Source organism: Vibrio sp. TBV020 (genome assembly GCF_046056895.1).
Lineage (GTDB): Bacteria > Pseudomonadota > Gammaproteobacteria > Enterobacterales > Vibrionaceae > Vibrio.
Genome location: NZ_JBEEAQ010000001.1, coordinates 403,700 through 519,042, shown reverse-complemented (window position 1 = coordinate 519,042; position 115,343 = coordinate 403,700). Strand labels below are relative to the sequence as shown.

Genomic DNA, 115,343 nt, shown 5'->3' with positions numbered 1-115,343 from the left:
AGAGAAACTATCGCCTTCTAACTTCGTGTTGATATGCGACTCAAAGATTTTTAGATCATTGGGCTTAACATGTACTTCAATTCCTGTGGTGTCAGAGTTGACCTCGGTGTGCCATATCTCACCTAGAAGCTCGTGTAGAATGATGTTTGCCACTACAAACCCATGTAGGCTCCCATCACTGCCAAATTTGGGCAAAAGTAGTTGTGCTCCCAGTTGTCCTTCTTGAATGAAATCGACGACGCCAAGTCTATTTCCACTGATTGCACGTGACATAGCGCTGACTGAAGCAGGATCGTTTTCTAATCTCACGCCCAAATAATCAGAGCCTTCAAATGAGGATGAAAGAAAATAAATGGGTAGGGTTTGATTATCTAAGAACCAAATTGGATCATCTTCGGGAGAGGGGGCAGGGGTTATTCGGTAGCCTAGGAAGCCTGCATTCTGGGCTCTTCGTTCAAATTGTGTTGCTTCATCTAATGAAACGACTGGCGCCCACATAATCGAGTCAATCATGCTATTGATTCCAACTTGATCGGCAAAGAATGACTCAAACTGTCGAGGTGTCGGAGAATTGCCGTTGGCTAGAAAAGCGCGAGTAGAGTGGAGCAGAGACTCAATTGCCTTTAATGACTGCGATAGAGTTTGTACTCGATTGCTAAGTTGGTTTTCTAGTAGGCCATTGAGTTTTTGCGTTTCATAGTAATGAACGGTCACATAGCTAGCGATAGCAAACGAGAGTCCGATGGACCAAATCAATACAATATTTTTCAGTGAGAGAGCAAGTTTCAAAGCAATCTGAACAGTATTTATAAAGTAGTTTAGATGTTAATGGTTATAATTATTAATGCAAATGATAATTGATGTTATTTGTAATGAAGTGACAATCGTTTGCTTGGTCGGTTTGATCGTCAACTCATATATTAAATGGCTCGGTTATGTAAATTTGCTCTAAAGAAGGGCTTGCTGGAAAGTGTGAAGTAGATCTAATCTAATACTCAAGGTGATGGGGTTCCACCTACTTAACCGCCATTCAGGCTGATGACTCCTACAGAAACGAAAACAGGTGAGACTGTTGGTGATTAACTATAGTGTGACGCTGTGGTTAGATGTTCTGTAGGGAAGTTGCGCCGTCATATCCTCGCTTGTTTTCCTGATATATAGGAAAACGACATGCAATATTCATCCGAAATTCAATCAATGTGCCCAATCCAACGTGGGGACTTACATTCATCTGCACCAATTCCAGTTGAGGGGCGTATGGTTCGCCCGAAAGACGTTATCGCGATCTCAGGCCTGAGTCATGGTGTTGGGACTTGTGCACCCCAACAGGGAGCAGCCAAACTTACGCTCAATGTCAAAGACGGCATCATCCAAGAAGCTTTGATTGAAACTATTGGTTGTTCGGGGATGACGCATTCTGCTTCGATGGCAGCTGAAATCTTAAGTGGTAAAACCATTTTAGAAGCACTCAACACCGATCTTGTCTGTGATGCTATCAATGTTGCGATGCGAGAAATCTTCCTCCAATTCGTTTATGGGCGTACTCAATCTGCTTTTTCTGAAGGTGGATTAGAAATTGGTGCAGCATTGGAAGACTTAGGCAAAACGCAACGTAGCCAAGTAGGAACGAGCTACTCTACGTTGGCAAAAGGGGTGAGATATATGGAACTTGCAGAAGGTTATGTCACCAAGTTGGCCTTAGATGAACATGATGAAGTGATTGGCTATCAGTACCTAAACCTTGGGAAAATGATGGCAAGTATTGAGAAGGGAGAAAGCCCTGAATTGGCGATGGTATCGGCGACCGGTGTATATGGTCGTTTCGATGAAGCCGTTAAAACAATCAACCCACGTCACGCTTAATCAGAGGTCTATGTCATGAATGCTCAAACTCTTCAATTACTGAATCAAATGAACCTTACTTCTGTTGAACAAGCTCACGACTATTGTTTGACCTTTGGAATTGATCCGAAAAAGACGGTGCTAGAGACCCAACCTATAGCTTTTGATAATGCGTGTGATGCCTACACCCTTGGCACGGCGCTAGCTTTGTTTAAACAGTCAGAAACTGCGGAACAAGCAGCGTTGTATATTGGCGAAGGCTTACAAGCTTTCACTAAATCGGGCAGTGTCGCAGAACAAAGAGAGGTCGGATTAGGCCATGGTGCTCTAGCGGCCAGATTATTGAATGAAGAAACTCAATGCTTTGCCTTTCTTGCAGGCCACGAATCATTTGCAGCAGCGGAAGGCGCAATAAAAATTGCGTTAAACGCCAACAAGTCACGTCAAACACCACTTAAAGTAATCTTAAATGGTTTAGGCAAGGATGCCGCCTACCTCATTGCTCGTATTAATGGTTTTACTTACGTGCGCACTGAATTTGATTATCAGGCCAACGAGTTGGTTGAAGTCGAACGTCGTCGCTTTTCTCAAGGTGAGCGTGGCAATATTTTGTGTTATGGAGCTGATGATGTGCGAGAGGGTGTGGCGATCATGCATCGCGAATCGGTAGATGTGAGCATCACGGGTAACTCGACTAACCCGACACGCTTCCAACACCCAGTTGCTGGCATCTATAAATCAGAATGTTACAACCAAGGCAAAACGTATTTCTCTGTGGCTTCGGGTGGTGGTACAGGGAGAACGCTTCACCCAGATAATGTCGCTGCAGGACCTGCGAGCTATGGGATGACGGATACGATGGGAAGAATGCACGCTGATGCTCAATTTGCCGGCAGTTCGTCTGTACCAGCACATGTGGCTATGATGGGCTTTATAGGCATGGGCAATAATCCAATGGTCGGTGCGTCGGTCGCGTTAGCGGTGGCCGTGGATCAGCAACTTCATCATTAATTCTGATTAGGATTCTCTTCGAGTGGCTTTGGTCGACTGTTTTCCAAAGCCTCCACTTCTTGAATATAGCGGGCCTTTAACGTATTTAACTGGCTAAGTAATAAAGCGATATCGCGGATTAACGCCTGGTTAAGCTGTGCATAATCAAGGCTCGTGATCATATTGATCTTATTATCGCCAGTTTGGCAGTGACGACTAATTGTCAGCCAGTTGTCTTGTAATTTTGCCGCTTCAGTCATGAGCGGTGTAACGGTTTGACGCTCTTGATCTATTTGCTCTACCACCATCAAAGACGCGTGAATTTGTGCATCCATTCTTTGGTGATACGTCGTATTATTGGTCGACCACAAGCTGCGAATTTCTTCATTGCTAAACTCTTTAAACAGAAAGGGTTGGTACTGATGTACTTTTAGTAGTTGGTTGAATCGGGATGCATGAAAGTTGTATGAGGCTCCGAGTTGGCGTTGAAGCTTGAGGTTGGTATTCCAAGTTTGTTCGTTACACTGGGACCCATTTACCTGAAAAGGTAAAGTGATAAGCACTGCTGCCGTTATAGTATGTAAGTAATGCCATATCATGAGTATGGTTGCCATAGTGTTGATTTGATAAGTATAGGAAAAATTCAGAACGGATATGAAAAAGCTAATTATGCTTGTCTTGCTATTGCTTGGCATTGGTTGTGCGGCCGGCGGCTATTACATCTTCTACTACAAGCCACAGCAAGATGCCTTGGCGGCTTTAGAAGCTGAGAGCGAAGAAGAGCCAATGACGCCTCTAGAAGTGGTGGAAGAGGAAGAGCAGGAAGCGGTTAAAGCACCGGTGACAGATTACTATGTAAGCCCACCAAAGTTAGGTGTTCGTGAAATGCCTAACTTCGATGCGTTTGTAGAAAGTGTGGTTTACCGTGGTGAAAAGCTACATATCCTTGAAAAACGCGATGGATGGGGGCGTATTTCGCCTTACTACGTGTATGAGGATGGTGGCCCTGAAGTCGCAGAATGGGTGCCGATGGAGGCTCTATTAGAAGTAGCTCCAACGATTACCAAGCAAGAAAGGCAAGAAACAGTAAGCCAATACATTGAAAATTCTGATGACTTTAAAGAACATTTCGAAATGTTTATTAAGACAACGGATAGTTTGCTGAAAGAGGGGACGTGTGTGCCTGAAGACTTTGAAGAAACCCAAGGTTGGATGCGCTCGGTTACCTTTAACGAACAAAATGCATACTTTGTTTATTGCGGAGGTTTAAAGCAAGCTAATAAGATCTATCTAGACGTTCAAACCGGCAAAACCTTTTACCGTTAAATCATTCAAAATTGAAAAATTAGCTTTTAGATTATTTTAGTTGTCTGCCTGACAGGTTAGATCTAACATCTATGTGTTCTATATTATCTGGCTAATCAATGCTTCAGCGAATTGTATCTTATATCTGGCTCGTTTTGCTTGCGATGGTGTTACCGACGCAGGCTTTTGCCTATTTGCTGCAAGCTGAGAATGAAGCATCTGCTAGGCTAAACTACCGTTCTGTCGGTATTAGCCCTACGTCTGAACAAGACTTCCAAGCACTATTTGATGAAGTGCGCCAGGAGCCGCAGTCTGAGCCTGTAACACAGACCGATATGGCGCAAGACTGGCTTGCGATTATCAATGCCAATCGCTGGTCCAATGTTACGCGTGCTCTCGATGATACAGAGCCGACATCTAATTTTGAATCCATTGGTTTTGAGCCAGCGGTTATCCCTCTTTACCGATTGTATAAACGACCGGTATATACCTCATCTCAACGTGTTGCTACACAGAATTCAATCCATCGTGTTTCCGGCTGGAAAGAGTCCAACACGCTTTATGTCGCCTTGAATGGTCATTTCTAATCATTTTTTAGCTTAGTAAAACGAAGAGCTCGCTCTTCACTATTTTAATTCTACGCACAGTCTCACTGTGCATAGCAAAGTTAAGAAATGTTATGAAAAAACAATCTGTAAAGCAGGCGAAATCCGCACGCCTGATGAACCACTATTCTGCTTGGAAGTATGTGGTTTTGATCGCTACGATCATTATGTTAACGCTGAGCGCAATACCAACATGGTATGGTGAAAAGCCGTCAATTCAAGTGACAACGTCACCACAAGTAAGCAACTCTATTCTTGGTAATGTCAGCGAACTCAATCGTTATCTTGATCAGCGCAATATTGATGCAGTCAAAATTGATCAAGTGGGTAATAAAACAACGTTAGTATTCGACAACGAGACAGCGCAGACTCAAGCTCGTAAAGAGTTGGATAAACTCCTTGGCAAAGAAGACAGCATCACCTTCTCGTATGTTTCTGTTGCTCCAAGTTGGTTAAGTGACATGGGTTTCTCGCCGATTAAACTTGGTCTTGATCTTCGAGGCGGTGTTCAGTTCTTACTTAATGTTGATATTGATAAAGCGTTTGAAGATCAGAGAAATAGCCTTGTCGATGAAGTACGTGATTTCTTGCGTCAAGAGCGTATTCGTGGCGTTCAGATCATCGCAGTTGGCTCAGAAGGTTTTGATATTAAAAGCAGCTCAGAACAGGCGCTTGGTGATGTTAATAGCTTCCTGAGACAAAATTACCCAACATGGGATGCTAAGCGTCACTCAGACTACATCGCAGTTAAGCTAACGCTAGAGAGTAAGAGTGAGTTCCAATCCGTTACGCTAAAACAGAACCTTAAGATCATGCGTGATCGTATTGAAGAGCTTGGAATTACGGAAGCTATGGTTCAGCGTCAAGGTGAACACAGTATTCGCATCGAGTTGCCGGGTGTACAAGATCCATCACTTGCAAAGAATGTCATTGGCGCTACAGCAACGTTAGCATTCCATGAAGCGCGCACTCCTTCCGAAGAGAAAGCGTACGGTGACATTGTACTTAAGGACAATGATGGTCGAGACGTTACCCTAGCGAAACGCGCAGTTCTTACTGGTGAACATATTATTAATGCTCGTGCGGGCATCGATAAAATGGGCTTCTCTGAAGTCAACATTTCACTTGATCACGCTGGTGGCAAGATCATGAGTGACTTCTCTGGTAGCCATATTGGTAAACCAATGGCAACGGTATACCGTGAATACACCACAAACGCAAAAGGTGAAACTGAGCGTAGCGAGAAGGTTATCAGTGTTGCGACCATCCAATCTCAATTAGGCAGTCAGTTCCGAATCACGGGCGCTGGCTCTATGGAAGACGCACAAAACTTAGCACTTTTATTGAGAGCAGGTTCATTGACGGCTCCTGTTACGATCGTTGAAGAGCGTACTATTGGTGCTTCTTTAGGCGCTGAAAATATCCAAAATGGTTTTGCAGCGTTAGCGCTTGGCCTCGCGATGACATTGACCTTCATGGCGCTGTGGTACCGCCGTCTAGGTTGGGTTGCCAATGTGGCACTTATGGTCAACATGGTGAGCTTATTAGGCTTAATCGCTCTCTTACCTGGTGCTGTTTTAACGCTACCGGGGATTGCAGGTTTAGTGTTAACCGTCGGTATGGCAGTAGATACCAATGTACTCATCTTCGAGCGTATTAAAGATAAACTCGCAGAAGGGCGCACCTTTGCTCAATCTATTGATCTTGGGTTTGATAGCGCACTGAGTACAATTTTAGACGCCAACATTACAACGATGATTACCGCGGTCGTGCTCTACTCGATCGGTAATGGTCCAATTCAAGGCTTTGCGTTAACTCTTGGCCTTGGTTTGTTGACCAGTATGTTTAGTGGTGTATTCGCTTCAAGAGCAATCATTAACTTAGTTTGGGGACGCGACGCTCGTCGTGATGTGAGGGTTTAATCATGGTCGAATTCTTTAAACAACGTATCCGTCGTATTCGCTACATTACTAGCTTTGTCTCAATTGCTTTAATGGTTGTTTCGGTTATTGCGCTAACAGTGAACGGTCTAAATATGGGCCTCGACTTTACAGGTGGTATGGTCACCGAAGTTAAAGTTGATAATAACGTGACTCATCAGCAGTTAGTGAACACATTGCAACCTGAATTAGGCGAGTTCACCAATGTGACACATTCTGACCAAGACGGTCGCTGGGTAATTCGTTACCCAATTCCGGCGCAAGGCGAAGAAGTGGCAGACCTAGCAAAGACGCTGGCTCCAATTTCACATCAAGTTGAAGTGATAAGTAACAGCATGGTGGGTTCTCAAGTAGGCCAAGACTTAGTTGACCAAGGTGGTTTGGCTCTTCTTATCTCAATGATGAGCATCTTGGGTTACCTGTGTTTCCGATTTGAATGGCGCTTAGCGAGCGGATCATTACTAGCGCTGCTTCACGATGTGGTGTTAGTACTAGGTTTCTTCGCGGCTACACAGATGGAATTTAACTTAACCGTGTTTGCTGCGATCTTAGCGATTCTAGGTTACTCATTGAATGACTCGATCATCATTGCTGACCGTATTCGTGAACTACTATTAGCGAAGCAAACCACACCGACTGAAGAAATCAATGATCAAGCAGTAATGGCTACGTTCTCTCGTACAATGGTGACGTCTGGCACTACGCTAATGACGGTTTCTGCGTTATGGATCATGGGCGGGAGTGCGCTTCAAGGGTTTGCGATTGCGATGTTTATCGGCATCTTGTCGGGCACTTGGTCTTCTATCTCAATTGGTACAGTACTGCCTGAATGGCTCAAGCTTGAACCGAAGCACTATTTACCTGTCGAAGTTGATGATGCACCGTAAATAAAACGCGAGTTAAAGAAAAACGCCCGATGTGTAAACACCGGGCGTTTGCTTTATGTGTCTGATTATTTGGTCTGCATCGCAAGAAAACCGGTGAAGCTGGACCATGACTTGGTGTCAGCGTCTTCACGATATCTAGGGCTACCAAAAACGGTAAACGCATGAGGTGCGCCGCTGTAGGTAATCATTTCATGTTTGACGTTTGATTGTTCTAGCTCCTCTGCCAGCGTAGCAAATTGTGACATAGGAATAGCGGTGTCAGCCGTACCGTGAAGTACTAGAATAGGCGCTTTGGTCATTGCATAAGACTGGCCATCAGGAGTGCTTAAGCCGCCATGAAAAGTGACAAACCCTTTCGCTTTCATACCAGCACGAGCTGATTCTAGTACTGCAGCGCCGCCAAAGCAGTAGCCCATAACCACAACATTGTCTGCGTCCCCGCCTAGTGAGGCTGCATAATCTAGGCTACCTTGCATTAGCGTGCGCAATTTGTCTCGGTCTTTGTATAGCTCTCCCGTGTGCTGCTTTTTATCTTTTACCTCGGTCGGTCTGACCCCTTTGCCAAACAGGTCAGCCGCAAATACGTTGTAACCAAGTTCATTGAGCATTTCCGCTCGTTTTTTCTCATAGTCGGTTAGGCCATCCCAATCGTGAACGAGCAGAACCAGCGGTGCATCATCTGCTACTTTCGACCAGTATCCCTCGTATTCACTGCCATTTACATTGTAAATCTTGTCTGAACCAGCGAAAGCAAAACTAGTTAAAAGTGCTGAAGCCCAAATCAATACCATTTTCATAAAACACCTCCATTTGTCGTAGAAGTGTAGTACGTAGATTGGAGTGATAAGCGATCACTGTAAATTTCAGGCGATGAAATGGAATGCTAGTAACAAAAAAGCCTCCCGAAGGAGGCTTGCTTACAAGGAAAAGAATTCGTTTACATCGCAGCTTCGAAAATAGCTGAGATTTCTTCGTGCGTTGCTTGCTTAGGGTTAGTAAAGCCGCAGGCATCTTTTAGTGCGTTGTCAGCTAAAATGGCGATATCTTCAGATTTTGCTCCTAGTTCTTTGATACCAGTAGGGATACCAACATCTTTCGCTAGTTCAACAATCGCTTCGATTGCCGCGTTTGCTCCTTGCTCTGGTGTCATGCCTTCAACGTCCACGCCCATTGCTTTCGCTACGTCACGTAAGCGCTCAGGACATACTTGCGCATTGTATCGCTGTACGTGAGGTAGAAGAATAGCGTTACATACACCGTGTGGTAGATCGTAGAAGCCACCCAACTGATGCGCCATTGCGTGTACATAGCCAAGAGAAGCGTTGTTAAATGCCATACCTGCCATAAATTGAGCATAGGCCATTTGCTCACGAGCTTCGATGTCTTCGCCATTTTTCACTGCTGTGCGTAGATAAGCTTGGATTATCTCGATTGCTTTGATAGCGACAGCGTCAGTGATAGGTGTCGCAGCGATAGAAACGTATGCTTCAACAGCGTGAGTTAGTGCATCCATACCAGTTGCAGCTGTCAGAGATGCAGGTTTAGCCAGCATTAACTCAGGATCATTTACAGAGATTAACGGTGTTGTGTGCTTATCAACGATAGCCATCTTAATGTGGCGTTCTTCATCTGTGATGATGCAGAAGCGAGTCATTTCAGAAGCAGTACCCGCTGTGGTGTTGATCGCAATAAGAGGCAACATTGGTTTCGCTGACTGATCAACACCTTCGTAGTCGGCAATTTTGCCCCCATTGGAGGCAACCAGAGCAATACCTTTTGCACAATCATGTGGTGAACCACCGCCAAGAGAAATGACAAAATCACAGTCGTTATCTGTCAGTAAAGTTAAACCATCATTTACGTTGCTAATAGTTGGGTTTGGCTGAGTGCCATCAAATACGACAGTCTCAACATCACGTTCAGCTAACAGATCTTGTACTTGTTTAACCATACCGATTTGGCTCAAGATTTTGTCTGTAACGATAAGACCTTTTTTGAAGCCTTGTGATTGAATACTGTCAGTTGCGTCTTTAAGGCAACCAGCGCCCATGAGGTTTACAGTAGGGATAAAGAATGCACTTGTCATTGGATTACTCCATATTTATATAATTAACTGCATTTAGGTTCGCATAAATATCCCTAGGTCAAATTTGATCTCAGACAAATCTGATACCACAAAAGTGGTAGTAGGGGTAAAACTGTGAGGTAGGTCATTAGGGATATGGACTGTAAACAAATGTGTTAAATATTAATGAGTTAGCGCAATCGTTTTCTCAACATATTTAGGGGTTTATGCAAAACACATCATAGGAAAGAGGGGCCCGGCCATCGAGTTGGGGCCGGGCCATGAGTCGGTGTTACTCTTCGTGTTCAGGCTCTGCTTGTTCTTTCTCTGTTTCATTGGTTGTTATTTCTTCAGGTTCTTCCTCGGCATAGTTTCTTACGACAAACGGAGTAAGCATGACACTTGAAGGGAAAAATCGTTTCATAAAGGGCACCTCATCGGGACAGGTTGATAGGTCGATTGTGCGATTTATGTATTGAGTAGTATTTGTCGCAGGTCATTTTATAGGCGTCTAGTGCAACGAATATCTTATAGTGAGTGAGGGGTCACAACATCTTTGAGCATGTGTAGAGCAGAACAACCGTTAAGAGATTGATTCGGTCTCTATGGCAGAATTTATATAAGCGAGTGTAAAAGCTCGCTTTTTATTTGGAAATATCTAGACTGTCTTCGTAGTTTTGAGGAGATAAGAATGAAATACGATTGGATCTTGTTTGATGCTGATGAAACCCTGTTTCACTTTGACGCATTTAAAGGTATGCAGCTGATGTTTTCACGTAAGGGTGTAGATTTCACTGAACAAGACTTTAACCATTATCAGACTGTGAATAAACCGCTATGGGTTGATTATCAAAATGGAACGATTACTGCTCATGAGCTAAAACACACGCGATTCCAAGAGTGGGCAGACAAATTAGAGACAACTACTTCAGAGCTAAATAGTGCATTTCTTGAAGCAATGGCCGATATCTGTACTCTTTTGCCTGGAGCGAAAGAGCTAATGGATAGCCTACATGGCAAGGCCAAAATGGGCATCATCACCAATGGTTTCACAGAGTTACAGGCTATTCGACTAGAGCGAACAGGTATGAGCCAATACTTTGAGCATGTGATTATTTCGGAAGAAGTTGGGGTAGCGAAACCTGACCTCGCTATTTTCAGTCATGCTTTGGAAAAGATGGGAATGCAATGTAAGAGTAAAATTCTTATGGTTGGAGACAATCAGCATTCGGACATCTTAGGTGGAATTAACTTTGGTATCGAAACTTGTTGGCTAAACCATGCGGGTGATGAGCGCGATTCATCTATTGAACCAAGTTATACGGTGAGTTCGTTACATGAGTTGAAAAATATTCTGCTCGCGTAATCCAAAGTGATCCATGTAGCGTTGTTGACGGTATCTAACTGCAGGTACTGAGAATAGGAATGTTGCTTATGTCGATGCTTGGAAAAATCGTTGACCTAGATATTAGTCATGGTTATGGGTTCATTGAGGAAGAAAATGACATTGGTAGAATTTTCTTCCACATAAGGGACTTCGAAAAGTCAGCGATAGCGCCTCACATCAATGAACTTGTGGAGTTTGATGTAGAATCAGACCTTAGCGGCTGTCTTCTTGCGTTGAATATATCGCCTTCCTTAAACAAATAGTGCTGTCTCAAGCGTCTGGAGCGTGCTGCTTAAGGTAATGTTCCAGATTCTTTGTGGTTGAGGTCTCGAACTTTTCATCAAGGATAGTAAGGCGGCTGATTCTATCGATGCGAAAGTGTCGGTAAGCATTTCTTAACTCGCACCAAGCGACCAACGTCCATACCTTCCCCCAAAATATTTGACCAAGCGGCTGCAAACAGCGACGAGTTTCAGCGCCTTTCTGGTCAGAATAAAGGATTTCAATTTTTAGTCGATCATCTGTTGCGTGGCGAAGCATTTTCCCCCGTCTTGCGGATTCCGAAGTCGTATGAATTTCGGGCACAAAAATAGGAAAACTTTCCATTTGTTGCTTTAACTTATCTGGCAATACAGAGAGTATTTTGGCAGATGCAGATTGTGACGCTTGAGCCAATTCATCATCTGACCAGGCACGGACCATCCGCATACCTAGTTCTAACGCGAGCATCTCTTTATCAGTAAACATAAGAGGAGGTAAGTGTGAGCCGTCTTGAAGCATATAACCAACACCGGCTTCCCCCTGTATTGGAACACCAGATTCGACTAACGACTGTATATCTCTATAAATGGTGCGCTCACTGACTTGCATCTGATCAGAGAGTTGTGCAGCTGTGACGGCATATCGCTTAGAACGTAATAGTGTCAAAAGCTCGAATAAGCGCTCAGATTTACTCACCCAGAATCCTTCCTTAGTATAAAGAGAGAAGCCAACAAAAGGCTTCTCTCGACAGTTGGTTAGCAATATTTCGCTGCTAAATCACTCATCATAATCGTTTGATGTTGCATGATGACACTCTCCGGGTCAATGAGGGCCAATAGAGGCGCACATTCCTTACTGGACATAAATTGGTCGCCCGCTGCTTTCGCATTTTCCATCGAATCCCAATAGACAACGTCAGTCCAGGTGTCAGTTTCTTGATCAAAACTAAGCGAACGGTACTCGAAGCCATCAAGTGATGACACAAACTTTTGACTGTTTTCTGTAGCGGTAATAAGTTGTTCTGTTGGTACGTTATTTAACAATTTAAAACGGACAATTTCGATAACACTTTTCATCATATTTCCTTATTTGGCTCTAGTTTTAGGTGTATTGCTTAAGCTCGAAACCATGATATTCAAAGTGACTGTCAGAATGTGTCAGTAGTGTTTTAGCTCATGAAATAGACAAAAAACACCCGCCATTATGCGCATTGTAGAATATATGTGCTATAGCTAATTAAAATACACAATAAAAATGGCTCATTGCGGCCAGTTGCTAGGTAAGGAAACCAACATGTCTATACAAGGCACAATTGCACACTGGGACCAAAATAAAGGTTACGGTTACATTTCTGTCGAAAATCAAGATACACAAATCATGTTCCATATAAGTGATTTAGCAAACTCCTCTCAAGTTCCTTGTGTCAGTGAACCTGTCACTTTTCGATTAGGGTCTGACAGTAGTGGTGGCATGAGAGCTGTCCAAGTAGAGAGACCAATCGTCTTCAACTTTTCTCTTGCGATTGCGGTATGGTTCAGTAGTGCTTTATTGGGGAGCGTTGTATTACTTGATTTTCCACTGATTGGTTGTGTTTTTTATTTTTCTGTTAGTACCGTGACTTATGCTGTGTATGCTTTTGATAAACATGCCATGACGACGGGTGGGTGGCGAATTCCGGAAGTGTCATTTCATGTGTTGAACCTGTTGGGAGGATGGATTGGTGCTCTATTTGCTCAGTCATTTATGCATCACAAATATAACGACTTAGGGTTTAAGTTTCTGTTTTGGTCCACGATTGTTCTGAATATCATGTTTTTCTGCTGGACGCTGACCACTGAGGGAGCGACGGTATTACAAGAAATGATCTACAGTATTCGAGTTTCATGATAAAGGGCTCATTAGAGCCCTTTATTGTTTTGTATTAAAAAGAATATTTTGCGCCTTACTGTTTTAAGGCACAGCTAGTTATTAAGGACGCTCTCCAGCCTCTAAGCGGTGTTCAATATCAGCAATGACTTCTGGGAAGTCGGCAATCGTATCGATAAGGTAATGAGGTGAGCTTTTAATCAGCTTCGCTCGCGCCTTTTCACGAGCAGCATTAAGCGTCGCTTCGTCTGCGGCTTGGTACTCTTCAAACGTTAAGCCTGCTTCGTTACCAGAAAGCAGCAGACCAACGGTCCACATACCAGCGTTATGACCTTCATCGATGCCCGGTGCGGCGTCATCCACTTTGATACACGCGTTAACGTCAGTTACGTTTAGCTCAATTACGTTTTTCAGTGCCATAAATGGTGCTGGGCGACCACCTTGTGGTAGGTCATCCGTTGCAACTACATAGTCTGGTTTGTAGCCATAATCCGCCGCCACTGGAATCAATACGTTCATAACTTCGCGAGGGTAACCAGAACAAGAGCCGATCTTGATGCCTTTGTCTTTCAGACCGTTCACAACTTCAATTGCATTGAGAATTGGATCTGCATGGTCAGCCACTTTCGCTTTTTGCAGCGGCATAAACGCCGCGTAGATTGCGTCGATATCTTCACTGGTCATTGAGCGACCAAACTTCTCATTCCAACGCTTATCAACCGCAGGAATGCGACCCACAGCTTGGATGTGATCCCACTTACCAAGACCCATTGGTTCGCGTGCTTCTTCTAGATTTATTTCGAAATCAAAGCCTTGTTTGAACGCTTCCACAAAGATGCTAGTTGGTGCAAAAGAGCCGAAATCGACGATAGTGCCAGCCCAGTCAAAGATCACTGCTTGAATTGGTGAGTTGTTCATGTTCAATCCTTTTTCTTGCTTGCTAGAGCGCTTGCCTACATGTCGGAACTGCGCTCTGAATAAATTGGTTTTGTTGAGGTCTATTGACCCTAAAAGTAGTTAAAGTCATTGCACACTTTAGCGATGACTTCTTCGAAGATCGCCAACGCTTCTGTCAGTTGTTCGCGAGTGATGATCAGCGGTGGGCTGAGTTGAATCACATTGCCTTGAGAAACCTTGAAGCTCATACCGTTGTTTAGGCATTGGTAAAGCACTGCTTCTGCTTCGTCATAAGCACGTTCTTTGGTTTCGTGGTCGGTGACCAGTTCAATGCCCCATAACATGCCGATACCACGTACATCACCAATCACTGGGTATTTCGCTTTCATCTCTAGCAGCTTTTCACGTATGAATTGGCTGTCGGCTTTTGCCTTCTCTAGCAAGCCTTCTTGCTCAATGGCTTCCATGGTGGCTAACGCTGCTGCGCAACCAATAGGGCTTTTCTCATGAGTGTAATGACCCATGGAGATCTGCTCAGCGGTGTTGTATTTGTCTTTGGTTACCATGGCTGCGATAGGCACTAAGCCTCCGCCCAATCCTTTGCCGATACAGAGCATATCTGGCTCGATGTCGTAGGCTTGGTAGGTAAACCATTCACCGCTGCGACCCATGCCATTCGGGATGTCGTCTATGATCAGCATGACATTGTGTTTGTCACAGATTTCACGGATGCGTTTCCAGTAGGCTTTACTTGGCACTTGTACGTCGGTATTACGAACCGCTTCTGCGATAAACGCGCCCACGCCGCCTTCTTTCTCAATCACGTATTCAAGGTAGTCGGCGTAATGCACATCGCTGCCGTCCGCGACAGGGAAAGCGCCACGGTAAGACACCGCTGGTGGAATGCGTTCAACGCCTGCCATTAATGGTCCCATGCCTTGGCGAAAACACGCTTCGCCGCCCACTGAGATGGCATCCAACGATGCGCCGTGGAAGGAATCCCACAGAGAGACCACCTTGTAGTTGCCCGTGATATGGCGCGCTAGTTTAAGTGCCATGCCAACCGCAGATGTGCCACCCGGAGCAAACAGCACGCGGTTCAATTCGCCGCCACAGATTTGGGTGAGTTTTTCGGCACATTCAATTACGGTCTCGTTGGTAAAACGACGCGGTGAAAACGGCAGTTTGGTAATTTGATCTTGCACACGTTTGATCACATGCGGATGACCGTAGCCCAACTGGTGGACGTTATTGCCATGGAAATCCATGTACTTTTTGCCGGTAGCATCTTGGATGTAGATGCCTTCTGCTGCTTCCAATGTATCCAAGCAAGGCGTCGACATGGCTTGATGAAGAAAGACCTCTGAATCGCGCTTTAACAAAGCTTGTGTGCGTTCGTCGTCCATCGATGCATTCCAAGCTTGGCGCGCAGGTGTTGTGTTGACATCGCCTTCGCTACGGAAATGCGTTGGTTGTGTATTCTGAGTCATAACGCTCTCTCAATCGGAAGGCTGCTTTACGCAACTTGCCAGTACATTGCTTTTTCAATCGCACCGATTAAGCGCTCGATATCTGCTGGGTAAACTTCGCCAATGTTGCCGATACGGAAGCAATCTGCGTTTGATACCTTACCCGGATAAATCACGAAGCCTTGCTCTTTCAAACGCGTGTAGAACTCTTTGAACTGGTAATCACTGTGCGTTGGAGAGTAGAAAGAAGTGATGATTGGGGAATGTAGGTCATTACTCAGTAGTGGCTCGAAACCCAAAGAGCGCATACCAGCAACCAATGTTTTCTGGTTAGTCTGGTAACGGTCGTGACGGGCTTCGATTCCGCCTTCTTGTTCTAGCTCTAACAATGCTTGGTAGAAAGCGCGAACCGTGTGCGTTGGAGAGGTAAAACGCCATTTTCCGTGGTTCACTTCCATGCAGTGCCACTGGTCGTAAAGATCAAGGCTCAAAGAACGTGCCTGACCTTGGCACTTTTCTAGCTCTGTTTGTTTTGCAATCACAAAGCCAAAACCCGGTACGCCTTGAATACATTTGTTTGCAGAGCTGATCATAAAATCGATGCCTAGCTCTGCGATATCGATAGGAATGCCACCAAAGCTCGACATGGCATCGAGAATCACCACTTTACCGTGTGCTTTTGCTGCAGAAGCAAATGCCTCAATTGGATTCAGCATGCCAGTGGTTGTCTCACAGTGAACAATTGCCACGTGTGTGATCGCAGGATCCGATGCCAATGCAGTTTCCACTTCGTTCAAGTGCGGCTGTGATGTTTCGCCTGGGGAAACTACATGGCATGGAATATTTAGGTATTCAGCGATCTGAGCGATACGCGCACCGTACGCACCGTTGTCGACAACCAGCAGCTTTCCATCTTTGCCAATGGCGCTGCCAATCGTTGCTTCTACTGATGCTGTGCCGCTACCTTGCATTAAAACGCTGGTGTAGCCATCTTGCTCCGTCGCCAGTTTTACAAGCTTAGTACGGATCACTTCTACAATGTCTTTGTTGTATTCATCATCCCAAGTACACCAGTCTTTTAACATGGCTTCGCGTACCGTTTCAGAAGTAGATAGAGGACCTGGAGTCAATAGTAGGTATTCGTTTTTCATCTCGATTTCCATCAGAATAGGTAAATTGGTCTACACCAAATTTCAGATTCACTCTAGCGAGGAAGAAAAGGGCAGTAAATAGGCGAATCTTCAATTTCACAAAACTTTCATAGTTCTGATATGGAATTGAATTCTGTTTATTTGGTTGATTAAAATTGTCTAAAAACTGCCATTTTTCGTTCATATAATCGTCACGTTTGTTTTTTAGGGTGTAAATCGTTAACTGGTACAGACCAATTTAAACACTACTCATCTAATTGGAGAAAATGATGAAAAACCGCTTGATGAAAGGAACGCTGGCTGCGCTTGTATCTCTGCTAGCTACAAATGCAATGGCTGCACAGGAAGTAACGGTTTACACGGCTTTCGAAACGGACATTCTTGCTAAGTACAAGTCTGCGTTTGAGAAAGATAACCCAGATATCAAGATTAAGTGGGTTCGCGATTCAACCGGTATCATGACGGCGAAATTGCTGGCAGAAAAGAACAATCCTCAAGCAGAAGTGGTTTGGGGTCTTGCTGGGTCGTCAATGGCACTGCTAAAAGATGAAGGTCTTCTTAAGCCTTACACACCAAAAGGTTTGGAAGAGCTGCACGCGAACCTAAACGACCCTCAATCAAATCAAGCTTGGTTTGGTAACGATGCGTTCTTTAACGCAGTTTGTTTCAACGAGGCGGTAGCGAAACAACTTAACCTACCGAAACCAACGTCTTGGGAAGACCTAACTAAGGCGGTTTACAAAGGTCACATTGCCATGCCGAACCCTGCTTCATCAGGCACTGGTTACATGCAAGTTTCTGCTTGGCTGCAGAACATGGGTGAAGATCAGGCGTGGAACTACATGCGTGACCTAGACAAGAACATTGCTCACTACACGCACTCTGGTTCTAAGCCGTGTGTTCAAGCGGGCATGGGTGAAGTGGCTATCGGTATTTCGATGGCGAGCCGTGGTGCAAAACTGAAAACCCAGGGCGCACCACTAGCGGTTATCACACCAAAAGGCATAGGCTGGGAATCTGAAGCAGTAGGCCTAGTAAAAGAGTCTGATGCAGCGAAGCGTGTTGTTGACTGGTCGATCTCAAAAGCGGCAAACGAGCTTTACGTAGAAATGTACCCAGTGGTTGCACATAAAGAAGTGAAAGCGACAGTCTCTAACTTCCCGAACGTACAAGAGAACATGGCGAAAATGGACTTTGCGCAAATGGGCAGCAAGCGTGCTGATATTCTCGCGGCATGGTCTGCGAAGTTTGACGCGAAATCAGAGCCTAAGTCTTAATTGAACTTGCTTTGAATTGATTGCTGAAATCCACCTCTTGAGGTGGATTTTTTACCTTCATCTATTTGTCATCTTCTGGCTATAAATTTGTCATTGGAACGTAACACTCCAAAACTAAAGTTGGTATATACCATTTGGAGAGTGTGTTATGTCATCTAACCAACCTTACTTAAATATTGAAAATGTTGTGAAGCAATTTGGTCAATTCACAGCATTAAAACAGATTTCACTGGCAATAGAGAAAGGCGAATTTGTCTGTTTTCTCGGCCCTTCTGGCTGTGGAAAAACCACCTTACTTCGAGCCATCGCTGGGCTCGATTTACCAACATCTGGTGCCATTTATCAGCATGGTCAAGAGACAACATTCTTACCCCCAGAGAAACGCGACTTTGGCATAGTATTCCAATCTTACGCGCTATTTCCAAATCTAACTGTGCAAGAGAACATTGCGGTTGGTTTAAAGAACCAAGGCATGTCGACCAAAGAAGCGCTAGAGAAGGTGGATTACTGGTTAGAGACTATTGGTTTACCGACATCGGGTGAAAAGTTTCCTAATCAACTTTCTGGTGGTCAACAGCAGCGAGTGGCTTTGGCTCGCGCATTGGCGCTATCACCGGGTCTACTGCTACTTGATGAACCGTTATCAGCGCTAGATGCAAAAGTGCGTGTTCACTTACGTGACGAGATTTGTAAATTGCAGCGCAAATTGGGCATCACAACCATCATGGTTACGCACGATCAAGATGAAGCGCTGTCGATGGCCGACCGTATCGTTGTGATGAACCATGGCGTGATTGAGCAAGTTGGCACACCTCAAGAAATCTACCAACAACCAGCTACGCGCTTTGTCGCTGAATTCGTTGGAAGCATGAACTTTATCGAAACCTCAATCGCAACAGACACTCAAATGCGTATTGCCGAGTCTTTATTGCCATTACCAAGTTTGACCAATCGTAAGATGCAACGCGGTGAGCGTTTTGACTTAGCTGTAAGGCCTGAAGACATTAAGTTTGTTGATCACTACTCTCATTCTTTGCCAGTGAAAGTGACGGCTATTGAGTTTTTAGGAGCGTTTTTCCGAGTTGACTGTGTGCTGCAACACCACTCAAGTAATGAGACGATTTGTGTAGATGTGCCAGCGGAAACTGTCAATCAATCAGATATGAAAATAGGCGACATTCGATACATTCAACTTGCTACTTCAGGTGTTCACGGGTATGCCTGCAAAGGTGAGCAAAAGGCTTTAGCAGCGTAGGTGACATGATGGAAGCGAGAGCGATGACGATGGATAGCTTAGTATCACAAGCGAAAAGTCACTCCCTGTTAGGGCGTATCAGCCGAGATAATGCGATATTGTTTGGCTTATTGGCACTATTATCGACTTTGATGGTGCTGTTTATTCTGATGCCACTTTGGGCGATGTTGACGAAGAGTGTGCAAAACTCTGCGGGCGAATTCGTAGGCTTCGACAACTTTGCGACTTACTTTTCTTCTTCTAGTCTTTGGGTATCAGTGGGTAATACCTTTACCTTGGGTTTGCTTGTCACCTTTACTGTCGGAGTACTAGCGTTTGGTTACGCCTATGCACTGACACGCAGCTGTATGCCATTTAAAGGCTTGTTTCAAATTCTGGGAACAGCGCCTATTCTAGCGCCGTCGCTATTACCTGCGATTAGCTTAATCTTTTTATTTGGTAATCAGGGGATTGCGAAAGATCTATTGGCAGGGCACTCCGTTTATGGACTTGTGGGCATCTCAATGGGTTTGATCTTTTGGACATTCCCACATGCACTAATGATCTTAACTACGTCAATGAAAACCTCTGATGCTCGTTTGTACGAAGCGGCAAGAGCATTGAAAACATCGTCACTCAAGACGTTTTTTATGGTGACTCTGCCAGCGGCTAAGTATGGTGTAATCAGTACCCTAATTGTCGTTTTTACTTTGGTTATTACTGACTTTGGTGTGCCTAAAATCATTGGCGGAAGTTACAATGTTTTGGCAACGGACATTTTCAAGCAGGTTGTAGGACAGCAAAACTTTGCGATGGGTGCAGTGACCAGCATTATGCTGCTATTCCCAGCTGTGATTGCTTTTGGTGCTGACCGTTGGGTGCAAAAGAAGCAAAAGAGCTTGTTTGATACCCGTTCGGTCCCTTATCAACCTGAACCAAATAAAGCTCGTGATAGTTTCTGCTTTTTGTATTGTTTATTGATTTCATTTGCGGTTCTCGCAGTGCTAGGTATGGCGGTGTATGGATCGCTTGTGACCTTCTGGCCTTGGAACAAAGCGTTAACGTTGAACAACTACAACTTTGCAGAGATGAGTACCTATGGTTGGAGTCCTTTCTTTAACTCCTTAACGCTTGCTGGATGGACAGCGGTAATTGGTACAGCAGTGATATTCGTAGGAGCATATTGTATAGAAAAAGGACGCGCTTTTGGTCCTGTCCGCCAATTAATGCAAATGCTGAGTGTTGTACCAATGGCCGTGCCAGGTATGGTTCTAGGTTTGGGGTACATTTTCTATTTCAATGATGTGAATAATCCCTTGAATGTTTTGTACGGCACAATGGCATTCTTGGTAATAAACACTGTTGTTCACTACTACACAGTAGGGCATATGACAGCCTTGACTGCACTTAAACAATTACCCAGTGAAATTGAGGCTACTGCTGCATCTGTTAAGTTGCCACAATACAAGTTGTTCTTTAAGGTCACATTGCCTGTTTGTATCCCAGCCATACTGGACATCGGCGCTTATTTATTTATCAATGCGTTAACGACAACGTCAGCAGTGGTATTTCTTTATTCCACCGATACGATTCCGGCATCTGTGTCCATTTTGAATATGGACGATGCAGGTCAAACTGGTGCGGCGGCGGCAATGGCAGTGATGATTATGATTTCTGCCGCAATTGCCAAGATTGTTCAGATGACTTTAGGTAAACTATTGGAAAATCGCACTCAAGCTTGGCGTAAAAGATAAGGACACCGCGTGCAGTACGTAAAGATTAAAGATTCAATCGTTGAACAGATTGAAAGTGGGATGCTTTCGCCTCGTCAGAAGCTTCCGGCAGAACGTAAGTTGGCAGAGTCGTTTGATACTACTCGAGTGACACTGAGAGAAGCATTGTCTCTCTTAGAAGCGGAAGGGCGGATTTATCGTGAAGATCGCCGTGGATGGTTTATCTCACCATTACCTTTGCGTTACGATCCGACTCAAACGTTGAACTTTACCAATATGGCACTGGCACAAGAGCGAGTGCCGAGAACCGAACTTATCGCGGCGAAAGGGATACTTGCTGATAAACAAGCATCACGACTTTTGAATCTCCAGCCATTCTCGGATGTTTTTCGGGTGGATAGAGTTCGTTACCTAGAAGATCGACCGGTCGTTTATGTCACAAACTATATTCGACCAGAGCTTTTTCCAAATCTACTAGATTACGATCTTTCAGAGTCATTAACCGATATCTACCGAGAGCACTTTGGTGTGGTGTATCAGAAAATCCGATATCGCATCAGTACCAGTAGTTTATTGGGGGAGATTGCTCAATCACTCCGCGCAACGTCTGGGACGCCCGCAATGGTTGTAGAACGAATTAACTACAATCAACAAGGTGAATTGATTGACTGTGATATTGAGTATTGGCGCCATGATGCGATCAGTATTGAGTCTCTCGCTGAGCTTCAGCATTAACTAACCTTAGGCTTTGGAGTGCATTCAAAGCCTTCCTTTTTCTTCTGACATACAGGGCTTGTATATGTCGATTTGGGCGATCGGTTTGGTCGTGGTCTCTGCATTGCTTCACGCTGGGTGGAATTTGATCAGCAAAAGCAATAAATCTTCTGGTACGGCATTTTTCTTAGCGAGTAGTGTTTCCGCATCTATTGTATTGGCGCCATTTGTTGTTTGGTACTTAAGCCAAGTAGGGCCTACTAATTTGCCTTCGATCTTTTGGTTGATACTTTGTGCCAGTGGGGTCGCTCAGGTTATTTACTTGATTGGTTTAGGGCATGCCTACAAGCATGGTGATATTGGAGTTATCTACCCTGTGGCGAGAGCTCTACCTGTATTGATGGTTGGAGTTGGAACAGCGTTACTTGGTCAATCATTACCTCTAACTGCATGGCTAGGGTTTATATTGATCACCTTAGGATGCTTATTTGTTCCACTTTCTTCATTCAAACAGGTGCGACTTTCAGATTACCTCTCTATTGGCGTCGTTTGGGCGGTGATTGCAGCAGTTGGCACTACCGGCTATTCGATACTAGATAAAGAAGCACTTAGAATTATTGACGTTCCTTTGCCTAATAACATTACCAGCCTCCATTCTGCAGTGTTCTATCTTGGCATTCAGTTCTGGGTCATTGCCTTGGTTATTGGACTATATATTTTAGCGACACGCCAGTGGCAAGTTGTGCAACAAGCATGGGAAATCAAGAAGCCTTCTGCGATTGCAGGAACAATGATGCTTACGACTTATGGATTGGTTCTGTATGCGATGACGATGACCAGTAACGTGAGCTATGTGGTGGCACTTCGTCAGTTGAGCATTGTCTTCGGCTTAGTGATGGGGGTGATGCTCTTAGGAGAAAAGTTTTCAATTACCCGTTCAGTAGGTACTTTGCTTATCTTCGCGGGGCTTGTATTGACTGTAATTTAGGGTGACAGAAGATAAAGTCAAAAAACTATTATGATATTTTTCATCCAGTATATAATTATTTGCTCTAACAAAATTAGTTAGAGGATCTTTCTTTGTTTGTGACTCAAAGTAATAAGTTGATGATTTATATCATCTATATAATCTAAGCATTTTATACGCCACTAATTCCTTACTTTTTTTATTACTTTGCTTTTTTCCTTTATTTCAAAAAAATTGAATAACAAGTGCAATTAATTCTAATTCATTAAGGTCTTATTGTTCGTACCATATAGGTATTCGAGCGGTGGAGTATAGCTCGACTTTATATAGCTTCGCAGTTGCGAAGTGGTAAGGTAACTAAGGAGTCAGTTATGATTAAGGTAACGAGTTTAGCAAGCGTAATGTTGTTTAGTTCTGTAGCAGTAGCTGGTTTGGGTGGCGCGTCTCAGACCATTATCAGCAGTGAGTCAATGAATGGTGAGGCTGTTGGGTCAAGAGATGCAGCTCTAGCCGCGGGCAAAACCATGATCATGGAGATCAACGAAAAGTCTCCGTATGAGTTGAGTCGTTCAGTACACTATTCATCAAACAATCAAGTAGACGTTAATTCATTCGAAGTGCGTAATTCACATGTTACGGTAAATGAAATAGTAACGAGTGATGGTAATATCGCTTACCAACCGGTTATTAATGTAAGCTATGAATATAAAGCTCGCGATCGTGACTAAATGTATTTAAGTTTTTGCTAGCAATTAAATAAAAAACCCGAGCATCGGCTCGGGTTTTCTATTAAGTGAAGATTAGCTTTCTGCTTCGACTAATTCTGGTTGCTCTTCTTTACGAGCAGCTTCCAGCATCTTACGAATGATGACTGAAGAGATAAGTGCGATAGCGACCATAACCACTGCGAGTACTGTTAGCAGTTGGAAGTAATCACCGTAAACAGTTTGAACAACTTCTTGTGTAATTTCTTGGCCTTTTTCTAGCGCGATAGAAGTCGAGAATACTGCACCTACAATACCACTTAGAGCCATTGCTACTGAAAACAGTGAAACAGAGAAACCTTCAATGTGTTTAGGCGTTACAGATAGAATGAATGCTACGACTAAGCTACCTACAATCACTTCTGCAAACGCTTGGAAGAAGTGAATCGCTAGGAAGATTTCTGGGCGAATTACCACATCTTCACCAATGTTCATCACTGCCATGGTCAGGATACCAAAAGCAATCGCAGTGAAGATGAATGCAAAACCGATCTTTGTCGCAGTCGAGAAGTTGATGCCTTTCTTTTCTAGTGAAGAGAAAGTCATTGCGATAACTGGACCAGCAACGATACACCAAAGAGGGTTCATAGCCATCGACGCTTCTGGTGCAATAGGGATGAGGTTAAACAGATCACCACGCATTGTGTTGATAGTTACCATCGTCATTGATGTCATCATTTGACCGTAGTATACAAAGAAGCACGTTGTTAATACTGTCATGATAAGAATCGTGCCCATTTTTAGCGCATCTGATTTACCTGACTTAACCATCAATGAAATGAAGTACAAGATCGCTGCTGCACCAATCGCATATACAATGTTTTGGCCAATATCCATGTTAGAGAACATGAAGAAAACCAGTCCAACCATTGCTGCTGACAGACCAAGGAAGGCAATCCAGTTTTTAGTACTTACAGCGTTCTTATCGATGTCAGCACCGACACTCACTAGCTGCTTGTTAAAGATGATAAGTACAGCGAAAGCAAACGCTGCCATTACAGCTGATAGTGTAAAGCTGCCGTGGAAACCAATCACTAATACAAACATAGGGAATAGGTATTGGCCTAATAGTGCGCCTACGTTGTTTACCGAGTAGTTTACAGGGTAACCGTTTTCAAAATCTTCTTCTGTTGCAAAAGTGCGCTTATAAAGACTTGGGTAAGAAGGAGACATCAAACCGCGAGCGTAACTTGCCAAAGCGATACCAACCAGAGCCATAGGAACGTTAGTTGCTGAAGCACCTAGAACCAGTAATGTGTAGCCCGTTGCGAATGTACCGTAGGCAATAGTTAAAGAACGGTAGGCACCAAGGAACTTATCTGCTATAAAACCGCCGGCAATCGCAAACAGTGGTCCAATTGAAGAGAAGGCGCCGACAACCATCATGGTATCCGCTTCACTATACCCAAGATCTTCTAAGAAGAAACGGGTCAATATAACCATCACACCATAGAATGATAAGCCAAACATTGCTTGGCAGAACATCATTGATTTATTGAGTTTATTCCACATAATAGTCTCATTTTGTTGGTATAACACAGAATTAACATCTGTTTATGTTATCGGTTCTGGTATGTTATAAATTGAAACAATTATCGCAGAATTCATCATTGATGCACGATTTTTTCTCAAATTCGCATAAATTTTTATAATGAACTTGATCCAAAACGTTTGCGTTGGATATTTGTTTAAACAAATGCTGACAAAACTCCTCTGCAAATAGATTTTTGAGCAGCTATCTTTGTGGTAGCCTCTCGAATCGCAGTACAAAATGTGTAAGGAATGTAACGCAATGAAGATTTTCAGTAATTTCGATAGTGGTAGCATTGAAGTTGTCAGTATTGAAAATAAAGATGCCATCCAACTTAAGATTCCAAATGACAATCAATCAGAGTTCTATCAGTGGTTTCACTTTCGTTTAGAAACCGAGGCTGAGCAGTCTCATACGATCTCAATTGTTGACTTGAAAGGTTCAGCATACCCAGAAGGGTGGAAAGGGTACGATGTAGTTGCATCTTATGATCGTGAAGAGTGGTTCCGAATTCCTGCTGAGTTTGATGGCGATGAGCTGACTTTTACTGTGATCCCTGAACGTGGTTCAATCTACTTCGCTTACTTCGCACCTTATACTTATGACCGCCACCTTGATCTTCTACATATGGCGCAAGCGTCTCACCATTGCCAATTAGAAACGCTGGGCCATACACTTGATGGTAATGATATGAGTCTTCTTAAGTTTGGTGAAGAGGAAGAAGGCAAGAAGAAAATCTGGTTGATCGCTCGTCAGCACCCAGGTGAAACCATGGCAGAATGGTTTATGGAAGGTCTAATTCAACGCTTGTTGGATGAAGATGATGTCACGGCACGTGCGTTGTTAGAAAATGCAGTCCTTTACGTTGTACCGAACATGAACCCAGATGGTGGTATTCGTGGTCACTTACGCTGTAATGCGATTGGTGTGAATTTGAACCGCGAATGGCAGACGCCTTCAATGGAGCGAAGCCCTGAAGTGTTCTTGGTCCGTGAGCGTATGCTAGAAACTGGCGTTGATATGTTCTTAGATATCCATGGTGATGAAGCTATTCCATACAATTTTGCAGCAGGTTCTGAAGGTATTCCGTCGTATGATGAGCGTTTAGCTAACTTAGAAAATGCGTTCAAACAGGCACTACATACAGTGACGCCTGAATTCCAAGATGAGCATGGCTATGACAAAGATGAGCCAGGCAAAGCGAATTTAACCGTTGGCTCTAATTGGGTAGGCGAGCAATTCAATTGTCTGTCTTACACGATTGAAATGCCGTTTAAAGACAACAATGATTATCCTGATCCACTTTACGGTTGGTCGCCAGAACGCAGTGTCAAATTTGGCCACGATATGCTTGCAGCAACGTTGGCTGTTGTTGATAAGGTTTAAGAGTCTCAACAATAAAAGTGCAGGGTTAAACCTGCACTTTTTGTATACGTTGGGATTATGCTGATTGTCGTTATTGAATTGTATCAGTGAGCTTGTAATCAGGACCAGCGGTATTGGCCGTAATTACTGATAGTCGAGAGACGTCGGCACCGACATCCTGGTATTGAGTAAATGATCCTAATTGCTCAAACCGCGGCAGTTTTGCACTGTAGTTGCCGATTTGCTCTGAGTGCGTGACGGTTCCTAGATAAGTGTCATTGCCATAACTTGGGCCAACCAGTGGGTGGTCAGCTGTAGCGCGAACACTGACAAATTGAGGCGATTGGGTGTTATCGACGATATTCTGATCGAATTTGATATCGACGCCTGTGTAGATGGTTTCTACTTCGCTGTTGTCAAATAGGCTCACACGGTGAGTCTGGTTGCCGTAGACAATTCCCCATTCTGTATCAACAAGGGTGTTGTTGCGAATGGTGACGTTCTTAGGTGTCCATTGCTTGTTGAGTTCTTTTCCTTTTACTGATTGGTCTAGCGTCTCGCCGTTTGCCACATCAATAATACCTGTGTTGATAACGATGCCGCCACGGAGATCCGCATTTCCTTCGATCTTACCATCTCGACCGCGCGTGCCAGTGATGTAGTTATTCTCAATCACGTGGTCTTCATCATAAATACGCATACCGCCAGTCAGGAGCTTTTCGTTACCCAGAATGACGTTGTCACTGACAGTATTCGCTTTACCGTGACGAAGCGAAATCAGCGACGCACTTTCAAATATGGTGTTGCCAGAGATCTCGTTGCCACCTGATTTAATCGAAATGAGCTCGCGTTCGCCATCCATATCAATCATCAGGTTGTTGGTGAACTTAGAGTTGGACTCCCATTGAGAAGACTTTGAATCACCAATTCTAATCGCTTCCCAACTGTTGCCGTTGTAACGGATCGCTTCTTTGATATCGAATTCATTGAATTGGTTCGGCTTTTGATCAAGGAAGATGTTGTTTGCGATAAGGTGATTGTCTGGCGTGTCATCTTTCTGCACACCAATCAAGGTGCCGCGCTTTTGCTTGCCTTCAAAACGATTGTTGAGCACTTTGCCATCTTTCCCCCATAGCGAAACCCAAAGGTATTTAGGGTACTCAGCACGACGTTCATCCGGGAGGTACTCGTAATCATGGTTAAAGTAGTAGAAGGTAGAGTTAGACAGAACGTTGCGATCGCCCATCATTCTGACTCCACCAAAACGCTCAGCAGGGCCGCCTTCAGTAAAAACTAAGCTGTCTAGGGTAATGTCGTCACCCGTCAGTTTTAGTTGCACTAGGCCCGTTAACCAAACCGCTCCTGCTTGCTCTGCTTGTATCGTGATGTTGTTTGCACTGACTTCAACGACGCCCAAGTTGTTGTACTTACCGTTTGGGATGGTAATTGTAGCGCCATCTTCCGCGTTCTCTAACTCGCTCTTTAGCGCTTGGACAGCAGTATCATCGACCACTTTGAGGTTCTCGCCAGACACAGTGCTCAGACGGTCGGTTGCAAGTAGGTAGTCACGAGTAATATCACTTGCTTGAACCTCAGTCGCTTGAGTAAAAGCAGGCTCTTGGGGTGAAGAAGCCGTTGAACATCCAGAAAGGGCAACAACGGATAAGGAAGCAGCGATAACGCTAGATATAAGGGTTTTATTCATAATGGAGTTCTTATTATTAACAGTGGAAATCACAAATAAAAAGCGGCTGCGTGAACAGCCGCGTAGGGTAGGCGAGGTTAGTTTTGAACGACCTCTTTGTTGTTATTCTTTTCTTCGACACTCTCATCGACTGCTTTGACTAGCAGCAAGCCAACAGCGAGGACAATGGCACCACAGAGCACGAAGATCATGCGTCCCCATAGTGGGTTTGGCAGTAGGAACATCGCCATGACGCCCACACCCGCGACAGATATGAGTGAACCCAACATACGGCGCTGCTTGTTATCCAGCTTCTTCTGCTCTGTAGATTCAGCGACGAGTGGAGTAGCAAGGTTTTCGAAGAACTTATCAACGTTCTTCTGACGCTCTTCAGACAATGGCTTGTAGAACAACGTTGATAGTAGGAAGAATCCGCCAGTAAAGACTAGGTGACCAATTAGACCAATAGCGACTTTTAGATCTGACCATTCACGGCCTGTTAACGGTTCTAGATTGAACCAGTTTTGTACCATTTCTGGTGTAATAACGAAGCCAACGAAGTAAGAGACAATGCCACCAACGACGAGGGTTCCCCAGCCAGCCCAGTCAGGTGTTTTCTTAATAAAGAAGCCACAGAATGCTGGAATGGTCATTGGGAAGCCAATGAGAGCGCCAACGTACATCATGGTGTCAAATAGGCTCAGGCCTTTTAACGAGTTGATAAACAGTGCAACTAGGATGATTGAAATACCAAAGAACGTAGACGTCAGTTTAGACACAACTACCAGCTCTTTTTCAGTGGCATTTGGACGTAGGATTGGTTCGTAGAAGTTTTTAACAAAAATACCTGAGTTACGGTTAAGACCAGAATCCATTGATGACATGGTGGCTGCGAACATCGCTGCAATCAGTAGACCGACCATACCTGCAGGCATGTACTCTTGAACAAAGTAGAGGTAAGCAAAGTCACCCGCTTTAGATCCCGCATCTGGGTACTGAGCGGCTAGGTCAACACCTTGACCCGCAATGAACCATGATGGCATAAACCAAATCAGAGGGCCCATTGTCATTAGTACACAAGCGAGCAGCGCGGCTTTCTTGGCGTTTTTCGAGTCTTTTGCCGCTAGGTAACGGTATGAGTTAAGCATGTTATTGGTGATGCTGAACTGTTTGAAAAAGATAAAGAATGCCCAAATACCGAAAATACTGAGGTAGTTAAGATTGTTGCCTGAAACAAACGATGCCCCTTCTTGTACCGGGAAATTATTCACGATTTCGCCAACGCCACCGCCTTGAATAATGGCTACCACGGCACAAGTTACCGTTACTGCCATGATGATGACCATCTGCATGAAGTCAGAGGCGATAACAGCCCACGAGCCACCTGTTACCGACATTACCAACACCACAAGACCTGTGATAATAATGGTCGTTGTCATATCAAAGCCGAAGATGCCTGATGCAATAATGGCAAGGCCATTTAGCCAAATACCGGCAGAGATAACGCTGTTTGGCATACCAGACCACGTAAATACCTGTTCGTTGAATTTACCAAAACGCATTCGAATCGCTTCAATGACCGTCACGACGCGTAGTTGGCGGAATTTAGGAGCAAAGTAGAGGTAGTTCATGAGGTAGCCAAAGGCATTGGCTAAGAAAATAACGGCAACAGCGAAACCATCGGCATAGGCTTTACCCGCTGCTCCAGTAAAGGTCCACGCACTAAACTGAGTCATAAAAGCGGTTGCGCCAACCATCCACCAAAGCATGCTACCGCCGCCTCGAAAATAGTCACTAGTTGTACTGGTAAACGTTCTGAACATCCAACCTATTGCAATAAGAAATAGAAAGTAGATGCCTACAATAAGAGTATTGAGTTCCATCTTTAGACCTTTGATAGTTTTGTTATGTCTTCGAGTCCATAGTAACTATCGATATTCTTATTTGTAGTACAATAACTCAAAATCGTGACGGGTGTTTTAGTTGATGGGATATTAATAATCATACAAGTGATCAATATCTAAAATTGCCCAACTGGTTATGTATCGCACCAATTTTGACCAAAAAAACATCTTAAACCGTTGTTTTGGGCATTGCTCTGTACCAAGTATTAATATAATGAACGAATTTAAAGAGAATTCATTACGGAGCATGATGGAACTTATTGTAAACTTTGATGTGTTTTTAATGGGCATTTGTGTGATTTATGGTGGGGGATAAAAAACGTTCATGCGAGCCTGCCACGCATGAACGTCAACGGTATAGGTAACCGGCCGAGTAATCCTTCTCAGCAATTATAATTATACGTTTTTGAGGACTAGAATTTTGTAGCGTCTAAGATGCTGCCTTTAATCTCGACTTCATTGCACTAATCTTGCCAGTAAATGCAGCAACAGAAATTTTGTTTCCAAATCATTATTTACGCTCACTAGTTCTCATGGTGTCCTATAGATGGCTGGCTTCATTATCACGGTAACAAGTTAGATAGCTCCTATTCTACGAGTGATCCACACTGTTAACCAATATCTGAACGTTTAAATAATAATGTATTACAAATATGTGTGATATGTTAGGTTTATAAATTTATGGCTCGGCGCACATTTTTTGAACTAAAATTAATCTCGATTTTTAAGGTTATTGTTATAAAACAGTAATTTATGATCATTTTCAATGCTGAAGTAAATTCCTGAACTGGACTTGAAAGATGTATTTTGATCTATTTCACAGAAAGTTAATAAGGTCGTTAGTAATCTATTTGTATTATTTTAATTCAAAATAAAAGGCGGATGACAATGACCCCCTTACGACCTCTACACCTTGCTACTTGCCTCTGTACCCTTCTGTTTGGTGCGAATACCCTTGCTGCTAATTTCGTATTTTTAGATGAAGCGACACTCAAGGAGAACCGTTCGATAGTGCAGTCAACCGAAGCAACCAAGTCAATGACCGAAGCTTATGAGCGCTTAATAGAAGAAGCTGAGCTTGCAATGAATGACGGTCCTTTTACTGTCACTGATAAAGGTATGACACCACCAAGCGGGAGCAAAAATGACTATATGAGTATCAGCCCTTATTGGTGGCCGGATGAAACAAAGTCAGACGGCCTTCCATGGGTTCGTTACGACGGGAAAACAAACCCAGCGTCAAAAACCGCAGAGACAGACTCTAAGCGTATTGGCCACTTTACCCGATCAGTCAGGGCGCTAGCGTTGGCGTATTACTTTAGCCAAGACGAGAAATACGTACGGCAAGGTATAGAGTATGTGCGTACTTGGTTTATCAATGACGAAACGAAGATGAACCCGAATGTTAATTACGGACAAGGTGTTCCAGGACGAGCTGAAGGACGTCGTGGTGGGATTATTGATACTCGTACACTCGCTGATCGTATGTTGGACTCCATTGCAATTTTATCTCTTTCACCTTTGTGGACAGATACTGACGATACAAAAATCACCCAATGGTATAGCGATTATTTAGATTGGCTAATCGTAGATGACTTATCTGGTGGTCCTAAAGGTGAAGCGTATGCCGAGAACAATCATGGCACTTGGTACGATTTTCAAGTAGCAAGCATCGCTTACTTTTTAGGTAATGAAACTCTTGCGAAGCAGATGGTGCAAAAAGGCAAAATGCGTGTGGATACACAGTTTGAAAAAGACGGTTCTCAACCACATGAAATCGAACGTACACGTGCGTACCACTACCACTACTTCAGTTTAGATCCTTTAGTCGGTATGGCTCAAATTGGTGACAAGGTAGGTATTGACCTGTGGAACTACGAAAATAAAAAAGGGGGATCACTAGCACAAGGTATACAGCTAATGGCGACTTACCAAGATCCAGAATCAGCATGGCCGTACACGGCAAAAGATAACCCTCGTCGTGTTGAACGAATGACACCTATTTATCTAAAAGCGGGTGTAGCGATGGAAAAACCGGAATGGATTCAACTTGCAACAGACACGGATTTTAGTCGCTTCACAGTGAAGAAAAACCTAGCTGAAGTCTGGGCGCAGCGCGATATCGAATTGCTTTACCCAAAACTATAAGCCCAACTAAGCGGTATCAATTAAATGACTTTCGATACCGTTGTCATTGACAATTTTAATTACAGTGGAACAACCTTATGAAAACAAGAAACCAAATAGCTTTAGCCATCGCTGCAACCCTTTTTGCTGGTTCAATCTCTGCAGCATCTCTAGACTTTCGTGAAGAGTACAAACATGACTCTGAGGATTGGGCTGGTCGAATAAAAATTGGTGGTAATACGGGTAACCATTTTTATGGCGTAGAGATGAAGCACACGGGGAATTTGAGCGAATTACAGCGTGGTGATAGTGAATTTGAGTACGGATACAATTTCAAATTGGATGATAACTGGCGTATCACTACTTCAATGCCAATTACATTTGGCAATGAGGCTGTAACTTACAAGCCACAAGTCCGAGTCCAGTACAAATTTGACTCAGGTATCACAACAAAGCTCCGCTACCGTCATGAATTCCGAAATTATGCTGATGGAAAAACGTCAACGGGCTTAGATGGCCAGCAGCATGATTCTCTGAACGCAGGTAAGATCACCGGTAACATCGAGTACAACTGGAATGCTTGGCAATTTGGCTTAGAGGGTAACTACAAAGAAGACTTCTTTAGTGATGAGTGGAAATTGGGTAATCGTGACGGTAAATATGAGTGGGATTACAACATGAAAATTGGCTACAAAGCGGAGGGTTGGGATTGGCGTCCATACGTTGAGTTTGGCAACGTACAGTGCAATAGTTCATGTGATGACAGCTCATCTCGCCAGCTGCGTAGTCGTATTGGTGTGACTTACAGCTTCTAAAGAATGTGCTACTGTCCATCTAAAAAGCCAGCAACCTGCTGGCTTTTTTATGCTTCTAGTGACTTAGTCGATAGAGCAAGCCAATGGTGACTGCTTTGTTAGAGGTTAGTCTTGCTTCTTGAGCGAGCAGTAGTTCTGCCGTTGCTACCGCATCCATTAAGGCATTGTGCTCAATATATTCGGGCAGTTGGTAGCGTTTTCTGGTTGCTCCAAGTGATACATCAAGATCTTGATGGTTATTGATAGCGCGCGCTAATTTCTTTTCGATACATAGCGTATCAAACCACATCAAGGGAACGGCATTAAGTTGAAAGCGATAAGAGAGGTAGCGTTGAATAAAGCTATTTTCCACTGAGCAAGAATGGGCGACCAATACTTTGTTTTGTGCTACTTGAAACAGTGCTTTCATTGCTTCGTGTATTGAGATCCCACCTTCCAGCATTTGAGGCGTGATATGGTTGATAACAGCCGTTTCTGGTTTTATCTGCGATTCATTACTGAGGTAAAAATGCTGCGCTGTACTCAAATCAATCACGCCGTTAGATACTTCAACCCAGCCCATTGACAGGATCAGATCAGATTCAACATCTAACCCCGTTGTTTCAAAGTCTAGTACCAAATAGTCCAAGCCTTTAGCGTCAGCTTCTACGACTATTGGCTCTAGGTCCAGTACACCACTGAGTTCTTTAGGCAAAGGAACTTGACCTTTGTAGTGCGCGCGTTTGCGATTAAATCTTGAGAGTGGGTGAAAAAAATCTCTGAACAATTTCATTAACGACTCCCAAATCTCACTTTCGCTGCTTCTTGAAGATCGGCAATGATCCTAAACGCATCTTTCAAGTGTTTGCGTTCAAAGCTACCAAAGTTATCTGGGTTGATGTGATTATCAGGCGTATTAGCACTCTTCAATGCTTCGAGCTGGTGGCTGAATCGGAACGACAGAATAAATTCGTAGGCGCCCAGAATGTTTTTAAACGCATCTTCGCTCAGCATACCTTTCTCATAAGCCGCTTTAAAGCGTTCATCAGTGGCAGAAACATCGGTTTCTACTGCTAAACCATAGATTCGAGCAAGGTCGATGATCAAGTTGATCGCATACTTTTTAACGTTGAGGGTCTTTTTATTTTCGCCTGACTTTTCTAGTACTAACTTGTTGAAGATCCCAAGCGGTGGATTCGTTGTTACCGCATCGTTCACAAGCATACTCAAGAACTCACGATTACTACGGATGCTCTTATGCAGAGCTTCTCTCAGTTGCTGTTCATAATCACTGACGCCAAAAACGGAGCGTATCTCTAGGAATACGCTGATATTCAGAAGGCGTTCATACTCAGGGTTTGCCACCCACTTTTTGTAGTAATGTTTCCAGACACTCAGTGTTTGACACCATTTTGGCGTCGCTGCCATGAATTTTCCGGGGCAGAGAGGGTAGTCGCAACTAGCGAGGCCGTTTGTTACCATCATCGCAAGGTGTTTAAAGTAGATACGGTCGTTTTCGGTCGCGTCATCAGCGAGCACGATCGCACTGTCTTGGTCAGACAGCATGTGAACTTCATTTCGCGCGTGTGAACCTGCAACGATCCAAGAAAAGTCGCAAGGTGGTGGCCCAAGTTTGTCGATGGCGATTTGGATAAGCCTTTTTGTGTAGGCATCCATAATCATCGTCATTACTTTACCTATCACCTCAGGCGCGACATTTCCCTCAACCAGAGCTTCAAATATGGCTTGACGTTCAGGCGTGAAGCTCGATAAGGACTTTACGCTACCGGCATACTTAATTTTCTCAATCAGAAAAATGGCTTGAACACGGTGGTTCTGAACAAGGTGAGTTGTGGTCAGCAGTCCCACTACATTGTTATCTTGCACCACTGGCAAGTTTCGAATGTTGGACTGCATCATGATTGATGCGGCATGAAGTACTAAATCGTCAGGCTTCACGGTTTGCGGTGAATGAGTCATCACGTCACGAATCGGACCATCGGTAGAAGCGCCAACTGCAATCACCCTTTTGGTCATATCTCGGTCTGTGATTAAGCCGACAATCTGATTGTCTTCATAGATCACGGCGCAAGGAGAGCGTTGTACTAGCATGGTATGAGCGACTTCCCGTATCGACAAATCTGAGGTGACAACTGCAACTCGGCCACTGGCCACTTCATCGACTCGTTTAATGAATAAGCCCTTCTCTTTGTTAGACCAAACAACGTCTAATGCTGACTTTAGTCGTACTTGGGCTTGCGACGCAAAGTGTTCTGCACATTCAGGAAACTCTTTGAATAAGGTCTGTAAAGCAGAGTGGGGAATGATGTAAAGCAAGGTACTTTCAATCGCAATTGCTTGGTATCCTTGCTCATCATTGATCTGCTTATCAAGGAAGGTAAAGCCAAATAGATCTTCTGGGCCGAGTCTAGCTCGAAGAACGCCATCGTTCTTACGCTGCTCCATCGAGCCTGTTCGAATCACATAGAGGGATTTCTCTTCAGGGTTTCTACATGGATTTACCGTCTCGCCCTTAGCTAGGTAAGTGATGTGAATATTCGACGCTAGTCGTCGCAAGTTAGATTCAGGTACTTTATCGAATGGATCAATTTGTCGAATAAACTGGACAATATTAGGCAGTAACGAATCACTCATAGTTAATCATGCGAAAGTATTTAATTGTATTATTATATACCTTGCGCGATTGAATGCATCAAAATTTGGTTGAACTATGTATTTGATACAAAAAACACGCTTTGAAAGCGTGCTTAGAGATTAAACAGCAGCGAGTCGGTGATTAGAATCAAGCAGGTGATTCGCTGATGCCTGACGGGCTTTTTCACTATTGCCAGCCATGATTGCATCGTAGATTTGACGGTGTTCTTTAATGCATGTGCTGCCCTCTTCTGAGGAGTGGGCGATGAAGTTCACAAACATAGTCGTCAAGATATTGCCAAACGGTAGGTAGAAGTCATTGCCTGTTGCATTGAAGATCAGGCTATGGAATTTTGTGTCCACTTCCATCCATTTGTCATGGTCAAATTCGTCAGCTTCCGCTACTTCAACCATTCTCTGGAACGTTTCTGAGAGCTCAATACGTTGCTCAGCAGTCGCAAACTTAGCGGCTAGAGCACACGCTTCTGGTTCAATAGCACGGCGCAAGCCAAGAAACTGGCTACAGAATTGATCAGTATCTGCGAGGCCATCCATCCACTCGATCAGTTGAGGGTCTAAAAAGTTCCAGTAAGCACGATTAATAACTCGGGTACCGACTTTAGGGCGAGACTCAAGCAATCCTTTTGAAGTCAGCAGCTTAACTGCTTCACGCAGTGCAGTGCGACTGACGCCAAATTGCTCACATAGATCCATTTCGCCAGGAAGAATAGAGCCTTGAGCTAGCTTGCCAGATAAGATGCCACGTGCGATTTCACGCGCTACTTGTACGTGAAGGCTACGCTTAGAGCCTGATATAGAGCTAAATGATCCAGTCATAATCTAACTTATAATTGATATGTATTATTTAATTGTAATTCTAGCACTTGGAGTATAGCGCACCAAGCACTCTTTTCTTAAAGCAAATAGTGTTTCACAAACTTAGTGTCGCGATTTTTAATAAAACGGCATTCCTCGCCAAACCATACATAGACTGAAAGACTTAGAGTGACAATCATTGAGAACAAAAACAAGAACAGAGCAAAATAATTCAGATTCAATCAGGTGAATACTGGAATATGAGATCTGACCGCTTGTTATTTAAATGTGGTATTGTATTATTTATATGGTGTCAGCTTATAGGAGCCAATTATGGCCACGTTTTCGTTGGTAGAAAACTCCAGTCGCAAGATTCATGTTCAAGTAGCACGAGAATTAGCACGTAAGATATTGTCGAAAGAGATCGCAGAGTTAGGAAAGCTACCTAGTGAACTTGAACTATGTGAAGTATTCGGAGTAAGCCGAACTGCACTTAGAGAATCGACCAAGTTGCTCTCGGCAAAAGGACTTATAGAGTCTAAACCTAAAGTTGGTACGACGGTGAGACCTCGTCAACATTGGCATTTTCTTGATCCCCAATTGTTAGAGTGGATTCAAGACCTCGATGATACCAAACCATTTTTGGGGCAGTTTCTTGGGTTACGTAAAGCGATTGAGCCCGAGGCATGCGCGTTAGCGGCTACACACGCAACTGCGAGTCAGCGAAAGTCCCTTTCAGTGATTTTTCAGGCAATGAGTAGTGCGGCGCAAAGCTATGATTATCAAGCATGGATAGAAAATGATCACTTGTTCCATCAGACCATCTTTCTTTGTACAGGGAATCAGTTTTACATTCCGTTCAGCAATATTTTATCGACCATCTTTAAACAGTTCATTGATGAGTCTGCTGAGGGCGGTCGTTTTTGCTTAGAAGAGCACCAACGTATTTACAATGCCATCATGGCCGGTGACCCAAGTGAAGCGCGGATTGCTTCTCAAATATTGCTTGATGATGAGAATCAAAAGTTAGCGTTAGTGGCGAACGGTTAAGCGTTTGTTTTGCTTAAATACACCCAAATCGGAAGGCTTTGTTAACTGAGCCTTCTTTTGAAACACCCCAATAAGTTCACTATGTCCTCAACGCCGTATGTAAGAAAAAACCTTTCGCTCGCTTGGCCGTTGGCACTGAATGCACTTTTGATGCAATCAATGCTGATGATCGACACGTTCTTAGTCTCTCCATTAGGTGAAATTTCCCTTGCTGCAATGGGGATCGCCTCTACGATAGTCGCCTTTGTTTTGGGTGTGCAAATAGCCCTAGCCAATGGTTCTCAATTGGTATTAAGCCGTGCATTTGGCTCTTCCAACAGTGACAGTTTAAACCGAGGCTTTTGGGCGGGGCTATCAATTAACTTGGCGATTGCGCTGCTGTTCTGGATTGCGCTCTCAATCGGGGGGACATCGCTCATCGTCTTGCTCACTGATGAGCCTTCACTTATCGTTGAAACTGAGCGTTATCTCGCTGTTGCTAAATACATCATCTTGTTCAATGCAACAACGCAAGTGATGATCGCACTGTTCAATGCTCTAGGTCGAACTAAGGTACCGTTTAAAGGTTACTTGATTGAGCTCCCTGTCAATGTTGTCGCATCGTATGCGTTGATTCATGGAGTGATGGGTTACTCGGGCATAGGTGTTGAGGGCGCGGCTGTGGGCAGTTTGGTTGCGATTAGCGTTCGATTCATCTTCTTATCACTGTGCATCAAGATGACGTCATCATTGATGCTGGACTTCCGACGCTTAGACGCATCATTGAAGAGCAACGTCAAAAATCACTTCAAAGAGATATTTCCTGTTGCCGCTAATGTCACCATGCTTCAAGCAGGGGCGACTATCTATATGTTGATCTTCTCTCAGCTGACGCTTTACGCCTATGTAGCGATGACGATTGTGATGCCGTGGATCAAAATGGGTACTCAATTTATTACTGCTTGGGCGCACTCGTCAGCTATCACAATCAGCCAAGCGATTGGTTCGCGTCAACTTGATGATTTAAGAAAAAATGTTGATGTGAGCATTGATATGGCCGTAATTATGTCGATGGTATCGGCGTTGTTCTTTTTTATCTTGAGCTGGTTTTTACCAGAGCTTTACCCTGAGTTAGAAGCAGATACTTATCAAGCCCTTGCTGTGATTGCACCACTGTATATCTTCCTCCCGATTGTTAGGGGTTATAATACGGTGCATGGGCATGTTCTTCGAGCACTCGGTAAGACAACGGCGGTATTTAAAATAAACTTCACTGGTCAATGGGTGGTGTCATTGCCACTGTGTGCGTTAGTTGTCATTGGGCTTGATGCTTCTATATTCTGGGCGTTTGCGATTCTGCCGTTTGAAGAGATGGTCAAAGCACTGCCGTTTAGACATCTAGCCAGAAAGTCACTCAACGAATTTGACCTCACTAAAGCAGATAAGCTGATGTATGACTAACCGCTGATTTGCAGCCCTCACTGTGAGGGCTTCATTGTTTCTATGGTTCGCTTAGAACTCTCTGTTTCTCCCACTGATCCTCTATTACGTAAAAGTTCGTAAATAGCTGAGTAGAAAAGGCTGTTGCGTTTGACACGATTCGTTCAGCTGATTAGTTTTTAATGTTAGTTATTTATGAATGAAACGAGATAGATGGACTCAATTACTCAAGCTGCCTTAGGAGCGACAGTCGCAGGGGCAATCGCAGGCAAGAAGTGCAATGCTAGAGTGCTTTTAATGGGCGCAGCCTTAGGTACATTGCCGGACTTGGATGTCATACTGGATTATGGCGATGCCGTTGAAAACACTATTAAGCACCGTGGTTTTACTCACTCGTTGCTCGTTTTACCTCCTTTTGCATTGTTGATTTCGTGGCTCTATTGCAGCTTACGTCCTGATTCATTTTGGACACTTTCGCGGGTGTTTTTCCTCACTGCCAGTGTGTTCGTGACTCATACTCTGTTGGATGCGATGACCACTTACGGCACTCAATTGATCTGGCCATTTGAGGGCTACTTTGAGTTGAGGAACGTGTTCATTATCGATCCTCTCTATACGTTGCCTCTTTTGATCGCGATAGGTGTCGCTCTGTTTGCGAAAAGCAGCGGCGGGCGTTGGTGTCAAAGTGTAGTGCTGATTTCAACTTTATATTTAGGGTGGGGGTATGCGTCTCAACAGATGATCGCATCCAGAGTTGAACAGAATTTGACTACACAAAATCTGCCAAACCAACAAGTTTTAATTACGCCAACGCCTTTTAATACGTTGCTATGGCGTGTTGTTGTTATGGATGAGGGTAAGTATTGGGAAGGTTTAGCTTCTGTGCTAGATGGTAGCGATAACATTGATTTTGTTTCATACCCACTGGGAATTTGGCCGTTAGATGAGAAACCAACCACATTGAAAGGGTTACAGGCCTTTTCTCATGACTACCTTAATTACCGAGTTGAAGATGACACACTGATTGTCTCAGATCTTCGATTAGGTATGGCTAACAATCTTTCGTTTGAGTTTATCTTTGCAGAAAAGAGTGAAAGTGGAGAGTGGAAACTGTTGGACTCTACACAGCGTTATCCGAGTGAACGCAGCTTTGAGTTAATGGGGAAACTTTGGGAAAGGCTAAAAGGTGATCAAAGTATCGATGCGAACCTACAGCCAATTCAAACCAACGTAAGCTCATAAGCCTACATCGAAGTAAGAAAAGCCGAGCAAGGTGCTCGGCTTTTGTTTTAAGGTATTATTTTCACTTGATTAAGGGAAGTTGTACCCAATGTGTGAATTGGTTAGGTAGTAAAAAGTGGCTTGAACATAATCTGTAGGATCACCCGAGTTGTTTTGGTTATAGACACCAGCTTTGAAGTACATATACTGACCGCCAACATCGTAACCACTTGTACCCATATTGACTGTTTGGGTAACATCTTCATGATCATCACGTTTGATCGTTACGATAAGCTGGTTGCCCTGAACTTTTATCTGATAGAAAAACAGTTCGTTCAAAGCGATGCCATCTGTCGGCTCTGGGGCGTTACTCGCTGAGCTACCAATCAAATTGATGAACTGTTCAGGATTAGAGGAGGCGTCTCCATTAGGTTCATGGGCAAAGTAAAGTGACCCTTTGTTATGACCTGGAAGTAAGCGGTAGTAAAGTCGGATCGGCTCGTCATTATTCGCATGGATTTGACCTACAATGACACGTCCTATTTGATTCGTATCACCTGTTGAAGTTACTGCGTTCACCGCGAGTGTTGCCTCTAGAACACCATCAACGCCACCAGAGATATTTTGTTCACTGCTTGGTGCGCTAGAGAACACCCAGTTGTTTTTTGAAATCCCTTTGGTCGATACACTTGTGTCGCCGCGTCTTAACATTTCACGCATTTCTGAGCGAGTATATTTAGTGTTACTTGAGGTTGTCGCCCCTTCTATTGGTGATACAAACACAAGCCCACCATCGTCTCCGGTGTAGAAGAACTCAGTGTTTACATAACCGTTAGATAACTCGTTTTCTTTAACCTCTTTCGCCTTGCCTGATGTATTCCCGTTTGCATCCACAGGTAAATCTAATTTCCAATCCAACAAGTCGAAATTACCTGATGGCGGAAGTGATGGATCAAGGTCGAAGGTAGGAAGTGAAGTGATTGGTGGCTCGACAATATTTGATGAGCTGAGTTGGAAAGTGTCAACGCGCCCTTCTGCTCCGCTGTATTCGCCGAAAATGACAACTTCAGTCTCTTCCCCAGAGTTGAATGTCACTTGTGCTTGTGCCCAATCTGAATTGGAGGTGGCTTTACTGTAGGTAGTATTGCCTACACGAGCACCAATATTTGCATCCGCAAGGATATAAGCACTGAGGGTATATTCAGTATTCTTTGTTACTGGAATAACTTGTTGAAGCCTTGCGCCTACCCCCTCAAATTTTGCAGATTTGGCACCGTCAAAAGCGACACCGGATACAGCTGTAGGATCAATTTCTGTCCAACCCGAGAAGTCCTGTTCAAAACTTGGGTTGATAATGTTGACTTGTGCTCCATGTACAGAAAGCGTTGTTAGTAAGAGTAAGCTCCCACCTAAACCTAATAAATTACCTTTCATTTTTTCTCCAAAATTTCTTGTAATTACCAATGACATTGTCCACATAATTTATTCAATCTTATGTTTCATGTAGTTAAATAACACAAATAAATCTGGTGTATCTAGCTAAGAGAACTAAAGCTAGAGGTTATGCCCAACTCCATAAATATTACCCCTACAATTGGTGATGTTATTCAATTAATTGCAATGCAACGTTGGTGTTCTTCGGAAGTGGTTGGAACTAGACGCTTATTTATTGATTGTTCTGGACTGCTTTGTAGAGATTAGAAGTAAAGAATGCAGAAAGAGGATGTGTATTTATGGAATCGGAATCTAATATAATCAGATATTGAATGCTAATAAATCATACAAGAAAAGCCGAGCATGACGCTCGGCTTTGACTTGTTTCCCGATTTTTTACATTAAAAACTGAGTCAATAACGCTACAGATTAAATCTGTGCGAATGCGCCTTCCCAAGTGTAAACCACACCGTCGAACTTAACACTATGCGCTGCGTTCTGCTTGTCCCCATCTAGGTTGCAGATGGCGAAGTGGTAAGTGTTGCCCGTTGTTGTTTGCAGGCGAATGACTGTACCGACTTCGTTGTTGCCAACTACAGTTACTGACTCAACTAAGCCACGAGCGCCAACCGATGCTTCGATAGACTCGTTGAAGTAACCGTGTGTCTCTAGTACTGAAGCAAATACGTGGTTTTGACCTGATTGACGCAAGAGCAGTGCTGGCTCGCTCTTCAAGTTAAAGTCAGGATCATTTGCGCCAGTGCGAGCAAAGAATACTTCACCACCATTTGTTGCACTCGTAACTAGCGAGTAGTAACTGCTGTCGTGTAGCCAGCTTACCAACGAGCTGCCTTCAACTTGGCCTGAGCTTACATTCCATAGGTGTTGGTAACCGTTGTCTTCACCAAGAGGACGCAGTGTGCTTTCAACTTTGTAGTCGAAGTCAGTACGGATGATTTGACCAGAGTAGTGCACTGGCAAGTCATATTGGTGTTCTTGGTCTGCTTCGATGCGGTACACATCAATCACAAGCGGTTTTTCGAACTCCGGCAATTCAACAAGAATGATGCTGCGCTGCATGTCTACGCCGTCATAGTAGCCAGAAATACGACCACTCATGCCTTGCAGCTTTTCATCGTCCGCTTTGAAGAAGTGCTTAGAACCGTATCTTGATTCCGCTAGAGCCGTGTCGAAGTTGTTTTGTGTCTTTTGGTCAACGGTTACTGTGTTGTGCGCGACAGTCTGTTTACAGTAAGACTTGTTCTCTGGGATGTAACGACCGCCAAACTTCGGCTCAACATTTACCCAGCGACCGAAGCCGTAATCGTGAAGAACTTCATGACCGCGGTTAAACACACTTAGGTGCAAACCGTCGTAGTGACCGTGGTCTAGCGCTGAGTGGTATTGGTGATCAGAGCCGTGTTGACCAAACCAGATAAGCGCCATCGTATCGTCATCTTGCTCGTCTCGGTGACGAAGAATGCTTACGCCGCCTTTTTCACCTTCTGGGCCATCAGTTACAAATAGGCTACCCCAGTTGAAGGGTTTAATGTCGTCTGCTTCTGCAACCGCGTCTGATAACGTTTTACCAGAGATATGAACCCAAACGTCTTGCTGGTGGTCTGCCATGCCAAGTAGCGTTTCAGACTGCTCGTAACGGTGGAAACATACTGACGTTGCCATGATTACGCCTTCATCGTTAATCGAAATCGTCTTAGACGAATCATTCAGTGCTGGCAAAGTACCATCTGGGAACGCGGTCTTAAATACTGCGTAAGACGTGGTCTTGATTACCGAGTCGTTGAACTCGTAAATACCAAGCTCAGGCTGACGACGTTCAATCGCTTCTGCGAACAGGTAGATTGGACGCAACGAGAAACGGTGGTAGTAAGGACCTTCCATGTAGTAGCCATCTGGCGAGAACAGTTGGTCTAGCTGAGCTAGGAAGCCGCCGCTGACTTTATCCAGCTTCAAGCCGTAAAGCGCTTTGTCTACCGCTTCTTGATCGTTAATTGCGTAACCACAGATACCTACTGCTGCTACTGCCCACAGACCGTGGTTGTGTACGATGTCGAAGTCGTGACCGTAAGTGACTACGAACAGCTCAATCATTTGTTTGAACAGGTCGTTTTCAATCAGTGTTTTTTGCTCTTCTTCCAACGTGTGGTAAACGCAGCTGTACGCGCAAGATGCGTAAAGCATCCACATATTCTCATTCAGAGTTTGGTGGAAGATCTTGCCAGGAGGATTCGAGTCACGGCTAGTGTTGCTTTCAAGCGTTGGGTAAACCTTCGCGTAAGCCGTTAGCATGTCCACGATGTAGTCACGGTATTTCTGTTCGCCCGTGATAAGGAATAGGCGACCCGCTAAATCAATGTGAATGTAGTTCTGCTTATGACGGTTGTGTTCGTAACCACCGCCTTCGCCATGGCCTGGTACTTCAATACCCACCTCTGCCATGTAGTTGTCGGTTTGTTTAATATCACGTGCAAGTGCGTGACCTAGTAGGCTATCCGTGCCAAGTGACTTTTTAAGCTCTGCTGCTTCGTCAAAGTTCAGTAATAGTGGTTGATAGCTCATTCTTATTTCTCCTGCTCGAATTCAGTCACTTCTAGTGAGTAGAAGCCATTCCAGCTGTAGGTTTTACCGTTTAATTCTACTTGGTGTGGGGTTTGGTCGTTAGCACCGAGTACATTGCTGATCATCACAGTAACCAGTGATTTTTCAGTAGTGATTTCTACGATGCTGCCAACGGCGTTGTAACCCACGACGCGGATATCTTTCACCTGACCACGTGCATTCACCGATTGCTCAAACTCTTCGTTGAAGTAGCCGTGTGTTTCTAGCACAGAAGCAAATAACGTCGATTCGCCCTTACTGCGTAGAATGAATGCTGGTTCGCTACGTAGGTTAAAGCTTGGGTCATTGGCGCCAGTGCGAGTGAAGATCACTTCATTGTCACCGTTTTGTTTCGCGCTGCTGCTTGTGCCTAACCAAGTGTAGTAGGTATTGTTTTGTAGCCAGCTAACCAGTGCAGTATCTTTTGCTTGGCCGCTTGCGACTTTCCAAAGGTGTTGGTAACCGAAATCTTCACCAAGGGTGCTCAGCTCACCAAAGCTTTGGTAGTCGAAGTTGGTACGTACGATCTGACCATCGTATTGATGAGAGTAGTCGTACTGATGTTCACCTTCACTTTTAATGCGGTAAAGGTCTAGTAGTAGCGGTGCTTCCAGTTCATCTAGGTTAAGCATGAACACACTGCGCTGCATGTCTGTATTTGGGTAATGATCGTTGGCGAATGCGCTCATGCCGTTGATCTCTTTACCTTCTACTTTGAAGAAGTGAGGTAGTCCATGTACGGAGTCTGCACGTTCTACATCGAAACCATTCTGACATTGCTCATCAATCGTTACCGCGTTATGCGCAATAGTTTGACGTGCGTATGATTTGTTTTCATCAAGGTAACGACCGCCGAATTTTGGCTCAACGTTTACCCAGCGACAGAAGCCGTATTCACGCAGCACTTCTTGACCACGATTGAAGAAGGTAATGCCAAGCGTATCGAAGTTACCATGCCCCATGCCGTGTTGGCCGTAGTTCATCACAAGCTGCGACACGTCACCGGTTTTATCCTGCATTCGGATAAAGCCTTGTGCTCCGTTGTCACCAGTTGGACCTTCGTTTAGCTCTACACTTGGCCAGAAAGGCATACCAATTTCGCGGTCAGTAATAGCTTCATCATAAGCTTGAGAAAGTTCTAAACCACAAGGGTGCATCCAAACCGCGTTTTGAATATTCGCCATGCCTAGGATGTTGTCATCAAGTCCGTAGTGTTTGCTGTATACGCTTACGGCAACTTGAACGCCCATATCAGTAATACTCATTGTGCGAGAAGCATCGTTGAGGGCAGGGAATTCACCATTCGGGTAAGCCGTTGCCAGCATTGCTTGTACCGTGTTGCCAATCACTTTGTCTTTGTAGTTGTAGATGTCGACTTCAGGCATGTGACGGTGTACTACTTCAGCAAATACGCAAGTTGGACGAATCGCATAACGGTGGTAGTACGGGCCTTCCATGTAGTAGCCAGACGGTGCAAACAGCTGTGAGATTTGCGCTAAGAAGCCGCCGGTATCGTCGCGGTCTTGACCGTAAATTGACATCTCTAGATATTCAGGTTTGCCAATCGCAAGACCACAAATACCAACAGCCGCCACAGCCCAGATACCGTGGTTGTGAATACGGTCGAAGTCGTGCGCGTATTTTACTGTGAACATGTCTAGCATCGGTTCGAAAATACGCTCAACGACAGCTGTGCGCTCTTCTTCTGTCATCACTGATGCCACGCAAGAGTAGGCAAGACTAGTAAACATTAACCAACAGTGTTCATTAAGGATCTGGTGGAAAAGACGACCTGTTGGGTTAGTGTTTTTCTGTACGTGGAAATCAAAAGTTAGGTACTTCTCTGCGTAAATAGCGAGAAGGTCTTTAACGAACTGCGCGTACTTTTCCTCTTGAGTGATCAAGAATAATCGACCCGCTAAGTTCATGTAGGTATAGTTTTGTTTGTGGCGGTTGTGCTCGTAGCCACCCGCTTCGCCGTGACCTGGTACGTCTAGAGGTAGACGCATGAAGGCTTCAAGTTCCTTGCGATTCGCTTCAATGGATTTGCCCATTAAGCTCGGCTTTCCTACTTCCTTTCTTAGTAGTTCGACTTCTGCTTCAGTCAACAAAATCGGTTGTGTAGTCATTTCTTTACCACCCTCAGATGAAGTGTGTTGTTTTCTTAAACTCTCAATAAAGTAATACAATATGAGGTTTGTTGGTAGTGTTTGTCGGCAAAAGAGAGATTAAGGTCACGTGAGATTACTTAAGTTGTTGAATTTGAAGTATTGTATTGGCTTGTTTGTATTGCTGTTGTTTTGTCAGAGCTCTATTCTAACCAGTCTACATTTGATTGAAATCACATAATCCTAGATATATTGTATTACAAATTAAATTTGTGAGTTATGCTGAATAGCAATTTGATGGCGAACTGAATTTAATTGGCTCGCTTTATTAGAAATCTTTAGGAGTATTATGATGAATTCTTTCTTTGTATTAGATGAGAACCCATGGGAAGACCTAGGTGGTGGCATCAAGCGTAAGATTGTTGCTTACACTGATGATCTCATGGCGGTCCACCTATGTTTCGATAAAGGTGCAATTGGCGCTCCTCATACTCACGAAATCCATGATCAGATTGGCTATGTTGTTCGCGGTAGCTTCGAAGCTGAAATCGAAGGTGAGAAGAAAGTATTAAAAGAGGGCGATGCTTATTTCGCTCGCAAACATATGATGCACGGTGCGGTTGCTTTGGAACAAGACAGCATTCTTTTAGATATTTTCAACCCTGCTCGTGAAGACTTCTTGAAGTAACGTATAGCGCAACCTCAGTTGCTAAGGTGACAATATGAAATCATTAAATATCGCGATCATTGGCGAGTGTATGGTTGAGCTACAAAAGAAGGAAGGTCAGCTTCAACAATCATTTGGTGGTGACACGCTAAATACCGCACTTTACTTATCACGCCTAACTAAATCACATGACATCAAGACGAGTTATGTAACGGCGCTTGGCTTCGATCCTTTCAGCCAAGAGATGCTAACGACTTGGCAGGAAGAGGGGATTGATACGGAGCTCGTGATGACGGTGTCGGGTCGTCAACCAGGTATCTACGCTATCGAAACCGACGACACGGGTGAGCGTAGTTTCTATTATTGGCGTAATGAATCTGCGGCTAAGTTCATGTTTGAACAGCCACAATCTCAAACTGTGTTGGACAAGCTGTATGGATACGATGCCGTCTATTTGAGCGGTATTACGCTGGCGATTGTGACCCCTGCTGGCCGCGAAAAATTGCTTGAGTTTCTTCACCAGTACAAAGCTCAAGGTGGTAAGGTATTCTTTGATAACAATTACCGCCCACAGTTATGGGCAGACAAGCAGCAAGCTGTTGAGTGTTACCTTAAAATGCTGGCATTAACAGATACGGCGCTGCTTACGTTTGAAGATGACCAAGAACTCTATGGCGACCTTGATGTCGAGAAGTGTATCGAGAGAACAGCCAACGCTGGTGTGCAAGAGATCATCATTAAACGTGGCGCAAAAGATTGTCTAGTTGTAGTCGGTGAGAGCGCAAACTTTGTAGCTCCTGACCCTGTTGATAAGGTGATTGACACTACTGCTGCAGGTGATTCATTTAGCGCAGGTTTCTTAGCCAAGCGCATCACGGGCGGCAGTGCTCAAGACGCAGCGTACACCGGCCATTGTGTTGCAGGCGCCGTTATTCAACACAAAGGGGCCATCATCCCACGTGATGCAATGCCTGATTTATTAATCTAATTCTAAACGGTCTTCAAAAGAGGCCCTTATTAAAGCGAGTAAGTATTCATGACTACATTAAATGAACAGCTAGCAAACCTGAAAGTCGTTCCTGTTATTGCGATCAATAAAGTGGAAGATGCGGTGCCGCTTGGCCGTACTTTAGTTGAAAACGGTATGCCTTGTGCTGAAATTACTTTCCGTACCGAGTGTGCAGCGGAAGCGATCGCAGCGATGCGTGCTGAGTTCCCTGAAATGCTGATTGGTGCGGGTACGGTTTTGACGAACGAGCAAGTTGATCAAGCGATCGAAGCAGGTGTGGATTTCATCGTTAGCCCAGGTTTTAACCCTCGTACGGTTCAATATTGTTTAGATAAAGGTGTTGCGATTGTACCTGGCGTGAACAACCCAAGCCTTGTTGAACAAGCGATGGAAATGGGTCTACGCACATTGAAGTTTTTCCCTGCAGAGCCTTCAGGCGGCGTAGGTATGCTTAAAGCTCTTACGGCGGTTTACCCAGTGAAATTTATGCCTACAGGTGGTGTAAGCCTAGGCAATGTTGATGACTATCTATCTATCCCGTCAGTATTGGCGTGTGGTGGTACTTGGATGGTTCCAACCAAGCTGATTGATGAAGGTAAATGGGATGCGCTAGGTACTTTGGTTCGTGATGCGGTTGCACACGTAGCGTAGGTACTGCACTTCCCCGATTAAACTAGCGATTAATTTGAAGCGAGCCGCGTGGCTCGCTTTTTTTGTCGTCGAACAAAGCGTAGTCCTCGAAACTATTCCATACTTTTATAAGTTCTTAAAACTATATTTGTATTACAATTATTTCTCGAGATATTAAGGTTTAGCGGGTGTTTAGCCAATAAATAGCTGTTTTTAAGGCTTTTGGGGCGATTTGGATCACTAAAATAGTTATGTTTTAGATCACAATAAAAGCATATTGTAGTACAAATAGAATCTAACTGGAGTAATCTAGGAGTCAGTTAATGATGATACTTAAAAGGCTGAAAAAATGACTATTGATACTCTTGTTGTTCTTGCCTACTTCTTCTTTTTAATCGCAATTGGTTGGATGTTCAGAAAGTTCACCACATCGACCAGTGATTACTTCCGAGGGGGCGGCAAGATGTTGTGGTGGATGGTAGGTGCTACCGCCTTCATGACGCAATTTTCAGCATGGACGTTTACAGGTGCCGCAGGACGCGCGTTCAACGACGGTTTTGTTGTTGTAATCCTATTCTTAGCCAACGCATTTGGCTACTTTATGAACTACCTCTACTTCGCTCCAAAATTCCGCCAACTACGTGTTGTGACCGCGATTGAAGCGATTCGCCAACGTTTTGGTAAAACGTCAGAGCAGTTCTTCACTTGGGCAGGTATGCCAGACAGCTTGATCTCTGCAGGTATTTGGCTAAACGGTTTGGCTATCTTTGTTGCAGCGGTATTCAATATCCCAATGGAAGCGACCATCGTGGTGACGGGCCTAGTTCTGATGCTGATGGCGGTTACAGGCGGTTCTTGGGCGGTTGTCGCGTCTGACTTTATGCAGATGCTCGTTATTATGGCAGTAACCATTACCTGTGCGGTCGCGGCTTACTTCCACGGTGGTGGTATCGGCAACATCGTGTCGAACTTCCACGGCGACTTCATGCTGGGTAACAACCTGAACTACGTCAGTATCTTTATTCTTTGGGTCGTGTTCATCTTTGTTAAGCAGTTCGGTGTAATGAACAACAGCATCAACGCTTACCGCTACCTATGTGCAAAAGACAGTGAAAACGCGCGTAAAGCGGCAGGCCTAGCTTGTGTACTAATGATTGTTGGTCCTATTATTTGGTTTCTTCCTCCTTGGTACGTAGCGGCGTTTATGCCTGACTTCGCAGAGCAATATGGCTCAGTGGGTGGTGATGCAGCTTACCTAGCGTTCGTACAAAACGTTATGCCTGCAGGTATGGTTGGTCTACTGATGTCAGCGATGTTTGCGGCGACCATGTCTTCGATGGACTCAGGTCTAAATCGTAATGCAGGTATCTTCGTGATGAACTTCTACAGCCCGATTGTACGCCCTCGAGCGTCTCAAAAAGAGCTGGTTATCATCAGTAAGCTAACGACTATCATGATGGGTCTAATCATCATCGGTATCGGTCTATTTATTAACTCTTTGCGTCACTTAAGTCTGTTCGACATCGTACTGAACGTGGGTGCACTGATTGGCTTCCCAATGCTGATTCCGGTACTGCTAGGTATGTGGATTCGTAAAACGCCAGATTGGGCAGGTTGGGCAACATTGATAGTGGGTGGCTTTGTTTCTTACATCTTCGGTATCTCATTACAAGCAGAAGACGTAGAACGCATCTTCGGTCTAGAACAAGCGCTGACAGGCCGTGAGTGGGCTGACCTTAAAGTTGGCTTGAGCTTAGCAGCACACGTTGTCTTCACTGGTGGCTTCTTCTTACTAACAACTCGCTTCTACAAAGGCCTAACGCCAGAACGTGAGAAAGAAGTAGACCAGCTGTTCAAGAACTGGAACACACCAATCGTGGCAGACAGCGAAGAGCAGCAGAACCTAGATACTAAACAGCGTGGCATGCTTGGCAAACTTATCAGCGTAGCGGGCTTTGGTATCTTGGCAATGGCTCTGATTCCAAACGAGCCAACAGGGCGACTACTGTTCCTACTGTGTGGTTCTATGGTTCTAACGGTTGGGGTACTGCTAGTGAATGCGGCAAATAACCCAAAGCAACAACTGGCTAGTCAGGAGTAACCTGCGCTCGTCATTCAACTTAAAGCCAGTCACGGAGACTGACTGGCTTTCCATCTAATGTTTTGATTATGGGCTTGGGTAAGATTGCACTATATGTATGACTTAATAGCCAAGCCAAAGAGAAAGTTTCAAAAACATTTTTAAAAAGAGATGACCATAAACAAAGGAATGAGCGACGTTTTTGATCACAAAAAGGCGCTCTATTGTCTATCTCGACCTATTTTATGATTGATCTAATGGCTATATAACAATACTATTTCAGTTATATAATCATACAATAATGCATTTGGAGACAAAGATGACTAAACCTACTATCGGCTTTATCGGTCTGGGCCTAATGGGCGGCAACATGGTTGAGAACCTACAAAAACGTGGTTACCAACTAAACGTGATGGATCTAAACAAAGATGCAGTAGCGGTATGTGTTGAACGCGGCGCGACAGCAGTAAGCACAGGTAAAGAGCTCGCAGAGAAAAGCGATATCGTGATGCTATGTCTGACTACATCTGCAGTTGTTGAGAAAGTGGTTTACGGTGACGAAGGTATTCTAGCGGGTATGTCTGAAGGCAAAACGCTGATCGACTTCGGCACTTCAATCCCAGCTTCGACTAAGAAGATTGGTGAAGACCTCGCTCAGAAAGGCGCAGGTATGATTGATGCTCCACTTGGCCGCACCCCAGCACACGCTAAAGATGGTCTATTGAACATCATGGCAGCAGGTGACATCGACACGTTCAACAAAGTGAAGCCAGTTCTAGAAGATCAGGGTGAAAACGTGTTCCACCTAGGCGCACTTGGCGCAGGCCACACAACTAAGCTTGTAAACAACTTTATGGGTATGACAACAGTGGCTGCAATGTCTCAAGCATTTGCTGTTGCTAAACTAGCAGGCGTAGATGGCCAGCAACTGTTCGACATTATGTCTGCAGGCCCATCTAACTCACCGTTCATGCAGTTCTGTAAGTTCTACGCGGTAGACGGCGAAGAGAAGCTAGGTTTCTCAATTGCTAACGCAAACAAAGATCTTGGCTACTTCCTAGAGATGGTTTCTGACCTAGGTACACAGTCTCTAATCGCAGAAGGCACTTCTAAGAGCCTACAAGCTGCGGTAGATTCGGGTCTTGCAAACAACGACGTACCAGTAATTTTTGATTACTTCCTAAAACTTGAAGCTGAAGCGAAATAACGCCAGCTTCAAATAAGCGAAGCGATTAACAAGAATACGAAGAGAGCAAGTGGTGTAAGCCGCTTGCTCTTTTTCTATATAAGTAAAAAATAAAACTAGTATCGATATGTTCTAGATATATATGGATATCAATCCTCTACTCACAAGGCGGTGCCATATGAATAACGGCCAGTCCACCAAGAGAGGTTTCGCGATACTTCCGGTTCATATCTTTACCTGTTTGATACATGGTCGCGATGACCTTGTCTAACGAGATAAGGCATTTGCTTGTACGTTTGAGCGCCATGCGTGAGGCGTTAATCGCTTTCATCGCCCCCATAGCATTACGCTCAATACACGGCACTTGAACTAACCCACCAATCGGGTCACAGGTCATTCCTAATGAGTGCTCCATTGCGATTTCAGCTGCGATACAGATTTGTTCGTTGCTGCCACCACGCAGTGCTGTTAGGCCAGCAGCAGCCATAGATGAAGAAACCCCAACTTCGCCTTGGCAGCCAACCTCAGCACCTGAAATAGAGGCGTTGGTTTTATATAAGATGCCAATCGCGCCTGCGACCGCAATAAAATCTTTTAATTGCTTGGTGTCGAGCTCTCGGATAAAGCGGTGGTAATACATGAGTACCGCTGGAATCACACCGGCAGCACCGTTGGTTGGAGAAGTCACTACTTGTCCTCCTGCCGCATTTTCTTCACTCACAGCGAAGGCAAACAAGTTGATCCAATCCATAATTTCCATGGGATCGTTTTCAATCGCCGCATTGGCTTCTAATTTCTTAAGCAGGTTAGGAGCACGCCTTGTGACTTCAAGTCCGCCTTCTAATACGCCCTCAGTTTCAAAGCCACGCTGCATGCATAGTGACATAACCTTCCAAATTTGTTCTGCTTTACGAGTGATCTCTTCGTCACTAAAGAAGCGTTGCTCGTTTTGTAAGATCATTCCACCGAGGCTAAGGCCGTTTTTCTCTGCAAACTCTAGCATTTCGTCAGCACTGGTAAACGGAAATGGTACGTCGACACTGTTTGCGTTGCCACCTTCTTCGAGCTCTTTTGCTGTGGCAATAAAGCCGCCACCAATTGAGTAATAAGTCTCAAAGCCAATTTGAGTACCAAACGAATCGTAAGCTGTAATTGTCATGCCATTTTCGTGAAGAGGTAAGTTCTCTGAGTGGAACAGGATATCGCTTTCATAGCTAAATTCGATGGTATGGGCACCTGCTAGGCATAAGTAGCCATCGTCAATAGTATTCGCCAATGCTTGTTTTGCACTGCCCATTTTGATGGTATCTGGCTTATTCCCAAGTAAGCCAAGAATCACTGCACGATCAGTATGGTGCCCTTTACCAGTTAGCGATAGCGACCCATAAAGGTCGACCTGAACACGGTTTACTTTACTGATTGATGCAGCGAGTAGACGAGTAAAATGGTAACCTGCAATCATAGGCCCGTTGGTATGAGAGCTAGATGGCCCCACACCGACTTTGAAAATGTCGAATATTGACAGCATAAACATACTTCCTATTGAGTGGCCCGTCATGCAGGCTCTTATATTTACAATTATGGCACCTAACTGGAAAGGGTTAGGATCTATGCCTGTATAACAAAATATTAACCTTTGATAACGTAACGGCAAAGAGAATACTTGTACAGTACCTGACTAATTCAGTAGGAATAATTGAGACATGGATAAATAATGAACGTTTCGAATGTGGTTCTGATCTTAGGTAAACGCTTATATAAAGACCAATTAACACGAGAAGGGCAGACGAGAGTTGAGGCGCTTGTCGAGAGTTTATGCCGTTTTGATACGTCAAATACAGCTTTTGTCTTTTGTGGCGGAGTGACAGAGGGACAAAATCAGTCAGAAGCACAAGCTATGTTTGATTACTTTTGTCACCTTTTACCAGAAGGTACATCACTCCCACGTCATATATTGTTAGAAGACCAATCGGTCAATACTATTGAGAATATCCAGAATGCGGCTGATAAGTTAGTCGCGAGTCAGCTGTGCAACCCGAATCAGGTGGTATCAGTATGTTTTGTGTCGAACGACTACCATCTGAAGCGAATTTTTGAAATCCAGCAATTATTGGATGAGCAAGGTCTGCTAGGGACTCTAACCGAGCGGTGTTTAAATAGCTGTCTTGAACTATCTATTCCTATGTCTATTTCAGAACATATCGTTGCTCTTTACCCTCACCGTAATGTACTAGGCCAGGCATTTTTGTTGATTGATGAGTTGACGACTTATCGAGTTTACCTTGAAGGGGTAAAAAGTGGCGTATTTGAAAGGGAGCTTCAGAAGGTAAGGGCAGTGCCGTTAAAAATAGCGCAAGAGGCGATAGCTGCTTTGAAAGGGCTAGGTTTGAATTCAGATTATCTAGATGCAATAGACCAGATCGAAAGGGCGGTGCAAAACACCACCCCCTCAGCAAGTTTAAGCGAACTGATTGACGATTTAAATGTACTTAATGTGAGCTTAACTTGGTTAAATCGGAACCTTGATCCAGAGCGTCAGAGCGTTTAACCAACAAACATGTCTTTACTGCTGCGAAAGCAATAATACTGTATGCCATCAGTTCGGTTGCCTCTTCCGAGAGATTTTTTACATCTCGGATGTAGTGGTCACCCATGACGGAATGCCAAAAAGACCCCATGCCATAAAGGCGTGTAAACACCAGTAAGAGTACCGCGCTAGTAATAAGCACTGGCATGTAACGAGTGTTAAGAAGCAGTGCCATTTGATCAATCGTCTTTTTCCCACCGCTAAAAGCGAAATAGCAAGCTGCAAACGTAATCGTTAAAGCAGGCACGACCCAAGCGCCATGTGCAATCATATCGAACCAAACGTCCATTTCACGGATGAACATCACCATGAAAAATCCACTAACTAAGGCTGCCGCATAAGTGACAGAGCTTTTGGTTCTTACTAGGTGGAAAAAGCTTAAAGAGGTAACGGCAAGCATCATTAACTGAGCTAACTCTGTCGCCGAGGTTTCACCAAGCCCATGGTGTAATAAAGTAAAGTCTACACGTAGACAAACATTCACCAAGATACTTAGAGCGGCAATGACCAGTGCATTGAGCGCCACTTTTTGAAATGTTGTTTTGGCAAAATCTGAAATGATTAAATCTGCGGATTCGGACTGATCTGACGAGGATGCTTGATACTTCATTTGAGATACCTGCTAAACATGGGAATGTGATTTGGGTCTCATTGTAGTTTTACAAGTCAGAGCTATGTCAGAGCAATGTAAAGAAGTGAACAGTGTTCGATTGTGTTAAATAAAAAGAGAGAGCTTAGCTCTCTCCTCAATATTCCTTCGCTAAATGGATTCGTTTGATGAATCAGTACTAGCTTTTCGACTCTTCTTTTTGACTGTTACGGTAGTATTCCCACTGTTCAACTCGTTCGTCATCAGACAATACACAGTAAGTTACGCGCATCTCGCTTTCGTTGACTGTTTCTAGCTCACCACCTTGCTGAACACAGTAAACTGCCGCAGGGTTTGCCATAGACGTGTACTCTTTTACTTCGTATTCATCAGGCTCACTAGAACAACCCGCTAATACAGCAGCACTGATCACAGTCATCACGATACATGCTCTTTTCATAAAATTTCCTTAGTTGAATCAATCGGTAGCATATCGATTATAGAGGCTTTAAGGAAAAAATCTGTCTTGAGTTTGTCAAAAAGTCGCCGCTGTCTAAAATTATAAAGAGTTATTCCACATTGTAATGGAACAACGCTTGAAACCTTTTCATCAGTTATAATAAGGTATCTTATACTTTAAATATCTCAATCTAAGCATAGGAAGTGCCTGATGTCGGAACAAAAATATCGACTTGTAACTCGTAGTGATTTTGATGGCTTAGTCTGCGCAGTATTGCTCAAACAGCTCAACCTCATTGACGATATTAAGTTTGTTCACCCTAAAGATATGCAAGATGGAATCATTGACATTACTTCCAATGATATTGTGACTAACTTACCTTATGTGCAAGATGCGCATTTGGTATTTGACCATCACCTTTCAGAAACGATCCGCAATCAAGGTGAAAGACAAAACCACATTATTGACCCTGATGCTCCTTCTGCAGCGCGTGTTGTTTGGGAATACTATGGCGGTGAAGACACGTTCCCTAAAGAGTGGTTAGATATGATGGAAGCGGTTGATAAGGGAGATTCTGCCCAATTTAACCGAGATGAAGTCTTAGACTCTACAGGTTGGAATTTACTTAACTTCTTAATGGATGCTCGCACAGGTCTTGGACGCTTCCGAGAGTTTCGTATCTCGAACTATAACTTGATGATGGATCTAATCGAGTATTGCAAAAACCATTCTATTGAAGAGATCCTTGCACTACCAGATGTAGAAGAGCGTATTGAGCTGTACCGCGAGCATGAAAATTTATTCAAAGAGCAAATTCAGCGTTGTGCAACCGTCCACAACAATCTGGTTTTTTTAGATCTCACTGATGAAGAAGTGATCTATGCGGGTAACCGATTTGTGATTTATGCGCTTTACCCGAATTGTAATATCTCTATCCACAAGATGTGGGGATTCCAGAAGCAAAATACAGTTTTCGCTACCGGTAAGTCGATCTTCGACCGCAGTTCAAAAACTAACGTGGGTGAACTAATGCTGAAGTATGGCGGTGGTGGCCATAAAGCGGCAGGGACTTGTCAGATTGAAAATGATAAGGCAGCGCAAGTTCAGCAAGAGCTTATTGCAGCGATTACCGCTGACGGTTAATTTCTCCGTATCTGTATAAAAATAAAAGCCCCTATGAGCAATCGTAGGGGCTTTTTACTTGAGTATGTATCGGTTGAAGCTAAAGAGGCATGACTCGGTTACGTCCAAGGTCTTTGGCTTCATACAGTAATTTGTCTGCACGTTCGATAAGAGACTCAGAAGATTCGCCAGGTTGTAACTCAGCGACTCCTAACGAGATAGTGATATTGCCGACTTGTTCAGAAGTTCGTTTGTCTTTGATAGACAGCTTTTCAATTGCACGTCTCAAGCTTTCAGCAAACTGACGTGCAATTCGCAGAGATTTATTTGGAACAATTAGTGCGAATTCTTCGCCACCAAAACGATAAGCATGGATACCATCACGGCAACTTAGCTGTATGCGGCGCGCAATGGCTTTGATGACGGTATCACCAAATAAGTGTCCATACGTGTCATTGAAAGATTTGAAGTGATCGATATCCGCTAGAATAAGGCACATTTTTTGTTCAGAGCGACAAAGGGTATTTATGTCACCATCGAATGCGCGACGATTATATAGACTCGTAAGCGAGTCGAACAATGCATCTTGCTGAACTTCAGCCAACTGATTTTTTAGCTGGTTAATTTCTTTAGTAGCACTTTCTAGTTGGTTATTCAGGAAGCGTGTCGAATGCCTAATTTCACGTGACTCGACAACGAGCTGGCGAATGACTTTCATCACTTCTTCTAGAGACATCGATTCATCGTCTACGCGCTCTAGACTGTTGAAGCTCTTATCAATCATTTGAGAGAACTGAGAAGTATCCGATAGTGTATCGGACATCGAGTTTGCTACTTCATTAACGAGGATCTCGACATTTGCACGCAAATCGTTCATGTCAGTTTCAGCTCGGCTAGCAATATGGTTGTTATAGAGTTGCTCGCCTACAGCCGGAGGGCAGATTCCATAATTTTCAATGACACCATCAAGCTCTCGATTCAGTTGTGGGATAACGTTATCGACGTATGTGTACCAAAGAGCGTAGTTTGCAGGAGTCGCAGCTACGTGATTCTTCATCATGAGAGGTACAGCTTTTTTTAGATTAGCTGTCGATTTTTTAAAGTCGTCGTCTGTCATTTCTTATTAACAATTCTTGTTTAGACATCCTATACAGTAAGATTAGCGGATCTCACTTATAGATGCATGATCTTATATCAATTTGTATTCATCAATTGATAGAGTCTATGAACAATACCATAAGTTAATTTTAGGTACTGTATGCAAAATGTTCAGTTAGATTAATTCTAATACTCAAATACTTATGATTTATTAAAGCGTAGGTTCTAATTGGTTCGCACCTCTTAGCATGGCTTTAATTAGATCCCCTGCGTTGAATTTTTCTAACGCTTCGTGTGCTCCAACCTGTTTTGCCCGATCGAGGCAAATCTCACTCGATAATGAGGTATGCAGTATGATGTAACTGTTACTGAGTTCCCTTTCATTTTGGGTTTCGAAAGCCAGCTCATAACCATCTAAACCAGGCATTTCAATATCACTAACCAACAAATCTATTGGGTTACCTTTCTGAGCATCGTGGCGCATCAGTTGTAAGGCGTCGATACCGTTATTGCAGATTTGATAAGGAATATTAATGCTGTCTAATGCATCCGAAAGCTGTTTGCGGGCGATTGATGAGTCGTCGACCAACAAAATACTCAGAGCTTTTAATCGTTCACGTTCAATATCGGTCAACATTGGGATGTTTGTTGATTCATACTGAGGGTATATTTTTGAAAGCAATAGCTCGACATCAAGCATTTGTACGATTTTATCTTCAAAGCGAGTAATGCCAGTAACAAACACGTTATGACCAACGGTTTCAGGTGCTGGCTCAATAGATTTCCAATCACATTCGATTATCTTTTCAATTGAACGGACCATAAACGCAACAACAGTTCGCAAGCAGTCTGTCACGATAAGGTAGCAAGATTGGTATTCTTCTGGTTGGATAGGTCGAAAGCCAATCGCTGCGGGCATATTGATGACTGGGATAGTTTTACCACGCAATGATACTGTGCCAACGACATGATGATGAGAGTAAGGGATTTGAGTGGTTACCTGAAAAGGAACAATTTCCCTGACCTTTAGCGTGCCTATGGCAAAGAGCTGTTTACTTTGAGTTAAGGTAAACATCAACATGCCTTGGGATTGATTTGCTTTGCTAACCGGTTTCGCCATAAAGGTTTTCTCTCAATTGTCTTAGTTCAATGGTAGCGGAATTGATTTGATGTTCAATGGATGTTGATCAATTTCGAGAGGTTCTTTTCTCGCCGTGAGTAGATTTTTACTCGGATGGGAAATTGCTTGGATGAAGATCTCATTATAATCCGGTACAATCCGCGCCAACACAGTCATATTTTACGAGGCACCAGCATGGCTAACACAGCAGCCGCTCTTCATATTTTGGTCAAACACAAAGAGCAAGCAGAAGACATCATCAAGCAGCTAAAGAAAGGCGCAAAGTTTCAGACCTTAGCGAAGAAATACTCGACTTGCCCTTCAGGAAAAAAGGGTGGAGATCTTGGTGAGTTCCGTCGTGGTCAAATGGTTCCTCAATTCGATAAAGTTTGCTTTTCAGGCGAGACACTCGTCCCTCACCTAGTAAAAACGAAATTCGGTTGGCACGTCGTTAAGGTTTTATACCGTACTTAAGTTAATCGCTCAGTTAAAAACGCCTTCGATATTGTCGAAGGCGTTTTTGTATCATAGATATTAATTCTGGCTAGAAAAGTAAGCGGCGATATCCTTGAGATCATCGTCGTTCAATCGTGATAGTTGTGCTTTCATCATTTCGGCAAGTGGGCCTTGTCGGTTCCCGTTTTGATAGTCTTTCATTGACTGATATAGATACTGAGGGTTCTGCCCTTTGATGTTTGGGTAAGATGGATTGCTTGCCGTGCCATCTACACCATGACAAAAAATACAGCTAGGAGCTTTTACTTTACCAAGCTCTGCATCACCAAACGAGGTATCTGCGAGAGTGACAGAAGGGATGATTGAGAGTAGAAGTAGCACACGTATCATCTAGTTTAAACCTAATTGATAATCCTTGATGCACTTAGAATAAAGCTTCCCCTTAGGGGAAGCTCAATAGGTGAGATCAATGTTCCGTTAGTTAAAGGTAGCTACTTAACTTCTCAGTAAATGTCACGATATCTTGTTCAGTAATGTCTTTGTGAGTGACGAAACGGATAGGGTTTCCTGGAGAAATCGTAATACCTTCGCTTGCCAGCTTGGTTGCAATATCAACAATATCAATCGAGTCATCAAGCTTAGCAAATACGATGTTGGTTTGAACAAAATCGGTATTCACTTTAAAGCCAGGAAGCTGCGACAAACGTTCTGCTAGTAGTTTAGCGTTAGCGTGGTCTACTTTTAGCTGCGAAACTTGTTCCGTCAGTGCTAGCTTACCAGCAGCGGCTAAAATACCTGCTTGACGCATACCGCCGCCCACCATTTTTCGTAGACGTCTTGCTCTAGCGATAAATTCTTTATTACCCAGTAATAGTGATCCGATTGGTGCCGCTAAACCCTTTGAAAGACAGATAGTCATTGAATCAAAATGTTGTGCGATTTCTTTCACGTCAACATCAAGAGCTGCCGCTGCGTTGTACACACGAGCCCCGTCTAGATGCAGCAACAGACCATTCTCATCTACAAACTCTCGAGCCTGTGCGAGGTAGCTTAAAGGCAGCACTTTACCGTTAATAGTGTTTTCAAGGCTCAACAGTTTTGTGCGTGCGAAATGGCTATCGTCAGGTTTAATAGCAGCTTTCAATTTATCAAAATCAAGTGAACCGTCTGGATTGTTCTCGATAGGCTGAGGTTGAATAGAGCCTAACACGGCCGCACCGCCTGCCTCATATTTGTAGTTATGTGCTTGTTGACCACATAGATACTCATCGCCACGATCACAGTGGGCCATCAGGCCAAGCAAATTGGCTTGCGTTCCTGAAGTAGTGAATAGTGCAGCCTCAAAACCGTGGCGCTCAGCAGCCCATTGTTCTAATTCGTTTACCGTAGGGTCATCACCGTAGACATCATCACCAACGGGTGCTTCTGCCATTGCCTTACGCATCGCTTCTGTCGGTTTTGTTACCGTATCAGAACGAAAATCCATAATCTTAATCTCCTAAATATATCCGCACAGCTTTGCTTTACTTAAACATGCGATGGTTTTCGCATCTGTGATTTCACCACTGATTATTTTGTGTTCCAGTTGTTCAACTGAAAGCGAAATCACTTCAATGATTTCGTCGTCGTCACAATCATAACGACGGGTCAAATTGAGGTCTTTCGCTACAAATAAATGCTGCAACTCATCGCAAAAACCTGCGAGTGGTGTTACTTGTCCTAGAGATATCATGGTTTCAGCGCTGTAACCAGTTTCTTCTTCTAACTCTCTATGAGCACACTCTTTGGCAGGCTCCCCATGCTCTAATGTTCCTGCTGGCAATTCCAATAACCATTTCTTAAGTGAAGGTCGAAATTGATTGATAACAATGATGTGTCCATTTTCATCAATTGGAAGGATCACTGCTGCACCCGGGTGAGAAATTGTTGTATGAGAAATATTTTTACCATTTGGCAGAGAAACATCTTCCTCAATAAGAGAGATACGTTTCCAAGTATGGAGGGTTTTTACTTTCGTTTTCATTGTTATTAAACATGCCCTAGCAATAGACAGCCATTACATTACAGACAATGCCGTTGCAGTTAAAGCATCTCAGTAACATGTGAGTAACTTTACGCCGTACGATGAGTGACCTGAATCCCAAAACTGCAAACATTGTTTTCAATGCGTTACGTAAATAGGGGTTCTGATATAAATGCTTGTCAGAATTGAAATTGCACTTGTAACAAAGTAATAACAATTGTATAAACTTATTCATACGCAGACGTATTTAAACAGCTTAGGAGAACGCAATAAATGATCAATCAGAGTCGAGTTTCTCACTCACAAAAAGCGTTACTCTCTGAGAGAATCAACAAACTCGCTCAAGCTTTGGCTGACGGCGTGTATGAGCGTGAAGAAACGATTAAACTCTGCCTACTAGCGGCTCTCGCTGGTGAAAGTGTTTTCTTATTAGGGCCTCCTGGTATCGCTAAAAGTTTAATTGCTAAGCGCCTAATCCAAGCTTTCGATAACTCCTCTTACTTTGAATACCTCATGACTCGCTTCTCAACCCCTGAAGAGGTATTCGGTCCGCTTAGTATCCAAGAATTAAAAGATAATGGTCGTTATGTTCGCTTAACTGACGGTTATCTACCTACTGCTCAGGTTGTTTTCCTTGATGAAATTTGGAAAGCCGGCCCTGCTATTTTGAATACACTACTGACTGTTGTGAACGAAAAAACGTTCAAGAATGGTAACGAGATTGAACGTGTGCCGATGCGTCTATTGGTTTCAGCATCGAATGAACTACCTGATGAAGACAGTGGCTTAGAAGCACTATACGACCGTATGTTAGTACGCGTGTTTGTTAACCGAATTCAAGACAAGCAAAACTTTAAATCAATGCTTACAGTGGGCACACCACAAGAAGCAACGATTCCTGAAGGTTTAGCAATTACTGATCAAGAGTATCACCAATGGCAATCAGAACTTGAGCAACTAGAGCTGGGGAATGATGTGTTTGAAAAACTCTACGAGCTAAAAACATTGCTTGAATCTGCCGCGACAGCTGAGAGTGGGTTAGACGCAGCCGATACGGATATGTACGTGTCCGATCGCCGTTGGAAAAAAGCGGTTAAGTTACTTAAAGCGAGTGCTTATTTTAATGGTCGAGATGCCATTAACCCGCTTGATATTTTGCTGTTACAAGACTGTTTGTGGAATAGCCCAGAGTCACGTGACATTGTTCGTAAAGTGATCAGAGATTTTGCTCTGAATCATGCCTTTGATCAGCAAGATGTTGAGCAACAAATTACCTTATGCCGTGAAGAGTTAACCGACATTCAAGAAGAGCTTGAAGCTGAGTTCGGCACTATGCTGTCAATGGAGTCGACGACAGGACTTATCAAGAAACAAGTGCATAGCTACGATATGTCGGATGCGAAGAGCTACAAAGTAGGTTCTGCCTTCGACCTCGTCAAATTGGTGCTGTTACAGAGCAACATGTCAGTGACTGAGTCGGAAAAAGGTGATAGCCGCTGGGTTTATGTTCCTAAGAATGAACTAGAACGCGTGATCAAAGAGGGTCATGGAGATGTTTACGGTTATGTAAACACCAACACGACTCTAGTTCGCTTACGTTTTGATATGGATGCGGCAAATAACCTTGTTATCAAAGATATTGCCAACCGAGCGGTCCTTGTTTCTATTGTGACAAACAAAGGCCTAGATGAAGGTCTTTATCAAGAATGGCTCACTAAGTCTCAACAAGCGATGGCGCAACTAGAACACGCTGAGCATCATTTGTTACGAGTGCGTTCTAACTTTCATGGTGCTTTGCCTCATGGGTTTGTCGACCAAGAATTGCCGCGAGCAATGGAGTCGAGCTTACAGAACTTACAACAAGTTCTTGAATCAACGAAAGCGGAATGTGAACGCATTGTTTTCCGTTTTAAAACCTTAGATCAATTCTTTGCATAGGAGAACTGGATGCTAGGTGCTGACGGACTAAATCTTGTTTTAATGATTGCTGATTCAGGAATGATCGATTCAGCAGTCAATGATCTTATGGCGCGCTCTCAAATGATGGCAGTGGCTGAAAACCGAGGCGTAAAATCATCGGTGAAAAACCATTTGCTCAAATGGCGTGGTAGTGTCAAAAAGCGCATCACTAAAGTATGTGAAACGGATCGTTTTAAGCAAGAGCTAGCACTGTACCAAGAAGTTATCCATTGGAATGAAGCCGAGTTCTTTGACAAAATTCCAGAAGTAATCAAACAGCTCGAATGGCACTCTGCGTTCTATCTCCAGGCTCGCCGTTTGATGGAAAAGAACAAAGGGCTCAACAACCCAATGTTCCCACATTACTTCTGTGATCAGTGGTATCAAAGCCTTTCAGATGCTATTCGCCAAGCACAACTTTCCGAATTAGAAGCCAACAAAGAGAAAGTACTTAAGGATCTCTACCAACGCATGGAAACCATGAAAAACATGGATAAAGTGACGGAAAGTGGTGATGAAGGTAGTGTTGGCCGCTTGTGGGATATGGCATCAGCCCGCTTAAGCAAGACAGACTTAACCGTCATGAAGCGTCATGCAGAGTTCTTATCGAAGAATAAAGGCTTGCAAGAGATCGCTGAAAAACTTGGCCGTATGGCAAGTCAGGTAAATGATCCTGACCTGAATAAAGCCCCACTTGAAGAACCGCAAGTTGTAGAGGAAAAATCCGATCAGGCCACCGATGATATTGTTGGTATTCATGAAGGTGACGACTTAAACAAGTTGTTGCCGAATGAAACCATGTTTTTGGCATACCCCGAGCTTGAGGTCGTGTTCTATAAGCATTTGGTGGATAAACGCCTCATGAATTACAAGATGCAAGGTAAGTCTCGTACCTTACGTAAAGTGAGTGCTCAGCGTCCTGATAATGCACAAGCGGATGTCGAAAAAGGACCATTTATTGTCTGTGTCGATGCGTCAGGCTCCATGAGTGGTTTCCCTGAACAATGTGCGAAAGCAATGGCCTATGCGCTGATGCAGATAGCATTGGCAGAAGATCGCGACTGTTACGTGATTCTATTCTCTACTGAGCAGATTACTTACGAGTTAACTAAACAAGATGGTCTACGTGAAGCTAGTGACTTCCTAACCTATAGTTTCCATGGTGGTACAGACCTTGAGCCTGTACTGATGAAGTCTATTGATCTTATGAGCGGTGACAAATACCGCAACGCTGACATGGTGGTAATTTCTGACTTTATCGCACCTAAACAGTCTGATGAGATGTTGGAAAAAGTAGAGCAACTAAAGAAAACTAAAAACCGATTTCATGCTATCAGTTTGTCTAAATATGGGAATCCAGAATTGATGTCGATGTTCGACCACAGTTGGGCTTACCATCCAAACCTAGTCGGTCGCTTAATGAAAAAATGGTAGTTGTTTGGCGCGATGAACCAAAAGCAATCAGGGAGCTAAATTTAGCTCCTTTTTTATTAAGCAATGTTGCACCGAATGACTCTACTTTGCACTTAATCAGTGCAAGTGAGGAAGTTGCAAAATAGTAACTGTATGATTAATAAGACTATTGTTCATTGGCACTCAAATTGCTCTGAGTAAATTGCACGCTCTAGTGCAGTATACATATAACAACGTCATAGGCAGCGAAGCCTCTCCCACTGGGAGAGGCTTTGTCGTTTTAAGGAGCACTAATGACAAAGGATTGTACTAAAACAGCGTGTCCATATTGTGGAGTCGGTTGTGGAGTTGAGGTCAATCAACTAGGTATTGTTGGTGATAAACAACATCCAGCTAACCAGGGAGCGTTATGCGTCAAAGGAACAGCTTTGGCACAAAGCCTCGAAATGCCATCGCGACTTCTATATCCCAAAATGCAGGGTGAAGAAATAAGCTGGGATAAAGCGACAGATATTATTGCCAACGCCTACTTTGACGCTATCGAAGCGGAGGGAGCAAATTCTACTGCCATGTATGTTTCTGGTCAGTTGCTCACGGAAGATTACTATCTGGCCAACAAATTTATGAAAGGGGTTGTGGGTAGTGCCAATATAGATACAAACTCCCGCCTTTGTATGTCCTCTGCGGTTGTTGCCCATAATCGTGCTTTTGGCGAAGACATTGTGCCAGTGAGTTACGCTGACGTTGATGAGGCCGACCTTATTGTTATTTGTGGCGCTAATACTGCTTGGACACACCCAGTACTGTTTCGACGAATTCAACAAGCGAAACAGCGTAATCCAAGGTTGAGGTTAGTCGTTATCGACCCTCGTGAGACCGTTACCGCGCAACAAGCAGATTTACACTTAGCGATTCCCAATGATGGTGATATCGCTCTCTATAATGGTTTACTTCGTTACTGTATCGATAGTGGTATGTTCGACCAAGAGTATATTGCAAATCACACAAAAGACTTCGACCAGCTAGCGCAAGGTGTACAAGCTCAACGTTACTCTATTCCCGCTTTAGGTGAAGTCCTGCAGCTTCCCCAAGAACAGCTTAGGCAGTTTTATCAATGGTTCGCGACAACGAAGAAAACCGTCACTTTGTTCTGCCAAGGGGTTAACCAATCCAAAAGTGGGGCAGATAAAGGCAATAGCATCATCAACGCACACCTTGCAACCGGGAAGCTTGGCTACGTAGGTGCAGGGCCTTTCTCTATTACAGGCCAACCGAATGCAATGGGAGGGCGTGAAGTAGGAGGGCTAGCCAATCAACTGGCGATTCACAGGGGCTTTGATGAGGAATCCATCGAGCTTGTCACCAAGTTTTGGCAAACACCACGCATTGCTACTGAGCCCGGCTTAAAAGCAGTAGAGATGTTTGAAGCGGTCGAGCGCGGAGACATAAAGGTCATTTGGATTATGGCCACTAACCCGGTGGTGTCTATGCCAGACAGTCAGTTTATACGACGTGCATTAGAGAAATGTCCCTTGGTCATTGTATCGGATATTACCGGTGACTCTGACATAGCTCAGTACGCCGACCTGCTTTTACCTGCCGCTGGTTGGGGTGAAAAACAAGGTATGGTGACAAATTCAGAGAGAATGCTGACTCGTCAACGACAGTTTATGGAGCCGAAAGGGGAAGCAAAACCTGATTGGCGAGCGATTAAAGAAGTGGGAGAGAAGCTTTGTAGACTACTCGGTGTGGTAAATGGATTCAGTTTTGACACTGAAGCAGCCGTGTTTAGAGAGTATGCGGCTATGACAGGCCTTAATCGCAACTCGACCTTGCTATTTGATTTGTCAGAGTATGCCGAAATTAGCGATGAGGAATACCAAAAGTGGCGACCCAAGCAGTGGGGAGGCTCATCTCCGTTTGCTAATGGAAAGTTTAGCTTTGCCGATCACAAAGCAAGATTTATTGTACCAAGCGATTCTACCATTATTCATAACACGTCTTTGTGGCTAAACACGGGACGCCAACGTGACCAGTGGCACACCATGACTCGCACTGGCCATATCGCTCATCTTGCAGCCTCCGAGGTTGAACCTACAGTTTATCTTCATTCGGACACTGCTATGTTTCACGGCATTGATAGCGGTGAGTTAATTGAAGTTCGCAATGTTGAAACGAAATACGGTGTAGTTGCAAAAGCGGTTAAGGATGATTCATTAACCAAGCAGCAGCTATTTATGTCTATGCATTGGGCTGGAAAGTTCGGAGGCGATAGTCTGGTTAACGATGCTTTAAGCCGCGATGCAGATCCTTATTCTGGCCAACCAGCATTTAAGTCGCAAGAGGTCGATCTATTCCCTGTTCGCGCTAAAGCATACGGCTTGTATATCGGCAATCAGTTCTGTTCTCGAAACTTTATCTATCAGTCGTATCAAAGTGCTGAGCGTGCTGAAGTGTGGCGTTTTGCCGACAAACTTCCGATTACAAAGGCGGATATTAGCCAATTTGGAGATTTAAAATCGCAACGCAAAGTTGTACTTGATATTGAGTCTGGCTGGTTATGTGTAGGTTACGGGCAGCAAGGGGCGCAAACTGTTTTACGTTCATTGCTTGTTGTTTCTGAATTACCGGTCACCGTGAACATAGACCAATTGAGCGATCTAATCGGAAAACCGTTGAACTTCTCGTCGTTATTGGCCATGGCAGCGGATTATGACGCTAGCCAAATAGTATGCAGTTGTTTTCGAGTCACTGACAAACAAATAACCCAAGCGCTAGAAAGTGGTGAGTGTCACTCTGTACCACAGCTTACCAAATCGCTGAAATGCGGGAGTAATTGTGGTTCGTGTTTACCACAGGTGGAACGACTAGTGGACGCACATTTTCAAACAATAGCTGTTGCCAAGTAGGAGAGATGTCATGCAGAGACATATTCAACATCTAGAAGGCTCAGACCACAGTTTTCGTAGTGCTGGTTTTAGTAGTCACCATCGTATTGAGTATCAAAAAACTGGATCTATTGATTCAAATTCCATCCCCTCAAAATGTGGGAAAGTGTATTTAATTGGCGCTGGGCCAAACGATCCAGAGCTACTGACGGTGAAAGCGCTCAAAAAGATCCAACAAGCAGAAGTGATTGTCTTTGACCGATTAGTGAATCGAGACATTCTGGATTTCTCAAGTGCTAACTGTCAGCATATTTATGTCGGTAAGCGATGTGGTCAACCAAGCCTAAAACAACAAGAGATCAGTCAGATTTTGGTGGAGTTTGCCAAGTTAGGGAAGCGAGTCGTCAGGCTAAAAGGTGGGGATCCATTTATTTTCGGTAGAGGTGGTGAAGAAGGCATAACATTGGCGAAGCACAATATCGAGTTCGAAGTGATCCCAGGCATAACAGCGGCAATAGGCTGCGCGGCCTCAGCAAAGATTCCGTTAACTCACCGAGAATTGGCAAGAAGCGTTACGTTTGTCACAGGCCAAGTGGTAACAGGAGCATTACCCGCTTGGGCCCAGTTAGTCGGGGCCGGTCAGACATTAGTCTTTTATATGGGGTTAGAGAAGGCGGAGGATATACAAAAGGGCTTGATTGAACATGGACTCAGTGAAAACTTCCCACTTGCTGTGATTACTCATGGGTGTAGTCGCCAACAGAAGGTGCATATTTCTTCCTTAGAGATGCTTACTTCAAAAGCAAACGAGCTAAAAGGCGTCAGTCCAGCATTGATTATCTTAGGCGAAGTAGTCACACTGCGAGAAGAACTAGAAAAGACCGTCGAGTCAGTTATTTCTCAAGAGGTAGTATGAGCACAATTTTGGAATGTATTCGCACGGTAGGCCGTGGTGAGCGTGGACGAAAGCCCCTCACGTTTGACCAAGCTTATCAGGTCATGGATGAATATCTTGATGGTCACAGTGGTGATGATCAGATGGCGATGTTGCTGATGCTTATTCGCGTTCAAAACGAAACCAAACAGGAAATTGCAGGGTTTGTTAAAGCCTTCCAATCACGTGTACCTAATTTAGGTGCCGATATAGACTGGCCTTGTTACGCAGGTAAACGACAAAATGCAGGGCAACCTTGGCATTTATTAGCGGCCAAGATTCTAGCTGACAGTGGTTATAAAGTACTGCTACATGGCTATCACGATCGACCAGCTGGGCGCCTGCACGCAGAAGATTATTTAGATAAGCTCAATGTAGAGCAGGCTGATTCACCGGAGCATGCTCAACAACTTCTTGAGCAAAAGGGTATTGCTTACTTGCCACTAAAACACTTTGCGCCTCAAGCAGAGACAATGATTGGTTGGAAGAATCGCTATGGCTTGCGTACACCTATCAATACGGTTGTAAGAGCGCTAAATCCCGGTGGAGCCAAGCTTGGCTTACGAGGAAGTTTTCACCCAGGATTCCAGCAATTACATGCTGACATTGAGAGTGAGGTGGGTTTAACTCGTCATGCGGTTGTATCGTTCAAGGGGCAATCGGGTGAAGCTGAATACAACCCTAAGGTAAGCCAAACAGTCTGGGTAAGCACACCAAGAGGTGTTGAGTCCCACTATTGGACAGAACGTATGCTGACGGATATCCCATTACCAGAGAACTGTGTGTTTGGCACCTCAGAAGAAAACTTGAACATGATGGCTAACACGGTTGTATCGACAATCGCGGCGACACTCTTTGCAGAATTGAATGACCTTGAGCGTTCATTTGAAAAAGCTTACACATTGTGGGCTGACTACTGCCGTTAATCGATAACATATCACCTTTCTTTATCTTGGCACATTCCTTGTTATGTCTCTTACTAAGTCGAGAGAAAACAAGGAATGTACATGTATAACAAACTCTCCCCAACACCTGTCATTGTATGCAGTGATCGCAGTGAAGAACTCAGTCGATTAACCGTTGAACTAACTCAAGAATTTTCTAATGTTCAGAGTTGTCGCCTTGCCAACTTAGAGTCTGTCTTAGATGGCGAGGCGGGTGCTCACGTTGTTGTCGGTTGGCTTCAACCAAGCGCAGAGCTTCGGCTTATCATCAATCTTTGTCGAGAAAAAAAACATCCATTATTGGTTGTGCTGAAGCAACTCAACTCTAATGATATTAATCGCTTACCAGAAAAAATGGACTATGTTCTTCTACCTGTAGATTCCGAGTTCTCTTTATCTCCTTGGGTAAGACATGCCTACCTAACTCGTCAGTCCGTCATCGCGTTAGAAGGTGAAATAGAGCAACTTACGACTCGATTGGATGAAAGAAAGTTGATTGAAAAAGCCAAAGGGTTATTGATGAAAATGCATCAAGTGGATGAAGATGCGGCGTACAAAGCGATGAGAAAGTCAGCGATGCAATCGAGTCAAAGCTTAGCTCAAGTCGCTAGAAATTTGCTGCAGACCTTAGAAGCGTTGAAATAGATGAGTAATACTTTGGGGTTAGATAAAAAATTCCGCAATGGTGCGCGATGCACTAATAACAAGCAGCTTTGATGACGCTTGATGCTTATTTTTGTCTAACTTTATGATTTATAAGTATTAAATAAGTTGGCATGTAACTTGGAATAGTGATACTAACAATCTGTTAAATCTTAATCTGACATTATCAACGGCGGTAATGATAGGATGCAAAGGCGCTACGACTCCCCGGAGGCGTGGCGCTTTTTCAATTGGAGAAAATCTATGAAATGGACGTCAATGTTTAAAAAAAGCCTGTTCGCAGCTGTGCTCGCTACAGCAGTTACCATACCTATTGCCCACGCTGAGTTGGGAGAGCCAGAACTAGAAGATCTTAAATTTGGTTTCATTAAGCTCACAGATATGGCGCCACTTGCCGTAGCGTACGAGAAGGGCTTTTTCGAAGATGAAGGGCTTTATGTCACCTTGGAAGCCCAAGCCAATTGGAAAGTACTACTAGATCGCGTTATTGATGGTGAGCTTGATGGTGCACATATGTTATCAGGGCAGCCATTAGGTGCGACGATTGGTATTGGTACTAAAGCAGAAGTGATCACTGCATTCAGTATGGATCTCAACGGCAATGCAATCACGGTATCAAATAAAACATGGCAGCAAATGAAGCCACATATTCCTACACAGCAAGATGGCAAAGTTGTTCGACCAATTAAAGCTGACGCGCTTAAGCCAGTTGTAGAAAGTTATCTTGATGAAGGTAAGCCCTTCAATATGGGAATGGTATTTCCAGTTTCGACACATAACTATGAGCTGCGTTACTGGTTGGCTGCAGGAGGCATCCACCCTGGTTATTACGCCCCTCAAGTAGGAGATAACAGTGGTCAGGTGAACGCAGATGTTTTACTAAGCGTAACACCTCCGCCGCAAATGCCTGCAACCATGGAAGCGGGTACCATCGAGGGATACTGTGTTGGCGAACCGTGGAACCAACAAGCGGTATTTAAAGGCATCGGTGCTCCAGTGGTGACGGACTATGAGATTTGGAAAAACAACCCAGAGAAAGTATTTGGCGTATCAAAAGCGTGGGCAGAAAAGTATCCAAACACTCATATTCGTGTGGTTAAGGCACTCATACGCGCAGCGCACTGGCTTGATGAAAACGACAACGCTAACCGTGTAGAAGCATCAAAATTATTGGCGAAGAGTGAATATGTCGGAGCAGACTTTGAAGTCATCGCTAACTCAATGACGGGTACCTTTGAGTATGAAAAAGGTGACGTTCGAGAAGTGCCTGATTTTAATGTGTTCTTTCGCCACAACGCCACTTACCCATACTACAGTGATGCAATTTGGTATTTAACTCAAATGCGCCGTTGGGGACAAATATCTGAAGAAAAATCAGATGATTGGTACATGGACATTGCCAAGGAAGTGTATCGTCCTGACATCTACCAGCAAGCTGCAGAAGCCTTGATTGAAGACGGTGTTTTAAGTGGAAAGGATTTCCCAGACTTTTCTAATGAAGATGGCTTTCGTGCCCCACAAAAACATTTCATTGACGACATTGTCTACGATGGTCGAACACCGAACGCATATATAGAAAAATTTGCTATTGGCTTGAAAGGAAAAGAAAAAGTCTAACAAAGGAGCAAGACTCAAATTGAAAATAACAAGGATGTATAGGAGTTAATATGCCGAGCAATGTGATATCTCTTGTCCCGAGCAGGACACTTGTGGCGAATAAGAGCAAAGTTATTCTACTACCAATGATTGGTATCTTGATGTTCTTGATGATGTGGCATCTTAGCGCACGTCAGGTACAAACATCTTTAGGTACACTTCCAGGTCCCGCTCAAACCTACCAGCAGTTTAGTAACTTGGTCGTTGAGCATTGGGAGGAAAGAGAAAAAGAAGTCGCCTTTATAGAGCGCCAAGAGAAACGAAATGCTGCGAAGTTGGCGAAAGACCCAAACGCAAAGGTGAAAATTAGGCCATATACCGGTAAACCGACCTTTTTTGACCAGATTGTTACGAGTCTGATTACGGTAGCGAGTGGCTTCTTACTAGCGACCGCGATCGCCATTCCTTTAGGAATAGTTCTAGGGCTAAATCAAGGGGTATACCAAGCGTTCAACCCGGTGATTCAACTACTTAAACCTGTCTCGCCGCTCGCGTGGTTGCCGATTGTCACTATGGTGGTGAGTGCGACTTATGTCAGTGATGATCCTATGTTCGCTAAGTCATTTATTAACTCATTGCTGACTGTTGCGCTATGTAGCCTATGGCCAACACTGATCAACACGGCAGTAGGAGTGACGAGCGTTGATAAAGATCTGATTAATGTCAGCAGAGTTTTGCAACTTTCATGGTGGCAGCACATACGAGTGATTGTTTTACCTTCAGCCATTCCAATGATCTTTACCGGATTAAGATTATCTTTAGGCATTGCTTGGATGGTGCTGATAGCCGCCGAGATGCTGGCACAAAACCCAGGGTTAGGGAAGTTTGTGTGGGATGAATTTCAGAACGGCAGTTCAGCCTCATTGGGCCGAATTATGGTTGCCGTGATAACTATCGGCTTTATCGGTCTACTGCTTGATCGCGGCATGTTGCAGCTTCAAAAGTGGTTATCTTGGAACAAACAGCAGGCATTGCGATAAAAGGAGTTTCCTATGTCTAAACCATTACTTGATTTAACTCAGCTTGGGATGAGGTTCCCAACGCCAAATGGCGAATTTATCGCACTAAAGAATGTGAATCTTCAGATCAATAAAGGCGAATTTATCTCTCTCATCGGTCATTCTGGTTGTGGCAAGTCTACAGTGCTCAACCTCGTGGCAGGTTTACATTTGCCTACAGATGGAGGTGTCATTGTTGATGGGCGAGAAGTGAGTGGGCCGGGGCCAGAGCGTGCTGTCGTGTTTCAAAACCATTCATTGTTGCCGTGGCTAACGGTCTATCAAAATGTAGAACTCGCGGTGAAACAAGTCGTGAATAAATATGTGGGTGAGCAAGATCGTAAAGAGTGGATCAAAGAGCAAGTTGAGCATTACTTACAGTTGATTCAAATGATGCATTCAGCAGATAAAAAGCCGGATGAAATTTCTGGAGGTATGAAGCAGCGTGTCGGTATTGCGAGAGCACTGGCTTTACGACCGAAAGTTCTACTGATGGACGAACCATTTGGTGCACTTGATGCGTTAACACGTGCACACTTACAAGACTCGTTAATGAAGATCCAAGCTGACCTTAATAATACGGTGATTATGATTACCCATGATGTCGACGAGGCGGTGTTGCTGTCAGACAAGATCGTCATGATGACCAACAGCCCCGCAGCGACGATTGGTGAAGTGCTTTCAATTGATCTACCAAGGCCGAGGAATCGAGTCGATCTCGCTGACGACCCACAATATCAAAAATATCGCCAAGCGGTATTACGCTTCTTGTATGAGAAGCAGTCCAAAGCAACTAGTCCAAGCAGAGCTACAGAGCCAAAAGAGCTCGACGTGTCCGCTAAAAGTGCCTGAGGAGATATCACTATGGAACATATTGTAATTGTTGGTAACGGCATGGTGGGTCACCAGTTAGTTGCACAGCTTGTCGAACGAGGCGCACACCTAGAAAAAAAGATAACCGTGATTGGTGAAGAACGTTTTATTGCCTATGACCGTGTTCAGTTGTCTGCTCTGTTTTCTGGAAAAAGTCGCCAAGATCTGATGCTTAGTAGTGAGGAATGGTACAGCAAGCATGGCATAGACCTTCTGTTGAGCCGTAAAGTGACCGACATTGATCGTGAAAGTAAATGCTTGGCACTTGAGGGGGAATCTACGCTTGAGTATGACCAATTGGTTTTGGCTACCGGCTCTTATCCTTTTGTGCCACCGATTGAAGGTAACGACCGAGACAACATTTTTGTTTATCGCACGCTTGATGACTTGGAAGAAATTAGAACAGCTTGCCAGGGAGCAAAAACTGGCGCAGTGATTGGAGGGGGACTCCTCGGCTTAGAGGCGGCTAATGCACTGAAGTTATTGGGGGTTGAGACTCATGTTGTCGAATTTGCGCCACGTTTAATGCCTGTTCAACTTGATGATATCGCTGGCAATGTATTGAAAGAAAAGATCGAAGCACTAGGGTTGACCGTCCATACATCCACAGCCACTGAGAAAATTTGTGATGGAGAGCGAGCCAAGCATCGAATGGTGCTCAAGGATGCCGATCCCCTTGAAGTTGATGTCATTGTATTCTCGGCCGGAATTAGGCCGCAAGATGCACTCGCGAAGCAAGCTTCACTTAGCGTTGGTGAACGTGGGGGGATCATCATTGATGACCAATGTAAAACCAATGACGATAGCATTTACGCGATTGGGGAATGTGCGTTATGGCAAGAGCAGATCTTTGGTCTTGTGGCACCGGGCTACACAATGGCGCGTGTGGTTGCTGACTCGTTACTAGGCAGGGCCAATGCTGGTTTTACTGGCGCAGACATGAGCACCAAACTTAAGCTTCTAGGTGTAGATGTCGCATCAATTGGTGATGCGCACAAAACGACAGAAGGCGCTCAAGAGATGATCTTGCAAGATGCGGTTGCAGGCATCTATAAAAAGTTGGTCGTCGATAAGTCAGGAACTCAACTCCTTGGCGCAATTCTAGTTGGTGATAACTCTGACTACGATGCTCTGTTGCAATGTTATCTAAATGAAACTCCGCTTCCCGATCACGCTGCTAATCTGCTTTTTGATACCGGCATGCTTCAAGGGGAGATGACAGACAGTACCATGATTTGTTCATGTCATAACGTAACAAAAGGTGATTTGGTGAGTGTGATTCAGGCAGGAGCACATGACTTAGAATCACTAAAATCTCAGACAAAAGCTGGGACGGGGTGTGGTGGTTGTAGCAATATGGTGAAAACTGTCTTGGATGCTGAGTTGAGCGCTATGGGCGTAGAGGTCAACAATAACATCTGTGAGCACTTTGAACTGTCACGTCAAGAGCTATTCCATATCTGCCAAGTTGAAGAGATCAAAGACTTCGACACATTAATTGCGAAACATGGTAAAGGACACGGTTGTGATTTATGTAAGCCAACCGCAGCTTCTGTTTTTGCTTCACTGTGGAATGAACACATTATGGAGCCACAACATAGTTCATTACAGGACTCGAACGACGCCTTTATGGCTAACCTGCAGAAAGATGGTTCATATTCGGTTGTTCCTAGGATCGCTGGTGGTGAAATTACGCCAGATAAATTGATTGCCCTGGGTCAGATAGCGAAACAACATGACCTCTATACCAAGATAACGGGTGGTCAACGAGTGGATCTGTTCGGTGCTCAGGTGGAGCAATTACCAGAGATATGGCAATCGCTAATCGATGCAGGATTCGAAACTGGGCACGCTTATGGCAAGTCATTGAGAACGGTGAAGTCATGTGTTGGCTCTACTTGGTGTCGTTACGGTGTTGATGATTCAGTAGGATTAGCCATAGAGCTAGAAAATCGCTACAAAGGTTTAAGGGCACCACATAAGATCAAGTTTGCTGTTTCAGGCTGTACCCGAGAGTGTGCTGAGGCACAAAGTAAAGACATTGGTGTAATAGCGACAGAAAATGGCTGGAACTTATACGTGTGCGGAAATGGCGGTATGAAGCCAAGACACGCAGATTTAATTGCGTCAGATCTATCAAAAGCCGAGTTGGTAGCTTTGATTGACCGAGTCTTAATGTTCTACGTGCGCACTGCTGACCGTTTACAGCGAACGTCTGTTTGGATGGAAAACCTCGACGGGGGGCTTGAGTACCTTAAGCAAGTTGTTATCGATGACTCACTGAGTATTAATCACTCTTTAGAGCAACAGATGCAACATGTGGTCGATACCTATCAGTGCGAATGGAAGAGTACACTCGAGACTCCAGATAAGCTCGATAGGTTTAAGCCATTTATTAACGTAAACAATACAAGCCAAGCGATGCCTTATCAACGTATACGTGGGCAGCGTATCCCTGCTAAGGAGGTATTCTGATGGAAACTTTGGTACATGAAAAAATTTGCCGATTAAGCGAATTAGCTCCTTATCAAGGCCGCAGTGCAATGATAGATGGTGAGCAGGTTGCCTTGTTTTATATCCCGTCAGCCGGAGTATTTGCTGTACAAAACTGGGACCCAATTGGACAAGCGTTTGTCTTGAGTAGAGGTATTGTTGGTGACGTCAAAGGCCGTCTGTGTGTTGCTTCGCCACTCTATAAACAACATTTTTGTCTTGAATCGGGGCAGTGCATCGAAAATGAAGACGTGAGGTTAAAGGTTTATCCGGTGGTCATTGAAGGAGAGGATATCATTATTACACTGAATTGATGCCTATAAAACCAACGTATAGTTTAGATGTTAGGCGTGTAGGTTGGGTTTTTAACCAATTGAACTCAAAAAAGAAATTTATTGGTTGACCCCACGTTTTTATCCGTTAAAGTACACCTCGTTCTCACGGCAATGCTGTGTAGAATGATGGTGTGCCATCGCTTTAATGCGTTGCCCTGGTGGTGGAATTGGTAGACACAAGGGATTTAAAATCCCTCGGCGTTCGCGCTGTGCCGGTTCAAGTCCGGCCCGGGGCACCATCTCATTTTAGCTCTTCGAGCAACATCAATTGTGGCGCCTTGGCAGAGTGGCTATGCAGCGGATTGCAAATCCGTGGACCTCGGTTCGATTCCGGGAGGCGCCTCCATTCGATAATCAAAATCCAACTCTTTGTTTTTACGCTGAACACGGACTGCTTTTCGATGCCATTTCATGCTGCCTCATAGGCATGACATCAATCGTTGCCTTAACATGATCCCAGTCAGTTTGTTTGCCCCAACGTAATTTTTCGCTACCGTCTTTGCCAATTAATACCGCGGTATGACTGCCAGATTTTACCTCGTATACCTCAAACAGCGCTGTTAGATTAAACTCATGTTTTACCCATATGGGATCAGTAAATCCATCTTCTGTGACGACAAGAGTAATCAAATCGCGATCTTGAAGTTCGCATTCGTTTATCAATGCTTCCAATAAAAAACGTTTCACATGGTCGTCGTTAGTTGGAGCGAAATAGATCACACTACGATGGCTCCAGTGCGCTGAGTGAGCAGGGTAAGCCCAAGCCGATGAACTGAACAGCAGCACAATACCGAGTAGTAAAACTGAACGCATAACGTAATTCCCCTCATTAAGAATCGTTGTCCTTACATGTTCTACGTTAAGTGTAGATGGTAAGCTCACTTATCAGTAAATCGATAAGGGAAGGGCAGATGAACACATTAATAAGTGAACGGCTGAAACTAAGGATGGTGGCGCAAGACGACGCCGAGTTCATTTTAGAGCTATACAACACTGATGATTTTCTAAGGTTTATTGGGGATAAAAATCTACGTTGCCTGCAAGACGCGAAGGATTACATCCAAGATAAAATATTGGCCATGCATGCTGAACATGGGGTTTGTTTGATGTTGGTTGAACATCGAGAAACCAATGAAAAGTTTGGTGTCTGTGGCCTGATCAAACGACCTGAACTCTCTGCGTATGATATTGGCTATGGTTTTAAACCTTCTGCTTACGGCTTAGGTTATGGTTATGAAGCTGGTCAGGCAGTGGTGGATTATGCCTCGAAACAGTCACATATCGATGAACTGGTGGCGATTACAACGTCGGATAATAATGCAAGCCAAGCGCTGTTAACTAAGCTCGGCTTTACCTATGTCAAAGTTCAGGAGGTTATAAGTGATACAGTAGACTTGTTGTTATACCAAATGAGTTTGAACAGTGAGTGAAACGATTATTTCTGACATCCTAGAAGGACCACTTCGAACCGAATTTAAAACGGTGAGTGCTATGGTTGCCATATACTGCCATGCTCACCACGGGACGAAAAAGGGGCTGTGTGAACAATGCAAAATTCTACTAGAGTACGCAGAAACCCGTTTAGATCGCTGCCCGTATGGGCAAGAAAAACCGACTTGTAATAAGTGCCCAATTCATTGCTATAAACCAATTGAAAAAGAGCTCATGCGTCAAGTGATGCGTTTCTCTGGGCCGAGAATGTTGCTGCCTCATCCTATTCTTGCAATGCGTCATCTTTTACATGAACGGAAAGCGGTCCCTGAAAAACCGAAGCTGCATATGTCAAACCGACACCTTAGGAAGCAGAAGAAATAGGGTCTGTATCGATAATAGAAACATCAAGTTTACTCAGACGCTCAGTAAGGCTTTGCTGATCAAGTAAGTGGATAGAACCTCGGCTTACGCTGATTTCACCACTCGCCTCTAACATCTTTAACACCTCATTAAGCCGTGGGCGAGAGATCCCCGCCATAATGCTCAATTGTTTCTGAGAGGCATGAACTGCGCTCACACTGCCTTGGACTTGATTGGCATACTTGGCAATTTCTAGCAGAGTGTAGATTACGCGGACTTCTCTATCATGTAACGAAACCGCTTGGGCTGTCAGCCATTGGTGTTGGCTCTGTAATGAGCCGTAATAGAGCCATTTGAAGATATTCGGATCTTTCTCAGCAAGCTGCTCAATTTTATCTTTGGCAAAGAAAATGATCTCAATAGGCTCAACTTGCTCGATGTTAGCAAGCACGCGTATCACATGATTGATTACGCTCGCGCCCAGCCAGTTACCTGTACCAAAGATTGCGGCGTTCATGGTGTTAGTATGCTCGGAGCTAAAACCGATACCAGCAATGCCACGTTTTATGTACATCACACCATTTAGTTGACGTCCTTGCGTAGTCACCGGGCCGAGTTGCTGTATTCGTGTTGCGTTCAGGACAATGGCTTCTTTAGTTGTGCTTGGTAATTCACATGGCCACTTAATTAGATCCTGTAGACTATCCACACTTGTTCCTTGTCAGTTTATTCGAAGTAAGTGTATACCCCGTGGTAGCTGAGGAGCAACGAAATAGGGCGTTTTTATCGTTGTTTGGCTCTATTGAGTGACTAAACTGTGCTGAATAAAGTCATTTGAGCTCATTGGTTTGTTGAAATAGTAACCTTGTAAGATGTCGCAACCTAATTTAGCCATCATCTTTGCTTGGACTCGGGTCTCAATTCCCTCGGCAACTAGCTTAAGGTCCAAACTTTTTCCTAGGCTTATCATGCATTGGAGAGCTGAAAAATGTTTAGGGCTTTCGGCCATCCGAGAAACGTAAAGGCGATCAATTTTCAGTTCGCTAAACGGGCTGTTAATGAGCTGACAAATAGACGAATAACCAGTGCCAAAATCATCAATAGAAATGGTGATCCCACGCATTCTTAACCGAGCCATATTGTCCAGAGCACGGCCTAGATTATGGGTAATTTCCACCTCTGTTACTTCTAACGTGAGTTTATTTGCTGGGAATCGCGCCTGTTCAATGGCTTGCAACACTTTGTCAGCAAAGTCTTGATGCTCCATATCGGATGGAGAAACGTTTATCGCGATTTGTATCTTATGCCCAAGGCGGTGCCACTCTGCTGCGGATTCAAGGCTGACGCGTAACATCTTGCAGCTTAACGCGTAGCTTAATCCCCCTTCAAACACTGTCGGCAGAAATTTGTCAGGTGTCAGTAGGCCAAGATTATGGTGATTCCAACGAACTAATGCTTCAGCGCCGATTAGTTTGTGGGTTTGTGAGCAATAATGTCCTTGGAAATAAGGTTCAAACTCATCGCGCAGTAAGGCGTGTCTGACTTCTTGAGCAGTGATCTCACTGGATTGTGTCGAGCTTGTACCAAGAGAGGTAGGCTCTTGAATATTTTGAAGGGCATCTGATAAAGCCGCTTTACTGATCGGCTTCGGTAGCTTAGTTATCGATTCGATACCGTAAGAGTGCGCCATATCAATAACAGAGTCTTGCACATCATTTGAGACACTACTCGTAAGAATAAACGTGGTGGTCAAATTCTCTTCGGCGAAATGGCGGATAAACTCCACGCCATCCATATCCGGCATATACAAATCACAGAATATGAGGTTAGGCTTAGATTGTTTCATTGCCTCAAAAGCCTCACGTCCATTTTTTGCAACCACAATCTTAGCTGAGGTTAAGCTTGCTAGTAATCGATTGAGAATAGTCGCATGAAACGGATCATCTTCAATGATCAATATATCTCGTAATTCCATAAATTATACGCTTGTTGGGGCTGTTTCTTTGAGTTCTTTAAAATCAAGTTGAGACGCTAAGGTATCGCAGATTTTTATATATGCTTGCGATTTAGACTGTGGGCTACCTTTAAGGTGCTCTTTGCATATCATAGCTATTTTGGCGACTTGAACGCGGGTCCACGCTGGTGGCCAAGACCGTGTCAGTACTTCTAACATCAGCAAACATATCTCACTGTCAATAGTGTTGGTCTTTATTGCTTTGCTGAGTAGTATCGCTGCTTTATCGAAGTGCTGCTGGGCTTGATACTGTTTGGTGCGCTCTTTGATCTTTTCTAAATGAATTTCACCTTGCTCACACTTTGTGCGGTATTGCTGAAAGTAGCTAGCAAAACCGTTCTGAGCGGCTTTGTTTGGGTAAGAATCGAGCAGAGTCACCACGTCTTCTACCGCCTGTTTGTAGGTAGTGTCGTCATGTGCAGCAAAAGCGGCTTTCGCCAACTCGATACTCTCAAATAAGCTTGGTTGGTAGTCCTCGCTTTCCTTTTTATGCCTCATGTAGCTGTCGAAGTATTGACGAGACTTGTGGAAATCACTCTTTATCTTGAATACGCGGCTTAGAATCAGCAACTCAAACCCTTTGTACTGTTCACGTGTGTATAGCTGACGCCACTGCTCAATCAGCTTTGCTACAGAGCCAATGTGAGACTCTCGCTGTGAAGGTGAATCGAACAAGGCGAGATCAAGCTGAATAGAAGCTTGAAGTAAATAGTAATCTACCGATTCTCTAAACGAGTTGCGTGATTCAGTTTGTAGAGCTTTAAGGCTTGCAGTTGCGCTAATAAGATCAAATAGCGCAAGTTGAGTTGAAACTCTCACCTCATGGCGTTCATGACGCTTGGGAGAGATGCTGATCGCTGACTCAATTTCTTCTTGTGCTGAATCAAACTGATGTTGAGCTGTGTAGATTTCGGCGCACAAATCAAACGCACGGGCACTCCTAAGAGGATCTTTTTTCACTTGAGATGCAAGAAATAGCGCTTGTTTATATTGCCTCTGCAAAAAGGTAATGCGCGCGAGCTCTAACTGAACCGTTGAGTTATCACTTGAGCCTTTTAGATTAATAAGCACATTACGAGACTCATCGTAGCGTTCAAGTTCAGCGAGAGCTTTTGCTTTGATAAGTTGGCTTTTTACGATGATGTCTTCATCTTTGTAAAATGTCTCATCGACATGAGAGATCGCAGCTTCGTAGTGCTTGTTGCCATAGACTGTTAACAGATCAGAAAGGTGGCGTTTTTTAGCAGAAAACTGGGGGAGCCGAGTTTGTAAAGTCGCGTAGTTTAAAGGCTTCAGCAAATAGCCGTCAGGCTCTAACTCCATAAAGCCTCTCACAACTTCGGGTGTTCCGTCCCCGGTGACAATGATCATGACACAATCTGGGCATAACAGTTGCTTATGTTGAAGTTCGTCAATCAGCTGGTAGCCATTGGCTTTTTTACCTAAGTTATAGTCGAACAAAACCAATGCGTAGTTGTTGGCCCTACACTTGTCTTTAGCTTCAGACGCATCCTGCGCGAAATCTATTCTTTGGATTGGGTAACCCAATCTCTGTAGCATTCCTTTTGCTGCGGTTCTGTACATAGGGCTATCATCGACGATTAACACAGGTCGATTAGAATCAATAGTTCCAACTAGCATTGCTTTTCAACACCTCAACATGGTTTACCGTCTATTATTTTCTATTTTTATACGGAAGTCTGTTCCCTAAAGAACAGAAACCTGACACTTAGCGCAATATACTGGATTGCGTATTGTTATTTCTAGAGTGTCACATTGTGAAAATTACTGTTTTTGCTAAGTTCGCTAAAAGTTTGGTTCTGTGTGGATTCTTAATGTGTATTGCTACGACTGCTTCCGCTGAGCAGAAGAGGATTACCGTTGGGTTACCTAGCCAACCACATATCGAGACTGACATGGCGCCTGTTCAGGGACTTCATAAGCTCCGTACGTTCATGGAGCGATATTGGAAAGTCTGGGGGAATACCTATGGCTATGACGTTGATTTTGTTTATGCGCCATACACTGAATTAGGCCGCTTACTGGTGAACGAACAAGTTGATGTTCTAGCGGTATCGGCTGTCATGCCAGATGTTTCCCAAGCCTTGTTTAGTGTTCCATACGCATATGTAAGTGGCGCTTTGTATGAACGTATCGGTGATCATATCAAAGGCCGACCGACAGCAATTTCGTTGCCTTATGGTCTCTACCCGGAAAACTATAACCACTCTCAAGTCGCTGTTTATCATGGTAGCGAGAATGCTGAGGCTATCGCTCAAGCGCCGAGGGTCAATTTCATCTACTCATGGGGGAGAGCCGAACTAGAACAAGGCATGTTGCAAAGTGCAGTAGGTAATGACTTTGTTCTTGCTCACAAAACTCGAGGAGTACCGCTTCGCTTTAAAGTAGCTTCGGATCGCTTGGCGTTAATGGTTGATATCAACCAAGGTATTCGGACGATTTCTTCTGGTCTAATTGAAGAGCTGTGGAACTCAATTGATTCTTCACAAGAAGTAGGCGTTGAGCTTGCCATTGGTGACTACTATCAAAAAGTGTCCCCAGAGCAAGAACTTGAGCTAATTAAGAAACCGATACTCTCGTACGCTTATATTGAACGTGGCGAGGAGCCTTATTTTATTGGAGATGGCTTTGAACTTCAGGGTTACACTGTTGACGTCCTCAATGAAATTTCCTCACGTATTGGTATTACATTTGTTGGTAAACCATACCGTTCCTTCCAAGAAGCTTTAGACGCAGCGAGCAGCGGTGAAGTCGATATCTTCCCGGGTGTTTATCGAACCAAAGAGCGCTTAGAGAACCTAGCGTTTACTAAAGATATCGATCGGGCCTCGATGGCAATCATTAGTGAGGAAGATTATCACTCGATAAAGGAGCTTGAAGGACTGCGTATCGCTTTAGTTCGTGGGTTGCATGAAAATGACATCGTTGCGAATATCATACCGAGCAACCCTATTATCTATTTGGATACCGCAGAAGAAGCGATCGAAGCCGTTGCTCAAGGCCGAGCGGACGCGTTTGTTGGTAAGTTACTGAATAGTATTTATCTTGTTGATAAGCATAAATTCTACAGTCTGAAAGTGCATAGTGCGCTTGATGTAGAAGATGAGTTGTGGCCGCGAATTGCGATAGAAAAAGGCAGAGAGGAGTTGATCGACCTGCTTAACTTAGGCATCTACGCATTAGGGGACACTTTCCAGCATGAACTTGGCAATAAGTGGCGTCGCACTCTAGAAGACAACTACCAAGAGATTCAAAAAAACCAACTGTATCGACGCTCTTTGTACCTAGGTATTAGCCTAAGCATTTTGTTGTTTATTGGATTTATTGTTTACCGAAACCAGCTTGCTCGTCGTTCGAAGATTCAAAGTTCATTAGAGGCAGCATTATTTGAAGCAGAAGAGGCAAAACGTCAGGCGGAAAATATGGCCCTTGCCAAGTCTGACTTTTTAGCTCGAATGAGCCATGAGATCAGAACGCCGATGAACGGTGTCTTAGGTATGGCAGAAGCGCTCTCATTCACGCAGTTAGACAAAGAACAAACTGATTTGCTGCAGACACTAAATGGCTCAGCACGTAATTTAATGGCATTACTCAATGATGTACTCGATTTCTCTAAGATGGATGCTGGAAAGTTGACTCTAGAGAATGTGGAATGCGAGCTAGATTCTTTGGTCACAGGGGTGATCAGTAACTTCAAGCACAAAGCGAAAGCCAAAGGGTTAGTACTGACCTGTCGCATCGACCCGCAGCTAAACTCGCTTTACTCTTGTGACTCAACTCGACTGATGCAAGTACTTAACAACCTTGTGTCTAACTCAGTGAAATTTACCGAGCAAGGTTATGTTGAAGTGACGGCTCAGTTGATAGCGAAAGATTACTTAGCAGGTATAGAAAACTCGAACAGAGACTTGATCAGTTTGCAGGTTAGGGACAGCGGTATAGGTATTCCCGCTGATAAGTTGAGATCGTTGTTCGACCCGTTTGTTCAAGCCGATGGAGATATTACCCGTCGTTTTGGTGGCACAGGGCTAGGTCTAAGTATTAGTAAAGAGATCATTGATGGTATGGGCGGCGAAATAAAAGTCAGCTCAGTCGTTGGGCACGGCAGTTTGTTCAATATCATGCTGCCAGTAAAAAGTGCTAAACATCAGAATGTAGAGGTAACGAAGGAAACTCGGCTAACTGTAGGGAACAGCAATCGTGATTTGAGCGCGTTGAGAGTGTTATTTGCGGAAGATAATGAAGTTAACCGTAAAGTAATAGGCGGGCAGCTTAAACGCTTAGGTGTACAGTTTGATGTGGCTGAAAATGGCTTGGTCGCATGGAATAAGTTTGAGCAAGACCCTAGCTACGACATAGTACTGTCTGATTGCCATATGCCTGAAATGGATGGTTTTACGCTGGCAGGAAAGATTAATGAGACATATAAAGAGCGCAAGCCGTTTATGATTGCAATCACAGCCGATGCGTTAAGCGGTGCGGCGAAACGCTGTTTATCTGCTGGGTTTGATGACTATATCTCTAAACCTTGCCCAATCGATATTTTAGAAACCAAACTTAGCCAAGCTGTTGATAGCGACAAACCCAAAGAAGTCGTGGTTATGGATGAAGCGCCTAGCCTTGGTAACCAAGAAGAAAGTGATGATCTAAGTTGGTTGGATGAGTTTGATTCAGTAATCCCTCAACCTGGTGTTAATGACTTAACCTTCGATCTTGATTGGCTTGAGGAATCTCCACAAACGGCGAAACCGGAAGTGGCTGATGGGCCTCTAGAAAGCCTACTTGCAGAATTAGAAGATTTAGGGACGGTCCAAAGTTCCGACGAGAACAGCATTGAACCAGCCCCTAGCACGTCGAGTAGCCTGGTTTTTCCTGACTATGATTCCTTCAACGAACATATTGTGATCGATATGAGTGGAGGGGATATCGACATCGCCAAAGAGATATTAGATACCTTCTTGGCCAACTACCAAAATGATTTAAAAGAATTGGTTGAAAGTGGATTGTCTGGAGATAACGCTTGGTTGAAAGATGTCGCTCATCGAATCAAAGGTAGCGCACTCTACTTAGGCAATGAAGCGATCGCAACAGTGGCTAAAGAGCTAGAAAAAGCGAGTGAGGCGGGGAATATGGAACATGCAGCTGAAAGAGTGACATTCATTGAGCAGCATTTACAAATCCTTGCGAGTGAAATTGAAATGTACTGTGAAACACTATGACGAAACGGTATTCAATTGACAAAGCGATGCGTTACAGTATCGCCTTTCTTGCCTTAGTTATTGCCGTCGTTGCAGGATTGGCAGCGAGTATGTCGATCGCCGAAGAGCGTCAGTTCTGGAAAACAGAGATTACCAGTAACTATCGCCACTATATTGCTACGTTGGTTAGGCAGGAGTTTACCTCGCTTCGTGACATTGTTGATGATGCCGCCCAGACTCTCGCTTCTTACGAACGGCCTCAAACGGAATACGAGTTTGAAGCAAAGTTAACCAACCAATATCTCCACAATAAAAATTTGTCTGGGGCGTTAATCTTAGATATTGACGGCAACGAAGTCTTCTCTAAAACAGTGATTGCTTCGCGAGTGTTCAATTTGATGAAGGAACGTTTTGTTTCGGTTAGTGGAATCCCTTTTGAGAGTCGTGAAGACTTTGGGATGGTGTTTGTTGAAGGGCGAATCTTTCTTTACTCGACTCGAGTTGTGCAGAGTTTGCAAAGCAAACAGGGTAACGTAACCATGTTTGCTGAGGTTACGTCCGAAATGTTGGCTAAACACAGTCAGGCGATAGGGCTAAACTTTGATATTCAGTACACTTCAGCAAGTCATCGCGTGGTAAAGGTCAGCTACGCCAACGGTATCGATATCAACATTATATCAACGACAGAATCCTCTTCTAGCTTAAAGGTTGAGTATCAAGTGACCTTTAGCGGCGGTATCTTGCAGCCTGCAAGTTTTGTACTGTATGTGCCTATGAGTAAGCCTATGCTCGACCAGTGGGTTCTACCGGTTAGTATCTTGTTCTTTGTTTTGGCTGCAGTGCTAGGGATCTGGATAATTATCCGCCAAATACTGATTCAACCATCTTTAGATTTTGCTCAACTTATTACTCGAGAGCCAAACCAAGAAGAAATCGAACGTATTGAAAAGAAGCTTCCTTTGGAGTTAGAGCGCGTTTACAGCCAGTTTAAAGAGCTCTACGAAGACATTGAAAGGCAACGTCGTTTTAGTGACTTATTGGTAGAGGCGATAGGCGATGCGATTATTACCGTGAACTGGGATGGAGAAATTGACTATATCAACCCAGCTGCGGTCAATTGGATTGGGTTTTCTGAAGTGGAACTCGTTGGTTCTCCTTTAGAAATGTACATTTCTACACGAAATGATGCGAGTTCGGGGGTTGCTAGCTGGATTTATCAAACGAATATGTACAAACGTCGGATTGAAACCAAAGCGAAATTGACAGTGTTAGGTAATGTGAGTCAATGTTTTGATACTGATGTGATTTGTCAGCCGATAGACCTAAAGCAAACGGTGAATAGCTCGACAGCGGTGATCGTTATTCGTGTGAATAAGGTCCATGAATGTGACTATCGAACCAAAGGTTGCTAAATGAATAGAGGCACATCTAGTGCCTCTTCAATTCATATTATTCGCCGGCAATGGCTTGACGTTTGGTCTTAATACTCGCAATCAACATGTAGATACAGGTCGCAAGCAACGCGGCAAACAAGTAACGCATTAAGCCTTGTGTGCCAGACATAAACCAGTCAGCCGCAACAGGTCCTGCAACAGAGCCGATACTGTAGCTAAACAACATAACTTGAGTTGCGGATACAATATAGTTGGCATCCAATTTGTCACAGCCTAGGTTTATCGCAACAGGGTATAGTGCGAATGTTGCTACACCTAGCAAGAACAAACCTGCCGCTAGCGCATGAATGCCGCTCACTAACGTTGTGAAGGTAATCGCAGCGACACCAAGCATACAGAACAAAGCCATTAACAGTGTGCGGCCTAAGTACTTAGATAGCCAAGGTACAATAGGTTGAACTGCCATTCCGCCTAAGATAATGACAGCCATGAGTCCGCCAATGTCACTATGAGCAATGCCACGAGCGTATAGTTCGACAGGCATCAGTCCGTAGATTGCGCCCAAGGTTAAACCTGATACGATACAACCAATGATTGCCGCGTGGTTTAGCTTGCTAATCTGTTTAAATGACAGGGAAGCACTGTGTTCGCTTTGCGGTTGATCGCTCTCACCAAATAACAATACAACGACAGCCAAAATCAACAAGGTAATAATAGTAATAAAAGGAACACCACCAGAAATACCGATGACACCGATACCAAGCTGACCTAAAGCACTACCGCCGTATAGAGCACCCATGTATAGACCTAAGCGTTTTGCTCTCGCTGACTCATCCCCATGAAGTAACCACGATTCAACGATAACAAATACACCTGCGACGGCCATACCTGCAATAAAGCGAGCCACAACCCATACCGCTGAATGTGGAGCTAAAGGTAGCACCATGATTGTGGCCATGAAAGCAACCAAGCACCACACAAACGCGTTCCGGTGACCCACGTGTTTAACGAGAGGCTCGATGCCAGCAGCGCCGATTAGCAGACCAGCGTAGAATACGCTTGCAAGCCAACTAGCTAGAGAGCTATCTAACCCGTAATCAGTCAGCATTAGAGGAATAAGACTCATCAAATACCCAGATGCGACCGCATATAGAGCTAGCGCAATCACAGGTACAGAAATGCGAGCTTTAGGTGTTGGTACAAGGGTATTTTCCAATGTCGTAGCCTCTCAATATGAATAAATGGTAATCAGTTTCGGGCGCGACTATGGGGCTAAATGCTATTTCGGTAAAACGAAAAGTTTTTCTTATAACGACAAAAGATATTTATGATGGTTAAGACAATGGAATTATAAAAAAAGAGTAGAGAAAATCGTGATTTCTCTACTCTTAATTGGTGCTATTTTTAACGTTATTACTTTATCAATGCTTGATTAAGCCACTGATCAAACTGGCCTTTAGGTAATGCACCATTGATAACATCAACTCTTTGGCCGTCTTTGAAAACCATAATGGTTGGAATGCTTCTAATTTGGTACTTCGCGGCAAGATTTTGCTGAGATTCAGTATCGACTTTTACGAATCGAGCGTTTTTTACTCTCTCATTGGCGACATCAGAAAATACAGGCGCGAAACCCACACAAGGGTTACACCAAGTCGCCCAAAAATCGACGACAACGGGAACTGGGCTATTTAAAATTGCGTCGAAGTTTTGTTCAGTCCCTTCGATTGGAGCACCGTCTAAAAGCGATGCTTGGCATTTACCACAATTAGGGCTCTCAGAAATTCGATCTAAAGGAACACGATTTACGCCAGAGCAAGAAGGGCATCGAGTATTAAAGGTAGACATGACTTTTCTCTCGTTGTTTTTTTCAATTAGGTGACAGTAATTGCCGGAGATAGTTATACTCTGAAACGAACGAGTGATACAAATAACTAATTCAAAGGCTCAAAATGAAAAATTTCTATGCCGAAATTACAGGCTGGGGCAAGTGCCTACCTCCAGCGACGCTCTCCAATGAAGAACTAAGCACTTTTTTAGAGACATCTGATGAGTGGATACGTACTCGAACTGGTATTGAAAACCGTCGTATTAGCCACGTAAACACGTCTGACATGGCGACAGTAGCAGCTAAGCATGCTCTAGCTTGTGCAGGGCTAACTTCTGAAGATGTTGATTTAATTATTATCGCAACCTGCTCACCTGACTCTTTGATTCCGAATACCGCATCAAAAGTGGCACAAAATCTAGGTATCAAAGCAGCGGCAGCTTTTGATTTAAACGCGGCGTGTACTGGATTTGTGTACGGGTTAGAAACTGCGACACGTCTAATTCAATCGGGCAATTACCGCAATGCTATTGTTGTAGGCGCAGAACGTCTCTCTTTCTTTATCGATTGGACCAAGCGTGATACAGCAGTATTGTTTGGCGATGGCGCGGGTGCTGCAGTACTGAGCCGCACTGAGAAACAAGTTGGTCTACAAGAAGCACAATTAGGCTGTGACTCTGCTGGTCGAGACATCCTCGCCGTACCTAAGTTTGGTACATCGATGGATCGCTTCGCTGCGGACAATGGTCATTGGGACTTTAACTTCGTCGGGAAAGAGATCTTTAAGCGTGCCGTGAAGGGGATGGGGGCTGCAGCACATAGCGTGCTATCACGTAGTCAGCTGTCTACTGAGGATGTCGATGTTGTTATTCCACACCAGGCGAACATTCGTATTATTCAAACACTGTGTGATTTGTCTGGTATTAGCCAAGATAAAGCGTTTGTGAATATTCAGAACTACGGTAATACGTCAGCAGCAACAGTACCTATCGCGCTATGTGAAGCACTAGAGCAAGGTAAAGTGAAACCTGGTGATAACTTATTGCTCGCTGCTTTTGGTGCTGGATTGACTTGGGGCGCTGGCCATATTAAGTGGGGCGAACGAGTGACAGCTCTAGGCGAAAGTGATGCCACTCTGCCTGAATGTGAAAGCACCGCACTCGAGTTGCTTGCTAATGCAATTGAACATTGCAAAAAAGGTGCATAGCCTCGTCACGTATTGAAAAGATTAACAATTTAAGTCGCACTTCTGGTGCGACTTTTTATATCTATCGTCTACCTTTGAGATTATTATATTGGCCTAACGACAAGAACTCCGCTGGGCTAGAATGAAATTTCTCCACACCTCTGATTGGCACTTAGGCCGACAATTTCACAATGTCTCTCTACTTGATGACCAAAAAGCTGTTTTGCAGCAATTAACCGACTACATACAGAGTCATTCTGTAGATGCGTTGGTGATTGCGGGTGATATCTATGATCGCTCTGTACCTCCTACAGCAGCAATAGAGTTAATGAATCAGTTTGTAGAACATGTGTGTGGAGAACTGAATTTGCCTATCATCATGATCCCAGGTAACCATGATGGTGCAGAACGTCTCGGTTTTGCTTCGAAACAGATGAAAGAATCTGGGCTTCACATCATTTCGAATTTTAGAGACATGGTTTCACCTGTTGTCATAGAAAGTGATACGGGCCCAGTGGCTTTCTACGGCATGCCATATAACGACCCTGAATTGGTTCGACATCACTTTAAACAGCCAGTTTCAACCCACGACGACGCGCACAAGCTTTTATGCGATGAGATCAAGAGTACGTTCCAGTCCAGCTGTAGAAATGTTTTGTTGAGTCATTGTTTTGTTGATGGTGCGATTGAGTCTGACTCAGAGCGTCCACTTTCTATTGGTGGTTCCGATCGAGTCAGTCACGAACACTTTGTCGACTTTGATTATGTCGCACTCGGTCACCTTCATCAGCCTCAAAAGAAAGGTGAAGATTATATTCGTTACTCGGGGTCTTTGATGAAGTACAGCTTCTCAGAGCAACACCAGAAGAAAGGCATGACGCTTGTTGAACTTGATGAAAATGGGTTTAAGTCGGCTACCCATATTGACCTAACCGCTCCTCATCAAATGCGTATTGTGGAAGGTGAATTAGAAGCGATTATTGAACAAGGTAAAACAGACCCAAGTAATGAGGATTATTTGCTTGTACGTTTAATGGACAAGCACGCAATTCTTAACCCTATGGATAAGCTTAGAACTGTTTACCCAAATGTTTTGCACCTAGAAAAACCAGGAATGCTGATTGGCGTAGAGCAAGAAATGGCTGTAGCCAAACTTGCACGAAGTGAAGCTGACATGTTTCGTGACTTTTTCCTAGAAGCTCAAAACTCTCAATTGAGTGAGGAACAAGACAAAGCAATCACCGATATTATCAAACAACTGAGTCAGCAATAGGATAAAGCGATGAAACCATTAACTTTAACGCTGCAAGCCTTTGGTCCTTTTGCTAAGACTGAGTTGATCGATTTTACTCAGCTTGGCAGTAACCCACTGTTCTTAATCAATGGCCCGACAGGCTCCGGTAAAACCTCAATCTTAGATGCGATTTGTTTTGCTCTATACGGAGAAACAACGGGCAATGAACGCCAAGGTGGGCAGATGCGTTGTGATCAAGCCGCCCTCAACTTACCAACTGAAATTACGCTAGAGTTTGCGCTTAACAATAAACGTTATCGCGTGACTCGCTCTCCAGAACAAGAAGCACCAAAAGCGCGCGGTGAGGGCACAACGACGCGTAAGCATACCGCGTCACTGTATGAAATCACTGATGAAGAGCGCTTGATAACCAGTAAAACGGCGCAAGTGAAAACTGATGTGACTTCACTGTTAGGGTTAAACGAAAGCCAGTTTCGCCAGGTTATGGTATTGCCTCAGGGTAAATTTAGAGAGCTATTACTCGCGAGCTCTAAAGAAAGAGAAGCTATCTTTGGGCAACTTTTTCAAACTGATATTTACAAAAAGATAGAGTACACCCTGAAAGATCGCGCGCTTTCTATCAGTAAGTCAAAAGATCAGTTTGATAATCAGATTCGAGGAGCTTTGCAAGTCGGAGAAGTAAGCAGTGAGCAGGAACTACAAGAGAAATTAACGCATGTTAGTGAGCAATCAGCACAAGCCAAGACTCTTGAGCAAATAGCACTCGAAAAGCTTAACCAGATCAAAGCAAAACTGCAGCACTCTAACGCCCTTAACGAGCAATTTGTTAAGTTAGAGCAAGCAACCGTCGCTTTGCAAACTCACTTCGAGAAAAAGGCAAGCATCATTGAACTGTCGAGCACGTTGGAGCGGGCAGTGCAGGCAGGAAAGCTCGAAGCACCGTACTCAAGCTGGCAATCTATCATCAAGCAAGTAAGCGAGTTTGAGCGGAAACTGGCCACGTTAAAAGGTGAGCAAGAGCACTTACAAACGACTCGTAAGCAAAGCAAAGACAAGCTGCAACAAGCAACGCTAGAAGCTGAAAATCTGCCAGCTTTAAATGAGCAGCTTTTCAAGTTAGATCAAACGAAAATAAAGCTGACAGAGCAAGCCCAGCAGCAATTGAATGTCGAAGGCTTAGAGCGCAAAAGAGCTGAGCAGCAACAGACTCTTGTGAAGTATATCGGTTTAAAAGAGAAGCTCGTGAGTGACGCTCAAAAAGGGACTGCAGAGCTTGAGCAAGCGCGTAAGGATGTGACTGAGAAGGTCGCATTGGAAGCTGAGATCGTATCGACTCAGCGTCTTACTCTAGACCTGAATAAACTTGCGTCACTAAGGCTCGAGTTAGAAAATTTAAGTAAGCATACTGAAGCGAAGCAGTTAATTAAGCAGCAATTACAAACGGTTTTAACTGAAAAACAAAAGTTTGCCGACCAAACAGAACTGTCTTGGCATAACGCGCAAGCCGCTGTTCTTGCACAAAAGCTGGAACAAGATCAACCATGTCCAGTATGTGGTAGCTGTGAGCATCCGTCGCCAGCTTCTTTTGCAGGCAATGAAGTGTCAAAGCAACAAGTGCAGGTAGCAAGACAAGAAGAACGCGTCGCACTAGACAATGTTAACCAAGCTTCCAATGAGTTAGAGCAACACCTTGTTCAGTGTGAACAGCAGAGAAAAATGGTGTCGTCGGCTGAGTCAGAGCTAGGAGAACATGCTGGAATTAATGTCGCTCAGCTTGAACAGCAACTGGTTCAGCAGAAGTTAAGGCTTGAACAGCTCAGCGCAATTGATTTAGCGAAGATGGAGCAGATGGTTGAAGAGCTTAATCAACGTTGCTCCAACGGCGAAACCAAGATTAATCAATTGAAGGAAGAAATCTCCGCGAATGAGTCGGCGCTAACCCTTAGCATCCAACAGCTTGATAAGATTCGCTCTGAGATTGATAGCGAGTTTCACACAGTAGCGGAAGTTGAAGCTAAGCAAACGCAATTGCAACAAACTGTAGTACAGATTAAGCAGGCGTTAGAGGCAGCTCAGAGTCATACGCAGCAGGTTATTATTCAATGCTCTAACGTAGAATCACAGATTGTGACACACAATGAGCTACTTACTAAGTCGTTTGAACAGCGCCAGTCAGCTGAACAAGAGTGGCTGACCGCCCTACAAAAGACGTCATTGACGTCGGAACAACAGTTTTTAGAATATCGTTGTACTCAGCAACAGCTAGAGCAGTGGCAACAAGAAATTACCCAATACAATCACACAACAGTACAACTCGAACAGACAATTAGCGACCTATCTCAGACTCTGAATGACGTTGAACGACCAAACCTTGAAGAAGAACAGCAGTTAGTTCAGCAAGAAGAAGCTCAGTACCAGCATAAACGAACTGAATTAGATACTGTACAGTCACTGCTCCATCGATTGGAGAAAGTGGCTCAAGATATCGCTCAATTACATGAGAAGAACAGTAAGCTTGAAGCTGAATACAAGGTCTACGGTACGCTATATGATGTGGCAAGTGGTAAAACGGGTAGTCGTGTAAGCCTGCACCGCTTTGTGCTCGGCGTATTGCTTGATGATGTATTGATCCAAGCGTCGCAACGTTTGAGTATTATGAGCCGTGGACGATACCAATTGGTACGAAAAACCGAAGGCTTTAAGGGCTCTGCTGGGCGAGGGCTCGATCTGTCAGTTGAAGATGGTTATACCGGAAAGGTTCGTGATGTCGCGACCCTTTCCGGTGGTGAGTCGTTTATGGCAGCGTTGGCTTTGGCATTGGGGCTTTCTGATGTTGTTCAGTCATATAGCGGTGGGATTCGACTCGAAACTCTGTTTATTGATGAAGGTTTCGGTAGCTTAGATCCAGAGTCACTCGATCTAGCGATGCAGATATTGATAGATCTCCAACAAAGTGGGCGCATTATTGGAGTTATCTCGCATATTTCGGAGCTCAAAGAACAAATGTCACTTCGGTTGGACGTGGAGCCATCTAGGGTGGGTAGTACGATCCGCTTAGTTGGTATCCAGTGATGTAGCGACTAAAATTATAGAAATGCAGCGAGTTTCTTATGGCGTGTATGAGTAGTAAAATTGACCATCTTTCATCGGCTTTTACTCATATTGCAATGATTAATATGGTATTTTTGTGGGTAGTTGCGAAAGTAATAGTTGTAAGCATTTCACGGAATATAAATAAACCAATAACGGCTGTAATACATGGATGTAGTTAAGAAAATTTACCAATATGCTGAGCCCAACCTATCACTAGTAGGTTGGATGGGCTGTATTGGTTTTCCTGCGTATTACTTTGTTTGGTCCGTGATTTACCCTCAGCCATATGAAAACGGACCACTGCGGATTTTTTGTGCACTTTTGTTGTTAGGACTTGCCCTGAGGCAGTATCTGCCACTAGTACTCAAACGCTTTTTACCCCATTACTATCTGGCAACGATAACGATCTGCTTGCCGTTCTTTTTTTCGTTTATGATGTTTATGAATGAGTGGTCAACCGTTTGGGCCATGTCGTTTATGAGCTCCATTTTTCTGCATATATTATTGGTGCATGAAACAAGGATAATGGTCATTCAAGCGACGTCAGCAGTCGCTCTCGCTGTACTTTGCGCGTATGGCTTTAACAATGGGTTACTTGAGAACGGTGTGCCAGTTGTATGGCCTTATATTCCAATTTTCTTGTTTACCTATATCTTTGGTAATTTGTTCTATTTTCGAAATCAGGTAGAGCATGAGTCGAAAGTCTCCATCGCTAAGTCGTTTGGTGCGGGCATTGCTCATGAGATGCGTAATCCGCTGAGCGCTCTACAGACGTCGCTTGATGTACTGAGCTCATCGTTGCCCGCGTCGAAATCAAATAATAGTGAGACGGTTGATCTACCTCGGCAGGATTTGGCACGAATGCATGAAGTATTGGCGAGCGCAGATGAAGTGATCCACAACGGTAATGAAGCCATAGACTTACTTCTGACTTCGATTGATGAAAACCGAGTATCACAATCGACATTTAAACTGCACTCAGCTGAAGAGGTTGTTAGAGAGTCTTTAGCGACGTACTCATACCGAGGGGCCAATGCGAAGAAGTACATTACTTTGAATGTAGGTAAAGACTTCGAGTATTTTGGCAGTGATACATTGCTAAAGTATGCCCTCTATAACTTACTCAAGAACGCTTTGTATTACCGAAATGATGATGGTTTTAAAATTTCGATCACCATCAATGCTGATGACAAAGCGAATTACCTTTACTTTGAAGATAACGGTGTTGGCATTGAACCAGAGAAGCTGAATTATATCTTTGAAGACTTTTATACATCGGGTAAGGCTTCGAGCTACGGTTTGGGTTTACCTTTCTGCCAGAGAGTGATGAACTCTTTTGGCGGAGCAATAGAGTGTGAATCAGAGCTCGGTCATTGGACTCAATTTACTTTGATGTTCCCTCATAAAACATCGCAAGAGGTGCGAGCTATCAAGCAAGAGATACTGAGAACTAAGTCCATTTTGCACATTGGCAGTGATCTAGCCGTTCAGAGAAAGCTCAATGAGTTCGTCTTTTATATGGGTAGTGACCTCGCCGATGTGACGTTAGACCAAGCGTATCAAAAAGAAGAGTATGAATTCGAGTACGATTTGATTCTTATCGATCTTGATACTTGCAGCGAAGCAGAGTATCTACAATTAGAATCAAAGCTTCACTTTACTGAAGCAAAGCTGGTGGTCCTATATGACAAATCTAATCAATATCACACTAAATTTAGTCGTTTCTTGTCCATCTATGCGGTAGAAAAATCTGAGGTTTTACAAAATACTACCGATGTTTTTGTAGAACTATTATTTGGTCGAAGTGAAGCTGATAGAACATTAATCCCTCGTAAAGTCGCTAGTGTCGGCAAGCGAATCCTAATTGCAGATGACAATGAATCAATGCGCCAACTTACTTCTATCTTATTGAATAAACAGGGTTATCAGGTTTCTCATGCAAGTGATGGAACGGAGGTGCTTGAGGTTCTAAATAATGAGCCTATTGATCTCATCTTAATGGATATTGAAATGCCTCAGCTCAACGGATTTGAAGCCACGGATGCTATACGACACTCAAGCGAGGAATATTTTGATATTCCGATATTGGGGCATACTGGCGATAATTGCCAAGAGACTTTAAAGAAAATAAAGCAAGTGGGAATGAATGACTACTTAATTAAGCCTGTCGACAAAGACCACTTGCTTGATAAATTATCGCTGTATCTCTAATTGATTAAAAGCAACTCAAATAAGATGGGTTATAATTAAACGAAATAAAGGTCTGGGTGATTAAATGCGTCACACGCTACGGATAATATTTTATTAATATCCTCTTGGGTAAGCGAGCTATTTAACGATAACCTAAGTATATTTTTATTATCAGGTGTTGCGGGTGTGCAAAATACTGAACCAAAAACACCATGTTGTTCAAAAAAATCTCGCACCTTTCTAGTATTCGTCTTTTCAGCCGTTTCTAAAGCAATTATTTGAGACTCACTTCTAATTTCATACCCGATAGATTTAAGCCCCTTTACAACTTGTTCTGAACACTCTGTTAAATGCTTTCTTGCGTCGTCGCTGTGTTTGATGACGTCTAAGGTAGCACTAATTCGGTCGAGTTCGCAGGCCATCATTGCTGAACTAAATATCGAAGGAAACGACACATAGGGTACCACTTGACCCGTTGCATTATTACACCACACAGCCCCGGCTCGGTAAGCAAAGGTTTTGGCCAAACTTGCAGTCATAAAGTCGACTTTATGAGTCAGATTGAGGGATTGTAGTAATCCTGCTCCGTGTTCACCGTGAGTTCCGAGTGAATGAGATTCATCGACCACAATTGCGCATCCTAGCTCTTTTGCAACATCAACCATTTCAACGAGCGGAGCTATTGTACCAACAGTACTGTAGATGGAGTCAATAAGTACAATACCTGGGCCATTACGCTTGATTGTTCGCTTTAGGTGCCGAACGTTATTGTGCATAAATGGATGAATGTTTGCTCCAGCAATTCTGGCCCCCTCCCACAGTGACATGTGGGCAAAGAAATCAATGTACACATTTGTGTCAGAATCGCAGATGGTCTGTAGCAGCCCAATATTAGCAATCCAGCCAGATGGAGCGATCGTGCATGTTTGAAACCCGGTATATTCTGCCAATTCTTGTTCAACAGTTTTATCTAAGCCGTCACTGTGAAGAAAGACATTGGACATAAATGCCGTGTCTTTTCGGGAGAGTAGTGAGTTCACATGAGCATCGATAATTTTGGGGTGATTAGAGAGAGCAAGGTAATCATTACTCTGCAAAATAATATCAGAACTTTCTGGCTTACTACCCAGTACTAAATTTCTACCATTGTCTTTTTTATTTATTAGGTCGGAAACATAGAAATCAATTCGTTGTTTGACAAAATTAGGCAAGCGCGAGTGGTTACTTAACATATTCATAATAATTAGCCTTTAAGTTGTTAGGTTTTGCTGCCAGCTGACAAGGCTATTTATGAATGTTGTTAAGAAATTAGTCTAATATGAAAGGTTATTTTCTTGCGCAATTCTACAAACAAAAATATAATCAATTTAATATATATCAATACTAATTACGCTTTAGGGGCTCTATTTTAGTTGTTTAAACTATTAATTAGAGGCTTAGTTAATAAGTTTAGTTTGATTTAGTGTGCTTTGCGAGTCACCTCTGGCCAATACATTTTTATATATCCAACGGCTACCCAAACGACTAAACCAGTTGCGACCGAAAGTTCAAATAGTCCAAATTTATGTAGCCAGTGCCAGTGCGGATGATATTGCTCAAAAAAGCTTGTTAACCGGTGCATGGCGACAGCGCTAATTACAGAAGGGAAGGTGACCGCTGCGATAGAAGGCTGAAATTTGAGGCGCATCAATCGGATGTAGCATAGGTAGATCAGCAGTGTCATTGTGATGGCGATGCCAGCTAACGCTCCTGTTAGGATTGGATCTGGCTCGGGGAAATTCACCAGATAAGTTGCTAATGTCAGGTTGATTGGCGCAGCCATAATAGCCAGAGTAGGCTTTGCTCTTTTAGGCAACATCCCTTCAAATACCAGTCGGTAGAGCACTAGTGGTAGCATAAAAAAGTAGATGGTTATACAGACGTTAACCAAGGTTTCTGAAAAGACGGTATGGCCAAACTGGGTTCCGGCTAAGGAGCTACTTATCATCCCAACTGGATAGAGAAACCAGCTCGGTACGATATTCGACATTTTAAAGTTCATTAACTGAAACGTGAAAAACAATGTCATCATCGTAAAATGTAGCAGCAGAGCAGCAAACCATATTGGATACGCGATGATAGGGGAGATGACGGCAAGGTAATCACATAAGATAAGTAGCGCCATACTCATTGGTGCCATAAGGCTACCACTTAAAGGATGGCGGATATCATTGATGAACGTGTTGTAGTTGGTTAAGTACTTCACTAACACTGGAAACAGAAGAAGAGCTCCTAAACCAGCCAGATACGGCCTGATCAATTCTCCAACTTCTGGAATGTAAAGCGCCCAAGCGTGACCAAGTCCGATGAAACCCAACGCCAACGCTGCTTGCGAAGGGGGAACACTCTGGAATTGAGTGAAGCGTCTCCAGTTCAATGAAATGTATCCTTATTTAGTGAGCGATAGAACTAGGTTGCGTAAAAACTCTATTTTTTGTCGGAAGAATCCGTCACCGACAAAAAGTGTAATGATCATAACAAGTGGAGTATCCGAGGTGCAAACGTCAATCGGTACTCGTAGGTAGGTCTTTCTGTCTTAACTTCTCATTTTTAAGAGTTCGGTGGAGCAGTTGGCTGTATATTGGTTGTCCGCCGAGCAATTGAGCAAAAATGACGGCCCCCAGGCTAGTAATGATCAAAGGAAGGATGAGGTAGTAGTTATTGGTCATTTCTATCACCAATAAAATTCCGGTGATCGGCGCTCGAACTGTCGCAGCAAATAAGGCCCCCATACCTGCGATAGCAAACATTCCTGGAGTGATGTCCATTTCAGGAAAAAGGCTCTGTGCAATAAGGCCAAATGCATAACCAAACAAGGTACCAAGAGCAAGCATAGGTGCAAAAATACCACCAGGCGCACCTGAGCCGAAGCAGATCATCGTTGTTACTATACGAGCGACAAACAGCAACAGTAATAATGTGGCGCTGTAACCCCCATTAGTAATTGTCGGAATGAGGCCGATACCACCGCCAGTGACATCTGGAAGGTAAAGGAGCATTAAACCAAAGCAGCCACCAATCAGAGTGCCAGTGAGCAGGTAACGTTTACGGTCATTTTTGTGCAGGCGCACGAACAAGTCTTGGGACAAGGTGACCAAGTGATTGAATAGCACGCCGAAAATACCAAAGAGGCCACCTAGTAGAAGAAATAACCATAAGGTTTCGAGTTCTGGTGCTTGGTACTGCGGCATAGTGATTACCGCGTCTTGGCCATTGATGTAGCGAAATACGATATTTGCTGATACCGCTGAAATGATGACCGCTCTAATAGAAATAAGAGAATAACGAAACTGCGGGCGCATCTCTTCAACGACAAACATTATGCCAGCTAATGGAGCGTTAAACGCGGCAGCAAGACCACCAGCAGCGCCAGAAGCCAATAATGAATGGCGGGTATCGTCATCTTTTACTTTAAAGATATCCGTAACCATTCGACCAATAGCACCGCCCATTTGTACGGTTGGGCCTTCACGGCCAAGCACCATACCTGAACCGAGCGCTCCCATGCCGCCAAAAAACTTAACCGGAATAACTCGCCACCAGCGAACTGGCCTGATTCCGTCCATTGCGCCTTCAATTTCTGGTATACCAGACCCAGCGGCTTCAGGGGCAAATCTATGGACGAGAAAGTAACCGATAAAAGCCAATGCAGCGCTAATGACGAAGGCCGCTAACCAGAGAGGAATGGCGCCGCCGATTTCATTTTTTAACCAGTCAGTTCGAGTTTCTGATACAAAGTGGACAGCGATTTCAAAATAGGTTCCCACAAGGCCTGCTAGTACGCCTACTAAAAGGGAAAGTAGTAATACGGAGAGAGGTGTTTTATCTTTCGAGAGAAATTGATTAATGGCGTCCTTTGGCACCGCTGCGAGTAAGGACTGCTTAATTTTCTCTCTTTTGGTCATGGAAAGGGGAACTCCCGTACAATTAGTATCAACAATCGGTTCGATATAAATTATACGCCTGAATGGGGGTAACTATAGCGGTAAGATTGCAATATTGATTTGCAAAATTGAGAGATTAGATCTTGTTCAAAGTGGATAGGAGAATTAAAGGGACTAATGTCACAATTACGCGACAAGTATACTTATGCGTACCTTGCATAATTTTAGTTTTGGACCATAGTTAAAAGGTAAGGCAATCTGAACCGACCCGCATGGAGGAAATATCGCCTTACCTACAATTTGGATGGATTCAAACTTAATATTCAAACGCCTCGTTTAATATCAGGTCGCAACATAATGACCTCCTGATTCGCAGACTCACGATTGAGTAACGAGGGATAGGGCGCACTTAATGGTGCGCCTCTTGTCGTTTATTATCCACTTAAGTTCGATATTTTGATTAGAACGCTTTCAAGTTGATCCCATGGTAGCAATTGGGTATCAATCACTTCCAATCTGCTTTCAAAACCTTGCAATGACATCTCATTAACAGAGACCACGCCATTACTGACATTAAACGCAAAACAGCCATTGGTTGTATTTAACACACCCTTAACCCGTTCTGCTGTAATATCTGAAAGGACAGAAAATAAATCGTCAAAATTAAACACTACTTCCGCGCCGAATAACCACCCACAACTAAAATAGCCTTGACCACGGTTCTCTTTACGAACGTGTGTTTGATCGGGTGCTAAGGCAAATTGTGGCTCTTGCTCTGCATGTTCGTGATGATGTGGTGCGACATCTGATGAAGGTGAACTATCACGTCTAGGAATGCTCAACAGATCAACTGGGAAGTTACCGTCTTTGACAAGTTGGCTAAAGATCTTAGGTGGATTTTGATTAGTCACCCAGTCATTGAAAGCATCGATATCACTGACATGGCATTGATCAACCTTGTTACCTATGATGATGTCAGAAATTGCGAGCTGATCTGTAAAATTCTGATTGCTAGTATATTTTTCAATAGTTAAATTGCGTGGATCTACCAAGCCGATTGTGGCTTTTAAGTCGATATAATCAGCGAACTGAGCCGACGTTAATGTTGCCAATACTTTGTGTGCATGGCCAAGCCCAGTCGGTTCGACAATGAGCCTATCTGGCTTTGTTCTTAAGAGAGCGGTCACCGCAACAGACATAGGTACGCCTGCAGCACAGCACATACAGCCACCAGGTACTTCTTTAATCAATGCACCTTGTTCCGTCATCATGGCTCCATCTATACCGATCTCGCCAAACTCATTGACCAGAACCGCCCAGTTTTCGTTTTCTGGTTTGGTTTTTAGAAGGTTAAGGATCGCGGTTGTTTTTCCTGTACCAAGGAAACCAGTGATGATATTAGTTGGGATGCCCATTGAAGATGTCTCATTTTTTACTTTGTTACATTATAACAAAAGTTGCTGTTAAATGGGCACAAAAAAGGCAGCCAATAGCTGCCTTTAGATTCCACGTACATCATTATTAGCGTTTATTTTTAAGGTAACGTTTACGACGTTCCTCTTTCTTCTTCGCTTTTTGTTCTGCTTTACGAGCTGCTTCGATCTCTACTTCGATTAATTCTTGAGTAATCATTTCTGGAAGCTCAAGTGTAACTTGACCAAGGGTGCCGTTACGTAGCTCATGCAATAAAATTTCTGAGCACTTATGCAGATCAACACGACCGCCAGAGCGCAGAGCGCCTCGCTTGCGGCCAATTTCTTCCATGAGCTCGATATCTGACTCTGGAAGCTCTTCAATCTGATAGCGTTCTTTCAAACGTTCAGGATAAGCTTTCGCCAAATATTCCACAGTATAAAAAGCCACTTCATCGTATTCCATCGCGGTATCTTTTACAGCGCCAGTTGCTGCCAAACGGAAGCCACTGTGAGGGTTTTCCACCTTTGGCCATAGAATCCCCGGAGTGTCAGATAACACAATTCCGTTTTGAAGGTTGATACGTTGTTGACGACGAGTCACTGCGGGTTGGTTACCTGTTACCGCGATAGTTCGACCAGCTAGTGCATTGATGATGGTCGATTTACCTACATTCGGGATACCCATAATCATGGTACGAATATTTTTACCAATCTCTTCGCGGTGAGGAGCAAGCTTGCGTACGAGCTCCATGATTTTGTTTACTTCCTGTGCTTGAGAAGTCGTAATAGCGATGGCTTTTACATTGTGTTCTTTCTCAAAATGGTCAATCCAAAGTTGAGTTAGCTCAGGATCGGCAAGATCACGTTTATTCAGCACTTTTACAACAGGCTTGTCCCCTTTGAGCTCTGCGATCATCGGGTTCTCACTGCTGAAAGGAATGCGCGCGTCAAGCACCTCAATAATCACATCTATTTGAGGGATCGCTTCAGCAATCTCTTTTTGAGCCTTGTGCATATGGCCTGGAAACCATTGGATAGACATAGGATTTAACCTTGAAATTGAAACTTGCGGTAATTGTAAGGGGAAATAGACAAGAGTAAAGCGATAAAGGCTTAGGCTTCGCCCAGAGGTGTTGGCTTCTTTGTTGGGGAATAGAACTATTAAGCTATCGTTTGGTGTTGTACTGCATTTTCGTTGCACTCGACTAAACTTAACAGACGTGAACGGCACAATACTAAAGTATTAATTGAAATTTTTATTAATACTTTGTCATATATCTATTTATTGGATATATTCCCGTGCTACAAAACTACAACAAAAGTTTAGAAAATGACTGTCAGCCCAACTTCCTCTGATCGTGAAACGCTTGTGAATGAAAACGAGCAACTCGTGTCTACTACCGACCTTAAAGGTGTGATTACCTACAGTAACGCCGCGTTTTGTCGTATTGCGGAATACTCTGAAGAAGAACTATTAGGACAAAATCACAATATTGTTCGTCACCCAGATATGCCTAAAGCCGCTTTTGCTGACATGTGGAGTAATTTAAAGCAAGGAAAGGCGTGGCGCGGAATCGTTAAGAATCGCACCAAATCAGGAGGATTCTACTGGGTTGATGCCTATGTGACGCCTATTTTTGAACATAACAAAGTTGTTGGTTATCAGTCAGTACGTGTCAAACCAAAGCGTGAGTGGGTAGAGGTTGCTGATAAAGCTTATCGATCTCTGCTTAAAGCTCAAAAGTCAGGTGCTAGATTGTCAGTCAAACTCCCGACGTCTGCTCGTTATGCTCTGTTATTAGGGGCGTTAGGGGCTCCGATTATCACTAGTTTATTCGGCGTAGCAGGCACCGCTGGAGTTGTGTTGAGTGCCTTGCCTCTGATCGTGTTGGTTGCACTATTTCGCCAAGAACTGGTTGATACGCCAGTTAAATTGAATAAGCTGCAAGCAGAATATGACAGTGTCAGTCGCTTGATTTTCTCGGGTGATGACCAGTTCTCGGTGGCAGATTTTCACTTAAAGTTATCGTCAGCACGTATTCGAACAGTGCTGGGCAGAATGACGGATTCGGCAAAACCGTTACAAGACCTAGCAGATAATCTTAGCACTACGGCATATCAAGTGAGTCAAGCGCTCGACCAACAGACCAAAGATATTTTTCAGGTACGAGGGGCGACTGAGCAAGTAGAACTCACTGCGAATGAAGTGTCCTCTAGTGCGCAAGAGGCAAATCAGATTGTCGATCTCACGTTGAGCACCTGCGCAAGTGCCAAGCAAAGTATTGAGCAAACTCATCACAATCTCGAAAATCTAAGTACACAAGCCGAGCAAGCGACCAACACGACTTATCAATTGAGTGAACAAGCTCAAAACGTGAATAATATGATGGAAGAGATTGGTGGTATTGCCGATCAAACCAACTTACTCGCTCTTAATGCCGCAATTGAAGCCGCAAGAGCAGGAGAGCAAGGTCGAGGTTTTGCCGTTGTTGCCGATGAGGTTCGTGCATTATCAGCAAGAACATCTAAGGCGACTATCCAAATTAAAGATAGTATCGAAGAGATGCTAGGCACTATTGAAAGCTGGCAGCGTGACATTTTAGCTAATCGTGAACAGACGGAAAAGTGTGGTGAGTCTGCTCAAGAGAGCTCATTGCGCTTATCTGAAGTCGAAAGCTTGATGCAAAATATGAACGAATTAATTTCTTCTGTTGAGAGCTCTGCTAACCAGCAACGTGAACTCACTAGTGAGGTAAGTTCTCACATACAGTCAATCGCATCGACAGCAGAACAAAACCTTGCTGCTACACATTCAGTAAAAGAACATTCGAAAGATTTGAAATTACAGGTTGAAGAGTTTCATCATTTGGCGAAACGGTTCGAAGAAAAGTAAGGATTCAATCAAGAATTAACCCCGGGCTTCCGGGGTTATTTATGTTTATTTTACGGCTTAACATTACGATAGAAGTACTTTTGACAAGTCTCTTCTGTTACGCCTCTAAGCAGTCTTGAAAGTGTTGCGACGATCACTACGCCGAACAATAATCGTCCCCAAAAGATAGAGGTAAAGTCCGCACCAATAAGCATGATGAGTATGGTGTCTTCAATCATGCTGTGCACTAGGTTAAGCAGCATAATGGCGGTGAATACATCGCGAGCTGGAATATGTCCTCGCTTAGCTTCATTAATCAAAAGCCCGCCACCGAAAGAAAGCCCTAGCGTTATACCAACAATGGTCATGTTTGTCGCTTCTCGACTTATCCCAAGAACTTTGAGTATTGGTCGTAGCGCTATCGCCATCAGCTTTTCAATTCCGAGAATCTTTAGGAGTTTTAAGGAGAATAAAAGCACTGAAATGATGACAAAGATTGCAGCAAGGCTTTCAATTTGACTCCACGCCCATTCTAGGTAGCTTTGTTGTTCTACGTTTTCTGGGCTCCAGATGATGTGAGCTTGATGACCAAGCAAGTCACCAAACTGGTATGTTTGATGTAAGACCCAAGCAAAGATAAGCCCGCCACCTAGACGTAAGGTTAACGTCATGATCATGCTCACTCCAGCTCGTTTAGCGATGGCAGCTTCAATAGGGAGTGAATGCGCGATTAACATTAATGACCCCAAAACAGACGCTTGAGCAACGGTGAGATCGACGTTGCTGTTCATAAATACTAACAAGCCAGCATAGATGTTGGTCAACAGTGTTGTTGCCCATACTAGTCCCATCTCATCAGGCAGACCGACTATGCTCATTAATGGACTCAACCATTGGCTTAGAATCTCGATGCCACCCATTTCCTCGACAACTTTGATCACAATGATGATGGGAACCATCACTTTATAAAGTGTCCAAGTGACATCGATGATCTCTTTAAACAGATCCCTGAAAAAGTACTTTACCTTGCCCATTAGTTTGGCTCCTTGATAATGCTAATGATGATTAGCTTACTAAGGCTTGAGATAATTTGATTAAGTAAATTAGACTGGTTAGTTGCTGATTATTTTTTATATAATCAATTTGATTAATTGAATTTACTAAAGTTGCCAATTAGAGAAATATATGGAAATTGATCGCATAGATAGAAAGATTCTAGCCATTTTGCAGCGCAACAATCGTATCGCTAATGTTGACTTGGCGGAGGAAGTGGGGTTATCACCTCCGGCTTGTTTAAAGCGAGTGAAACGATTGAGAGACGGTAAAGTGATTGTTGGTGACGTCGCAATCATCAATCCAGAGCTAGCAGGTAACAAACTGACTCTGATTGTTTCGGTAGAAATGGAGCGAGATAGGGGCGATATTTACAGTATTTTCCGTCAATCCATTCTTAAAGCGCCCGAAGTCACTCAATGCTATCAAATCACTGGCGGTTACGATTTTATGCTGGTGGTTTGCGTGCCTGACATTCAGACTTATGAGCGTTTTATTGAGCAAGTACTCCATCAAGACCGTAATATTCGTAAATTTCATACATCGGTCTCTACCAAAACCGTAAAATTCACGACAGAAGTTAATGTCGATGGCTTGAAAATGTTCGATAAACAGCCATAAACCTCTTTAAGACACGAGTTGAGTTTCATCTATTCGAGAGTAAAACGGATGGACATCAATGATTGTGCTCAGTTCGTTTAATCGACGTAACAACTTAGAATTAAGTTTCGTTCCCGCCTTTAAAAGGCATCCTCCAGTTGTGGCGTAAATATCGTCTAAAATTGTCATCCCTTCTTGCAGTTCAGAGAGCTTTTCGATTTGAACTACATGCGAGGATACTTCTCGGATACGAGGTTTGCCTGGTTCTTTCTGGGTTGTTTCATTGGACAACGTAACATGTGTACTAACATGCTCGTACAAGTGCTGTTGATAGAGCTTTTTGGGTTCTGATATTGCACTTTTTATCTGGTTTTGTGCATTCTGAACCGTAATAGGTTTCACTAAAAATGCGTCGACTTCTAATGACATGCAAGACGCAATCGTCTCAGTATCAGAAAGTGTCGTGACCGCTATAATACTTGTTACGCGAGGTGTGTTGGTCTTTCCTTCTCGCACAGTTTTGATTAACTCTATACCATTTATAAGAGGCATATTGATATCAGTGATGATCAAATCAACTTGATTGTGATTGAGCTTTCCAATGGCTTGTTCTCCATTTTTCGCACTTAACAAATTCTCGTATCCAGCTTGCATTAGCATGTTAAGTAGCGCTTTACGTGAGAATTTGTGGTCTTCAACGACTAAAATAGTGAAATTGCTTGGGTCATAGCTGCTCATAATGAAACTTCCGTGTTTTTTATGATTGAGTGCTCAATGAGATAGTCTTTGAGGCGTTCGATTTCTGTTCTGCTTTGCTGCAGAGCATTGGACAAAAACTGCCAATCTTTGTTTGTTGCTGTATTTTGTATTGACTCGAAGATTGTTGCTATGTCTTCTGCGCCAGCAGACCGGGCTGCTCCTTTTGCTGCATGAGCAATTTGCTGCAGGTTCGCGTCATCATGGAGCGTCAGCGCTTCTTCTGCGAGAGAAATGTCTTCAATAACTGACTCCCAGTATCCCTCTAGAAGGGGAGCAACAATCGCTAAGTCAGAGGTTCCTAAAATTTTCTCTAGGCTAGCCATGCATATTGGAGATGAGTTGTCTTTGCTGCTCATAGTTTGTGGCATTGAAGATTGAGATGTCGACGGGGAGAGTTTCATCCACTTTCCAATTGAGCGGTTCAGCGTGGAGAGCTCGACGGGCTTCGTCAGGTAGTCATCCATACCTGAAGTCATGCATTGTTCTGAAGACTCTAACATCGCATTAGCAGTAATGGCGATAATAGGAGTATGGCCTATAGACTTATCTTGTTGTTCAATTTGTCTAACTTGTTTTGTGAACTCATAACCATCCATAACGGGCATATGACAGTCAGTCAGGATCAAATCAAACCCACCGGTTCGCCACATCTGTAGTGCTTCTTGTCCTTGAGTTGCCATTTCACACTTATACCCCAAATGTGCCAGTTGTCGTTGAATGACATCTCGGTTTGTTGCTTGATCATCAACGACCAAAATTAAACCATCTTTTTGAGCTTGTTTACCTAATGTGATCTCATGGTGTTTTCTGTCTGACACCTGTGGGCTGATATAACCTTTTAATACGCCTATTGCTTGAGTCAGCTCGCTTGGTTTAAAAGGACTACACTTCATGACATAGTGATTTGATGAGACAATTCCACACTGTTCAGCCGCATCTTTAGTAAAGAGCAATATCTTGTAGTTGTGTAGATAACCTTGCTCAGCTTTTGATAGCCTACCGTATTCAATACTATTGTAGAGGTCGGGACCAAGGAAAATTAGGTCGATCTTAACCGCTGCTTTTTCCGCTTGTTCAAGTACAGCTATAGCGCGTCGAATGGAAGAGACGGTATGCAGTTTACAGTCGTAGTTAGATAAGTTGATGTCACAAAACGTTGTAACATTAGGGTCATTGCTAATGAGCAAGACTCTGGTTCCTGAGACATATTCTGGAGTGGTATCTTTTGGTGGACTGACGACCTCAATAAACGGCAGTTCCAATGAAAAACGACTACTGACTCCAAATTTGCTTTCAACGTTAATTGTACCACCCATGAGTTCTAGTAAAGACTGAGTAATTGATAAACCAAGCCCAGTCCCTCCGTAGAGTCGTGTTGTACTGGTATCGGCTTGAGTAAAGGCTTTGAACAGACGTTGCAATTGCTCTTCAGTCATCCCTATACCATTATCTTCGACCATAAGATCAATGCAGGGAGCTATGCCATTTGTACCTAAAGAGGCTGACACCCAAATCTTACCTTTTACTTCGTCTGTACTGTCAGTGAACTTAACGGCATTGCCAAGTAAATTGAGCATGATTTGGCTTAAGCGCACACTGTCACTCATGATCATTTTTGGTAGTTGCGGATCGTAAGTAAGGTACATTTCAATACCCTTGTTACTCGCCTGAAGTTGAAGGACATCAAGGGTTCGTTCTAACAAGGTTTGTAGGTCTACAGGAACGCTCTCTAACGACATTTGGCCTGCTTCAATCTTAGAAAAATCTAGAATGTCATTGATGATATGAAGTAGAGTGAGTGCAGATTCTTTGATGGTGGTGATCATCGTCCTTTGATCAGATTCGAGCTCTGTTTCACTAAGAAGACTGAGCATTCCGACAACACCATTCATTGGTGTTCTGATCTCATGGCTCATGTTGGCGAGAAACATGGATTTGGCTTCACTCGCGGCGTGAGCCACTTCACTTTCATGGCGCAGCGAGTCTTGAGCTTTCTTCTCTTTAGTTATGTCTATATTCACCCCACCCATACCAATTGGAGTTTTAGCGTCTTGTTCGAAAATGACGTCAGCGGCAGCTTTAACCCAGCGAATATCGCCTCCGGGTAATTGAATTCGAAATTCTGCATTGAACTGGCTGAGCGTTTCTCGGGCTGATAGTAAAGATTGTTCAGCATGCTCAAGATCATCTGGGTGCACACGTTCTTGCCACATAGCGTAATTGTTCCCTCCTAGGTTAGGGTCAACACCATAGATTGCGAACATTCTTTCGTCCCAGGTGACTTCGTTGGATTCAAAGTCCCAACTCCAAATGCCAATACCGCCTGCCTGGGTAGCCAAATTCAAGTTACGTACAACAGCCTCGAGCTCATTTTGATTTCGTTTAAGTTCCATACGTGCAACATGTTCAGAGCTCTTATCTCGTAATGTAATCACAATGTATTTGCGATTTTTGATTGAGATATAACGAATAGCACCTGCTAATGACAGCACGTTATTGTGCTGATAAAGATACAAAGGCTGTGGCAGTGATACTTCTTGATATAATGGAACTTGGCTTAAGTGCTCTTCGATTTGAGAGGGCTTCAGATCCGCAACGATAGAGTGGATATCTAAGCCGAGTAGATCGGTCCGGCTATGATTGAATAGAGCGAGTGCGGCATCATTAGCATCGAGGATCTGGTTATTTTCATTGAGCAGAATCATAGGGTCCATCGCTTGCTCAAAAATGACACCTATCTGGAGCTCATGTTCATTAATTCTTTGATTTTGGCTAGAGACTAACTCTTTCAGTTTCTGATTGCTCTCATGCAATGCTAGTTTGGTATTATGAATAGCAGTGGTATCTGTTTGGGTGATGACAAGATAGTTGAGGGAACCATCATCACGAAACATTGGCTCAATGCGCAATTGGATGGAATTGGAAGCTTCGTTTTTATTTATGGTTAGTGCGACTTCTGCTGATTCATGATTTGATAAAGCTTTTTTTAGTTGGTTGAGCTGCAACTGCGTTATTAGGGGAGCAAAGAAGTGAGTGACTTTTTGTCCGATCAGCTCTAGGTGACTGCAATTGTAAAAGTTGGAGAATGCTGGATTGGCATAAAAGACGCTATGACTGCCTATGATTCCGTCACATATGATTACACCATCAGGTAAAACGTTCAGGACGCTGTTGTGCAGCTCGTCTTTAGATGGTTTGGGAGCAGAGCGCACTGGGAGTAATGATGAAAGTGATAATTTCATGGTGCCAACCTCAATTACTTACACACGCATGTGTCATTTAATATGACTCGCGTTTCATAAAAAGGTTAGTATGATTTTATTGCTTCGGCAAACCGCGTGTTACGTGTCCTTTACAAGTAGATTTGTTGATCTAAACATAGGGAGCACTAGCAAAAAAGAAGTGAGAGAAAGACGAAAGAGAAGATAAAAGCCTAAGGTTAGTCCTTAGGCTTAAAATGGTAATTAGCCACGCATCATTGCGCAGGCATATGCCGTTGTAAACGCTTGTTCTTGGTATTGCTTCAAACCTGTTTCTTTAAAGCCAATTGCTAGAGGATTTCTCTTTAGGCTTTCTTTGATTTGAGTCGGTGATACCACTTCAACATTTAAGTTGTCGATTAGTTGAATTGCGGCTTCCAATTTAAAGCCAACCGCACCGCCAGCAAATTTACCTTTAGTCTGGCGTTGACGGATTACCACTTTCTCAATTTTGTAATCTTCAACTAGTTTGGCAAAAGAGAACTGAAACTTCTTCACTTCTTCAGTGCTGTTAGCGTTGCTAATAGAGATTTTAGCTACACGGCAATCCGGCAGGTGTACGACGCTATCAGAATGATCAAGAAGACAGATAACCGCATCGTTACCTTTTAGTTCTACACCACAAATTTTCATGTTTATACCTAGTTAGTAGTTTGGCCGCCATTATATAGTGCTAAAAAAACTTAGCGACCTTTAATTAAGCGACTATCGACTCTATAACATGACTTAGAACGCTATGCACAGCAGGTGTTTATCCGCACCTAAGGGCAAAGCTCACCACGTTGGGCAACACTATCAATCATGTAGTCATTTCGAAGATTTCGATACACGATAGCATGCCAAACTTGACCATTGTCTAAGGTGAACTCAATGGCGTAGTTAGTGCCATTCACGACCTGTGTTCTAATCTCGTTGACTTCTTTGAGTTTTGAAGCCGTATTCATTTGAGACATTAGCGTGTCGACCGCTTGTTGAGCTTCTGGAGTGAGTTCAGAGACGCTCCAACCTCCGGCCAATCCTTCAGAACGACACATTGGGTTCAAGGACTTGGAATCTTGTGATTGGGGTGTTTGGCTACAACCTGCCAGTGAAATAATTGCAGCGATTGAAACTAACCATGCTTTTTTCATAAAAACTCCTAGTGAACAATAGGTAGCTCTCGTTCATGTCATAACGGCAATTCACAAGAATGGATATGCACTGAGTATAACTTGTTGTCTGAGTCCAGCATCAAAATAGAGTCAAAAAAGCCGCTTTACAGAGCATAAAGCGGCTTAGGCAGGTTAAGTGTTGACGAGATTAGCTGTTTCCACTCTCACGGTATTTGTATTGGTAGTCGATGTCCAATACGGCTTTGTACTGTATATCACCTTGGTTGTTTGCAAATTCTTCAACTTGAACTGTCATTTCATCGATCTTTAGGCTTGGGTAGACGATGTTGTTTTCGCTAATAGGGAGCGCTGTTTTCAGTTCAGCATTGCTCATCGCCTTCATCTCATCCATGAGGTCAAAAGCCGCATCATAAGCTTGTTGCTTGGTAGAGTATGCATCGGTAATGAAACTGGTGTTTGACGTTTCCGTATTCGTTGAAGCAAAAACAGAAGCACTCATAATCATTGACGCCAATAGAACAACTTTCTTCATAATCATTTCTCCAGATGGGTGACCTTCGAAATTGATATTACGTATTCAAACGTAAGGCGTCTGTCAGACTGTGTAAGTTTAATCACGCTTTTTGTAAAGCTTTTGTTTACATTCGTAACAATGAGATGACTCAGTAAAACTTAGGTCAACAGACTAGACGTAATATCAGTTAGTTGTCATGGGTAAAGGGTTGCCACTTTTATTTGTGGTTCGGCAGATAGGCTATATTTATCTTAGCGTCAAATGACGAGTTACTACCTAATTAGCTGTTATCAATTGCCATTTTTGATGCCGGGGCTAACTTGGTATTTGATTTGCTTAATTGATTACCGTGTAGTGCTTGATTGCCACACAAATAAAACAGAATGGTGTCGGCAGTGGATGCATAGGACATGGACATGAGAAAAGTCGGACTACTGGTTTTAATTTGTAGCGCACTGATTGGGTGTAGCTCGAAGTTTGTCTACAACAATATGGATTGGCTGCTTGTAGAGTACCTCGAAGACTATGTTGAATTGAACAATGATCAAGAGGCTCTGGTTGAGCGAAGAATTGCAGTATTGAGTGAATGGCATCGTCGTGAGGAAATTCCTCACTATATTGAACACCTCGATGAGTTGATGGCGATTGAACCTAAAACTTTCACGCTTGACCAGCTAGAAGCACAACAAGATAAACTCCAACAACATTCTTTGCGTTTGGTCGCAAGGGTTGCGCCTGAAATGTATGCCTTAGCACGTGAACTATCCGACAGCCAAGTTGATGAGCTGATGGACAGTATTCGAGTAAGACACACCAAATACAAGAAGAAGTATCAAGGCCTCAGTGAAGCAGAGATTAAGGCTCGTTACAAAGAACGAATTGTGGATAGCTTGGAAACTTGGATGGACGATCTCACCAAAGAACAGTTAGAGATTGTAAATGTTTGGGTTGATGAGCTTTATGTGACAACAGGTGATTGGATCAACTATCAAACCAATATGCGCATCGAAATGAACTCCTTGCTTGCTCAGAGGCTCAATGTTTCGAGCTTCCAACCACAATTTAATAAGTTGATGTTTAACCCAGATAGCCTTTACCCACCTCTGCTAGAAGAAAAGATTGAATACAACAAGCAAATAGGCAATCAGTATTTGGTTAAAGTGATTAATTCAATGACGGATGATCAAACGAAATTTTACCGCGCCGAATTACAAGATTGGAAAGAGCTTGCTCAAGCTATCCTTTAAACATGTTGATAAATGAGATCGCCGACTATTTGAACAATATCCAAGGCGGGTTAGAGTAAGGGATTATTTTTCAACTCAGTCAATAAGATGGAATGGATTCTATTATTTGGTGCTGGTGTCCTTGGAGGGATACTAAATAGTATCGCTGGGGGAGGGAGTTTTATCACTTTTCCCGCTCTTATGTTTGTTGGTGTGCCGCCAGTTATTGCCAATGCGACCAATACATTTGCCGCGTGTGCGGGTTATATCAGTGGCACTTACGGTTTTCGTGATGATATTGCGAAAAGTGGTGATCGTTTAGCTTCAACAATATTTTATAGTCTCTTGGGCGGTGGTGTTGGCGCTTATTTACTGCTGACGGTTTCTGAAACTCAATTCTTAACGGCGATTCCATGGTTGTTGTTATTTGCCACTCTACTATTTTTGTTTGGTGAGCATATTAGCAGTGCTTTAAGCCGTATTTCAGGCCTATCGGGTCATCGTTCGAAGATTGGTGTGCTAGCTGTGACCTTGATGTTGATTATCGTCTCGGCCTATGGAGGCTTTTTTAATGCGGGCCTTGGTGTAGTGGTTTTAAGTTACCTTGTATTGGCAGGCTATCGTGACATTAACCAGATGAATGGTGTCAAACTGCTTATCTCCTCATGCGTTTCTTTAGTTGCCATCGTCATCTTCGTGATTGATGGCTCAATTGATTGGAGCAGAGGCGTTGCGGTTATGCTAGGGACATTGTCTGGTGGTTATGTGGCAGCAAGGGTTTCGCGAAAAGTTGAACAGCGTTATGTAAAAGGCTTTGTTGCACTGTCGAGTATCGTGATGACTGTCTATTTCTTTATTGATACTTATATGTAGTACAACTTATCGCCAATTGAGGGCAGTCACACTCATATCTCTTTTGACTTCAATTTAGGTTAATTTAGTTTTCTTCTAGGCATACTGAACTTGTCAACTAGAGGCGGCATCAAACCTTGTTGACGTTCTATCAGGTGTAGGGGGATTTATGAGTAGAAAACTAGGCAGAGTCATGTCGAGCAGCCGTATGATTACCTTCATCGCTTTTTTAGCAGCCACGTTTGCATGGATACTGCATATGCCGGCGTTGTTCACGGTCTCTTTTATCGCGTTGATTGCTAGTGGCGCCTTGTACCTAAATGATAAGTACAAAAGTCGAAAAAAGAGCGCCTAGTGGCGCTCTAATATAGGTTAGAAGAATCCAAGTGGATTAACGTCATAACTGATCAGTAGATTTTTGGTATTTTGGTAGTGGTCGAGCATCATCTTATGCGTTTCACGGCCGATACCGGACTTCTTATATCCGCCAAATGCCGCGTGAGCAGGGTAAGCGTGATAACAGTTAACCCATACTCGACCTGCTTCAATATTGCGACCCATGCGATACGCTAAGTTTGCATCACGTGTCCAAACCCCTGCACCTAGCCCATATTCAGTGTCATTAGCAATAGCGAGAGCTTCAGCTTCATCTTTGAATTTTGTTATGGCGATAACCGGTCCAAAAATCTCTTCTTGGAAGACTCGCATTTTGTTATTGCCTTCTAACAACGTTGGTTGAATGTAATAGCCTGACTCAATATCACCCGTTTGATTTGAAATCTCACCGCCAAAGACCACGTTGGCGCCTTCTTGACGGCCAATCTCTAGGTAGCTGAGGATTTTATCAAATTGCTCTTGAGAAGCTTGTGCGCCAACCTGGGTGTTGGTGTCTAATGGATTACCTTGCTGAATCAGGTGTGCGCGCTGTGCCACTTTTCCGATGAATTTGTCATAGACTGATTCGTGCACTAAGACTCGTGAAGGACAGGTACATACCTCCCCTTGGTTAAAGAAGGCAAGCAAGGTCCCTTCAATACATTTTTCTAAGTACTCATCTTCATGATCAAAGATATCTGGGAAATAGATATTTGGTGACTTGCCACCCAGCTCGACAGTTGAAGGAATAAGGCTCTCAGCGGCACATTTTAGGATATGATGACCGATCTCTGTAGAACCTGTAAATGCTAGCTTAGCGATGCGTTCGCTAGTGGCAAGTGCTTGGCCAGCCTCACTGCCGAAGCCGTTGACCACATTTACGACACCCGCCGGAATAAGATCGCCGATTTTCTCCATCAGTAATAATATGGAAGTCGGTGTTTGTTCTGCCGGTTTTAATACGACACAGCAACCAGCTGCAAGAGCTGGAGCTAACTTCCACGCTGCCATAAGCATTGGGAAGTTCCAAGGGATGATCTGTCCGACGACACCAATTGGTTCAGGGAAGTGATAACTCGCCGTATTAACATCGAGCTCCGCAGCACTGCCTTCTTGTGCTCGAATGCAGCCTGCAAAGTAACGGA

At 43.8% G+C, this 115,343-nt stretch carries 98 protein-coding genes, 2 tRNA genes and 1 riboswitch (2 of these 101 running past the window's edge); of the genes, 55 read left to right on the top strand and 45 right to left on the bottom strand.

Annotation, left to right across the window (positions count from 1 at the left end; translation table 11 throughout):
• Positions 1 to 789: the 5' portion of a putative bifunctional diguanylate cyclase/phosphodiesterase gene (locus AAFX28_RS02145; protein ID WP_408685213.1), read on the bottom strand. 1,539 nt of this gene lie to the left of the window's left edge; 789 of the gene's 2,328 nt are visible here — the first part of the coding sequence; it begins with the start codon at positions 787 to 789; its stop codon lies beyond the left edge, outside the window.
• A gap of 201 nt (positions 790 to 990) precedes the next feature.
• Positions 991 to 1,055: riboswitch (Fluoride riboswitch) on the top strand.
• A 115-nt stretch (positions 1,056 to 1,170) separates the two neighbouring features.
• Here AAFX28_RS02145 and AAFX28_RS02140 point away from each other — a divergent pair.
• Both AAFX28_RS02140 and AAFX28_RS02135 read left to right on the top strand, forming a co-directional pair.
• Positions 1,171 to 1,863, top strand: coding sequence for an iron-sulfur cluster assembly scaffold protein (locus AAFX28_RS02140; protein WP_408685211.1), 693 nt, complete (start codon positions 1,171 to 1,173; stop codon positions 1,861 to 1,863).
• Between the two features lie 15 nt (positions 1,864 to 1,878).
• Positions 1,879 to 2,853 (top strand): GGGtGRT protein, encoded by a 975-nt coding sequence (locus tag AAFX28_RS02135; protein ID WP_408685209.1) that lies wholly within the window; start codon positions 1,879 to 1,881, stop codon positions 2,851 to 2,853.
• On the opposite strand, the gene AAFX28_RS02130 is transcribed toward AAFX28_RS02135, so the two are convergent.
• Positions 2,850 to 3,446 (bottom strand): hypothetical protein, encoded by a 597-nt coding sequence (locus AAFX28_RS02130; RefSeq protein WP_408685207.1) that lies wholly within the window; start codon positions 3,444 to 3,446, stop codon positions 2,850 to 2,852. The genes AAFX28_RS02135 and AAFX28_RS02130 overlap by 4 nt on opposite strands.
• A gap of 40 nt (positions 3,447 to 3,486) precedes the next feature.
• Here AAFX28_RS02130 and AAFX28_RS02125 point away from each other — a divergent pair, with 40 nt between their 5' ends.
• The 4 genes from AAFX28_RS02125 (at position 3,487) to secF (ending at position 7,569) form a co-directional block, all read left to right on the top strand.
• Positions 3,487 to 4,158, top strand: coding sequence for a hypothetical protein (locus AAFX28_RS02125; RefSeq protein ID WP_408685205.1), 672 nt, complete (start codon positions 3,487 to 3,489; stop codon positions 4,156 to 4,158).
• Positions 4,159 to 4,256: 98 nt separating this feature from the next.
• Entirely contained in the window at positions 4,257 to 4,724 is a 468-nt protein-coding gene (locus tag AAFX28_RS02120) for a hypothetical protein (RefSeq protein WP_408685204.1), read from the top strand.
• Between the two features lie 92 nt (positions 4,725 to 4,816).
• Positions 4,817 to 6,664, top strand: coding sequence for a protein translocase subunit SecD (gene secD / locus AAFX28_RS02115; protein WP_408685202.1), 1,848 nt, complete (start codon positions 4,817 to 4,819; stop codon positions 6,662 to 6,664).
• A 2-nt stretch (positions 6,665 to 6,666) separates the two neighbouring features.
• Positions 6,667 to 7,569, top strand: a complete 903-nt coding sequence (secF, locus tag AAFX28_RS02110; RefSeq protein ID WP_408685200.1) for a protein translocase subunit SecF — start codon at positions 6,667 to 6,669, stop codon at positions 7,567 to 7,569.
• A gap of 65 nt (positions 7,570 to 7,634) precedes the next feature.
• Here secF and AAFX28_RS02105 read toward each other — a convergent pair whose 3' ends face one another.
• The 3 genes from AAFX28_RS02105 to AAFX28_RS02095 all read right to left on the bottom strand — a co-directional run bounded on the left by AAFX28_RS02105 (position 7,635) and on the right by AAFX28_RS02095 (position 10,058).
• On the bottom strand, positions 7,635 to 8,366 hold the full coding sequence (locus tag AAFX28_RS02105) for a dienelactone hydrolase family protein (RefSeq protein WP_408685198.1): 732 nt from the start codon (positions 8,364 to 8,366) through the stop codon (positions 7,635 to 7,637).
• Positions 8,367 to 8,506: 140 nt separating this feature from the next.
• Positions 8,507 to 9,655, bottom strand: coding sequence for an L-threonine dehydrogenase (gene yiaY, locus AAFX28_RS02100; RefSeq protein WP_408685196.1), 1,149 nt, complete (start codon positions 9,653 to 9,655; stop codon positions 8,507 to 8,509).
• A 271-nt stretch (positions 9,656 to 9,926) separates the two neighbouring features.
• On the bottom strand, positions 9,927 to 10,058 hold the full coding sequence (locus AAFX28_RS02095) for a hypothetical protein (protein WP_408685194.1): 132 nt from the start codon (positions 10,056 to 10,058) through the stop codon (positions 9,927 to 9,929).
• Between the two features lie 267 nt (positions 10,059 to 10,325).
• Here AAFX28_RS02095 and yjjG point away from each other — a divergent pair, with 267 nt between their 5' ends.
• Together yjjG and AAFX28_RS02085 are read left to right on the top strand one after the other, a co-directional pair.
• Positions 10,326 to 11,000 (top strand): pyrimidine 5'-nucleotidase, encoded by a 675-nt coding sequence (gene yjjG, locus AAFX28_RS02090; protein WP_408685192.1) that lies wholly within the window; start codon positions 10,326 to 10,328, stop codon positions 10,998 to 11,000.
• A 68-nt stretch (positions 11,001 to 11,068) separates the two neighbouring features.
• On the top strand, positions 11,069 to 11,284 hold the full coding sequence (locus AAFX28_RS02085; RefSeq protein WP_408685191.1) for a cold shock domain-containing protein: 216 nt from the start codon (positions 11,069 to 11,071) through the stop codon (positions 11,282 to 11,284).
• Positions 11,285 to 11,291: 7 nt separating this feature from the next.
• On the opposite strand, the gene AAFX28_RS02080 is transcribed toward AAFX28_RS02085, so the two are convergent.
• The gene (locus AAFX28_RS02080) at positions 11,292 to 11,978 is read right to left on the bottom strand and encodes a helix-turn-helix transcriptional regulator (RefSeq protein ID WP_408685189.1); all 687 of its coding nucleotides are present in this window, start codon (positions 11,976 to 11,978) and stop codon (positions 11,292 to 11,294) included.
• A 59-nt stretch (positions 11,979 to 12,037) separates the two neighbouring features.
• The gene (locus AAFX28_RS02075) at positions 12,038 to 12,361 is read right to left on the bottom strand and encodes a hypothetical protein (protein WP_408685187.1); all 324 of its coding nucleotides are present in this window, start codon (positions 12,359 to 12,361) and stop codon (positions 12,038 to 12,040) included.
• A gap of 214 nt (positions 12,362 to 12,575) precedes the next feature.
• Between AAFX28_RS02075 and AAFX28_RS02070 the strand changes: the two genes are divergently transcribed.
• Entirely contained in the window at positions 12,576 to 13,169 is a 594-nt protein-coding gene (locus tag AAFX28_RS02070; RefSeq protein ID WP_408685185.1) for a DUF1294 domain-containing protein, read from the top strand.
• An 81-nt stretch (positions 13,170 to 13,250) separates the two neighbouring features.
• Here AAFX28_RS02070 and phnX read toward each other — a convergent pair whose 3' ends face one another.
• The 3 genes from phnX to phnW all read right to left on the bottom strand — a co-directional run bounded on the left by phnX (position 13,251) and on the right by phnW (position 16,665).
• On the bottom strand, positions 13,251 to 14,066 hold the full coding sequence (phnX, locus tag AAFX28_RS02065) for a phosphonoacetaldehyde hydrolase (RefSeq protein WP_408685183.1): 816 nt from the start codon (positions 14,064 to 14,066) through the stop codon (positions 13,251 to 13,253).
• 89 nt (positions 14,067 to 14,155) lie between these two features.
• The gene (locus AAFX28_RS02060) at positions 14,156 to 15,535 is read right to left on the bottom strand and encodes an aspartate aminotransferase family protein (protein WP_408685181.1); all 1,380 of its coding nucleotides are present in this window, start codon (positions 15,533 to 15,535) and stop codon (positions 14,156 to 14,158) included.
• Between the two features lie 26 nt (positions 15,536 to 15,561).
• A complete protein-coding gene (gene phnW, locus AAFX28_RS02055; RefSeq protein WP_408685179.1) occupies positions 15,562 to 16,665 on the bottom strand; it encodes a 2-aminoethylphosphonate--pyruvate transaminase in 1,104 nt (367 codons plus the stop codon).
• Between the two features lie 266 nt (positions 16,666 to 16,931).
• Between phnW and AAFX28_RS02050 the strand changes: the two genes are divergently transcribed.
• From AAFX28_RS02050 to AAFX28_RS02025, 6 genes are all read left to right on the top strand, one after another.
• Positions 16,932 to 17,942, top strand: a complete 1,011-nt coding sequence (locus tag AAFX28_RS02050; protein WP_408685177.1) for a putative 2-aminoethylphosphonate ABC transporter substrate-binding protein — start codon at positions 16,932 to 16,934, stop codon at positions 17,940 to 17,942.
• A 148-nt stretch (positions 17,943 to 18,090) separates the two neighbouring features.
• Complete coding sequence (locus AAFX28_RS02045; protein WP_408685175.1) at positions 18,091 to 19,197, top strand: putative 2-aminoethylphosphonate ABC transporter ATP-binding protein; 1,107 nt, start codon at positions 18,091 to 18,093, stop codon at positions 19,195 to 19,197.
• A gap of 8 nt (positions 19,198 to 19,205) precedes the next feature.
• Positions 19,206 to 20,930: a putative 2-aminoethylphosphonate ABC transporter permease subunit gene (locus AAFX28_RS02040; protein WP_408686798.1), complete on the top strand. Its 1,725-nt coding sequence runs from the start codon at positions 19,206 to 19,208 to the stop codon at positions 20,928 to 20,930.
• A 9-nt stretch (positions 20,931 to 20,939) separates the two neighbouring features.
• The gene (gene phnR, locus AAFX28_RS02035; protein ID WP_408685173.1) at positions 20,940 to 21,644 is read left to right on the top strand and encodes a phosphonate utilization transcriptional regulator PhnR; all 705 of its coding nucleotides are present in this window, start codon (positions 20,940 to 20,942) and stop codon (positions 21,642 to 21,644) included.
• A gap of 64 nt (positions 21,645 to 21,708) precedes the next feature.
• The gene (locus AAFX28_RS02030; protein ID WP_408685171.1) at positions 21,709 to 22,611 is read left to right on the top strand and encodes an EamA family transporter; all 903 of its coding nucleotides are present in this window, start codon (positions 21,709 to 21,711) and stop codon (positions 22,609 to 22,611) included.
• A 350-nt stretch (positions 22,612 to 22,961) separates the two neighbouring features.
• Positions 22,962 to 23,318, top strand: a complete 357-nt coding sequence (locus tag AAFX28_RS02025; RefSeq protein ID WP_408685169.1) for a DUF3316 domain-containing protein — start codon at positions 22,962 to 22,964, stop codon at positions 23,316 to 23,318.
• A gap of 72 nt (positions 23,319 to 23,390) precedes the next feature.
• Here AAFX28_RS02025 and AAFX28_RS02020 read toward each other — a convergent pair whose 3' ends face one another.
• Complete coding sequence (locus AAFX28_RS02020; RefSeq protein ID WP_408685167.1) at positions 23,391 to 24,866, bottom strand: peptide MFS transporter; 1,476 nt, start codon at positions 24,864 to 24,866, stop codon at positions 23,391 to 23,393.
• A gap of 280 nt (positions 24,867 to 25,146) precedes the next feature.
• Between AAFX28_RS02020 and AAFX28_RS02015 the strand changes: the two genes are divergently transcribed.
• Positions 25,147 to 26,271, top strand: a complete 1,125-nt coding sequence (locus tag AAFX28_RS02015; protein ID WP_408685165.1) for a M14-type cytosolic carboxypeptidase — start codon at positions 25,147 to 25,149, stop codon at positions 26,269 to 26,271.
• 70 nt (positions 26,272 to 26,341) lie between these two features.
• Here the strand turns inward: AAFX28_RS02015 and AAFX28_RS02010 are convergent, their stop codons facing one another.
• Together AAFX28_RS02010 and AAFX28_RS02005 are read right to left on the bottom strand one after the other, a co-directional pair.
• Positions 26,342 to 27,955 carry a polysaccharide lyase 6 family protein gene (locus tag AAFX28_RS02010; protein ID WP_408685163.1) on the bottom strand — a complete coding sequence of 538 codons (1,614 nt, stop codon included), beginning with the start codon at positions 27,953 to 27,955 and terminating at the stop codon, positions 26,342 to 26,344.
• A gap of 77 nt (positions 27,956 to 28,032) precedes the next feature.
• Positions 28,033 to 29,817: a sodium:solute symporter family protein gene (locus AAFX28_RS02005; protein WP_171801395.1), complete on the bottom strand. Its 1,785-nt coding sequence runs from the start codon at positions 29,815 to 29,817 to the stop codon at positions 28,033 to 28,035.
• 909 nt (positions 29,818 to 30,726) lie between these two features.
• Here AAFX28_RS02005 and AAFX28_RS02000 point away from each other — a divergent pair.
• Both AAFX28_RS02000 and AAFX28_RS01995 read left to right on the top strand, forming a co-directional pair.
• Entirely contained in the window at positions 30,727 to 31,986 is a 1,260-nt protein-coding gene (locus AAFX28_RS02000) for an alginate lyase family protein (RefSeq protein ID WP_408685161.1), read from the top strand.
• A gap of 77 nt (positions 31,987 to 32,063) precedes the next feature.
• Positions 32,064 to 32,780: an oligogalacturonate-specific porin KdgM family protein gene (locus AAFX28_RS01995; RefSeq protein WP_408685159.1), complete on the top strand. Its 717-nt coding sequence runs from the start codon at positions 32,064 to 32,066 to the stop codon at positions 32,778 to 32,780.
• A 55-nt stretch (positions 32,781 to 32,835) separates the two neighbouring features.
• Here the strand turns inward: AAFX28_RS01995 and AAFX28_RS01990 are convergent, their stop codons facing one another.
• From AAFX28_RS01990 to AAFX28_RS01980, 3 genes are all read right to left on the bottom strand, one after another.
• Entirely contained in the window at positions 32,836 to 33,552 is a 717-nt protein-coding gene (locus tag AAFX28_RS01990) for an exonuclease domain-containing protein (RefSeq protein WP_408685158.1), read from the bottom strand.
• Positions 33,552 to 35,414, bottom strand: coding sequence for a DUF294 nucleotidyltransferase-like domain-containing protein (locus AAFX28_RS01985; protein WP_408685156.1), 1,863 nt, complete (start codon positions 35,412 to 35,414; stop codon positions 33,552 to 33,554). The genes AAFX28_RS01990 and AAFX28_RS01985 overlap by 1 nt, the downstream gene beginning before the upstream one ends.
• Before the next feature lie 120 nt (positions 35,415 to 35,534).
• Positions 35,535 to 36,251, bottom strand: coding sequence for a FadR/GntR family transcriptional regulator (locus tag AAFX28_RS01980; RefSeq protein ID WP_408685154.1), 717 nt, complete (start codon positions 36,249 to 36,251; stop codon positions 35,535 to 35,537).
• 312 nt (positions 36,252 to 36,563) lie between these two features.
• Here AAFX28_RS01980 and AAFX28_RS01975 point away from each other — a divergent pair, with 312 nt between their 5' ends.
• The 3 genes from AAFX28_RS01975 (at position 36,564) to AAFX28_RS01965 (ending at position 39,941) form a co-directional block, all read left to right on the top strand.
• Entirely contained in the window at positions 36,564 to 37,280 is a 717-nt protein-coding gene (locus tag AAFX28_RS01975; RefSeq protein WP_408685152.1) for a FadR/GntR family transcriptional regulator, read from the top strand.
• Positions 37,281 to 37,361: 81 nt separating this feature from the next.
• Entirely contained in the window at positions 37,362 to 38,720 is a 1,359-nt protein-coding gene (locus tag AAFX28_RS01970; RefSeq protein WP_408685150.1) for an MATE family efflux transporter, read from the top strand.
• Positions 38,721 to 38,912: 192 nt separating this feature from the next.
• Positions 38,913 to 39,941 (top strand): metal-dependent hydrolase, encoded by a 1,029-nt coding sequence (locus AAFX28_RS01965; protein ID WP_408685148.1) that lies wholly within the window; start codon positions 38,913 to 38,915, stop codon positions 39,939 to 39,941.
• A 69-nt stretch (positions 39,942 to 40,010) separates the two neighbouring features.
• Here the strand turns inward: AAFX28_RS01965 and AAFX28_RS01960 are convergent, their stop codons facing one another.
• From AAFX28_RS01960 to AAFX28_RS01950, 3 genes are all read right to left on the bottom strand, one after another.
• Entirely contained in the window at positions 40,011 to 41,354 is a 1,344-nt protein-coding gene (locus AAFX28_RS01960) for a polysaccharide lyase family 7 protein (protein ID WP_408685146.1), read from the bottom strand.
• Between the two features lie 429 nt (positions 41,355 to 41,783).
• The gene (locus AAFX28_RS01955) at positions 41,784 to 43,934 is read right to left on the bottom strand and encodes a heparinase II/III family protein (protein WP_408685144.1); all 2,151 of its coding nucleotides are present in this window, start codon (positions 43,932 to 43,934) and stop codon (positions 41,784 to 41,786) included.
• A gap of 2 nt (positions 43,935 to 43,936) precedes the next feature.
• Positions 43,937 to 46,102 carry a heparinase II/III family protein gene (locus tag AAFX28_RS01950; protein ID WP_408685142.1) on the bottom strand — a complete coding sequence of 722 codons (2,166 nt, stop codon included), beginning with the start codon at positions 46,100 to 46,102 and terminating at the stop codon, positions 43,937 to 43,939.
• Between the two features lie 331 nt (positions 46,103 to 46,433).
• Between AAFX28_RS01950 and AAFX28_RS01945 the strand changes: the two genes are divergently transcribed.
• The 5 genes from AAFX28_RS01945 (at position 46,434) to AAFX28_RS01925 (ending at position 51,674) form a co-directional block, all read left to right on the top strand.
• Entirely contained in the window at positions 46,434 to 46,769 is a 336-nt protein-coding gene (locus AAFX28_RS01945; protein ID WP_408686797.1) for a cupin domain-containing protein, read from the top strand.
• 34 nt (positions 46,770 to 46,803) lie between these two features.
• On the top strand, positions 46,804 to 47,736 hold the full coding sequence (locus AAFX28_RS01940; RefSeq protein ID WP_408685140.1) for a sugar kinase: 933 nt from the start codon (positions 46,804 to 46,806) through the stop codon (positions 47,734 to 47,736).
• A gap of 48 nt (positions 47,737 to 47,784) precedes the next feature.
• Positions 47,785 to 48,408, top strand: a complete 624-nt coding sequence (locus AAFX28_RS01935) for a bifunctional 4-hydroxy-2-oxoglutarate aldolase/2-dehydro-3-deoxy-phosphogluconate aldolase (protein WP_408685139.1) — start codon at positions 47,785 to 47,787, stop codon at positions 48,406 to 48,408.
• Positions 48,409 to 48,736: 328 nt separating this feature from the next.
• Entirely contained in the window at positions 48,737 to 50,488 is a 1,752-nt protein-coding gene (locus tag AAFX28_RS01930; protein ID WP_408685137.1) for a sodium:solute symporter family protein, read from the top strand.
• 298 nt (positions 50,489 to 50,786) lie between these two features.
• Entirely contained in the window at positions 50,787 to 51,674 is an 888-nt protein-coding gene (locus AAFX28_RS01925; protein WP_408685135.1) for an NAD(P)-dependent oxidoreductase, read from the top strand.
• 136 nt (positions 51,675 to 51,810) lie between these two features.
• Here the strand turns inward: AAFX28_RS01925 and AAFX28_RS01920 are convergent, their stop codons facing one another.
• Positions 51,811 to 53,181: an L-serine ammonia-lyase gene (locus tag AAFX28_RS01920; protein WP_408685133.1), complete on the bottom strand. Its 1,371-nt coding sequence runs from the start codon at positions 53,179 to 53,181 to the stop codon at positions 51,811 to 51,813.
• A gap of 186 nt (positions 53,182 to 53,367) precedes the next feature.
• On the opposite strand from AAFX28_RS01920, the gene AAFX28_RS01915 reads away from it, so the two are divergent.
• On the top strand, positions 53,368 to 54,201 hold the full coding sequence (locus AAFX28_RS01915) for a YdcF family protein (protein WP_408685131.1): 834 nt from the start codon (positions 53,368 to 53,370) through the stop codon (positions 54,199 to 54,201).
• Here AAFX28_RS01915 and AAFX28_RS01910 read toward each other — a convergent pair.
• Together AAFX28_RS01910 and AAFX28_RS01905 are read right to left on the bottom strand one after the other, a co-directional pair.
• On the bottom strand, positions 54,143 to 54,850 hold the full coding sequence (locus tag AAFX28_RS01910; protein ID WP_408685129.1) for a hypothetical protein: 708 nt from the start codon (positions 54,848 to 54,850) through the stop codon (positions 54,143 to 54,145). The two genes, AAFX28_RS01915 and AAFX28_RS01910, sit on opposite strands and share 59 nt — an antisense overlap.
• Positions 54,851 to 55,028: 178 nt before the next feature.
• Entirely contained in the window at positions 55,029 to 55,289 is a 261-nt protein-coding gene (locus AAFX28_RS01905) for a DUF333 domain-containing protein (protein WP_408685128.1), read from the bottom strand.
• 210 nt (positions 55,290 to 55,499) lie between these two features.
• Here AAFX28_RS01905 and AAFX28_RS01900 point away from each other — a divergent pair, with 210 nt between their 5' ends.
• The gene (locus tag AAFX28_RS01900) at positions 55,500 to 56,432 is read left to right on the top strand and encodes an exopolyphosphatase (protein WP_408685127.1); all 933 of its coding nucleotides are present in this window, start codon (positions 55,500 to 55,502) and stop codon (positions 56,430 to 56,432) included.
• Between the two features lie 79 nt (positions 56,433 to 56,511).
• On the opposite strand, the gene AAFX28_RS01895 is transcribed toward AAFX28_RS01900, so the two are convergent.
• On the bottom strand, positions 56,512 to 57,528 hold the full coding sequence (locus AAFX28_RS01895) for a GGDEF domain-containing protein (protein ID WP_408685125.1): 1,017 nt from the start codon (positions 57,526 to 57,528) through the stop codon (positions 56,512 to 56,514).
• A gap of 192 nt (positions 57,529 to 57,720) precedes the next feature.
• Entirely contained in the window at positions 57,721 to 58,629 is a 909-nt protein-coding gene (locus AAFX28_RS01890) for a chemotaxis protein (RefSeq protein ID WP_408685123.1), read from the bottom strand.
• Between the two features lie 114 nt (positions 58,630 to 58,743).
• Between AAFX28_RS01890 and ppiC the strand changes: the two genes are divergently transcribed.
• Complete coding sequence (ppiC, locus tag AAFX28_RS01885) at positions 58,744 to 59,103, top strand: peptidylprolyl isomerase PpiC (RefSeq protein WP_408685121.1); 360 nt, start codon at positions 58,744 to 58,746, stop codon at positions 59,101 to 59,103.
• Between the two features lie 60 nt (positions 59,104 to 59,163).
• Here the strand turns inward: ppiC and AAFX28_RS01880 are convergent, their stop codons facing one another.
• The 3 genes from AAFX28_RS01880 to AAFX28_RS01870 form a co-directional block, all read right to left on the bottom strand.
• Positions 59,164 to 59,475: a c-type cytochrome gene (locus AAFX28_RS01880; RefSeq protein ID WP_408685119.1), complete on the bottom strand. Its 312-nt coding sequence runs from the start codon at positions 59,473 to 59,475 to the stop codon at positions 59,164 to 59,166.
• Between the two features lie 91 nt (positions 59,476 to 59,566).
• Positions 59,567 to 60,571: a low-specificity L-threonine aldolase gene (gene ltaE / locus AAFX28_RS01875; RefSeq protein ID WP_408685118.1), complete on the bottom strand. Its 1,005-nt coding sequence runs from the start codon at positions 60,569 to 60,571 to the stop codon at positions 59,567 to 59,569.
• Between the two features lie 12 nt (positions 60,572 to 60,583).
• Positions 60,584 to 61,108, bottom strand: a complete 525-nt coding sequence (locus AAFX28_RS01870; RefSeq protein ID WP_408685116.1) for an NUDIX hydrolase — start codon at positions 61,106 to 61,108, stop codon at positions 60,584 to 60,586.
• A gap of 273 nt (positions 61,109 to 61,381) precedes the next feature.
• Here AAFX28_RS01870 and AAFX28_RS01865 point away from each other — a divergent pair, with 273 nt between their 5' ends.
• The 13 genes from AAFX28_RS01865 (at position 61,382) to AAFX28_RS01805 (ending at position 76,610) form a co-directional block, all read left to right on the top strand.
• Positions 61,382 to 63,046, top strand: a complete 1,665-nt coding sequence (locus AAFX28_RS01865; protein ID WP_408685114.1) for an ATPase RavA domain-containing protein — start codon at positions 61,382 to 61,384, stop codon at positions 63,044 to 63,046.
• A gap of 9 nt (positions 63,047 to 63,055) precedes the next feature.
• Positions 63,056 to 64,501, top strand: coding sequence for an ATPase RavA stimulator ViaA (gene viaA, locus AAFX28_RS01860; protein ID WP_408685112.1), 1,446 nt, complete (start codon positions 63,056 to 63,058; stop codon positions 64,499 to 64,501).
• A 272-nt stretch (positions 64,502 to 64,773) separates the two neighbouring features.
• Positions 64,774 to 67,389, top strand: coding sequence for a molybdopterin-dependent oxidoreductase (locus tag AAFX28_RS01855; RefSeq protein ID WP_408685111.1), 2,616 nt, complete (start codon positions 64,774 to 64,776; stop codon positions 67,387 to 67,389).
• A 10-nt stretch (positions 67,390 to 67,399) separates the two neighbouring features.
• The gene (gene cobA, locus AAFX28_RS01850) at positions 67,400 to 68,284 is read left to right on the top strand and encodes a uroporphyrinogen-III C-methyltransferase (protein WP_408685109.1); all 885 of its coding nucleotides are present in this window, start codon (positions 67,400 to 67,402) and stop codon (positions 68,282 to 68,284) included.
• Positions 68,281 to 69,228, top strand: a complete 948-nt coding sequence (locus tag AAFX28_RS01845) for a glycosyl transferase family protein (protein WP_408685107.1) — start codon at positions 68,281 to 68,283, stop codon at positions 69,226 to 69,228. Before cobA ends, AAFX28_RS01845 begins: the two co-directional genes overlap by 4 nt.
• Positions 69,229 to 69,309: 81 nt before the next feature.
• Positions 69,310 to 69,891 (top strand): ANTAR domain-containing response regulator, encoded by a 582-nt coding sequence (locus AAFX28_RS01840; protein ID WP_408685105.1) that lies wholly within the window; start codon positions 69,310 to 69,312, stop codon positions 69,889 to 69,891.
• A 261-nt stretch (positions 69,892 to 70,152) separates the two neighbouring features.
• Entirely contained in the window at positions 70,153 to 71,526 is a 1,374-nt protein-coding gene (locus AAFX28_RS01835) for a CmpA/NrtA family ABC transporter substrate-binding protein (protein ID WP_408685103.1), read from the top strand.
• A gap of 50 nt (positions 71,527 to 71,576) precedes the next feature.
• Positions 71,577 to 72,545, top strand: coding sequence for an ABC transporter permease (locus AAFX28_RS01830; protein ID WP_408685101.1), 969 nt, complete (start codon positions 71,577 to 71,579; stop codon positions 72,543 to 72,545).
• Positions 72,546 to 72,557: 12 nt separating this feature from the next.
• Positions 72,558 to 73,415, top strand: coding sequence for an ABC transporter ATP-binding protein (locus AAFX28_RS01825; protein ID WP_408685099.1), 858 nt, complete (start codon positions 72,558 to 72,560; stop codon positions 73,413 to 73,415).
• Between the two features lie 12 nt (positions 73,416 to 73,427).
• Positions 73,428 to 75,911 (top strand): nitrite reductase large subunit NirB, encoded by a 2,484-nt coding sequence (gene nirB, locus AAFX28_RS01820; RefSeq protein WP_408685097.1) that lies wholly within the window; start codon positions 73,428 to 73,430, stop codon positions 75,909 to 75,911.
• A complete protein-coding gene (gene nirD, locus AAFX28_RS01815; protein ID WP_408685095.1) occupies positions 75,911 to 76,243 on the top strand; it encodes a nitrite reductase small subunit NirD in 333 nt (110 codons plus the stop codon). The genes nirB and nirD overlap by 1 nt, the downstream gene beginning before the upstream one ends.
• 173 nt (positions 76,244 to 76,416) lie before the next feature.
• Positions 76,417 to 76,503, top strand: a tRNA-Leu gene (locus AAFX28_RS01810).
• A 33-nt stretch (positions 76,504 to 76,536) separates the two neighbouring features.
• Positions 76,537 to 76,610: transfer RNA gene (locus tag AAFX28_RS01805), tRNA-Cys, on the top strand.
• Between the two features lie 29 nt (positions 76,611 to 76,639).
• Here the strand turns inward: AAFX28_RS01805 and AAFX28_RS01800 are convergent.
• Positions 76,640 to 77,077, bottom strand: coding sequence for a DUF4174 domain-containing protein (locus AAFX28_RS01800; RefSeq protein WP_408685093.1), 438 nt, complete (start codon positions 77,075 to 77,077; stop codon positions 76,640 to 76,642).
• Between the two features lie 98 nt (positions 77,078 to 77,175).
• Here AAFX28_RS01800 and AAFX28_RS01795 point away from each other — a divergent pair, with 98 nt between their 5' ends.
• Positions 77,176 to 77,694 (top strand): GNAT family N-acetyltransferase, encoded by a 519-nt coding sequence (locus AAFX28_RS01795; protein WP_408685092.1) that lies wholly within the window; start codon positions 77,176 to 77,178, stop codon positions 77,692 to 77,694.
• Between the two features lie 7 nt (positions 77,695 to 77,701).
• Positions 77,702 to 78,079: a nitrous oxide-stimulated promoter family protein gene (locus AAFX28_RS01790; RefSeq protein ID WP_408686796.1), complete on the top strand. Its 378-nt coding sequence runs from the start codon at positions 77,702 to 77,704 to the stop codon at positions 78,077 to 78,079.
• Here the strand turns inward: AAFX28_RS01790 and AAFX28_RS01785 are convergent.
• The 3 genes from AAFX28_RS01785 to AAFX28_RS01775 all read right to left on the bottom strand — a co-directional run bounded on the left by AAFX28_RS01785 (position 78,060) and on the right by AAFX28_RS01775 (position 81,713).
• Positions 78,060 to 78,767, bottom strand: coding sequence for a Crp/Fnr family transcriptional regulator (locus AAFX28_RS01785; protein ID WP_408685090.1), 708 nt, complete (start codon positions 78,765 to 78,767; stop codon positions 78,060 to 78,062). The genes AAFX28_RS01790 and AAFX28_RS01785 overlap by 20 nt on opposite strands.
• A gap of 90 nt (positions 78,768 to 78,857) precedes the next feature.
• Positions 78,858 to 80,033 (bottom strand): EAL domain-containing protein, encoded by a 1,176-nt coding sequence (locus tag AAFX28_RS01780; RefSeq protein WP_408685088.1) that lies wholly within the window; start codon positions 80,031 to 80,033, stop codon positions 78,858 to 78,860.
• Positions 80,034 to 80,036: 3 nt separating this feature from the next.
• Complete coding sequence (locus tag AAFX28_RS01775; protein ID WP_408685086.1) at positions 80,037 to 81,713, bottom strand: response regulator; 1,677 nt, start codon at positions 81,711 to 81,713, stop codon at positions 80,037 to 80,039.
• A 137-nt stretch (positions 81,714 to 81,850) separates the two neighbouring features.
• Here AAFX28_RS01775 and AAFX28_RS01770 point away from each other — a divergent pair, with 137 nt between their 5' ends.
• Together AAFX28_RS01770 and AAFX28_RS01765 are read left to right on the top strand one after the other, a co-directional pair.
• Positions 81,851 to 85,312 carry an ATP-binding protein gene (locus AAFX28_RS01770; protein WP_408685084.1) on the top strand — a complete coding sequence of 1,154 codons (3,462 nt, stop codon included), beginning with the start codon at positions 81,851 to 81,853 and terminating at the stop codon, positions 85,310 to 85,312.
• The gene (locus tag AAFX28_RS01765; protein WP_408685082.1) at positions 85,309 to 86,703 is read left to right on the top strand and encodes a PAS domain-containing protein; all 1,395 of its coding nucleotides are present in this window, start codon (positions 85,309 to 85,311) and stop codon (positions 86,701 to 86,703) included. Before AAFX28_RS01770 ends, AAFX28_RS01765 begins: the two co-directional genes overlap by 4 nt.
• Before the next feature lie 37 nt (positions 86,704 to 86,740).
• Here AAFX28_RS01765 and AAFX28_RS01760 read toward each other — a convergent pair whose 3' ends face one another.
• Both AAFX28_RS01760 and trxC read right to left on the bottom strand, forming a co-directional pair.
• Positions 86,741 to 87,901, bottom strand: a complete 1,161-nt coding sequence (locus AAFX28_RS01760) for an MFS transporter (protein WP_408685081.1) — start codon at positions 87,899 to 87,901, stop codon at positions 86,741 to 86,743.
• Positions 87,902 to 88,098: 197 nt separating this feature from the next.
• Complete coding sequence (gene trxC / locus AAFX28_RS01755; RefSeq protein WP_408685079.1) at positions 88,099 to 88,533, bottom strand: thioredoxin TrxC; 435 nt, start codon at positions 88,531 to 88,533, stop codon at positions 88,099 to 88,101.
• A gap of 104 nt (positions 88,534 to 88,637) precedes the next feature.
• On the opposite strand from trxC, the gene AAFX28_RS01750 reads away from it, so the two are divergent.
• From AAFX28_RS01750 to AAFX28_RS01735, 4 genes are all read left to right on the top strand, one after another.
• Positions 88,638 to 89,720, top strand: a complete 1,083-nt coding sequence (locus AAFX28_RS01750; RefSeq protein ID WP_408685078.1) for a ketoacyl-ACP synthase III — start codon at positions 88,638 to 88,640, stop codon at positions 89,718 to 89,720.
• Positions 89,721 to 89,841: 121 nt separating this feature from the next.
• Positions 89,842 to 90,972: an exonuclease SbcCD subunit D gene (locus tag AAFX28_RS01745; protein ID WP_408685076.1), complete on the top strand. Its 1,131-nt coding sequence runs from the start codon at positions 89,842 to 89,844 to the stop codon at positions 90,970 to 90,972.
• A 9-nt stretch (positions 90,973 to 90,981) separates the two neighbouring features.
• Positions 90,982 to 94,026 carry an AAA family ATPase gene (locus AAFX28_RS01740; protein ID WP_408685074.1) on the top strand — a complete coding sequence of 1,015 codons (3,045 nt, stop codon included), beginning with the start codon at positions 90,982 to 90,984 and terminating at the stop codon, positions 94,024 to 94,026.
• 186 nt (positions 94,027 to 94,212) lie between these two features.
• The gene (locus AAFX28_RS01735) at positions 94,213 to 96,258 is read left to right on the top strand and encodes a response regulator (RefSeq protein ID WP_408685072.1); all 2,046 of its coding nucleotides are present in this window, start codon (positions 94,213 to 94,215) and stop codon (positions 96,256 to 96,258) included.
• A gap of 35 nt (positions 96,259 to 96,293) precedes the next feature.
• On the opposite strand, the gene cqsA is transcribed toward AAFX28_RS01735, so the two are convergent.
• The 5 genes from cqsA to ylqF all read right to left on the bottom strand — a co-directional run bounded on the left by cqsA (position 96,294) and on the right by ylqF (position 102,617).
• Positions 96,294 to 97,475 (bottom strand): alpha-hydroxyketone-type quorum-sensing autoinducer synthase, encoded by a 1,182-nt coding sequence (cqsA, locus tag AAFX28_RS01730; protein ID WP_408685070.1) that lies wholly within the window; start codon positions 97,473 to 97,475, stop codon positions 96,294 to 96,296.
• Positions 97,476 to 97,696: 221 nt separating this feature from the next.
• Positions 97,697 to 98,653, bottom strand: a complete 957-nt coding sequence (locus AAFX28_RS01725) for a TDT family transporter (protein ID WP_408685068.1) — start codon at positions 98,651 to 98,653, stop codon at positions 97,697 to 97,699.
• A 127-nt stretch (positions 98,654 to 98,780) separates the two neighbouring features.
• The gene (gene clcA / locus AAFX28_RS01720) at positions 98,781 to 100,181 is read right to left on the bottom strand and encodes a H(+)/Cl(-) exchange transporter ClcA (RefSeq protein WP_408685067.1); all 1,401 of its coding nucleotides are present in this window, start codon (positions 100,179 to 100,181) and stop codon (positions 98,781 to 98,783) included.
• A gap of 413 nt (positions 100,182 to 100,594) precedes the next feature.
• Complete coding sequence (locus AAFX28_RS01715; protein WP_408685065.1) at positions 100,595 to 101,575, bottom strand: CobW family GTP-binding protein; 981 nt, start codon at positions 101,573 to 101,575, stop codon at positions 100,595 to 100,597.
• Positions 101,576 to 101,681: 106 nt separating this feature from the next.
• Positions 101,682 to 102,617, bottom strand: a complete 936-nt coding sequence (gene ylqF / locus AAFX28_RS01710; protein WP_408685063.1) for a ribosome biogenesis GTPase YlqF — start codon at positions 102,615 to 102,617, stop codon at positions 101,682 to 101,684.
• A gap of 288 nt (positions 102,618 to 102,905) precedes the next feature.
• Here ylqF and AAFX28_RS01705 point away from each other — a divergent pair, with 288 nt between their 5' ends.
• On the top strand, positions 102,906 to 104,468 hold the full coding sequence (locus AAFX28_RS01705) for a methyl-accepting chemotaxis protein (protein ID WP_408685061.1): 1,563 nt from the start codon (positions 102,906 to 102,908) through the stop codon (positions 104,466 to 104,468).
• Positions 104,469 to 104,518: 50 nt separating this feature from the next.
• On the opposite strand, the gene AAFX28_RS01700 is transcribed toward AAFX28_RS01705, so the two are convergent.
• The gene (locus AAFX28_RS01700; protein WP_408685059.1) at positions 104,519 to 105,481 is read right to left on the bottom strand and encodes a hypothetical protein; all 963 of its coding nucleotides are present in this window, start codon (positions 105,479 to 105,481) and stop codon (positions 104,519 to 104,521) included.
• A 151-nt stretch (positions 105,482 to 105,632) separates the two neighbouring features.
• Between AAFX28_RS01700 and AAFX28_RS01695 the strand changes: the two genes are divergently transcribed.
• Positions 105,633 to 106,121 (top strand): Lrp/AsnC family transcriptional regulator, encoded by a 489-nt coding sequence (locus AAFX28_RS01695; protein ID WP_408685057.1) that lies wholly within the window; start codon positions 105,633 to 105,635, stop codon positions 106,119 to 106,121.
• A 6-nt stretch (positions 106,122 to 106,127) separates the two neighbouring features.
• Here AAFX28_RS01695 and AAFX28_RS01690 read toward each other — a convergent pair whose 3' ends face one another.
• The 5 genes from AAFX28_RS01690 to AAFX28_RS01670 form a co-directional block, all read right to left on the bottom strand.
• Positions 106,128 to 106,838 carry a response regulator gene (locus AAFX28_RS01690; protein ID WP_408685055.1) on the bottom strand — a complete coding sequence of 237 codons (711 nt, stop codon included), beginning with the start codon at positions 106,836 to 106,838 and terminating at the stop codon, positions 106,128 to 106,130.
• Positions 106,835 to 110,101, bottom strand: coding sequence for a response regulator (locus AAFX28_RS01685; RefSeq protein WP_408685053.1), 3,267 nt, complete (start codon positions 110,099 to 110,101; stop codon positions 106,835 to 106,837). The genes AAFX28_RS01690 and AAFX28_RS01685 overlap by 4 nt, the downstream gene beginning before the upstream one ends.
• A 222-nt stretch (positions 110,102 to 110,323) precedes the next feature.
• Positions 110,324 to 110,752, bottom strand: a complete 429-nt coding sequence (locus AAFX28_RS01680) for a DUF3010 family protein (RefSeq protein ID WP_408685051.1) — start codon at positions 110,750 to 110,752, stop codon at positions 110,324 to 110,326.
• Positions 110,753 to 110,880: 128 nt separating this feature from the next.
• Entirely contained in the window at positions 110,881 to 111,249 is a 369-nt protein-coding gene (locus AAFX28_RS01675) for a cystatin domain-containing protein (protein WP_408685049.1), read from the bottom strand.
• A gap of 169 nt (positions 111,250 to 111,418) precedes the next feature.
• Complete coding sequence (locus AAFX28_RS01670; RefSeq protein WP_408685047.1) at positions 111,419 to 111,763, bottom strand: DUF3316 domain-containing protein; 345 nt, start codon at positions 111,761 to 111,763, stop codon at positions 111,419 to 111,421.
• A 398-nt stretch (positions 111,764 to 112,161) separates the two neighbouring features.
• Between AAFX28_RS01670 and AAFX28_RS01665 the strand changes: the two genes are divergently transcribed.
• From AAFX28_RS01665 to AAFX28_RS01655, 3 genes are all read left to right on the top strand, one after another.
• The gene (locus tag AAFX28_RS01665) at positions 112,162 to 112,992 is read left to right on the top strand and encodes a DUF6279 family lipoprotein (RefSeq protein ID WP_408685045.1); all 831 of its coding nucleotides are present in this window, start codon (positions 112,162 to 112,164) and stop codon (positions 112,990 to 112,992) included.
• Positions 112,993 to 113,079: 87 nt separating this feature from the next.
• Positions 113,080 to 113,844: a sulfite exporter TauE/SafE family protein gene (locus AAFX28_RS01660; RefSeq protein WP_408685043.1), complete on the top strand. Its 765-nt coding sequence runs from the start codon at positions 113,080 to 113,082 to the stop codon at positions 113,842 to 113,844.
• Positions 113,845 to 113,992: 148 nt separating this feature from the next.
• Positions 113,993 to 114,178, top strand: coding sequence for a hypothetical protein (locus AAFX28_RS01655; protein WP_408685041.1), 186 nt, complete (start codon positions 113,993 to 113,995; stop codon positions 114,176 to 114,178).
• 17 nt (positions 114,179 to 114,195) lie between these two features.
• Here the strand turns inward: AAFX28_RS01655 and AAFX28_RS01650 are convergent, their stop codons facing one another.
• Positions 114,196 to 115,343 carry the 3' portion of an aldehyde dehydrogenase family protein gene (locus tag AAFX28_RS01650; protein WP_408685039.1) on the bottom strand. 373 nt of this gene lie beyond the right edge of the window, so only the last 1,148 of its 1,521 coding nucleotides appear in the window; its start codon lies off the right edge, out of view; the stop codon is at positions 114,196 to 114,198.

Excerpts from the sequence above, each read along its gene's own strand:
- AAFX28_RS02140 (WP_408685211.1), top strand. The coding sequence starts at position 1,171 with ATGCAATATTCATCCGAAATTCAATCAATGTGCCCAATCCAACGTGGG.
- AAFX28_RS02135 (WP_408685209.1), top strand. The coding sequence starts at position 1,879 with ATGAATGCTCAAACTCTTCAATTACTGAATCAAATGAACCTTACTTCT.
- AAFX28_RS02130 (WP_408685207.1), bottom strand. The coding sequence starts at position 3,446 with ATGGCAACCATACTCATGATATGGCATTACTTACATACTATAACGGCA.
- AAFX28_RS02125 (WP_408685205.1), top strand. The coding sequence starts at position 3,487 with ATGAAAAAGCTAATTATGCTTGTCTTGCTATTGCTTGGCATTGGTTGT.
- AAFX28_RS02120 (WP_408685204.1), top strand. The coding sequence starts at position 4,257 with ATGCTTCAGCGAATTGTATCTTATATCTGGCTCGTTTTGCTTGCGATG.
- secD (WP_408685202.1), top strand. The coding sequence starts at position 4,817 with ATGAAAAAACAATCTGTAAAGCAGGCGAAATCCGCACGCCTGATGAAC.
- secF (WP_408685200.1), top strand. The coding sequence starts at position 6,667 with ATGGTCGAATTCTTTAAACAACGTATCCGTCGTATTCGCTACATTACT.
- AAFX28_RS02105 (WP_408685198.1), bottom strand. The coding sequence starts at position 8,366 with ATGAAAATGGTATTGATTTGGGCTTCAGCACTTTTAACTAGTTTTGCT.
- yiaY (WP_408685196.1), bottom strand. The coding sequence starts at position 9,655 with ATGACAAGTGCATTCTTTATCCCTACTGTAAACCTCATGGGCGCTGGT.
- AAFX28_RS02095 (WP_408685194.1), bottom strand. The coding sequence starts at position 10,058 with ATGAAACGATTTTTCCCTTCAAGTGTCATGCTTACTCCGTTTGTCGTA.
- yjjG (WP_408685192.1), top strand. The coding sequence starts at position 10,326 with ATGAAATACGATTGGATCTTGTTTGATGCTGATGAAACCCTGTTTCAC.
- AAFX28_RS02085 (WP_408685191.1), top strand. The coding sequence starts at position 11,069 with ATGTCGATGCTTGGAAAAATCGTTGACCTAGATATTAGTCATGGTTAT.
- AAFX28_RS02075 (WP_408685187.1), bottom strand. The coding sequence starts at position 12,361 with ATGATGAAAAGTGTTATCGAAATTGTCCGTTTTAAATTGTTAAATAAC.
- AAFX28_RS02070 (WP_408685185.1), top strand. The coding sequence starts at position 12,576 with ATGTCTATACAAGGCACAATTGCACACTGGGACCAAAATAAAGGTTAC.
- phnX (WP_408685183.1), bottom strand. The coding sequence starts at position 14,066 with ATGAACAACTCACCAATTCAAGCAGTGATCTTTGACTGGGCTGGCACT.
- AAFX28_RS02060 (WP_408685181.1), bottom strand. The coding sequence starts at position 15,535 with ATGACTCAGAATACACAACCAACGCATTTCCGTAGCGAAGGCGATGTC.
- phnW (WP_408685179.1), bottom strand. The coding sequence starts at position 16,665 with ATGAAAAACGAATACCTACTATTGACTCCAGGTCCTCTATCTACTTCT.
- AAFX28_RS02050 (WP_408685177.1), top strand. The coding sequence starts at position 16,932 with ATGATGAAAAACCGCTTGATGAAAGGAACGCTGGCTGCGCTTGTATCT.
- AAFX28_RS02045 (WP_408685175.1), top strand. The coding sequence starts at position 18,091 with ATGTCATCTAACCAACCTTACTTAAATATTGAAAATGTTGTGAAGCAA.
- AAFX28_RS02040 (WP_408686798.1), top strand. The coding sequence starts at position 19,206 with ATGGAAGCGAGAGCGATGACGATGGATAGCTTAGTATCACAAGCGAAA.
- AAFX28_RS02030 (WP_408685171.1), top strand. The coding sequence starts at position 21,709 with ATGTCGATTTGGGCGATCGGTTTGGTCGTGGTCTCTGCATTGCTTCAC.
- AAFX28_RS02025 (WP_408685169.1), top strand. The coding sequence starts at position 22,962 with ATGATTAAGGTAACGAGTTTAGCAAGCGTAATGTTGTTTAGTTCTGTA.
- AAFX28_RS02020 (WP_408685167.1), bottom strand. The coding sequence starts at position 24,866 with ATGTGGAATAAACTCAATAAATCAATGATGTTCTGCCAAGCAATGTTT.
- AAFX28_RS02015 (WP_408685165.1), top strand. The coding sequence starts at position 25,147 with ATGAAGATTTTCAGTAATTTCGATAGTGGTAGCATTGAAGTTGTCAGT.
- AAFX28_RS02010 (WP_408685163.1), bottom strand. The coding sequence starts at position 27,955 with ATGAATAAAACCCTTATATCTAGCGTTATCGCTGCTTCCTTATCCGTT.
- AAFX28_RS02005 (WP_171801395.1), bottom strand. The coding sequence starts at position 29,817 with ATGGAACTCAATACTCTTATTGTAGGCATCTACTTTCTATTTCTTATT.
- AAFX28_RS02000 (WP_408685161.1), top strand. The coding sequence starts at position 30,727 with ATGACCCCCTTACGACCTCTACACCTTGCTACTTGCCTCTGTACCCTT.
- AAFX28_RS01995 (WP_408685159.1), top strand. The coding sequence starts at position 32,064 with ATGAAAACAAGAAACCAAATAGCTTTAGCCATCGCTGCAACCCTTTTT.
- AAFX28_RS01990 (WP_408685158.1), bottom strand. The coding sequence starts at position 33,552 with ATGAAATTGTTCAGAGATTTTTTTCACCCACTCTCAAGATTTAATCGC.
- AAFX28_RS01985 (WP_408685156.1), bottom strand. The coding sequence starts at position 35,414 with ATGAGTGATTCGTTACTGCCTAATATTGTCCAGTTTATTCGACAAATT.
- AAFX28_RS01980 (WP_408685154.1), bottom strand. The coding sequence starts at position 36,251 with ATGACTGGATCATTTAGCTCTATATCAGGCTCTAAGCGTAGCCTTCAC.
- AAFX28_RS01975 (WP_408685152.1), top strand. The coding sequence starts at position 36,564 with ATGGCCACGTTTTCGTTGGTAGAAAACTCCAGTCGCAAGATTCATGTT.
- AAFX28_RS01970 (WP_408685150.1), top strand. The coding sequence starts at position 37,362 with ATGTCCTCAACGCCGTATGTAAGAAAAAACCTTTCGCTCGCTTGGCCG.
- AAFX28_RS01965 (WP_408685148.1), top strand. The coding sequence starts at position 38,913 with ATGGACTCAATTACTCAAGCTGCCTTAGGAGCGACAGTCGCAGGGGCA.
- AAFX28_RS01960 (WP_408685146.1), bottom strand. The coding sequence starts at position 41,354 with ATGAAAGGTAATTTATTAGGTTTAGGTGGGAGCTTACTCTTACTAACA.
- AAFX28_RS01955 (WP_408685144.1), bottom strand. The coding sequence starts at position 43,934 with ATGAGCTATCAACCACTATTACTGAACTTTGACGAAGCAGCAGAGCTT.
- AAFX28_RS01950 (WP_408685142.1), bottom strand. The coding sequence starts at position 46,102 with ATGACTACACAACCGATTTTGTTGACTGAAGCAGAAGTCGAACTACTA.
- AAFX28_RS01945 (WP_408686797.1), top strand. The coding sequence starts at position 46,434 with ATGAATTCTTTCTTTGTATTAGATGAGAACCCATGGGAAGACCTAGGT.
- AAFX28_RS01940 (WP_408685140.1), top strand. The coding sequence starts at position 46,804 with ATGAAATCATTAAATATCGCGATCATTGGCGAGTGTATGGTTGAGCTA.
- AAFX28_RS01935 (WP_408685139.1), top strand. The coding sequence starts at position 47,785 with ATGACTACATTAAATGAACAGCTAGCAAACCTGAAAGTCGTTCCTGTT.
- AAFX28_RS01930 (WP_408685137.1), top strand. The coding sequence starts at position 48,737 with ATGACTATTGATACTCTTGTTGTTCTTGCCTACTTCTTCTTTTTAATC.
- AAFX28_RS01925 (WP_408685135.1), top strand. The coding sequence starts at position 50,787 with ATGACTAAACCTACTATCGGCTTTATCGGTCTGGGCCTAATGGGCGGC.
- AAFX28_RS01920 (WP_408685133.1), bottom strand. The coding sequence starts at position 53,181 with ATGCTGTCAATATTCGACATTTTCAAAGTCGGTGTGGGGCCATCTAGC.
- AAFX28_RS01915 (WP_408685131.1), top strand. The coding sequence starts at position 53,368 with ATGAACGTTTCGAATGTGGTTCTGATCTTAGGTAAACGCTTATATAAA.
- AAFX28_RS01910 (WP_408685129.1), bottom strand. The coding sequence starts at position 54,850 with ATGAAGTATCAAGCATCCTCGTCAGATCAGTCCGAATCCGCAGATTTA.
- AAFX28_RS01905 (WP_408685128.1), bottom strand. The coding sequence starts at position 55,289 with ATGAAAAGAGCATGTATCGTGATGACTGTGATCAGTGCTGCTGTATTA.
- AAFX28_RS01900 (WP_408685127.1), top strand. The coding sequence starts at position 55,500 with ATGTCGGAACAAAAATATCGACTTGTAACTCGTAGTGATTTTGATGGC.
- AAFX28_RS01895 (WP_408685125.1), bottom strand. The coding sequence starts at position 57,528 with ATGACAGACGACGACTTTAAAAAATCGACAGCTAATCTAAAAAAAGCT.
- AAFX28_RS01890 (WP_408685123.1), bottom strand. The coding sequence starts at position 58,629 with ATGGCGAAACCGGTTAGCAAAGCAAATCAATCCCAAGGCATGTTGATG.
- ppiC (WP_408685121.1), top strand. The coding sequence starts at position 58,744 with ATGGGAAATTGCTTGGATGAAGATCTCATTATAATCCGGTACAATCCG.
- AAFX28_RS01880 (WP_408685119.1), bottom strand. The coding sequence starts at position 59,475 with ATGATACGTGTGCTACTTCTACTCTCAATCATCCCTTCTGTCACTCTC.
- ltaE (WP_408685118.1), bottom strand. The coding sequence starts at position 60,571 with ATGGATTTTCGTTCTGATACGGTAACAAAACCGACAGAAGCGATGCGT.
- AAFX28_RS01870 (WP_408685116.1), bottom strand. The coding sequence starts at position 61,108 with ATGAAAACGAAAGTAAAAACCCTCCATACTTGGAAACGTATCTCTCTT.
- AAFX28_RS01865 (WP_408685114.1), top strand. The coding sequence starts at position 61,382 with ATGATCAATCAGAGTCGAGTTTCTCACTCACAAAAAGCGTTACTCTCT.
- viaA (WP_408685112.1), top strand. The coding sequence starts at position 63,056 with ATGCTAGGTGCTGACGGACTAAATCTTGTTTTAATGATTGCTGATTCA.
- AAFX28_RS01855 (WP_408685111.1), top strand. The coding sequence starts at position 64,774 with ATGACAAAGGATTGTACTAAAACAGCGTGTCCATATTGTGGAGTCGGT.
- cobA (WP_408685109.1), top strand. The coding sequence starts at position 67,400 with ATGCAGAGACATATTCAACATCTAGAAGGCTCAGACCACAGTTTTCGT.
- AAFX28_RS01845 (WP_408685107.1), top strand. The coding sequence starts at position 68,281 with ATGAGCACAATTTTGGAATGTATTCGCACGGTAGGCCGTGGTGAGCGT.
- AAFX28_RS01840 (WP_408685105.1), top strand. The coding sequence starts at position 69,310 with ATGTATAACAAACTCTCCCCAACACCTGTCATTGTATGCAGTGATCGC.
- AAFX28_RS01835 (WP_408685103.1), top strand. The coding sequence starts at position 70,153 with ATGAAATGGACGTCAATGTTTAAAAAAAGCCTGTTCGCAGCTGTGCTC.
- AAFX28_RS01830 (WP_408685101.1), top strand. The coding sequence starts at position 71,577 with ATGCCGAGCAATGTGATATCTCTTGTCCCGAGCAGGACACTTGTGGCG.
- AAFX28_RS01825 (WP_408685099.1), top strand. The coding sequence starts at position 72,558 with ATGTCTAAACCATTACTTGATTTAACTCAGCTTGGGATGAGGTTCCCA.
- nirB (WP_408685097.1), top strand. The coding sequence starts at position 73,428 with ATGGAACATATTGTAATTGTTGGTAACGGCATGGTGGGTCACCAGTTA.
- nirD (WP_408685095.1), top strand. The coding sequence starts at position 75,911 with ATGGAAACTTTGGTACATGAAAAAATTTGCCGATTAAGCGAATTAGCT.
- AAFX28_RS01800 (WP_408685093.1), bottom strand. The coding sequence starts at position 77,077 with ATGCGTTCAGTTTTACTACTCGGTATTGTGCTGCTGTTCAGTTCATCG.
- AAFX28_RS01795 (WP_408685092.1), top strand. The coding sequence starts at position 77,176 with ATGAACACATTAATAAGTGAACGGCTGAAACTAAGGATGGTGGCGCAA.
- AAFX28_RS01780 (WP_408685088.1), bottom strand. The coding sequence starts at position 80,033 with ATGGAATTACGAGATATATTGATCATTGAAGATGATCCGTTTCATGCG.
- AAFX28_RS01775 (WP_408685086.1), bottom strand. The coding sequence starts at position 81,713 with ATGCTAGTTGGAACTATTGATTCTAATCGACCTGTGTTAATCGTCGAT.
- AAFX28_RS01765 (WP_408685082.1), top strand. The coding sequence starts at position 85,309 with ATGACGAAACGGTATTCAATTGACAAAGCGATGCGTTACAGTATCGCC.
- trxC (WP_408685079.1), bottom strand. The coding sequence starts at position 88,533 with ATGTCTACCTTTAATACTCGATGCCCTTCTTGCTCTGGCGTAAATCGT.
- AAFX28_RS01750 (WP_408685078.1), top strand. The coding sequence starts at position 88,638 with ATGAAAAATTTCTATGCCGAAATTACAGGCTGGGGCAAGTGCCTACCT.
- AAFX28_RS01745 (WP_408685076.1), top strand. The coding sequence starts at position 89,842 with ATGAAATTTCTCCACACCTCTGATTGGCACTTAGGCCGACAATTTCAC.
- AAFX28_RS01740 (WP_408685074.1), top strand. The coding sequence starts at position 90,982 with ATGAAACCATTAACTTTAACGCTGCAAGCCTTTGGTCCTTTTGCTAAG.
- AAFX28_RS01735 (WP_408685072.1), top strand. The coding sequence starts at position 94,213 with ATGGATGTAGTTAAGAAAATTTACCAATATGCTGAGCCCAACCTATCA.
- cqsA (WP_408685070.1), bottom strand. The coding sequence starts at position 97,475 with ATGAATATGTTAAGTAACCACTCGCGCTTGCCTAATTTTGTCAAACAA.
- clcA (WP_408685067.1), bottom strand. The coding sequence starts at position 100,181 with ATGACCAAAAGAGAGAAAATTAAGCAGTCCTTACTCGCAGCGGTGCCA.
- AAFX28_RS01715 (WP_408685065.1), bottom strand. The coding sequence starts at position 101,575 with ATGGGCATCCCAACTAATATCATCACTGGTTTCCTTGGTACAGGAAAA.
- ylqF (WP_408685063.1), bottom strand. The coding sequence starts at position 102,617 with ATGTCTATCCAATGGTTTCCAGGCCATATGCACAAGGCTCAAAAAGAG.
- AAFX28_RS01705 (WP_408685061.1), top strand. The coding sequence starts at position 102,906 with ATGACTGTCAGCCCAACTTCCTCTGATCGTGAAACGCTTGTGAATGAA.
- AAFX28_RS01700 (WP_408685059.1), bottom strand. The coding sequence starts at position 105,481 with ATGGGCAAGGTAAAGTACTTTTTCAGGGATCTGTTTAAAGAGATCATC.
- AAFX28_RS01695 (WP_408685057.1), top strand. The coding sequence starts at position 105,633 with ATGGAAATTGATCGCATAGATAGAAAGATTCTAGCCATTTTGCAGCGC.
- AAFX28_RS01690 (WP_408685055.1), bottom strand. The coding sequence starts at position 106,838 with ATGAGCAGCTATGACCCAAGCAATTTCACTATTTTAGTCGTTGAAGAC.
- AAFX28_RS01685 (WP_408685053.1), bottom strand. The coding sequence starts at position 110,101 with ATGAAATTATCACTTTCATCATTACTCCCAGTGCGCTCTGCTCCCAAA.
- AAFX28_RS01680 (WP_408685051.1), bottom strand. The coding sequence starts at position 110,752 with ATGAAAATTTGTGGTGTAGAACTAAAAGGTAACGATGCGGTTATCTGT.
- AAFX28_RS01675 (WP_408685049.1), bottom strand. The coding sequence starts at position 111,249 with ATGAAAAAAGCATGGTTAGTTTCAATCGCTGCAATTATTTCACTGGCA.
- AAFX28_RS01670 (WP_408685047.1), bottom strand. The coding sequence starts at position 111,763 with ATGAAGAAAGTTGTTCTATTGGCGTCAATGATTATGAGTGCTTCTGTT.
- AAFX28_RS01665 (WP_408685045.1), top strand. The coding sequence starts at position 112,162 with ATGAGAAAAGTCGGACTACTGGTTTTAATTTGTAGCGCACTGATTGGG.
- AAFX28_RS01660 (WP_408685043.1), top strand. The coding sequence starts at position 113,080 with ATGGAATGGATTCTATTATTTGGTGCTGGTGTCCTTGGAGGGATACTA.
- AAFX28_RS01655 (WP_408685041.1), top strand. The coding sequence starts at position 113,993 with ATGAGTAGAAAACTAGGCAGAGTCATGTCGAGCAGCCGTATGATTACC.